This window comes from Streptomyces sp. NPDC057438 (genome assembly GCF_042802995.1).
GTDB lineage: Bacteria > Actinomycetota > Actinomycetes > Streptomycetales > Streptomycetaceae > Streptomyces.
Window position 1 is genome coordinate 1 of record NZ_JBHVDD010000018.1, and the last position, 114,343, is coordinate 114,343.

Annotated in this window: 96 protein-coding genes and 3 pseudogenes; 52 read left to right on the plus strand and 47 right to left on the minus strand. The window is 72.0% G+C overall.

The window, feature by feature from the left end; all coding sequences use genetic code 11:
* Nucleotides 1-75: 75 nt before the first annotated feature.
* The 8 genes from ACFU5F_RS13040 to chpG form a co-directional block, all read right to left on the minus strand.
* Nucleotides 76-942, minus strand: coding sequence for a tyrosinase family protein (locus ACFU5F_RS13040; protein ID WP_383886084.1), 867 nt, complete (start codon nt 940-942; stop codon nt 76-78).
* On the minus strand, nt 926-1,384 hold the full coding sequence (locus tag ACFU5F_RS13045) for a tyrosinase family oxidase copper chaperone (protein ID WP_383886086.1): 459 nt from the start codon (nt 1,382-1,384) through the stop codon (nt 926-928). Before ACFU5F_RS13045 ends, ACFU5F_RS13040 begins: the two co-directional genes overlap by 17 nt.
* 92 nt (nt 1,385-1,476) lie before the next feature.
* The gene (locus ACFU5F_RS13050; protein WP_383886088.1) at nt 1,477-1,986 is read right to left on the minus strand and encodes a hypothetical protein; all 510 of its coding nucleotides are present in this window, start codon (nt 1,984-1,986) and stop codon (nt 1,477-1,479) included.
* 338 nt (nt 1,987-2,324) lie between these two features.
* A complete protein-coding gene (locus ACFU5F_RS13055; protein WP_383886091.1) occupies nt 2,325-2,930 on the minus strand; it encodes a vitamin K epoxide reductase family protein in 606 nt (201 codons plus the stop codon).
* Complete coding sequence (locus tag ACFU5F_RS13060; RefSeq protein WP_383886093.1) at nt 2,930-3,427, minus strand: DUF5949 family protein; 498 nt, start codon at nt 3,425-3,427, stop codon at nt 2,930-2,932. Before ACFU5F_RS13060 ends, ACFU5F_RS13055 begins: the two co-directional genes overlap by 1 nt.
* A 205-nt stretch (nt 3,428-3,632) precedes the next feature.
* Nucleotides 3,633-3,923 carry a hypothetical protein gene (locus tag ACFU5F_RS13065; protein ID WP_383886096.1) on the minus strand — a complete coding sequence of 97 codons (291 nt, stop codon included), beginning with the start codon at nt 3,921-3,923 and terminating at the stop codon, nt 3,633-3,635.
* Between the two features lie 197 nt (nt 3,924-4,120).
* Entirely contained in the window at nt 4,121-4,933 is an 813-nt protein-coding gene (locus ACFU5F_RS13070) for a hypothetical protein (protein WP_383886098.1), read from the minus strand.
* A gap of 188 nt (nt 4,934-5,121) precedes the next feature.
* Complete coding sequence (gene chpG, locus ACFU5F_RS13075; protein ID WP_046708543.1) at nt 5,122-5,361, minus strand: chaplin ChpG; 240 nt, start codon at nt 5,359-5,361, stop codon at nt 5,122-5,124.
* A 307-nt stretch (nt 5,362-5,668) separates the two neighbouring features.
* Between chpG and ACFU5F_RS13080 the strand changes: the two genes are divergently transcribed.
* From ACFU5F_RS13080 to ACFU5F_RS13120, 9 genes are read left to right on the plus strand one after another with little or no spacing between them, the layout of a single operon-like run.
* The gene (locus ACFU5F_RS13080; protein WP_383886102.1) at nt 5,669-6,877 is read left to right on the plus strand and encodes a DUF3344 domain-containing protein; all 1,209 of its coding nucleotides are present in this window, start codon (nt 5,669-5,671) and stop codon (nt 6,875-6,877) included.
* A gap of 39 nt (nt 6,878-6,916) precedes the next feature.
* Nucleotides 6,917-8,089 (plus strand): glycosyltransferase family 4 protein, encoded by a 1,173-nt coding sequence (locus ACFU5F_RS13085; protein WP_383886105.1) that lies wholly within the window; start codon nt 6,917-6,919, stop codon nt 8,087-8,089.
* Nucleotides 8,086-9,537: an exopolysaccharide biosynthesis polyprenyl glycosylphosphotransferase gene (locus ACFU5F_RS13090; RefSeq protein ID WP_383886108.1), complete on the plus strand. Its 1,452-nt coding sequence runs from the start codon at nt 8,086-8,088 to the stop codon at nt 9,535-9,537. Before ACFU5F_RS13085 ends, ACFU5F_RS13090 begins: the two co-directional genes overlap by 4 nt.
* Nucleotides 9,538-9,548: 11 nt before the next feature.
* The gene (locus tag ACFU5F_RS13095; protein WP_383886321.1) at nt 9,549-10,886 is read left to right on the plus strand and encodes an O-antigen ligase family protein; all 1,338 of its coding nucleotides are present in this window, start codon (nt 9,549-9,551) and stop codon (nt 10,884-10,886) included.
* Nucleotides 10,883-12,730, plus strand: a complete 1,848-nt coding sequence (gene murJ, locus ACFU5F_RS13100) for a murein biosynthesis integral membrane protein MurJ (RefSeq protein WP_383886111.1) — start codon at nt 10,883-10,885, stop codon at nt 12,728-12,730. The genes ACFU5F_RS13095 and murJ overlap by 4 nt, the downstream gene beginning before the upstream one ends.
* Complete coding sequence (locus ACFU5F_RS13105; protein WP_383886114.1) at nt 12,714-13,463, plus strand: polysaccharide deacetylase family protein; 750 nt, start codon at nt 12,714-12,716, stop codon at nt 13,461-13,463. The genes murJ and ACFU5F_RS13105 overlap by 17 nt, the downstream gene beginning before the upstream one ends.
* Before the next feature lie 7 nt (nt 13,464-13,470).
* Nucleotides 13,471-14,619 carry a glycosyltransferase gene (locus ACFU5F_RS13110; protein WP_383886117.1) on the plus strand — a complete coding sequence of 383 codons (1,149 nt, stop codon included), beginning with the start codon at nt 13,471-13,473 and terminating at the stop codon, nt 14,617-14,619.
* On the plus strand, nt 14,616-15,284 hold the full coding sequence (locus ACFU5F_RS13115; RefSeq protein ID WP_383886120.1) for a lipopolysaccharide biosynthesis protein: 669 nt from the start codon (nt 14,616-14,618) through the stop codon (nt 15,282-15,284). Before ACFU5F_RS13110 ends, ACFU5F_RS13115 begins: the two co-directional genes overlap by 4 nt.
* Complete coding sequence (locus ACFU5F_RS13120) at nt 15,281-16,462, plus strand: GNAT family N-acetyltransferase (protein ID WP_383886122.1); 1,182 nt, start codon at nt 15,281-15,283, stop codon at nt 16,460-16,462. Before ACFU5F_RS13115 ends, ACFU5F_RS13120 begins: the two co-directional genes overlap by 4 nt.
* Before the next feature lie 22 nt (nt 16,463-16,484).
* Here ACFU5F_RS13120 and ACFU5F_RS13125 read toward each other — a convergent pair whose 3' ends face one another.
* A complete protein-coding gene (locus tag ACFU5F_RS13125) occupies nt 16,485-17,891 on the minus strand; it encodes a glycoside hydrolase family 26 protein (RefSeq protein WP_383886124.1) in 1,407 nt (468 codons plus the stop codon).
* 173 nt (nt 17,892-18,064) lie between these two features.
* Here ACFU5F_RS13125 and ACFU5F_RS13130 point away from each other — a divergent pair, with 173 nt between their 5' ends.
* A complete protein-coding gene (locus ACFU5F_RS13130; RefSeq protein WP_383886127.1) occupies nt 18,065-19,360 on the plus strand; it encodes an ATP-grasp domain-containing protein in 1,296 nt (431 codons plus the stop codon).
* Nucleotides 19,360-20,619, plus strand: coding sequence for an NAD(P)-binding domain-containing protein (locus ACFU5F_RS13135; protein ID WP_383886129.1), 1,260 nt, complete (start codon nt 19,360-19,362; stop codon nt 20,617-20,619). Before ACFU5F_RS13130 ends, ACFU5F_RS13135 begins: the two co-directional genes overlap by 1 nt.
* A 50-nt stretch (nt 20,620-20,669) precedes the next feature.
* Here the strand turns inward: ACFU5F_RS13135 and ACFU5F_RS13140 are convergent, their stop codons facing one another.
* The 3 genes from ACFU5F_RS13140 to ACFU5F_RS13150 all read right to left on the minus strand — a co-directional run bounded on the left by ACFU5F_RS13140 (nt 20,670) and on the right by ACFU5F_RS13150 (nt 22,701).
* A complete protein-coding gene (locus ACFU5F_RS13140; protein ID WP_383886131.1) occupies nt 20,670-21,674 on the minus strand; it encodes a chaplin in 1,005 nt (334 codons plus the stop codon).
* Between the two features lie 108 nt (nt 21,675-21,782).
* Nucleotides 21,783-22,040, minus strand: a complete 258-nt coding sequence (locus ACFU5F_RS13145) for a chaplin (RefSeq protein WP_383886134.1) — start codon at nt 22,038-22,040, stop codon at nt 21,783-21,785.
* Between the two features lie 253 nt (nt 22,041-22,293).
* Nucleotides 22,294-22,701, minus strand: a complete 408-nt coding sequence (locus tag ACFU5F_RS13150) for a rodlin (protein ID WP_383886137.1) — start codon at nt 22,699-22,701, stop codon at nt 22,294-22,296.
* Between the two features lie 252 nt (nt 22,702-22,953).
* Here ACFU5F_RS13150 and ACFU5F_RS13155 point away from each other — a divergent pair, with 252 nt between their 5' ends.
* Nucleotides 22,954-23,382 (plus strand): rodlin, encoded by a 429-nt coding sequence (locus tag ACFU5F_RS13155; RefSeq protein WP_383886140.1) that lies wholly within the window; start codon nt 22,954-22,956, stop codon nt 23,380-23,382.
* A 174-nt stretch (nt 23,383-23,556) separates the two neighbouring features.
* Nucleotides 23,557-23,985 carry a rodlin gene (locus tag ACFU5F_RS13160; RefSeq protein WP_383886141.1) on the plus strand — a complete coding sequence of 143 codons (429 nt, stop codon included), beginning with the start codon at nt 23,557-23,559 and terminating at the stop codon, nt 23,983-23,985.
* An 82-nt stretch (nt 23,986-24,067) separates the two neighbouring features.
* Here ACFU5F_RS13160 and ACFU5F_RS13165 read toward each other — a convergent pair whose 3' ends face one another.
* Nucleotides 24,068-25,993 carry an AMP-dependent synthetase/ligase gene (locus ACFU5F_RS13165; protein ID WP_383886144.1) on the minus strand — a complete coding sequence of 642 codons (1,926 nt, stop codon included), beginning with the start codon at nt 25,991-25,993 and terminating at the stop codon, nt 24,068-24,070.
* A 122-nt stretch (nt 25,994-26,115) separates the two neighbouring features.
* Here ACFU5F_RS13165 and ACFU5F_RS13170 point away from each other — a divergent pair, with 122 nt between their 5' ends.
* Entirely contained in the window at nt 26,116-26,760 is a 645-nt protein-coding gene (locus ACFU5F_RS13170) for a chorismate mutase (RefSeq protein WP_383886147.1), read from the plus strand.
* Here ACFU5F_RS13170 and ACFU5F_RS13175 read toward each other — a convergent pair.
* The 4 genes and pseudogenes from ACFU5F_RS13175 to ACFU5F_RS13190 all read right to left on the minus strand — a co-directional run.
* Nucleotides 26,757-26,860: pseudogene (locus tag ACFU5F_RS13175) on the minus strand (IS481 family transposase); the annotation flags it as partial. The gene ACFU5F_RS13170 and the pseudogene ACFU5F_RS13175 overlap by 4 nt on opposite strands.
* A gap of 220 nt (nt 26,861-27,080) precedes the next feature.
* The gene (locus ACFU5F_RS13180) at nt 27,081-28,685 is read right to left on the minus strand and encodes a von Willebrand factor type A domain-containing protein (RefSeq protein WP_383886152.1); all 1,605 of its coding nucleotides are present in this window, start codon (nt 28,683-28,685) and stop codon (nt 27,081-27,083) included.
* 170 nt (nt 28,686-28,855) lie between these two features.
* On the minus strand, nt 28,856-29,752 hold the full coding sequence (locus tag ACFU5F_RS13185) for an ABC transporter permease (RefSeq protein WP_383886155.1): 897 nt from the start codon (nt 29,750-29,752) through the stop codon (nt 28,856-28,858).
* Nucleotides 29,749-32,406, minus strand: coding sequence for an alpha/beta fold hydrolase (locus ACFU5F_RS13190; RefSeq protein WP_383886157.1), 2,658 nt, complete (start codon nt 32,404-32,406; stop codon nt 29,749-29,751). The genes ACFU5F_RS13185 and ACFU5F_RS13190 overlap by 4 nt, the downstream gene beginning before the upstream one ends.
* 392 nt (nt 32,407-32,798) lie before the next feature.
* Here ACFU5F_RS13190 and ACFU5F_RS13195 point away from each other — a divergent pair, with 392 nt between their 5' ends.
* Complete coding sequence (locus tag ACFU5F_RS13195; RefSeq protein WP_383886160.1) at nt 32,799-33,182, plus strand: VOC family protein; 384 nt, start codon at nt 32,799-32,801, stop codon at nt 33,180-33,182.
* 221 nt (nt 33,183-33,403) lie between these two features.
* Here ACFU5F_RS13195 and mmsA read toward each other — a convergent pair whose 3' ends face one another.
* Genes mmsA through iolC form a run of 5 tightly spaced genes read right to left on the minus strand, consistent with a single transcriptional unit; the run spans nt 33,404 to nt 39,505 of the window.
* Nucleotides 33,404-34,906, minus strand: coding sequence for a CoA-acylating methylmalonate-semialdehyde dehydrogenase (gene mmsA, locus ACFU5F_RS13200; RefSeq protein WP_383886162.1), 1,503 nt, complete (start codon nt 34,904-34,906; stop codon nt 33,404-33,406).
* Between the two features lie 16 nt (nt 34,907-34,922).
* A complete protein-coding gene (iolD, locus tag ACFU5F_RS13205; protein WP_383886164.1) occupies nt 34,923-36,821 on the minus strand; it encodes a 3D-(3,5/4)-trihydroxycyclohexane-1,2-dione acylhydrolase (decyclizing) in 1,899 nt (632 codons plus the stop codon).
* Nucleotides 36,818-37,666, minus strand: a complete 849-nt coding sequence (iolB, locus tag ACFU5F_RS13210) for a 5-deoxy-glucuronate isomerase (protein ID WP_383886167.1) — start codon at nt 37,664-37,666, stop codon at nt 36,818-36,820. The genes iolD and iolB overlap by 4 nt, the downstream gene beginning before the upstream one ends.
* Before the next feature lie 7 nt (nt 37,667-37,673).
* Nucleotides 37,674-38,558, minus strand: coding sequence for a deoxyribose-phosphate aldolase (locus ACFU5F_RS13215; protein WP_383886170.1), 885 nt, complete (start codon nt 38,556-38,558; stop codon nt 37,674-37,676).
* Nucleotides 38,555-39,505, minus strand: a complete 951-nt coding sequence (iolC, locus tag ACFU5F_RS13220; RefSeq protein ID WP_383886172.1) for a 5-dehydro-2-deoxygluconokinase — start codon at nt 39,503-39,505, stop codon at nt 38,555-38,557. Before iolC ends, ACFU5F_RS13215 begins: the two co-directional genes overlap by 4 nt.
* Nucleotides 39,506-39,629: 124 nt before the next feature.
* Here iolC and ACFU5F_RS13225 point away from each other — a divergent pair, with 124 nt between their 5' ends.
* The 3 genes from ACFU5F_RS13225 to ACFU5F_RS13235 all read left to right on the plus strand — a co-directional run bounded on the left by ACFU5F_RS13225 (nt 39,630) and on the right by ACFU5F_RS13235 (nt 41,845).
* A complete protein-coding gene (locus ACFU5F_RS13225) occupies nt 39,630-40,547 on the plus strand; it encodes a sugar phosphate isomerase/epimerase family protein (RefSeq protein WP_383886174.1) in 918 nt (305 codons plus the stop codon).
* A 352-nt stretch (nt 40,548-40,899) separates the two neighbouring features.
* A complete protein-coding gene (locus tag ACFU5F_RS13230) occupies nt 40,900-41,100 on the plus strand; it encodes an AlpA family transcriptional regulator (RefSeq protein WP_037729589.1) in 201 nt (66 codons plus the stop codon).
* A 133-nt stretch (nt 41,101-41,233) separates the two neighbouring features.
* Complete coding sequence (locus tag ACFU5F_RS13235; protein ID WP_383886177.1) at nt 41,234-41,845, plus strand: GNAT family N-acetyltransferase; 612 nt, start codon at nt 41,234-41,236, stop codon at nt 41,843-41,845.
* Here the strand turns inward: ACFU5F_RS13235 and ACFU5F_RS13240 are convergent.
* Together ACFU5F_RS13240 and ACFU5F_RS13245 are read right to left on the minus strand one after the other, a co-directional pair.
* Nucleotides 41,826-42,953 carry a zinc-dependent alcohol dehydrogenase family protein gene (locus ACFU5F_RS13240; RefSeq protein ID WP_383886180.1) on the minus strand — a complete coding sequence of 376 codons (1,128 nt, stop codon included), beginning with the start codon at nt 42,951-42,953 and terminating at the stop codon, nt 41,826-41,828. The genes ACFU5F_RS13235 and ACFU5F_RS13240 overlap by 20 nt on opposite strands.
* A gap of 273 nt (nt 42,954-43,226) precedes the next feature.
* Complete coding sequence (locus tag ACFU5F_RS13245; RefSeq protein WP_383886183.1) at nt 43,227-45,470, minus strand: MMPL family transporter; 2,244 nt, start codon at nt 45,468-45,470, stop codon at nt 43,227-43,229.
* A gap of 187 nt (nt 45,471-45,657) precedes the next feature.
* On the opposite strand from ACFU5F_RS13245, the gene ACFU5F_RS13250 reads away from it, so the two are divergent.
* From ACFU5F_RS13250 to ACFU5F_RS13260, 3 genes are all read left to right on the plus strand, one after another.
* Nucleotides 45,658-46,326, plus strand: a complete 669-nt coding sequence (locus ACFU5F_RS13250; RefSeq protein WP_383886186.1) for a TetR family transcriptional regulator — start codon at nt 45,658-45,660, stop codon at nt 46,324-46,326.
* A gap of 226 nt (nt 46,327-46,552) precedes the next feature.
* Nucleotides 46,553-46,792, plus strand: coding sequence for a heavy-metal-associated domain-containing protein (locus tag ACFU5F_RS13255; RefSeq protein ID WP_383886189.1), 240 nt, complete (start codon nt 46,553-46,555; stop codon nt 46,790-46,792).
* Between the two features lie 41 nt (nt 46,793-46,833).
* The gene (locus tag ACFU5F_RS13260) at nt 46,834-49,122 is read left to right on the plus strand and encodes a heavy metal translocating P-type ATPase (protein WP_383886191.1); all 2,289 of its coding nucleotides are present in this window, start codon (nt 46,834-46,836) and stop codon (nt 49,120-49,122) included.
* Nucleotides 49,123-49,851: 729 nt separating this feature from the next.
* Here ACFU5F_RS13260 and ACFU5F_RS13265 read toward each other — a convergent pair.
* Together ACFU5F_RS13265 and ACFU5F_RS13270 are read right to left on the minus strand one after the other, a co-directional pair.
* Nucleotides 49,852-51,141 carry a citrate synthase gene (locus ACFU5F_RS13265; protein WP_275458313.1) on the minus strand — a complete coding sequence of 430 codons (1,290 nt, stop codon included), beginning with the start codon at nt 51,139-51,141 and terminating at the stop codon, nt 49,852-49,854.
* Between the two features lie 258 nt (nt 51,142-51,399).
* On the minus strand, nt 51,400-53,670 hold the full coding sequence (locus ACFU5F_RS13270) for an ATP-dependent RecD-like DNA helicase (protein WP_383886194.1): 2,271 nt from the start codon (nt 53,668-53,670) through the stop codon (nt 51,400-51,402).
* A gap of 223 nt (nt 53,671-53,893) precedes the next feature.
* On the opposite strand from ACFU5F_RS13270, the gene ACFU5F_RS13275 reads away from it, so the two are divergent.
* Entirely contained in the window at nt 53,894-56,917 is a 3,024-nt protein-coding gene (locus ACFU5F_RS13275) for an RICIN domain-containing protein (protein WP_383886197.1), read from the plus strand.
* Nucleotides 56,918-57,125: 208 nt separating this feature from the next.
* On the opposite strand, the gene ACFU5F_RS13280 is transcribed toward ACFU5F_RS13275, so the two are convergent.
* Both ACFU5F_RS13280 and ACFU5F_RS13285 read right to left on the minus strand, forming a co-directional pair.
* Nucleotides 57,126-57,311: a DUF397 domain-containing protein gene (locus tag ACFU5F_RS13280; RefSeq protein WP_383886200.1), complete on the minus strand. Its 186-nt coding sequence runs from the start codon at nt 57,309-57,311 to the stop codon at nt 57,126-57,128.
* A gap of 7 nt (nt 57,312-57,318) precedes the next feature.
* Nucleotides 57,319-58,155 (minus strand): helix-turn-helix domain-containing protein, encoded by an 837-nt coding sequence (locus tag ACFU5F_RS13285; protein ID WP_383886202.1) that lies wholly within the window; start codon nt 58,153-58,155, stop codon nt 57,319-57,321.
* A 180-nt stretch (nt 58,156-58,335) separates the two neighbouring features.
* Here ACFU5F_RS13285 and ACFU5F_RS13290 point away from each other — a divergent pair.
* Nucleotides 58,336-58,753, plus strand: a pseudogene (locus tag ACFU5F_RS13290) (ATP-binding protein).
* Nucleotides 58,754-58,776: 23 nt separating this feature from the next.
* On the opposite strand, the gene ACFU5F_RS13295 reads toward ACFU5F_RS13290, so the two are convergent.
* The gene (locus tag ACFU5F_RS13295) at nt 58,777-59,340 is read right to left on the minus strand and encodes a dihydrofolate reductase family protein (RefSeq protein WP_383886205.1); all 564 of its coding nucleotides are present in this window, start codon (nt 59,338-59,340) and stop codon (nt 58,777-58,779) included.
* 204 nt (nt 59,341-59,544) lie between these two features.
* Here ACFU5F_RS13295 and ACFU5F_RS13300 point away from each other — a divergent pair, with 204 nt between their 5' ends.
* The 9 genes from ACFU5F_RS13300 (at nt 59,545) to eccD (ending at nt 68,351) form a co-directional block, all read left to right on the plus strand.
* Nucleotides 59,545-60,579 carry a LacI family DNA-binding transcriptional regulator gene (locus tag ACFU5F_RS13300; protein ID WP_383886207.1) on the plus strand — a complete coding sequence of 345 codons (1,035 nt, stop codon included), beginning with the start codon at nt 59,545-59,547 and terminating at the stop codon, nt 60,577-60,579.
* Nucleotides 60,576-62,105 (plus strand): sugar ABC transporter ATP-binding protein, encoded by a 1,530-nt coding sequence (locus ACFU5F_RS13305; protein ID WP_383886209.1) that lies wholly within the window; start codon nt 60,576-60,578, stop codon nt 62,103-62,105. Before ACFU5F_RS13300 ends, ACFU5F_RS13305 begins: the two co-directional genes overlap by 4 nt.
* Nucleotides 62,095-64,056, plus strand: a complete 1,962-nt coding sequence (locus tag ACFU5F_RS13310) for a substrate-binding domain-containing protein (protein ID WP_383886212.1) — start codon at nt 62,095-62,097, stop codon at nt 64,054-64,056. The genes ACFU5F_RS13305 and ACFU5F_RS13310 overlap by 11 nt, the downstream gene beginning before the upstream one ends.
* A 152-nt stretch (nt 64,057-64,208) precedes the next feature.
* On the plus strand, nt 64,209-65,114 hold the full coding sequence (locus tag ACFU5F_RS13315) for a ribokinase (RefSeq protein WP_383886215.1): 906 nt from the start codon (nt 64,209-64,211) through the stop codon (nt 65,112-65,114).
* On the plus strand, nt 65,111-65,500 hold the full coding sequence (gene rbsD, locus ACFU5F_RS13320) for a D-ribose pyranase (protein ID WP_383886218.1): 390 nt from the start codon (nt 65,111-65,113) through the stop codon (nt 65,498-65,500). The genes ACFU5F_RS13315 and rbsD overlap by 4 nt, the downstream gene beginning before the upstream one ends.
* A gap of 385 nt (nt 65,501-65,885) precedes the next feature.
* Nucleotides 65,886-66,218 carry a hypothetical protein gene (locus tag ACFU5F_RS13325; RefSeq protein WP_013003453.1) on the plus strand — a complete coding sequence of 111 codons (333 nt, stop codon included), beginning with the start codon at nt 65,886-65,888 and terminating at the stop codon, nt 66,216-66,218.
* A 33-nt stretch (nt 66,219-66,251) separates the two neighbouring features.
* A complete protein-coding gene (locus ACFU5F_RS13330) occupies nt 66,252-66,563 on the plus strand; it encodes a pore-forming ESAT-6 family protein (RefSeq protein WP_005486398.1) in 312 nt (103 codons plus the stop codon).
* A gap of 77 nt (nt 66,564-66,640) precedes the next feature.
* Nucleotides 66,641-66,946: a hypothetical protein gene (locus ACFU5F_RS13335; protein WP_383886222.1), complete on the plus strand. Its 306-nt coding sequence runs from the start codon at nt 66,641-66,643 to the stop codon at nt 66,944-66,946.
* A 16-nt stretch (nt 66,947-66,962) separates the two neighbouring features.
* Nucleotides 66,963-68,351, plus strand: coding sequence for a type VII secretion integral membrane protein EccD (gene eccD, locus ACFU5F_RS13340; RefSeq protein ID WP_383886224.1), 1,389 nt, complete (start codon nt 66,963-66,965; stop codon nt 68,349-68,351).
* A gap of 553 nt (nt 68,352-68,904) precedes the next feature.
* Here the strand turns inward: eccD and ACFU5F_RS13345 are convergent.
* The gene (locus ACFU5F_RS13345; RefSeq protein WP_383886227.1) at nt 68,905-69,246 is read right to left on the minus strand and encodes a hypothetical protein; all 342 of its coding nucleotides are present in this window, start codon (nt 69,244-69,246) and stop codon (nt 68,905-68,907) included.
* A gap of 177 nt (nt 69,247-69,423) precedes the next feature.
* Between ACFU5F_RS13345 and ACFU5F_RS13350 the strand changes: the two genes are divergently transcribed.
* The 6 genes from ACFU5F_RS13350 to ACFU5F_RS13375 all read left to right on the plus strand — a co-directional run bounded on the left by ACFU5F_RS13350 (nt 69,424) and on the right by ACFU5F_RS13375 (nt 80,149).
* Nucleotides 69,424-70,329 (plus strand): type VII secretion protein, encoded by a 906-nt coding sequence (locus ACFU5F_RS13350; protein ID WP_383886229.1) that lies wholly within the window; start codon nt 69,424-69,426, stop codon nt 70,327-70,329.
* A 34-nt stretch (nt 70,330-70,363) separates the two neighbouring features.
* On the plus strand, nt 70,364-74,380 hold the full coding sequence (gene eccCa / locus ACFU5F_RS13355) for a type VII secretion protein EccCa (RefSeq protein WP_383886232.1): 4,017 nt from the start codon (nt 70,364-70,366) through the stop codon (nt 74,378-74,380).
* Nucleotides 74,377-75,870 (plus strand): DUF6177 family protein, encoded by a 1,494-nt coding sequence (locus tag ACFU5F_RS13360; RefSeq protein WP_383886235.1) that lies wholly within the window; start codon nt 74,377-74,379, stop codon nt 75,868-75,870. Before eccCa ends, ACFU5F_RS13360 begins: the two co-directional genes overlap by 4 nt.
* A 128-nt stretch (nt 75,871-75,998) precedes the next feature.
* The gene (locus ACFU5F_RS13365; protein WP_383886238.1) at nt 75,999-77,207 is read left to right on the plus strand and encodes an ABC transporter substrate-binding protein; all 1,209 of its coding nucleotides are present in this window, start codon (nt 75,999-76,001) and stop codon (nt 77,205-77,207) included.
* A gap of 49 nt (nt 77,208-77,256) precedes the next feature.
* Nucleotides 77,257-79,029 carry an ABC transporter permease gene (locus ACFU5F_RS13370; protein WP_383886240.1) on the plus strand — a complete coding sequence of 591 codons (1,773 nt, stop codon included), beginning with the start codon at nt 77,257-77,259 and terminating at the stop codon, nt 79,027-79,029.
* A complete protein-coding gene (locus ACFU5F_RS13375) occupies nt 79,022-80,149 on the plus strand; it encodes an ABC transporter ATP-binding protein (protein WP_383886243.1) in 1,128 nt (375 codons plus the stop codon). The genes ACFU5F_RS13370 and ACFU5F_RS13375 overlap by 8 nt, the downstream gene beginning before the upstream one ends.
* A gap of 34 nt (nt 80,150-80,183) precedes the next feature.
* Here the strand turns inward: ACFU5F_RS13375 and ACFU5F_RS13380 are convergent, their stop codons facing one another.
* From ACFU5F_RS13380 to ACFU5F_RS13400, 5 genes are all read right to left on the minus strand, one after another.
* Nucleotides 80,184-83,732: a BTAD domain-containing putative transcriptional regulator gene (locus tag ACFU5F_RS13380; protein WP_383886246.1), complete on the minus strand. Its 3,549-nt coding sequence runs from the start codon at nt 83,730-83,732 to the stop codon at nt 80,184-80,186.
* 319 nt (nt 83,733-84,051) lie between these two features.
* Complete coding sequence (locus ACFU5F_RS13385; RefSeq protein WP_383886249.1) at nt 84,052-85,011, minus strand: sporulation-delaying protein SdpB family protein; 960 nt, start codon at nt 85,009-85,011, stop codon at nt 84,052-84,054.
* Nucleotides 85,012-85,019: 8 nt separating this feature from the next.
* Nucleotides 85,020-85,571, minus strand: a complete 552-nt coding sequence (locus ACFU5F_RS13390) for an SdpA family antimicrobial peptide system protein (protein ID WP_383886252.1) — start codon at nt 85,569-85,571, stop codon at nt 85,020-85,022.
* A gap of 59 nt (nt 85,572-85,630) precedes the next feature.
* Nucleotides 85,631-86,284, minus strand: coding sequence for a hypothetical protein (locus tag ACFU5F_RS13395; protein WP_383886255.1), 654 nt, complete (start codon nt 86,282-86,284; stop codon nt 85,631-85,633).
* 398 nt (nt 86,285-86,682) lie between these two features.
* Nucleotides 86,683-87,186 (minus strand): ATP-binding protein, encoded by a 504-nt coding sequence (locus tag ACFU5F_RS13400; protein ID WP_383886258.1) that lies wholly within the window; start codon nt 87,184-87,186, stop codon nt 86,683-86,685.
* 157 nt (nt 87,187-87,343) lie between these two features.
* Between ACFU5F_RS13400 and ACFU5F_RS13405 the strand changes: the two genes are divergently transcribed.
* From ACFU5F_RS13405 to ACFU5F_RS13415, 3 genes are read left to right on the plus strand one after another with little or no spacing between them, the layout of a single operon-like run.
* A complete protein-coding gene (locus ACFU5F_RS13405; protein ID WP_383886262.1) occupies nt 87,344-88,198 on the plus strand; it encodes a Scr1 family TA system antitoxin-like transcriptional regulator in 855 nt (284 codons plus the stop codon).
* Nucleotides 88,195-88,395, plus strand: coding sequence for a DUF397 domain-containing protein (locus ACFU5F_RS13410; RefSeq protein ID WP_383886265.1), 201 nt, complete (start codon nt 88,195-88,197; stop codon nt 88,393-88,395). The genes ACFU5F_RS13405 and ACFU5F_RS13410 overlap by 4 nt, the downstream gene beginning before the upstream one ends.
* A 7-nt stretch (nt 88,396-88,402) precedes the next feature.
* Entirely contained in the window at nt 88,403-89,416 is a 1,014-nt protein-coding gene (locus ACFU5F_RS13415) for an AraC family transcriptional regulator (RefSeq protein ID WP_383886268.1), read from the plus strand.
* Nucleotides 89,417-89,435: 19 nt separating this feature from the next.
* Here ACFU5F_RS13415 and ACFU5F_RS13420 read toward each other — a convergent pair whose 3' ends face one another.
* From ACFU5F_RS13420 to ACFU5F_RS13440, 5 genes are all read right to left on the minus strand, one after another.
* Nucleotides 89,436-89,828, minus strand: coding sequence for a hypothetical protein (locus ACFU5F_RS13420; protein ID WP_383886271.1), 393 nt, complete (start codon nt 89,826-89,828; stop codon nt 89,436-89,438).
* The gene (locus ACFU5F_RS13425) at nt 89,825-90,106 is read right to left on the minus strand and encodes an Arc family DNA-binding protein (RefSeq protein ID WP_319364645.1); all 282 of its coding nucleotides are present in this window, start codon (nt 90,104-90,106) and stop codon (nt 89,825-89,827) included. Before ACFU5F_RS13425 ends, ACFU5F_RS13420 begins: the two co-directional genes overlap by 4 nt.
* 125 nt (nt 90,107-90,231) lie before the next feature.
* Nucleotides 90,232-91,029, minus strand: coding sequence for a sugar phosphate isomerase/epimerase family protein (locus ACFU5F_RS13430; RefSeq protein ID WP_383886324.1), 798 nt, complete (start codon nt 91,027-91,029; stop codon nt 90,232-90,234).
* 38 nt (nt 91,030-91,067) lie between these two features.
* Entirely contained in the window at nt 91,068-92,222 is a 1,155-nt protein-coding gene (locus tag ACFU5F_RS13435; RefSeq protein ID WP_383886274.1) for a dihydrodipicolinate synthase family protein, read from the minus strand.
* Entirely contained in the window at nt 92,219-93,376 is a 1,158-nt protein-coding gene (locus tag ACFU5F_RS13440) for a Gfo/Idh/MocA family protein (protein ID WP_383886277.1), read from the minus strand. Before ACFU5F_RS13440 ends, ACFU5F_RS13435 begins: the two co-directional genes overlap by 4 nt.
* 235 nt (nt 93,377-93,611) lie before the next feature.
* On the opposite strand from ACFU5F_RS13440, the gene ACFU5F_RS13445 reads away from it, so the two are divergent.
* Nucleotides 93,612-94,655 carry a LacI family DNA-binding transcriptional regulator gene (locus ACFU5F_RS13445; RefSeq protein ID WP_383886279.1) on the plus strand — a complete coding sequence of 348 codons (1,044 nt, stop codon included), beginning with the start codon at nt 93,612-93,614 and terminating at the stop codon, nt 94,653-94,655.
* A gap of 95 nt (nt 94,656-94,750) precedes the next feature.
* Here ACFU5F_RS13445 and ACFU5F_RS13450 read toward each other — a convergent pair whose 3' ends face one another.
* The gene (locus ACFU5F_RS13450) at nt 94,751-95,134 is read right to left on the minus strand and encodes a hypothetical protein (protein ID WP_383886327.1); all 384 of its coding nucleotides are present in this window, start codon (nt 95,132-95,134) and stop codon (nt 94,751-94,753) included.
* 276 nt (nt 95,135-95,410) lie between these two features.
* Between ACFU5F_RS13450 and ACFU5F_RS13455 the strand changes: the two genes are divergently transcribed.
* From ACFU5F_RS13455 to ACFU5F_RS13485, 7 genes and pseudogenes are all read left to right on the plus strand, one after another.
* Complete coding sequence (locus ACFU5F_RS13455; protein WP_383886281.1) at nt 95,411-95,608, plus strand: CsbD family protein; 198 nt, start codon at nt 95,411-95,413, stop codon at nt 95,606-95,608.
* Between the two features lie 168 nt (nt 95,609-95,776).
* On the plus strand, nt 95,777-96,772 hold the full coding sequence (locus ACFU5F_RS13460; RefSeq protein ID WP_383886283.1) for an iron-containing redox enzyme family protein: 996 nt from the start codon (nt 95,777-95,779) through the stop codon (nt 96,770-96,772).
* Between the two features lie 255 nt (nt 96,773-97,027).
* Nucleotides 97,028-97,762 carry a methyltransferase gene (locus tag ACFU5F_RS13465; RefSeq protein ID WP_383886285.1) on the plus strand — a complete coding sequence of 245 codons (735 nt, stop codon included), beginning with the start codon at nt 97,028-97,030 and terminating at the stop codon, nt 97,760-97,762.
* Nucleotides 97,743-97,952 (plus strand): annotated as a pseudogene (locus ACFU5F_RS13470) (CDGSH iron-sulfur domain-containing protein); the annotation flags it as partial. The gene ACFU5F_RS13465 and the pseudogene ACFU5F_RS13470, both read left to right, overlap by 20 nt.
* 125 nt (nt 97,953-98,077) lie before the next feature.
* Nucleotides 98,078-99,613, plus strand: a complete 1,536-nt coding sequence (locus tag ACFU5F_RS13475; protein ID WP_383886288.1) for an FAD-dependent oxidoreductase — start codon at nt 98,078-98,080, stop codon at nt 99,611-99,613.
* A gap of 76 nt (nt 99,614-99,689) precedes the next feature.
* Nucleotides 99,690-100,496 carry a sugar phosphate isomerase/epimerase family protein gene (locus ACFU5F_RS13480; RefSeq protein WP_383886291.1) on the plus strand — a complete coding sequence of 269 codons (807 nt, stop codon included), beginning with the start codon at nt 99,690-99,692 and terminating at the stop codon, nt 100,494-100,496.
* Between the two features lie 233 nt (nt 100,497-100,729).
* On the plus strand, nt 100,730-101,659 hold the full coding sequence (locus ACFU5F_RS13485; protein ID WP_383886293.1) for an MHYT domain-containing protein: 930 nt from the start codon (nt 100,730-100,732) through the stop codon (nt 101,657-101,659).
* Between the two features lie 74 nt (nt 101,660-101,733).
* Here the strand turns inward: ACFU5F_RS13485 and ACFU5F_RS13490 are convergent, their stop codons facing one another.
* The gene (locus ACFU5F_RS13490; RefSeq protein WP_383886296.1) at nt 101,734-102,474 is read right to left on the minus strand and encodes a Type 1 glutamine amidotransferase-like domain-containing protein; all 741 of its coding nucleotides are present in this window, start codon (nt 102,472-102,474) and stop codon (nt 101,734-101,736) included.
* Nucleotides 102,475-102,757: 283 nt separating this feature from the next.
* On the opposite strand from ACFU5F_RS13490, the gene ACFU5F_RS13495 reads away from it, so the two are divergent.
* Together ACFU5F_RS13495 and ACFU5F_RS13500 are read left to right on the plus strand one after the other, a co-directional pair.
* Nucleotides 102,758-104,560 carry a glycoside hydrolase family 3 protein gene (locus tag ACFU5F_RS13495; RefSeq protein WP_383886298.1) on the plus strand — a complete coding sequence of 601 codons (1,803 nt, stop codon included), beginning with the start codon at nt 102,758-102,760 and terminating at the stop codon, nt 104,558-104,560.
* Between the two features lie 185 nt (nt 104,561-104,745).
* Complete coding sequence (locus ACFU5F_RS13500; RefSeq protein WP_383886300.1) at nt 104,746-105,402, plus strand: hypothetical protein; 657 nt, start codon at nt 104,746-104,748, stop codon at nt 105,400-105,402.
* 100 nt (nt 105,403-105,502) lie between these two features.
* Here ACFU5F_RS13500 and ACFU5F_RS13505 read toward each other — a convergent pair whose 3' ends face one another.
* The 5 genes from ACFU5F_RS13505 to ACFU5F_RS13525 all read right to left on the minus strand — a co-directional run bounded on the left by ACFU5F_RS13505 (nt 105,503) and on the right by ACFU5F_RS13525 (nt 113,462).
* Nucleotides 105,503-106,933, minus strand: a complete 1,431-nt coding sequence (locus tag ACFU5F_RS13505) for a S28 family serine protease (protein ID WP_383886303.1) — start codon at nt 106,931-106,933, stop codon at nt 105,503-105,505.
* 163 nt (nt 106,934-107,096) lie between these two features.
* Nucleotides 107,097-107,447, minus strand: coding sequence for a hypothetical protein (locus ACFU5F_RS13510; RefSeq protein WP_383886306.1), 351 nt, complete (start codon nt 107,445-107,447; stop codon nt 107,097-107,099).
* 121 nt (nt 107,448-107,568) lie between these two features.
* Entirely contained in the window at nt 107,569-111,309 is a 3,741-nt protein-coding gene (locus ACFU5F_RS13515; RefSeq protein ID WP_383886309.1) for an ABC transporter ATP-binding protein, read from the minus strand.
* A 101-nt stretch (nt 111,310-111,410) separates the two neighbouring features.
* Nucleotides 111,411-112,502, minus strand: a complete 1,092-nt coding sequence (locus ACFU5F_RS13520; protein WP_383886312.1) for an esterase-like activity of phytase family protein — start codon at nt 112,500-112,502, stop codon at nt 111,411-111,413.
* A 72-nt stretch (nt 112,503-112,574) separates the two neighbouring features.
* Entirely contained in the window at nt 112,575-113,462 is an 888-nt protein-coding gene (locus ACFU5F_RS13525; protein ID WP_383886316.1) for a serine hydrolase, read from the minus strand.
* 424 nt (nt 113,463-113,886) lie between these two features.
* Here ACFU5F_RS13525 and ACFU5F_RS13530 point away from each other — a divergent pair, with 424 nt between their 5' ends.
* A complete protein-coding gene (locus tag ACFU5F_RS13530) occupies nt 113,887-114,252 on the plus strand; it encodes a DUF4180 domain-containing protein (protein ID WP_383886318.1) in 366 nt (121 codons plus the stop codon).
* Nucleotides 114,253-114,343: the final 91 nt, after the last annotated feature.

The window sequence follows — 114,343 nt, forward strand, 5'->3', positions numbered from 1 at the left end:
CGGTGGGACACCGTCGGGGGCTTCGCGTCGTTCCCGAACTGACCGGAACTGACCGGACCAGACCGGAACAGGCCGTCACCCGTACCGGTACACGTGTCCGATCGACTCCAGCTGACCCGGCGTCACGTTCCACGGCGACATCCGCTCGTCGCGCGCGACGATCCGCCCCCGCTGGGACTCGCCCCTGCCCGGCGGCTTGGCCGGCAGGTAGCGCGCGCCCCGGTGGCGCTGCTGCCAGCGGGTCCACTGCAGGTCGATGAAGGCGTGGTGCAGCCAGAAGACGGGGTCGTTGACGGAGGCACCGCCCACCATGTGCCCGCCGACCCACCGGTGCACCCGGTTGTGGTTGAGCCAGGAGCCGTTGCCGGTCCCCTGGCCCCACCCTTCGAGCCGGTTGCGGAAGCCCCCGCGGGTGACCGAGTTCCAGGGAGCCTTGTCGTAGACGGGCTCGGCGAGGGCACCGTCCAGGTCACGGGCGGTGGGCAGGGCGACGGGGTTGCGCGGGTAACCGAAGTCCCGGGTGAGGTACTCGATGTCCGTGAGCCCCTCCGTGATGGTCCACCGGCCCGTCCCGTAGGCGAACGGGCCGGTCGTCACCCGCAGGTCGGAGCGCCGCCCGTTGCCGCCGAGCAGATCGGCGGTCCAGGGCACCGACGTCGTCGTACGGTCCCGTGTCCAGTCCCAGTACGGCACGGTCACCGAGTCGTCGATCCGGCGCAGCGCCTTCTCCAGCTCCAGCACGAACCGGCGGTGCCAGGGCAGGAAGGAGGGCGCCATGTGGGCCGTCCGCAGACCGCCGTCGCCGTCGGAGACGTAGTGGTCGATGTGCATCCGCACGAACTCGTCGTACTCGCCGCGCTGTTTGAGCTTCAGCAGCGCGTTGACGAACCGCCGCCGCTCCGTGCGGGTGAGCGTGCTGACGTCCTTACGGGTGTAGGCCATGGCCGACCGCTCCTTCCGCCGTCTCCCCCACGCGCAGGCGCTGGGTGGCCCCCAGTTCCTCGACGGCTGCGCGGGTCGCCGCCAGGGCCGTCGGGTACGAGCGGTAGTGGTCGATCATGCTCAGGTACGTGCCGTCCGCGCGGCGCATCAGGTGCAGCGGGCGCCCGTCGATGGTCACGTCCCACGCGCCGGGGCCGGGTGCCCGGGCCCCCAGGTAGGCCGTCTGGGCCGATTCGGCCTCGACCCCGCGGATACGGCGGCCCCGGTACATCTCGTCGAAGTCGGTCTCGCCGGGCCGCGCCGACCGGCGGGGCCACGCGGCGGCGACGACGGGCGCCACGGCCAGGGCGACGGCCGACGCGCCCAGGGCGCGCAGCGCGTTGCGGCGCGTTCTGCTCCGGCCGGCTTCGGGGCCCACCGTCACTCTGCTGACGAACAACACTCTCTCCTCGTCGTGTTCGATAGCGGTGACCCCCGGACGGCCGGGCCCGGGCCGGTCCGGCCCCGGGCCTCGTCTGTCGTGGCGCCGCGGGCTCAGACGAGCCCGAGGTTCGCGGTCGGCGCCGTCCGCAGCAGCGGGGCGAGCACGGCCACCTGGGGGTCCTTCAGGCTGGGCAGGCCCAGCCCATGGGGGTCGGGCGCGGTCAGCGGAGTGTCCACGTTCAGCCCGGGGGTCAGGGTCCGCAGGTCGGCGGCGGGGGCGTCGAGGCCGACCCGCTCGAAGCCCTCCCCGACGAGCCGGGGCAGCGGGGTCTCGGCCTTCAGGCCCGGCAGCGCGGTGCCGAGCGGCACCTGCGGCAGGCTGCTCGCGGGCAGCAGGCGCCCCTCGACGTACTTCGGGCCGCCCTGGGGAGCGCCCGGCATGAGCAGCGGCAGCTCCCCGCTCAGCTTGGGCGCCTTCACGTTCAGGGAGTGCTCCACCCCTTCGAGCGGCAGGGGGACGGGGACCGTCTCGGCCGCGACGGCGGGGGCGGCGGAGGCACCCATCGCGGCCGCCACACCGGTGACGACGGCGGCAAGGGTTCCTCGTGTGGTCGGCTTCATCTCGGTACGGTCCCTTTCAGGAATGGGCGGATCCAGGACCGGCGATCGCGGGAATCGACCGGATCGACGGATTCGGAATCGGAATCGGCGTGCGCGAGCCGTCCTGCGGGGCTCGGCGCCCGTACCGGGTGAACGATCCGGGGATCTCCCTCAGTTCAAGATTCGCCCGACTGCCGCAATAGTCCGAGAGGCCTACCGGATCATTGTCGCATCAACCCTCTGCCACCCGTTGGCGTCACCCATTCCCGCACGGTTGATCTGCTGACCCGTATTAATCATCGCCACAGGGGCCGACTGCACCATTTCCCTATTGCATCACCGGCCCGCCGATCACATGGTCAGCTCGTCCAGAAATCCCACCAACGGGTCAGGATCAGCATCCCGATCACTCCGAGGTGCAGGACCGGGAGCACCCAGGTGAACTCGACGAGGAAACCGCTCAGCCAGGCCGGCGCGGGCAGGAAGCCGTTGCGGACGTTGAACGAGACCAGGTACCAGAAGAGGACGACCGTGGCGATCCACGCCAGGCAGCACCACAGACAGAGCGAGTTGATCCGGTACAGCGACTCGAACTGCAGCCAGGTCACGAAGCCGACCCCGAACAGGGTGCCCGCCCCGAAGGTCAGCCAGTACCAGCGCGGGAAGACCGCTCCGGCCAGCAGGCTCATGCCGACGCAGACGACGATGCCGTAGGCCACCAGGCCGAGCATCGGGTTGGGAAACCCGAAGGCGGAGGCCTGGTCGCTCGTCATGATGTTGCCGCAGGAGACCACCGGGTTGAGGCTGCAGCCCGGCGTGAAGCTCGGGTCCTCCAGCAGCTTGAACTTGTCGATCGTGATGACCCAGGACGCGAGCAGCCCGGCCGCGCCGGTGATCAGCAGCAGGATCGCGAAGGCCCGCCCGGCGCCGGCCGTACGCGTCGGCCGCCCTGCCGGAGAGGCCATCAGCCGCGCAGGCTGCGGGCCGGCAGGAGGACGTGCGCGGCGCTGGTCAGCGTCTCGGTGTCGCCGGCGAAGGCGGCGAGGGCCTCGGGCTCGACGGGCATGCCGGGCCGCGCCTCGGGCCAGGGGCGGGTGGCGAACAGCAGGTAGGCGAAGCCGCGTGCGGCGACGGCGGTCAGCCACTCCGGCGGGGCCGGGCACTGGGCGTTGAGCTGCGGCAGGGTGATGACGGCCTGGCCGGCCTCGACGAGCAGGGTGACCGGCAGGCTGGAGTTGGCGGTGCCGTCGACGACCTTCTCCCCGATGGAGAGGCCGAGGCTGGTCAGCAGATCGGCCACGGCGGCCGTGGAACCCTCCGGGCCGTTCCGGCCGTCGCCCAGGGTGTAGGCGAGCAGATAGGGCATGTCTCCGTCGGGGGCTTCACCGCTCCACGCCATGACGACGAGCGTGCCGAGGTCGGCGGGACGGAAAGGGCGGGTTTCAGCGGAAGTTGAAGTCACCGCGGAACCCTATCCACGCCCGCCAAACGACTCGGCCGCCTTTTCACCCGACCGGGCGACAGGCGACGACCGACCACACGAAAGAGGGACACGCCTCGAACAGTGGGGAATTCACCCGTCCGGGGATCGCGAAAGAGGACCGGAAAGGCGTCGGGCCGGTTCCGCGGTTTCGCGGAACCGGCCCGGTGGGCCGCACAAGGAAATGTCAGCCCTGGAGGGGCAGGCCGCCGAGGAGCCGGGTGGCGCCGCCGGGGGAGTTGAGGGCCTTGGTCGCGCCGCTCACCGTGTGGAGAACGGAGTCCTTGTTCTCCGTGTCGAGCGCGTTCGACTGCTGCTGCAGCGGAGCGGGCTCGATGGGCCCCTTGAAGAGCGTGTTCACCGCGCCGTTGAGGCTGGTGGGCGTGACGTCCGTGGCGTCGTAGGCAAAGGCCGGCGCGGCGGCACCGGCGATGGCCATGGACCCTGCGACGACAGCGGCGGCCTTCAGCGACTTCATCGTGTTCCTCTCCTCGGCTACTGGAAGCACTGCGCCGTGTCCAACGAGCCCTCGCGCCGACGGAAACCCCGTTCGGGACAGGTCATATCTGACGCCGAACAACAGGTCATACGAAACGGGCCCCGAATCGACCCGGACGGCCCACCTCGGCCGTGCCGCCCTCGCCGTCGCCGCACCTCGGCAGCTCCCTGTCGCCCTCAGCGCGCGGGCGGCACTGCCGGCGCCTGTACCGGCAGCGTGTCCGTGGCGGGCGTCGCCGGCAGTTCCGCGGAGGGCTGCACGGGCGGCAGGGCGATCGGGGCGGGCAGGCCGCTGCCCAGGAGAATGGCCCCGATGAGCTGGACCAGACCGGCGACCACGCCGTTGACGGCGGGCAGCACCTGGGCGAGGTCACCGGAGGTGGCCGCCTCGAGCAGGCTGTCGACCGCCGTCCGCAGGGCGGCGAGCGCGTCGGTCACCGGGTCCGCCGCGACCCTGCCGAGACGCGCGGGGACGCGGTCGAACGCCGGCAACGTGACGGCCGACTGCGGCGCCGACGGGGCGGCGGGCACCACGGGGACGGCCGGGGCGGCGGGCACCACGGGGACGGCCGGGGCCGCCGGGACCGTCGGCGTGGTCGCGGCGGGCGGGGCCGGGTCCACCGGCAGGGCGACCGGGGGAAGGGCCGGCGGGACGACCGGCTGGGTCGCCGGAGCGCTCGCCCGCGCCTTGTCGATGGCGTCCCGCGCGGCCTTCCCCAGCTCGGCCGCCCGGTCGGCGGAGAGCCGGCCGTCGTCCGCCTTCAGTACGGCGTCGAGCAGATCGGTCACCGGCTTCAGCACGCCGCCGAGGTCGCCGAGCCCCTTGAGCTGGGCCTGGAGCGCGTCCGCGCCGGGGACGGGGGCCGCCGACCGGGCACGCTCGGGCGCCGAACCGACGTCGGCGGCCAGGGCGGCCGGGGCGGAGACTCCGAGGAGGAGCGTGGCGCAGAGCGCGGAGACCGCGAGACGCCGTACGGGCAGAACACGCATGGATGTTCCTTTCATCGGTGCGAGGGATCTTCTGTTCACCGTGAAATCAGTGATCGCCGTCTGCAACCGATGGGCCCCATCCGGAGCAACACGAACCGGCCGCCCTCCCGTGGGAGAACGGCCGGTTCGTGTTCAACGCGCGAACGTCAGTGCGGGGACGTCAGTGCGGGGACGCGAGTCCTCGAACGTCAGTCGTTGAAGCACTTGTTGCCGAACGACGGGTTCAGCAGACCGATGACGTTGATGGTGTTACCGCACACGTTGACCGGCACGTGCACCGGAACCTGCACGACGTTGCCCGACAGCACGCCCGGGGAGTGAGCGGCGAAGCCCTTCGCCTCGCTGTCGGCGGTGGCGACGCCGGCGGTGCCCGCCACGGCCGCGGCAGCAACGGAGGTCAGGGCCAGGCCCTTCGCGATACGCGACATGGAGAGGTGCTCCTTGGAGTTGATGCAAAAACACTCGGGCGGGGGTGCCCGGCGGTGAGTCAACGCGTGGCATGCGCCCGGGGTTGTGCCTCCAAAGGAGTGATCTCGCAGAACGCCCGCTTCACCGATCCGACACATCCGACACAGCAGGCACGTTACGTAGACAAGTACGCATAGAGGGATAGAGTTGCGCATATCCCCACAACACCGCGGCCTTTATCAGATCCGCACATTTTCCGCCCTTCGACGGTCCGCGGCATTCCCCCGTCAAGCACCCGAACGAGCTCCCGAAAGGGCACCGCCGGTCATGCGAATTCACCCGGGTCCTCTGCTGCGTCGCGCCATGGTGGGCTGCTGTGCCGCCGCCGCTCTCTGGGGGCCGGGCGCTCCCGCGACGGCGGCGCCGCCCGCGCCCTCGCCCGAGGCCGAACGGCTGGCGTTCGGGCAGCGGTACCGGGCCCTGCAGCACGGCGGGATCGTCCGCGCGGCCAACTCCTCGATCACCTGCCGCGTGACGCCGACGGCCGTCCCCCCGACGGCCTCCGCCTCCCCCCTCACTGTCGCCCCCGCCCCCCTCATGGCCGCGCCCGCCACGGCACCGGCCGCACCCCCGGTGCTCGCGCCCACTCCTCCGGCGACGTCCTCGTGCGCCGACGCGCGCGCGGGGCGTACGGCCGTCAACGGCGACTTCGACATGTTCTACATCGACGTTGACCGGGACCCGAACACCTACAACTCCAGCCGGGGCGAGGTTCGGCTGCCGCCGGGCGCGCGGGTGTCGTACGCGCGGCTGTACTGGGGCGGGAACCTGCGGGTGGGCGAGCAGAAGCCGCCCAAGGACAACGGGCGGGTGCTGATCGCGGAGCCCGGCGGCGCGTACAAGGAGGTGCTCGCGGACTCGGTGGTGGGGCACCGGGTGGCGCGGGGCGCCGACGCGTTCCAGGCCTCGGCGGACGTGACGAAGCTGGTGCGGTCCAGCGGGTCGGGGCTCTACACGGTGGCGCAGGTCAATGTGGCCATGGGCCGCTCGGCGGCCGGCGCCTGGGGCGGCTGGACCCTGATGGTGGCCTACGAGAACGCGGCGGAGCCGCTGCGGCACCTGGCGATGTGGGACGGCTTCGACGCGCTCGCGCGAGGCGGCGAGCAGCGGGTCGGACCGGTCACGATGAAACTGCCCGAACGCGCGCGCGGGACCGTGGGTCTGGTCGCCTACAACGGGGACCGGGGCAGCCGGGGCGATTCGCTCACCGTTTCGACCGGGCGGGGCCCGGCCGTCGCGCTCGGCGACGCGGCCAACCCGCGTGACGACGTCCTGAACTCCACGATCAGCGAGCCGGCGGCCCTCGCCGCCGGGCGGGCGCCGGCGTACGCGAACACCCTCGGATACGACTCGGATGTTCTCGAACTGGGCGACGAAATCCGGCGCGGCGGTGACCAGTTGGCCTTCCGGCTCGTTTCGCAGCGGGATGCGGCTTGGGTCGGGGCGCTCTTCGTCGCCGTCGACGCCAAGCCGTGACGCGCGCCGCCCGGCGCCGCCTCCGAGCAAGGAACCCGCATGCAACTGTCACCAACCGACCCTCCTTCGCGGGTCCTGCACGTCACCCAGCCGGTCGACGGCGGCGTGGCCCGTGTCGTGACGGACCTGGTGCGGGCCCGGCTCGCCGACGGCCTGCCCACCACGGTGGCCTGCCCCGAGGGGCCGCTCGCCCCGGCCCTGCGGGCGCTCGGCGCGGAGGTGCGGCCCTGGGCGGCGACCCGGTCGCCGGGCGCCGCGCTCGTGTCCGAGGTGCGCGGGCTGCGGCGGATCCTCGACGACGTGCGGCCCGACCTGGTGCACCTGCACAGCGCGAAGGCCGGCCTGGCGGGCCGACTCGCCGTCCGGGGCCGCGTTCCGACCGTGTTCCAGCCGCACGCCTGGTCGTTCGAGGCGGTGGACGGCGTCATGGCCGCGCTGGCGCGCGGCTGGGAACGGGCGGGGGCGCGCTGGGCCGCCCGGGTGGTGTGCGTCAGCGAGGCCGAGCGGGTGACCGGGGAACGGGCCGGGGTACGGGCGCGGTGGACGGTGATCCCCAACGGGGTCGACGCCGGGCACTTCTCCCCCGACGCCGCGGACACCGTACGCGCCGGGATCCCGCTGCTCGCCGGGGTGGATCCGGCCGCCCCGCTGGTGGTGTGCGTGGGGCGGTTGTGCCGGCAGAAGGGGCAGGACGTGCTCCTCGCGGCCTGGGACGAGGTGCTGCGGCGGGTGCCGGCGGCGCGGCTGGTGCTGGTCGGCGACGGACCCGAGGCCGAGCGGCTGCGGGCCCTGGCTCCCGAGGGCGTGCTGTTCGCCGGGGCTGTCACGGACGCGGCGCCCTGGTACCGGGCCGCCGATCTGGTCGTCCTGCCGTCGCGGTGGGAGGGCATGGCGCTGGCGCCGCTGGAGGCCATGGCGTGCGGGCGGCCGGTCGTGCTCGCCGATGTGGACGGGGCCCGCGAGAGTCTGCCGCCCGGCCGGGAGCCGGTGCCCGTCGAGGACCCCGCCGCCCTCGCCGGGGCCGTGGCCCGTCTGCTGCTCGACGCGCCGCTGCGCGAGTCGCTCGGCCACCAGGGCCGCCATCACGTACTGACCACGCACGACGTGCGGCACACGAACAAGGCCGTCGCGGACGTGTACCGCGAACTGCTCGGCGGTGCGGACGGCCGACGCGGGAAAGCCACCGAGTGCAGGGAGTCCATCCACACGTGACTGCGGAACGTACGGAAAGCACCGTCCACGCCCCCGGTGGACAACAACGCGAGTTCGGCGGCTCGTCCGTCTCGGTGGTCCCGGCGCGCGAGACCGCCGGCCCGGCCCTCCCGGCCGGCCGGCGGCCCGTCGCCCGACCTCCCTCGGGACTGCCGCTGCTGACGGCGGACGGCGGCGCGGCGCTGCTCGCGGTGCTGGTCCTCACCGACGACATGACTCCCGGGCGGCCCCTGATGATCGCCGTCCTGGCCCTGGCCGTGGCCGTGCTGAACGCCCGCGCGCGCCTGTACCGGCCCCCCGCCGTGCCCGCCGTGCTCGACGAACTGCCCGCCGTGTGCGGACGGATCGTGCTCGGCTGGTGCGTGCTGGGCGCCGGAGTCGCCGCGCACTCCCCCGACCACGCGCTCGCCGCCCATGAGCTGGCCCTCGGCTGCGCCCTGCACTCGGCGGCGGCGTGCATCGGCCGCGGCACGGTGCACTGGCACCGGCGCCGGGCCCTGGTCAGACGGCCCGGCGCGGCCCTGGTGGTGGGCCCGGCGGCGACCGCGCAGCGCGTGGCCGCCGCGTTCCTGCGCCACCCCGGGTGCGGCATCCGGCCCGTCGGTGTGGTCGCCGACCAAGCGGCCGGGACCGAGGGGCTGCCCGTGCTCACCACCCCCGAGGAGGTGCGGCGGGCGGCCGTGCAGAACGGCGTCCAGGCCGTGCTCGTCGTCGGTTCCCGCACCGAACGCGCTCCGCTGCTGCGCACCCTGGAGGACGACGGCTGCGCGCTGTGGGAGGTGGACCCCGAGACCCCGTCGTACGACCGGGACGGTTCGACCGAGCTGCTCGCCGGGTTCGCCTGCCGGCGGCTCGAACTGACGATCACTCATGAGGCCGTCGGCAAGCGGCTGCTGGACGTGGTCGTGTCCGGGGCGCTGCTGCTGCTGGTGAGCCCGCTGCTGCTGGTGTGCGCGGTGGCACTGCGGCTGGGCGACGGACCCGGGGTGGTGTTCCGGCAGGAGCGGATCGGCCGGGACGGGCTGCCGTTCACCCTGCTGAAGTTCCGCACCCACCGCCCGGCCGACGCGCACGAGGCGGCGACCCGGTGGAGCGTGGCGAACGACGGGGAGATGGGCTGGTTCTGCCGCTTCCTGCGGCGCAGCTCGCTGGACGAACTGCTGCAGCTGTGGAACGTGCTGCGCGGCGACATGAGCTTGGTCGGCCCGCGCCCCGAACGGCCCTACTTCGTGGCCAAGTTCGGCCAGACCTACCCCGGATACGCGGCCCGGCACCGGATGCGGGCCGGGATCACCGGTCTGGCCCAGGTCACCGGTCTGCGCGGCGACACCTCCATCGAGGACCGGGCCCGCTTCGACAACGCCTACATCGACAACTGGTCGCTGTGGCAGGACCTCTGCATCCTGGTGCGCACGGCCGCCGCGCTCGTCCGCCCCACGGGGAGCTGACCTTGACGTCTCTGCGCGCTGCGGCGCCCGTCCTGCCCGTGGTCGCCGTGGTCGCCGCGCTCGCGCTGCCCGTCACCCAGGGCGCCGAGGGCGGCGCGACCCCGGCCGACGCCGTCTCGGGGCTGCTGGTGCTGTGGTGTGCCGTACGGCTGGTGCGGGACCGGCGGCGCCCGCTGACCCGTACGGCGGCGGTGGTCCTCGGGCTGCCGGTGGCCGGGCTCGCGCTGGCCGCGGTCGGGGCGGGCGACCCCGGGGCCGGGGTCGAGGGGTTCGGCCGGTATCTCCAGATCTTCGTGCTGGTGCCGGTGTCGGTGCTGGTCTGCGTCCGTGGCCGGGCCGACTTCCGGGTGGTCGCCTGGTCGTTCGTGGGGCTCGCGCTGTGGCAAGGCGCGGTCGGGGTGCACCAGTTCGCCACCGGGACCGGGGCCAGTTACGCCGGTGAGGACATCCGGGCCGTGGGGACCTTCGGGGCCGGGGACGTCATGGGGATGGCGACGGTGGTGTCGTTCGGGCTGGTGTGCGCGGTCGGGCTGGCGCTGGCGCCCGCGACGACGCGGCAGCGGGCCTGGGCGGTGACCTGCTCGGTGCTGCTGGTGCTGCCGCTCGCGGTGTCGTTCAGCCGGGGCGCGTGGATCGCCACGGCGGCGGCGTGCGGACTGCAGGTGCTGCTGGCCGGGCTGCGGCGGGCGGTGGTGGTCTGCGCGGCCGTCGCAGCCGTGGGTGTGGTCCTCGTCGGAGGCCTCGGGATCGGGTCCGCGATGCTCCAGGACCGGATCAGCAGCATCACCCAGGTCGCCGACGCGCCGGACCAGTCGGTCACCGACCGGTACACCATGTGGGCCGCCGCCGAGGACATGTGGCGCGAGCAGCCGCTGGCCGGCGTGGGGCTGAAGGGCTTCCCCGAGCACCGTGACGGACACGCCTCACTGGCGCTGTCCGCCGGCAGCGACATCGCCGGTGCCGGCACCGCCTACCAGAAGCAGCCGCTCCTCTCCCCCCACAACATGTACCTGCTGGTCCTGAGCGAGCAGGGTCTGATCGGCCTGACGGCGCTCGCGGGGTGCTGGCTGGCGCTGGCGCTGTGCGGGGTACGGGGGCTGGTGCGGGCCCGGCGCGAGACCCGGAGCGGCGGGACCGGCGGGTACGACTGCGGGCTCGTCGCCTGTGGGCTGATCGCCTGGGTGCTGGTCGACTTCGTGTACGCGGACATCGGCGGGCCGACGACCGTGCTGACCGCGGTGGGCTTCGGCCTCGTGGCGTGGTGGGCGCTGGCGGACCGTACCGCCGCGGGTGCCGCCCCGGCCGGGGTCGTCACGTCCCGCGTCCCCGAGGGGGCCGGGGCACGATGACCGCGACGCCTCCGCGACAGACACCTCCGCCGCTCCCGGCCGAGGCCGGGCCGGCTCCGGCCGGGCCGGCTCCGGTCTCCGGCGCCGACGGCCAGGTGCCGTCCCCCTCGCCCCCCTCCGCCCCCGTTCCGCCGGCCCCCAGTCCGACGGTGCCCGGCGCCCGGGCCGCCGAGCCCTCGGAGGTCGCGCCGCCCTCGGGGCGTTTCCTCGCGAAGGCGACGCTCGTCACGGCGGCGCTCACGGCGGCCGCCGCGCTGCTGGGACTCGGCCGGGACCAGGCGCTGTCGTATCTGTTCGGGGCCGGCAGCGAGACGGACGCGTTCCTGGTGGCGTGGACCGTGCCGGAGTTCGCGGCGACGCTGCTGATCGAGGACGGTATGGCCTTCGTGCTGGTGCCCGCGTTCAGCGTGGCGGTGGCCCGCCGGGCCAGGGGCGGCGCGGCCCCCGACCCGGTCCGTGCCCTGGTCGCCTCGACGCTGCCCCGGCTGGCGCTGGCCTTCGCCGCGTCGGCCGTCCTGCTCATCCTCGGCGCGCCCTATCTCGTCGAGGCGCTCGCTCCCGGGCTGCCCAACCCCCGGCTGGCCGTCGACTGCACCCGGCTGACCGGCACCTGTGTCCTGACCTTCGGCCTGGCGGGTTACTGCAGCGCGGCCCTGCGGGCCCACCGCCGGTTCGTGGCACCCGCCGCGATCTACGTGGCGTACAACGTCGGGATCATCACGGCGATGTTCGTGCTGGGCGGACGCTGGGGGGTGCGGGCGGCGGCCCTGGGTGTCGCGGTGGGCGGGGTGCTGATGATCGCCACACAGCTGCCGGCCCTGCTGCGGCAGCTGCACCGCTCGAAGCGGGACCGCGACCGCCCCGAGGCACCCGTGCACCCCGAGGCACCCGCCTCCGAAGCCGACGCCCGAGCCATTGACGCCCAGGGCGCCGACGCCCTGGGTGCGGACGCCCGAGACGCGGACGACAACGCCGCCCGGCCCGTCGAGCTGACCCTCATCACCACCGTTCTGCTCTTCGCGCTGTGCCGGCAGTCCCAGGTCCTCATCGAGCGCTTCCTCGGCTCGACGCTGCCCGCCGGCGCCATCTCGCATCTCAACTACGCGCAGAAGGTCGCCCAGATCCCGATGACGTTCTCGCTGATGCTGTGCACCGTCACGCTGCCGGTGGTGGCGCAGGCGATGGCGGAGGGCGACACCGAGCGGGCCCGCAGCCGGGTGGAGAAGGACCTCGCGCTGGTGTCGTGCATCGTGCTGCTCGGCGCGGCGGCGATCTTCGCCTGCGGTCCGCAGATCGTCGAACTGTTGTTCCAGCGAGGCGCGTTCACCGCACGGGACACGGCCGCCACCGCCGCCGTGATGCGGGTCTACGCCCTCGGGCTGCTCGGTCACGCCCTGGTGAGCGCGCTGGTCCGCTCGTACTTCTCGGCGGGCCGGCCCACCTGGTACCCGCTGGCCGCGATGGCCGCCGGGATCGTCGCCACCTCGTGGATCGGCGCGGCGACCGTCGACTCTTGGGGCGTCCTCGGCATCGCCGCCGCCAACGCCTTCGGCATCACCCTCACGGCCCTGCTCCTGCTGCACGGCATGCGCGGCCGCGCGGTGCCGATCCGCACCCGGCGGGTGGTCGGCGAGATGACCCGGCCGGCGCGGGCGGCCGTGGCCGCCGGCGTGGTGGGGATGTACTGCGCCGACCGGTTCGACTCCCCCGTCCTCGGCCTCGCCGTCGGCGGCGCGGTCGTCGCCCTCGTCTTCGTCCTGCTGGCCTCGGCCCTGGGCGCCTCCGGCGTCACCCCCGCACTCCGTTCCGTCACACGAAGGCTGCCGTATGTCCGTAACCGCTGACCCCAGAGCGAAGACCACCACCGCCCCGCTGTGGGTGGCGATGTACCACTCGGTGGGCGACTGCTCCGACGACCCCTACCGCATCACCGTCTCGCCCGACCGCCTCGACGCCCAGCTCGGCTGGCTGCGGCGGCGCGGACTGCGCGGGGTCGGCATGGCCGAACTGCTCGCCGCCCGCGCCCGGGGCGAGGGCCGGAACCTGGTGGGGCTGACCTTCGACGACGGATACGTCGACTTCGTCGGCACCGCGCTGCCGCTGCTGCGCGCCCACGGCTTCGGGGCCACCGTCTTCGTGCTGCCGGGGCGGCTCGGCGGCGAGAACGCCTGGGACCCGCTGGGCCCGCGCAAGCCGCTGCTGGACGAGGAGGGCATCCGCGCGGCCGCCGCGACGGAGGGCATCGAGGTCGGCTCGCACGGGCTGACCCATGTCGACCTCACGAAGGCGGACGAGGAGACCCTGCGCGCCGAGACCGCCGGCAGCAGAGCGGTGCTCGCGGAGCTGACCGGCGCTCCCGTCCAGGGGTTCTGCTACCCGTACGGCACCCTCGACCGGCGCGCCGCCGACGCCGTGCGGGACGCCGGGTACGCGTACGCCTGCGCCATCGACCCGGGCCCGCTGAACGGCCCGTACGCGCTGCCCCGGGTGCACATCGGCGAGGAGGACACCGCCCTGCGGCTGCTGCTGAAACGGAAGCTGCACCGGCTGCGCCGGCGTCCCGTCGAGGGGGTCTGAGGCCGACGTGAAGGCGCTGCACATCATCACCGGCCTCGGTGTCGGGGGCGCGGAGCAGCAACTGCGGCTGCTGCTGCGTCATCTGCCGGTCGACTGCGACGTGGTGACGCTGACCAACCCGGGCCCGGTCGCCGACGGTCTCACCGCCGACGGGGTCCGGGTCACCCACCTGGGCATGGCCGGCAACCGCGACCTCGCCGCGCTCCCCCGTCTGGTGCGACTGATCCGCCGAGGCGGCTACGACCTCGTCCACACCCACCTCTACCGCGCCTGTGTCTACGGCCGGATCGCCGCCCGGCTGGCGGGGGTCCGCGCGGTCGTCGCCACCGAGCACTCCCTCGGCGACTCGCAGATGGAGGGGCGCCGGCTGTCCGCCGGGGTGCGCGCCCTCTATCTCGCCAGTGAGCGCCTCGGCCGGTCCACGGTCGCCGTCTCGCCGACCGTCGCCGACCGGCTGAGGCGCTGGGGGGTGCCGGCCCCCCGGATCGAGGTCGTTCCCAACGGCATCGACCTCGCCGGTTTCCGCTTCGACCCGGACCTGCGCGAGCTGACCCGGCGGCGGCTCGGACTGCCGGAGGGCGCGTACGTCGTCGGCGGTGTCGGGCGGCTCGCGGCCGGCAAACGGTTCGACGTGCTGGTCCGGGCCCTCGGCCGGCTGCCCGACGACCACTGGCTGCTGATCGTCGGCGGCGGGCCGGAGGAGAGCGTGCTGCGGCGGGCCGCCCAGCGGGCCCAGGTCGCCGACCGGGTGCTCCTCACCGGGGAGCGGCCGGCCGCGGGCGCCCCCGGCACGGATCTGCCCTCCCTGATGAACGCCATGGACGTGCTCGCCTCGCCCAGCGCAGAGGAGGCCTTCGGTCTCGCGGTGGTGGAGGCGATGGCGTCCGGGCTGCCCGTGCTCTATGTCTCCTGCCCGGCGATCGAGGACCTGCCGCCGGACGCGACCGCCGGTGCCCGCCGTGTCCAGGGGGGCGCGGAGTCGTTCGTGCGCGCCCTGGTGGAGCTCCGCGCGCAGGGCGCGCGCACCCGAGCCGTCCCCGCCGCCGCCCAGCACTACTGCATCACCCGCAGCGCCGCCCAGCTCATGGACGTGTACGCGGCCGCCGTCTCCCGCACGCCCTCGCCGACCCCGCCCCTGGGAGTGAGTTCCGTATGACCGACCGTACGTCCGAACGTTTGCCCGAGAGTTCTCATCGTGGACCGGCCCACGGCGCCCGTGGCAGGTCCCTGCCCCCCTGGTCCCTGCTCGCGGCCGGCGCCCTGCTCGGCGGGGTGGCCGGGGGCGCGTACGGCGTGGTGAAGGCCCCCGTCTACACCGCCACCAGCTATGTCGTCGTCGTGCCCGGCGAGGGGTCGGACACGCAGTCGGCGCTCGGTTTCGCGCAGGCGTACGGGCGGGTGGCGACCCAGGTCGCGGTGCTCGGGGACGCCCAGGTGTGGGCGGGAGTGCCGATCGAGACGCTGCGGAAGGACGTACGGACGGCGACCTCGCCGGACGCGCCGATGGTGGCCGTCTCCGCCACCTCCTCGCGGCCGGACGTCGCCGCAGACATGGCCAACGCCGTCTCCCGGGCGCTGACCCGGCACGCGAACGACACCCAGCGGTCCACGCGCGTGGAACTGCAGCAGTTCGCCCGTGCGACCAGGCCGACCGAGGCGTCCTCGGCGTCGCCGACGGTGACCGGACTGGTGGGGACCGCGGCGGGCGGGCTGCTCGGCGGGCTCGCCCTGCTGATCCGGCCCCGGCGCACCCCCGACACCCCGCCGACGGCCTCTGTGCCGGGTCCCGCTCACGCGGCCGACGCCCACGGCCAGCTGTGAGCAGCATCCTGCACACGGGGGCGAGCACCACCCTGCGCGCCGAACTCTGCACCGACGAGCGCGAGTTCGGCGAGCTGTCCGGGCCCTGGGACCGCCTGTACCGGCGGTGCGGCACGGCCACTCCGTTCCAGAACCATGCCTGGCTGCACTCCTGGTGGCTGTCGTACGGCACCCCCGGCAGGCTTCGGCTGGTCGTCGTCCGCGACGGCGACGAGCTGCGCGCGGTCGCCCCGCTGATGCTCGTCCGGCGCCCGCTGCCCGCCCTCGTCCCGCTCGGCTGCCCGATCTCGGACTTCGCGGACGTGATCGTCGACGACGAGTACGCCGAGGAGGCGTCGACGGCCCTCGCCGAGGGACTGTCGACCGCCGCCCGGACCGCGCTGATCGACTTCCGCGAGGTACGGCCGGGCGCCGCCGTCGAACAGATCTACGACCGCTGGCCCGGGCCACGCCGCAAGGTGGCCGACTCCGTCTGTCTGGAGCTGCCCGCGCAGCCCATGGACGAGCTGCTGAAGCGGCTGCCCAGCTCCCGGGCCCAGCGGGTGCGCGCCAAGCTCCGCAAGCTCGGTGACCTCGGCATCGAGCCGCGGGCGGTGGGCGCCGACGAGGTGGACGCGGCCCTCCGGACCATGCTCGACCTGCACCGCCTCCAGTGGCAGGACCGCAAGGTGACCACCGAGCACATGCGGCCACGCTTCTCCGAACACCTGACCAGGGCGGTCGGGCCGATGGTGCGCTCGGGGGACGCGGTGGTGACCGAGTTCCGGCTCGGCGGCGACGTCCTGGCCGTCGACGTCACCCTGCTGTCGCGCCGGCTGGCGGGCGGTTACCTCTACGGCGCCCATCCACGCCTGCGCGAACGCAAGGCGGACGTCGCCACCATGCTGCTCAACGCCTGCGCCGGGCATGTCGGTTCCGGTGTCCACCAGGTGCTGAGCCTGCTGCGGGGCGCCGAGCCGTACAAGCTGCGGTGGCGCCCGGACACCGTCGTCAACCAGCGGCTGCTGCTCGCCCGCCGCCGCACCGCGCCCCTGCTGTCGGCGGTCGCCTGCGACGCGGCGGCCCGCCTGCGGGGCAAGGAGCTCGTCCACCGGTGGCGGGCACGGAAGGACGCCGAGCAGAACCGGGAGCGAAGAGACCGGCCGGAGCGGAAGGAACGCGGTGGCGGCGGGCCCTGAGCGGCCCGCCGCCGGATCCGGGTCACCGGTAGCGCGACCACCAGTCCGTACGGACGCACAGCTTCCCGCCGAGCCAGTACTCCACCCAGTCGCCCAGCTCCAGCGGCGAACAGTTCGGCGGGCGAACGGGCGTGGTGGGAGCCGGCTTCGGCGTCGGGACCGGCTTCGGTGTCGGGGTGGGCGTGGGCGTCGGGGTCGGTGTCGCGGCCGTGTCCGTGTCGCGGCCGAAGAGCATCGACCGGTACACCTGCGCCGCCTTCGGGTTGCTCGCGCACTGCCAGACACCGTGCGGGCAGTAGTCCGTGAGCGTGTTGTAGAGCGGCTTGTGCTCGTCCATCCAGGCGAGCATGCGCCGCATGTACTCCGGGTTGTCGCCGTTGCGGAAGAGTCCCCATTCCGCATAGGAGATGGGCTTCTTGTGCTCCTTCGCGAAATCGACGTGCGCCTGCAGACCGTACGGCTCCTTCACCTGTTCGTCGAAGGTGATGCCGCGCGGCTGGTCGTAGGAGTCCATGCCGATGATGTCGACCGTATCGTCCCCGGGATAACACTGGGTCCAGGGAATGGCGTCCCGGCCCCGGTTCGGGGTCCAGTCGAACTTGAATTTCTGGCCCGGCACCGCGCGCATCGTGGTGACGATCCTGTTCCAGTACTTCTTCCAGCTCTCCGGGTCCGGCCCGCAGCGATGGGTGTACGTGATGCCGTTCATCTCCCAGCCGAGCACGATCACCGTGTCCGGGATCTTCAGCTCGACCAGCCGTTCCGCGAGCCGGCGGTAGTGGTGGTCGAACTGCCCGGCGGCGGCACGCCGCAGCAGCCCGCGGACCTCGGCGTCGGAGACGCCTTCCTCGTTGCGCTCCATCATGGGCACGTTGAGGACGAACATCCGGTCGTCCTCGTCACGCCGCCACTCCGCCCAGGAGTCCAGGAAACCGGGCAGGCCCTCGATGTTGGACCAGCGGTCGCCCGGCAGGTAGGTGTGCGCCACCCGCAGGTCGGAGCCGCCCAGCCAGTCGCTCAGCTCGGCGATCCGGGCGACGCCGCGGGGCCCGTAGTGCAGATAGGCGCCGATGGCCGGCAGTTGCTCGGGGACCTTCGGGGTCCCGGAGGGCGTGGCCGGCACGGGCGTACCGGCCGACGACGGGACGGAGGCGCTCGGCGCGGCCGGTGCCGTCGGGACGGCGGGGGCGGACGTCTGGGCGACCGGTGTCTGGGCGGCCGGTGCCGGGGTGACGGCGGCCGGTGCCGCCGGGACCGTGGGCGTGGCCGGGACGGCCGGTGCCGGTGGGTCTGTCACCCGGCCCACCGCGCCGACCGCGTACACCGGCACCGACGCGAGGGCGAACGACGCGACCACGCCGGCCGCGACGAGCGCCAGCCGTCTGTCGCGGGCCCTCCTGTGCCAGGGCCGCCCTTGCTGTGGAGCCATGTCCGCTCCCCTCTCCGCTCTGTTCACTTCACTGCTTTCCGCCGCCGATTTCCACCTACTGACAATCAGTCATACGAATACGAACTCCGCCAACCGGGGCTGCGGCCTTCGGGTGCCCGAATCGCCCGCACGGGTGACCCGACGTCAGAGAAATGTGCGAGGACCCCGACGAGATGAACGTGTCGCCACTCGACACCCGCGTTCCGGCCGTCCTGCTGCGAACGGACCGCAATCCCTTCCACCACGGAACACTGGGCGCCGTACGATCCCTGGGGCGCGCCGGTGTGGAGGTGCACCTGGTCGCCGACTGCGCGGGAAGCCCCGTGCGCAGCTCCCGGTTCCTCCACGCGACGCACGCGCCGCCCCGCCTCGGGGCCTGCCCCGAGGAGTTCGCCGCCGTACTGCGCCGGGTGGCCGTCCGGGTCGGCCGGCCGGCCGTGCTGGTCGCCCTGGACGACGCGAGCGCCGTGGCCACCGGCCGGTTGCGCGAGGAGCTGACGGACCGGTACCTGCTGCCGGCCGTGCCCGCCACGCTCGCCGAACAGGTGGCAGACAAGGCGGAACTGGCCGCACTGTGCGGGCGCCTGGACCTCGCCCACCCGGCGACGGCGCTCCCCGGCAGCCCGGCGGAGGCGGCGGCCGCCGCGCGGGAACTGGGTCTGCCCGTGGTGGCGAAGTGGAGCCGCCCGTGGCTGCTGCCCGCCGACGCGGGGCTGCGCAGCACGACGATGGTGCACTCGGCCCGGGAGGCCGCGGCGCTGTACCGGCACTCGGGGCAGGCCGGCAGTCGGCTGCTCCTCCAGGCGTTCCTGCCACCGGGGCCCGACCGCGACTGGTTCTTCCACGGGTACGCCGACCGCGCCGGGGTCGTGCGCGCCGGCGGCCCCGGCCGCAAGCTGGGCGCCTGGCCGCGCGGCGCGGGCCTGACCACCGTCGGCCACTGGACCCCGAACCCCGAGGTGCGGGCGCTCGCCGAGAGGCTGACCGACGCGCTCGGCTACCGGGGCGTGTTCGACCTCGACTTCCGCCGCGACGACCGCACCGGCGCCTACCACCTGCTCGACTTCAATCCGCGTCCCGGTGCCCAGTTCCGCCTCTTCACGGACACGGCCGGCATGGACGTCGTCCGCGCCCTGCATCTGGACCTGACCGGCCGCCGGGTGCCGGCCGGATCGCCCGTGCCGGGCCGGACGTTCGTCGTGGAGAACTACGCGCCGCTCACCGCGCTGCGCCGACCGCCCCTGCCGTACCCGCCGTCCCGCCCGCACGCGCGCGAGCTGGCCTGGTACGCGCGGGACGACCGCGCCCCCGGCCTCGCGCTGTGGTCGCTGTGGCCGCGCCACGCGCTCGGCCGCCTCCTGGCACCCCGCACGCCCCTCCCCCTCCAGCGCGACCACGCCCCGGGCGAGGGCAGCGCCGGGAGCAGTGCCGACAACCGCGCCGAGAACGAGAAAGCGAGCAGCCCCTGATGTACGACCTGCTGGTGGTGGGCGCCGGCCCGTACGGCCTGTCCATCGCGTCCCACGCCGCGGCCGCCGGGCTCAGCCTGCGCGTCCTCGGCCGTCCCATGGCGTCCTGGCGCGACCACATGCCGCCCGGCATGTTCCTCAAGTCCGAGCCCTGGGCGTCCAACCTGTCCGATCCCGAGGGGCGTTGGCGGCTCGACGTGTACTGCGCCGAGCAGGGCTTCGAGGCCCGCCACGGCCGGCCGATCCCGGTCGGCACGTTCGCCTCGTACGGCCTGTGGTTCGCCCGCAACGCCCTTCCGCCCGTCGACGAACGGATGGTGACGCTGCTGCGGCGTCGCTGCGGCGGTTTCGAGGCGGTGCTGGACGACGGCGAGACGGTCCGCGCCCGTACGGCCGTCCTCGCCGTCGGGGTCGTCCCGTTCGTCGAAGTGCCCGCCGTCCTGAGCGGGTTGTCCCCCGAGCGGGTCTCCCACAGCAGCCACCACAGCGATCTCGCCCGCTTCCGGGGCAGGGACGTCACGGTGGTCGGCGGTGGCCAGGCGGCCCTGGAGACGGCCGCGCTCCTGGCCGAACAAGGCACGCGCGTCCGCGTGCTGGCCCGCGCCGGCACGCTCCGCTGGAACGACGTCCCACCCCCGCTGGAGCGCCGGCCGTGGGCCACCGTCCGTTCCCCGCACAGCGGTCTGGGCTGCGGCTGGCGCAACTGGTTCTACGCGGAGCGTCCGGGCTGGTACCGCCGTCTGCCGGAGGCGAGACGGGTGCGGACCGCGGCCGAGGCGCTCGGCCCCGCCGGCGCCTGGTGGATCCGCGACCGCGTCGAACCGGCCGTGGAGGTCCGGCTCGGCCAGGAGATCGCGGTGGCGTACGAGACCGGCGGTGCCGTACGTCTGGAGACGGTCGGCCGTGGTGGTGAGCTGACCTCGCTGGACACCGAACACGTCATCGCGGCCACCGGGTTCCGGGCCACCTGTGAGCGGCTGGACCTGCTGGCCGGTGACGTACGCGCGGAGCTGGTGCCGCTCGCCGACGGCTCCCCCTCGGTCGGGCGGGACTTCGAGTCATCGGTGCCCGGACTGTTCCTCGCGGGTCTCACCACCGCGGCCGGTTTCGGTCCCGCGATGCGCTTCGTGCACGGCGCGTCGTTCACGGCGCCGACCCTGGTCCGGGGGGTACGGCGGCGGCTGCGCGCGGGCGTGCCGGGCGGGCGGATCCCGGTGCCGGGGGCGCGGGCGGACCTGGCGTCCACCTCCGGGCCCTGACGCAGGCGGGTGCCGGGCGGCGCGCTGCGCGTCCCGGCACCCGCCGTGGCTCAACGACCGGAAGCGGCCCGGCCCCGCCGGTACAGGATGCCCCCGCCCGCGATCAGCGCGAGGCTGGCGGCCCCGGCCGCGAGCAGGACCTCACGGTCACTGCCGGTCTCGGGGAGGGTGGGCGGGTGGTCCGTCGGGGGGTGGCTGGTGGAGGGTCCGCCCGTCGGAGGCTTGGTCGTGGGGGGCGCGGTCACCGGAGGCTTCGTCGGCGGCTTGGTCGTCGGCGGCTTGCCGGTGGGGCTGGGGTGGCCCGTCGGGGGCTTGGTCGTGGGGGGCGCGGTCACCGGAGGCTTCGTCGGCGGCTTGGTCGTGGGCGGCTTCGTCGGCGGCTGGTGCGGGGGCTTGGTCGGCGGGGTGTCGCCGTAACCGACCTCGGTGTCCGGGGCGTCGCCGTAGTCGCCCGGGGTGTCGTCGTGACCGCCCTGCGATCCGCCGTCGTTCCCGTAGCCGTCGTTCCCGTAGCCGTCGTCGCCGTGGCCCTCGTCGCCGTGGCCCTCGTCGCCGTGGCCCTCGTCGCCGTGGCCCTCGTCTTGCACGTTCTGCGGGTGCTGCGCGGGCTGGTCGTACTCCTCGTACGTCTCCGGCCGCGAGGGCTCCTCGTACGCGTCCGGCCGGGTGTACTCCTCGTACGCCTGCTCCCAGGAGTCCTCCGGGTCCGCTGCCTGGGCCGGCACGTATTCGGGCTCCGCCACCGGGGTGGTGTGGCGCTGCGGGGCGTCCTGGGGGCTCTGAGCGCTGCGGGCGTTCTCCGGGGCGTGGTCGCCGGTGGTGCCGCACTCGTTGCCGATGGTCGGGTTGCCGAGGGACGCGGCGTCCACGGTGTTGCCGCAGACGTTCACCGGGACGGTGACGGGCACCTCGACCGCGTTGCCCGACGCGACGCCGGGCGAGTTCGAGGCGGCGCCGTGCGCGCCCGTGTCCGCGAGCACCGGCGTGCCGTAGAGGGACAGCAGTCCCGTCGCCGCTGCGGCCACGACCATTCTCTTGCGCAGGTCCTGTCGCATCTCTTTCTTCCTGCTCGAAGAAGTGGGAAAAGCCGGTCCTGGAGCCGTTGCGAACACTCCAAGACCGGCTGAGGCACAGCCGAACGGCTGCTGCGATGCGCTACGACGTCAGTCGTTGACGCAGATGTTTCCGGCTGCCGGGTTGAGCAGCCCGATGACGCTGATGGTGTTGCCGCACACGTTGATGGGGATGTGGATCGGAACCTGCACCACGTTGCCCGAGAGGACACCAGGGGAGCCGATGGCCGCGCCGTGGGCCTCCGCGTCCGCGACGGCCGGGGTGGCCAGACCCACGGCCATGAACACGCCCGCGACGACAGCAGCGCTCTTCTTGAGCTTCACGTCATTTCCCTTCTCTGCGGTCATGCCTCAATTGACGGCCGAAACCGAGCGAGCACAGCATGAACGGCTCGCATCATGACCCGCAGTCTGCGAACGAGGAATAGACACCGGAGGAAACTGAGGAACGCGGGGGGTAGGGTAATTCACCCGATCGCCCCGCAATATTGTCGAACAGTCTTATCGACGGCACCCGATCGGCCCATGCGGCGAACGACGACAAGCCCGGGTCGCCCGCACGTACCGTGCGGGCGGCCCGGGCCGCGTTTCGGTCCGGCGGTCAGCCGTTGTTGTTGCCGTTGCCGTTGTCCGAGAGGATCGGGATGTCGGACAGGATGTGCGACAGCGGCTCGTCACCCTTGGCCTGGGTGGAGTTCTCGGTGCACTGCTGGTTCTGCGGGGCCGACAGGATCGGGATGTCCTGGGCGGCCACGCCCAGGGCCCCGATGCCGCCGACGTTGGCCTTGAGCGGCAGGCCGATGCAGGGCTTGTTGAGCGAGCCCTGGACCAGCGAGAGCTGCGGGCTCATGTCGCCCTTGGTCACGGAGTTGCCGAACGCCTGGCTGGCACCGTTGCCACTGAAGGACGTGGTCCCGCCGTCGTCGGCGATCGCCTGGGTGGCGGTGGCGGCCGCGAGGCCGGTGAGGGAAGCGGCGACCGCGACTGTGGCCATTGCCTTCTTGAGCATTTCGCATTCCTTTCCTGGCGGACCCGCGGGTCCATGCTCTGGCAGCAACGGCCGGACACCTGCGGCGGTTTCGGCACATCACCCGTTCGGCCCGCTCATGACGGGAATTCCCGGGGATCGAAAACGCTTCGCGCGCCCCCTCATTCACTCCCTCGCGTGGGCCGACGGAGTGAATCAGAGCAACCGGAAAGTCCGGGGGGAGTTGTCCATGGCGCTCCGGTGGAACGGGGTTCTTCCAGAAGGGAATCGCAAGTGATCAAGAAGTTCATGGCCGCAGCGACGATCGCCGCCTCCGTCGTCGGAGCCTCGGCCGCCACGGCGCCCCAGGCCCTCGCCGACGACGGCGGCACCACGACCTTCAGCGGGAACGACGCCCACCAGGTGTACGGAAACTCGGCGACGTACGGCAACATGAGCCCGCAGATGGCACTGATCCAGGGCTCGTTCAACAAGCCCTGTATCGCCCTGCCGGCCAAGCTCAACGTCGGCGGCATCGGCGCCGCCGGAATCGCCCTCCAGGACATCCCGATCCTGTCCGCGCCGCAGAACCAGCAGTGCACCGAGAACTCCACCCAGGCCAAGGGCGACGAGCCGCTGTCCCACCTGCTGTCGGACATCCCGATCCTCTCGGACAACGGCAACGGCAACAACAACAACGGGAACACCGCGAAGAAGCACTGACACCACGACCGTGCGGGTGGGCCGCCGACCGCTCGGCGGCCCACCGCGCCACCAGAGCGTCACGATAAGCCGCTTACTGCGCCAATCGGGGCAATAGGCGCAACCGTTGGCCGGATGTCCTGTTGATCAGGGCGCAACTCCGCAACGGAGTCCGCTTTCCGAAAGGGATCGAACATGAAGAAGCTGTGGGCTACCGCGGCCGTTGCCGCCTCCATCACCGGCCTCGCGGCCGGCGTCGCGCCCCAGGCCCTCGCCGACGACGGCGGGACCACGTCGTTCAGTGGCAACGGTGCCAGCCAGGCGTTCGGCAACTCCGTGACCAAGGGCGACATGAGCCCGCAGCTCTCGCTGGTCCAGGGCTCGCTCAACAAGCCCTGCATCGGCCTGCCGGCCAAGCTCAACGTCGGCGGCATCGGCGCCGTCGGAGTCGCCCTCCAGGACATCCCGATCCTGTCGGCGCCGCAGAACCAGCAGTGCACCGAGAACTCCACCCAGGCCAAGGGCGACGAGCCGCTGTCGCACATCCTGTCCGACATCCCGATCCTGTCCGACAACGGCAACGGGAACGGCAACGGCGGCGGCAACGGCGCGAAGCACCACTGACACCCCACCGGACACACCGAAGCGGGTCGCCGATTCATCGGCGGCCCGCTTCGCCGTGCCCCGGCACGAGCCGGGACACGGGTCACTTCTTCGCGTACAGCGACTCGATCGCCGCCGCGTACGCCGCCGTGACGGCGTGGCGTTTGATCTTCATCGAGGGGGTGAGCAGGCCGTTCTCCTCGGTGAACTCGCCTTCCACCACCTTGAACTCGCGAATGGACTCGGCGCGGGAGACGGCCTGGTTGGCGTGGTCGACGGCCTGCTGGACGTCGGCGCGCATCCGGGGGTCGGCGACGATCTCGGAGAGCGGGGTGTCCGGGGACATGCCGCGCACGTGCAGCCAGTGGGAGACGTCCTCGGGGTCGAGGGTGATGAGGGCGGCGACGAAGGGGCGGTTGTCGCCGACGACGATGCACTGGCCGACCGGGGGGCGGCTGCGCAGCCGGTCCTCCAGGACGGCCGGGGAAACGTTCTTGCCGCCGGAGGTGACGAGGATGTCCTTCTTGCGGCCGGTGATGGTCAGGTAGCCGTCCTCGTCCAGCGCGCCGATGTCGCCGGTGGCGAACCAGTCGTCGGCGAGGGCGGCGTCGGTGGCGACCGGGTTGTTCCAGTAGGTGCGGAAGACGATGCCGCCCTTGATGAGGACCTCCCCGTCGTCGGCGATCCGCACGGCGGTGCCGGGGACGGGCCTGCCGACGGTGCCGGGGCGGGGCTGCAGGGGCGGGACGATGGTGGCGGCCGCGGTGGTCTCGGTGAGGCCGTAGCCCTCGTAGACGATGACCCCGGCGGCGTAGAGGAAGAGGTTGAGGTCGCGGTCGAGCGGGGAGCCGCCGCTGATGGCGTAGCGCATCCGGCCGCCCAGTTCCCTGCGGATGCGGCGGTAGACCAGCAGGTCGTACAGGGCCCAGGCGGCGTACAGGCCGGCTGTCGGACCGGGGCCCCGGTCCAGGAACTTGTCCAGGTGGGCCCGGGCGAAGCGCACGCCGACGCGGTGGGCGCGGTCGAAGGAGGCGCCGCGGCCTATGCGTTCGGCGGTGGCGCGGCCGGTGGCGTGGATGCGCTCGAAGAGGTACGGGACGCCGACGAGGAAGGTGGGGCGGAACCTGCGCAGGGCGGGGCGCAGTTCGTCGGGCTTGATGCTGGGGCAGTGGCCGATCTCGATACGGGCCATCAGACAGGCGATCTGGATCGCGCGGCCGAGGATGTGGGCCAGGGGGAGGAAGAGGAGCGTGGAGGCGGCCTGGCCGGTGATCTCCTTGAAGATCGGGTGGAGGAGTTCGACCGTGTTGGCGGCCTCCGCGTGGAGGTTGGCGTGGGTGAGGACGCAGCCCTTGGGGCGGCCGGTGGTGCCGGAGGTGTAGCAGATGGTCGCGGCCGTGTCCGGGGTGAGGGCGGCGCGGCGCTTGGTGACCTCGTCGTCGGGGACGCCCCGGCCCAGGTCGGCGAGGTGGGCGAGGGCCTCCCGGTCGATCTGCCAGACGTGCGGGGGCTGGGAGTGGCCGGCGGTGGCGGTGGCGACGGCCTCCGCGTTCTCGGCGCTCTCCGCGACCACGAAGCGGGAGCCGGAGTCGCGGACGATCCACTCGATCTGCTCGGGCGAGGACGTGGCGTAGACGGGGACGGACTGGCCGCCCGCCGCCCAGACGGCGAAGTCGAGGACCGTCCACTCGTAGCGGGTGCGGGACATCACCGCGACGCGGCCGCCCGGTTCGAGGCCGGCGGCGATCAGCCCCTTGGCCGTCTCGGTCACCTCGCGGGCGAAGGCGGCGGCGGTCACCGGACGGTAGGTGCCGTGCCGGTCGGCGCGGCGCAGGACCACCACGTCGGGTGCCTCGGTGGCGTTGACGAAGGGCAGGTCGGCGATGCTGCCGCCGGCCGGGCGGGGCGCGAGGGCGGGCGTGCGCGCCTCGCGGACGACACCCCGCGCGTCCCTGACGACCTCGGTCTTCGCGCGGTCGGTCAGGCCGCCGCGCTGTTTCGCCCGGTTCAATTCACCGCGTACGCCCATCACCACTCCCCGAGGCCCCATGAATCACGTTACCGGCGAGTCAACTTACCGGTACGTAAGGAAATATCAATGCTTCGGTATGACTGCGAGGGTCGAGAGGGGGCGCGTGATAGGTGTGGATCATGCGCCCCCACCGCTTCGGCCTCACCCTGATCTCCGCAGTCGCCTCCCTCTCCGTCTGCCTCTCCGCCGGCTCCGCGTCCGCCCTGGCTCCGCACGGTGCTTCGCCGGTCGCCGCCGCGTCGTCCGCCGCTCCTTCTCGTACGGCTCCCGGTGCCCGGTCGCTCACCGCCCTGACCGATCTGTTCGCCGAGCGGCTGCTCGTCGCGGACAAGGTCGCGGCGGCGAAGTACGGGACGACCACGCCGATCGACGATCCCGTGCGGGAGAAGGCGATCCTGGACGACGTGGCGGCGCGGGCGGTCGGGCTCGGCCTCGACCCGGATGCCGTCACCGCCGTGTTCCGGGACCAGATCGAGGCCAACAAGCTGGTGCAGCGCGGTCTTTACGCCCGCTGGGACGCGCACCCCGAGGAGCGGCCCACCGAGCGGCCCGACCTGGTGAAGGAGGTCCGGCCGGTGCTCGACCGGATCACCACCCAGCTGCTGAGCGCCCTCCAGGAGACGGAGTCGCTGCGGGCCGGGGCGTCGTGCGGGCCCCGGCTGCGGGTGGCGGCGCTGTGGTCCGCGATCGGCCACCGGCTGGACAGGCTGCACGGACAGGGGCTGGAGCGGGCGTTGCCCTCGGTCTGTGCGCCGAAGCCCTAGCTGTATTGCCCTGTGAGGTTGGGGCGCGGCTGGCGGGTGGTTGGCCCTTGAGCGCGGTGTGTCCGCGGTGGTGATTGTAGGTGTGCAGCCAGCCGGGGAAGGCGTCGCGTCGTTCGGCCTCGGTCAGGGGTGCATTACGGTGGGGCACGAGGGCCTTTCGGTCAGGTGTAGACGTCGCAATCCACACCGAACCGGAAGGCCCTCACCTGTTCAAGATCCCTCAGCCGAGACCTGGCTCACCCGTCCACAACCTCCCGGGACAGAACACCTAGGACCCTTCTGGCGGATCTCCGCGGCGTCGGAGATCCGCCAGAAGGGCCCTAACCCATCAACACCTCCGCCTCCCCGATCGCCTCGGCGAGGGCGTGGAGGTCCTCGTCCTCGCGGTCCCTGGCCAGGGCGTCGGCACGGGAGGAGAGCTCGCGCAGGGCCGGGCGGCCCGGGATGCCGGGCCGGCCGTCGTCCTGCCGGCGCAGGAAGTCGGCGAAATAGGCGGCCGTGGCGGCCACCCGGAGGCCGTACGGGGAGCTTGACCACAGGTTCCCGTGGAGGGCCGACGCCTCCAGGCCGGCCGACTCCTCGTGCGGGGTGCGGGTGTCGGGGTCCAGCCAGCGGACGGTGGCGGTGGCGAGATGGCCGCCGGTGCCGCTCCTGGTGCGGACGGCGTAGAGGGCGGTGACGGTGTGGCCGGGGCCGATCTCGCCGCCGTCGACACGGTCGTCGCGGAAGTCCTCGTCGGCGACCCGCCGGTTCTCGTAGCCGATCAGACGGAACTCCTGGACCGTCGTCGGGTCGAAGGAGACCTGGGCCTTGGCGTCGCGGGCGGTGAGGTCGACGTGGCGCGGGAGTTCCTCGCAGAAGACCTTCTCCGCCTCCTCCTCGGTGGAGACGTAGGTGGTGTGGCCGTCACCCCGGTCGGCGAGTTGCTCCATGAGCGCGTCGCCGTAGTCGCTGCCGACGCCCACGCCGAAGAGGGTGATGCCGTGCTCGCGGCGTTCGCCCGCGATGCGTTCGAGGATGGTGTCGGCGTCGGTGGAGCCGGTGTTGGCGAGGGCGTCGGAGAGGAGGACGACCCGGTTCGTCGCCCCCTCGCGCAGGCCCTCGACGGCGGTCTCGTAGCCGGTCTCGACGCCCGCCGCGAGGTTGGTGGAGTCGGTGGGCTCCAGGCTGTCGACCGCCTCACGGATCTCGCCCCGGTTTCCGTCGAGGCGGGTCATCGGCAGGACGGTCTCGGCCTCGTCGCTGAAGGTCACGACGGCCACGGAGTCGTCGTCGCGCAGCCGTTTCGTCATCGTGCGCAGCGCGTCCTGGGCGAGGTCGAGGCGGCCCGGTTCCGACATGGAGCCGGAGACGTCGATGACGAAGGTGAGGGCGGCGGGCGGGCGTTCACGGTCGCCCCCGGCGGCCCGGGTGGCGAGGCCGACACGGATCAGGGACCAGTTCCCGGCGCCGGTGCGGGCGCCGTCGACGGTCACCGAGAAGCCGTCGCCGTCGGGGCGTTCGTAGTCCTGGCGGAAGCTGTTGACGAACTCCTCCGGGCGGACCGTCGCCGGGTCGGGCAGGCTGCCCTCGTCCAGGGTGCGGCGGGCGTAGCCGTAGGAGGCGGTGTCGACGTCGAGGGCGAAGGTGGAGAGGTGGTCGGGGGACGGGGCGAAGTCGCCGGAGCCGTCGTCCTGTCGTTCGCCGCGCTGTTCGCCGGAGTCGGGGCCGTCGGGCGCGGGGGCCGGGAAGCCGTCCGCCTTTCCGCCGCTCCCTCCCCGGTCGTACGAGGAGGAGTCGCCCCCGTCACCACTGTCGCCGCAGCCGGTGAGGAGCAGGGCGCAGGCGGTGCCCAGGGCGACGAGCGCGGTGCTCGCCCGCCGCCCCGCCGTCCGCCTCGGCCCCGTCCTCCTGGTCGTCGGCGTGCTCCTGCGATACGTGTGCATCCGGGCCCCCTCGCCACGTCGTCCGTCGCCCTGCCGCGGGTTGCTCGCGGGCGACTGTTGTGACTGTGACGGCGCGGGGGGCCCGGATGTGCGCCACGGGGTGTTGCGGATGCGTCTCGAAGCGGCCACGACGGACGCCCGCCGAGACCGGTGGGTGATCCTCCGGTGACCTAGGAGACGACGTCCTTGCGGCCGAAACCGCGGAAGGCCAGCGCGAACAGCACCAGCGCGTACGTTACCGAGACCGAGACGCCCTGGATCATGTCGGTGTACTCGGGCTGCGGGCGGACGACGTCCAGCCAGGCGTACTGCCAGTGCGCCGGCAGGAAGTCGCGCCAGTCGCCGAGGGCGGTCACCGAGTCGAGCACATTGCCGACGATGGTGAGGCCGACGGCGCCGCCGACCGCGCCGAGCGGGGCGTCCGTGCGAGTGGAGAGCCAGAACGCCAGGGCCGCGGTCACCAGTTGGGACACGAAGATGTACCCGACCGTGATCAGCAGCGCCTGGGCGGCCGTGCCGGTGGCGAGTTCACCGCCGGTGGGCAGTTCCAGCGGGCCCCAGCCGTAGGCCGCCGTGCCGACGGCGAGTGCGACGACCGGCAGCAGCACCATCGCCGCCAGGCTGAGGGTGAGGCCCACGACCAGCTTGGACCACAGCAGCCGGGCGCGCGGCACGGGTGCGGCGAGGAGGTAGCGCAGGGAGGACCAGCTGGCCTCCGAGGCGACCGTGTCGCCGCAGAACAGCGCGACCGGGATGACGAGCAGGAAGCCCGCGGCGGCGAACAGGTTCACCGCGGCGAAGTTCGCGCCGGACGCGGTGGCCGTGTCCATCAGGTTGACCCGGTTGTTGCCCTCGCCGGGGGTGCCGCCGACCTGGAAGGCGATCAGCAGCACGAGCGGCAGGGCGACCAGGATGCCGAACATGACCATGGTGCGGCGGCGCTTCAGCTGCCGGACCAGTTCGACGCCGAGGGGCAGGGTGCGGCCCGCGCGGTAGCCGTCGGCGACCTCCACGGGCCCGGCGGACCCGGGGCTTGCGTGCTCGGCACGCTCGGCCAGCGTGCTCATGCGGACTCTCCGATCAGGGTGAGGAAGGCGTCTTCGAGGCGGCGGTGGGGGCCGACCGACTCCACGGGGACCTCCAGCCGGACGAGTTCGGCGACCAGGCGCCGGGCGCTGCCGTCGGCGGCGAGGCGGACCACCAGGCCGTCGTCGGCGCGGACGGCCGAGCCGACGCCCGGCAGTGCGGCGATCTTCTCGACGAGTGGTTCGTCCACGGGCTCGGAGGTGCCGACCAGCAGCGTGTCGCCGGAGCCGACGATCTCGCTCACGGGGCCCGCCTGGACGAGCTGCCCGTGGTCCATGACGACCAGATGCGTACAGGTCTGCTCGACCTCGGCCAGCAGGTGGCTGGAGACGATGACGGTACGGCCGGCCGCCGCGTACCGGATCATGACCTCGCGCATCTCACGGATCTGCGGCGGGTCGAGTCCGTTCGTCGGTTCGTCGAGGATCAGCAGGTCGGGCAGGCCCAGCATGGCCTGGGCGATGGCCAGGCGCTGGCGCATGCCCTGGGAGTAGGTGCGGACCGCGCGGGCCAGGGCGTCGCCGAGGCCGGCGATCTCCAGGGCCTCGTCGAGGTGCGCGTCCTCGGTGGGACGTCCGGTGGCGGCCCAGTACAGCTCCAGGTTCTCGCGGCCGGACAGGTGCGGGAGGAAGCCCGCGCCCTCGACGAAGGCGCCGACGCGGGAGAGCACCGGGGCGCCCGGCACGATCGCGTGGCCGAAGACGCGGATCTGGCCGCCGTCCGGCTGGATCAGGCCCATCAGCATGCGCAGGGTCGTCGTCTTGCCGGCGCCGTTCGGCCCGAGCAGGCCGAGGACCTGGCCCTTCTCGACGCGGATGGAGAGGTCGCGGACGCTGTACCGGTCGCCGTTCCTGTACTTCTTGCTCAGGTCGGTGATCTGCAACGGGACCTCGGCGAGCGCCGGGTCGGGGGCCGGGGTGACGGTCCGGCGGCGTCCGGTGACGAGGAGGACGGCCGCGATCACGGCGCCGGCGACCGGCAGGTACCAGACCCAGGCGGGCAGGATGTCCGTGCGGTCGGCCCCGCCGAGGGGCGTGGGCACCTCCAGGCCGCCCTTGAGGGAGACGGTGTACGTCGCCGGGGTCGTCGGGGAGGCGTAGCCGAGGTCGGTGGAGGCGAGGACCAGGCGGAGGCGGTGGCCGTCGTCGAGTTCGTGGTCGATGGCGGGAAGGGTGAGCTTCACGTCCTTGCCGGCCTTGGCACCCTCGACGCGCAGCGGCTCGACCAGCTGGGACGGGAGGACCTGGGACCTGCCGTCCGGGCCGACGTCGTACACCTTGGCGAAGAGGACGGCGTCCTCGCTGGTCGACTTCACATGGACCGTGGCCGTGGGCGAGCCGGTGATCTGCAGGTCGTCGGCGACCGGCTTCGACTGGAACGCGGCGAACTGGCCGGGGAAGTCGAGGGAGATGCCGACGCCGAGCGAGGACAGCTGGGCCAGGCCACCGCCGGCGCCGAGGCCGGGCAGGGCGGAGATGGCGGGCGGGTTGGCGCCGGCCGGGTTCTCGAAGGTCTGCTCGCGTCCGGCGAGGGCGATCTTCGTGAGGTCGCCCTCCAGGCCCGGGTAGGTGTCGTCGGTCGTACCGGCGAGACGGGGCTCGCCGTCGCCGGAGCCGGTGCCGAGGGTGCGGGTGACGCGGAACGCGGAGCCGGTGTCGGCGCCCTTGTCGTCCTTCAGGTAGCGGTCGAACCAGGCCCGCGTCCGGGCCTGGACCCGGCTGGTCTCCATGTCGCCGCCGTCATGGCCGCCGGAGATCCAGTCGACGTCCACGGGAGCGCCGTTGGCCTTGATCGCCTTGGCGGCGGCGTCGGCCTGGCCGAGCGGGAAGAGGGAGTCGGTCTGGCCCTGCATCAGCAGGGTGGGCACCTTGATGCGGTCGCCGACGGCCTCGGGGCTGCGCGCGGCGAGCAGCTTCACGGCCTCCGCGTCGGGCCGCCCCGACTCGGCGACCCGCTGGTACATCTCGCAGAGCCGCGTCTCGAACTTCTCGCAGCCGCCGCCGGTGTTGACGAAGAGGCCGGCCCACAGCTTCTTGAAGACGCCGTTCGGGAACAGGGCGTCCGCCAGGTTCCAGTACGTGATCGCGGGCGCGATGGCGTCGACCCGGTCGTCGTACCCGGCGGCCAGCAGCGCGATCGCCCCGCCGTACGAGGCACCGGCGATGCCCAGGCGCGGGTCGCCCTTCGTGTCGAGCTGTACCTCGGGGCGCTGTGCGAGCCAGTCGATCAGCTTGGAGACGTCGGCGACCTCGCCCTTCGGGTCGTTCAGCCCGATCCTGCCGGTCGACTTGCCGAAGCCGCGTGCGGACCAGGTCAGCACCGCGTAGCCGTCGCGGGCGAGGGCCTCGGCCTGCTCGCGGACGTCGTTCTTGCTCCCGCCGAAGCCGTGGCCGAGCAGGACGGCCGGGCGGCGGCCGTCACCGCCGGAGGTGAAGTACGAGGTGTCGATGCGTACGCCCTCGGCCGTGTCCACGGCCCGGTCGGTGCGCTTCACCGGCGCCGCCTCGTCCGAGGCGGCGGCCGTCCAGGTGCCGGCGCCCGCGAGCACGACGACGGCGGCCGCGGCGGCGAGAGCGCGACGCGGCCTCCGCCGGAGCGCTCCGCGCAGGCGCGGGCCGGTCAGTCGAAGATCCATGCGTCAACGGTACGGGGGTGTGGTGGGGTGTCTCGGCCCCCTCAGGGGGGAGGGGTGGGACATCCCACGGTCGTACGGGGGGAATTCGGTATACAGCGGGTGCGGTATACCGGGGTGGGGAGGGGGCCTGACAGCAACCTGATAAGTCGGGCCTCGCCGCCGGAAACGGGGTGGCGGGAGTGTCGGTGGGCCGGACAGAGTCGCTGCGCCTCGAATTGCAGCGTCCCGTCATTGCCCCACACCGTCGAGCAACCACCGCCGCCCCCTACGCCGCTCGGTAGGGACGCACACGGCACATAGTGACGGAGCGTGTATCGAAGTGGCTGCTGTGTGCGCGAAGGCTGTGCGCAACTCGGTGGCGTCCGGAGGGGGAGTGAGGAAGGCTCGCGCGCATGGTTTCGGTGTTGCAGAACGTCGCGATCGACTGTGCGGATCCCTACGAGCTGGCCCGGTTCTGGAGCAGAGTGACTGGCCGTCCGCTGCACCCGGAGGACAGACCGGGTGACCGGGAGACTCAGGTGCTGCTGGCGGAGGGCCCGGTACTGCACTTCAATCAGGTGCCCGAGTCCAAGGGGATCAAGAACCGGGTCCATCTGTGTCTGCGCCCTGAGACATCGCGTGAACAGGAGCTGGAACGGCTGCTCGGCCTCGGTGCCACCTTTGTCACCGATCACCGGAAGCCCGATGGCTCTGGCTGGGCAGTCCTGGCCGACCCCGAAGGCAACGAATTCTGCGTTCTTGGCAGCGAGTCCGACCGAGTCGCGATGGGTTCCTGACGGCCGCAGCGCGCCACTCCGTGCGGCCCGGTCCGCCCTGGCCTCGGACGCACACCGCTCCTGCTCGACGGCCGCGTACCGCTGCGCCGCCGATCACAGCTCGTCGTCCTCCTCGATGCCCTCGGGTGGCTCGGCCCTGTACCACTGGTGCGGAGCCTGAGCGGACCGGCGATGCCCGCTGACCAAGAGGGTGCAGGTCAGCGGGCATGCGCAGCGTGGTCTCAGTGGTTGCGCGGGAAGCCCAGGTCCACGCCCGTGGGGGCGTCGGCCGGGTCGGGCCAGCGGGTGGTGACGACCTTGCCCCGGGTGTAGAAGTGGGTGCCGTCGTTGCCGTAGATGTGGTGGTCTCCGAAGAGGGAGTCCTTCCAGCCGCCGAAGCTGTGGTAGCCGACGGGGACCGGGATCGGGACGTTGACGCCGACCATGCCGGCCTCGACCTCCAGCTGGAAGCGCCGGGCGGCGCCGCCGTCGCGGGTGAAGATCGCGGTGCCGTTGCCGAACGGGGAGGCGTTGATGAGGGCGATGCCCTCGTCGTAGGTGTCGACGCGCAGCACGGTCAGCACCGGGCCGAAGATCTCGTCCTGGTACGCCTTCGCGGAGGTGGGGACCTTGTCGAGGAGCGAGATGCCGATCCAGTGGCCGTCCTCGTGGCCGTCGACCGTGAAGCCCGTGCCGTCGAGGACGACCTCGCAGCCCTCGGCCGCCGCGCCCGTGACGTAGGAAGCGACCTTGTCGCGGTGGACCGCCGTGATCAGCGGGCCCATCTCGGACGTCGGGTCGTTGCCGGGGCCGATCTTGATCTTCTCGGCGCGCTCGCGGATCTTCTCCACGAGTTCGTCGCCGATCGCGCCGACCGCCACGACCGCGGAGATCGCCATGCAGCGTTCGCCCGCCGAGCCGTAGGCCGCCGAGACCGCGGCGTCGGCCGCCGCGTCCAGGTCCGCGTCCGGGAGGACCAGCATGTGGTTCTTGGCGCCGCCGAGGGCCTGGACGCGTTTGCCGTTCGCCGAGGCCGTGGTGTGGATGTAGCGGGCGATCGGGGTCGAGCCGACGAAGGAGACGGCCTTGACGTCCGGGTGCTCGAGGAGGCGGTCGACGGCCACCTTGTCGCCGTGGACGACGTTGAAGACGCCGTCGGGCAGACCGGCCTCGGAGAGGAGTTCGGCGATCTTGACGGAGGCCGAGGGGTCCTTCTCGGACGGCTTCAGCACGAAGGTGTTGCCGGTCGCGATGGCCATCGGGAACATCCACATCGGGACCATCGCCGGGAAGTTGAACGGCGTGATGCCCGCGACGACGCCCAGCGGCTGGCGGATGGAGGAGACGTCCACGCGGCTGGCGACCTGCGTGGACAGCTCGCCCTTCAGCTGCACGTTGATGCCGCAGGCCAGCTCGACGATCTCCAGGCCGCGCGCGACCTCGCCGAGCGCGTCCGAGTGCACCTTGCCGTGCTCGGCGGTGATCAGCTCCGCGATCGCGTCGCGGTTGGCGTCGAGCAGCGCGCGGAACTTGAACAGGATCGAGGTGCGCTGGGCCAGAGAGGACTGGCCCCAGGTCACGAAGGCCTCCTTGGCGGTGCGGACCGCCGCGTCGACCTCGTCGACGGTCGCGAAGGCGACCTTGGTGGTGACCGCGCCGGTCGCCGGGTCCGTGACCGGCCCGAACGTACCCGACGCGCCTTCGACGGTCTTGCCGCCGATCCAGTGGTTGACGATCTTCGTCATGCCGAGAAACTCCTTCTCACAGATGGCGGCGTCGGGTTGAGACGTGCCGGTCGTACTGCTCGCGTGCCTTGACCGCCGACGCGCGGGTCGCGGTCTCGGCCACAGGTACATCCCACCAGGCCTGCGCGGGGGGCGGGCCCGACACTGTGTCTGCCGTTTGGGTCTCCACGTAGACACAAGTGGGAGTGTCGGCCGCCCGCGCCTCGGCGAGGGCGGCGCGCAGGTCGCGGACCGTCTTGGCGCGCAGGACGCGCATGCCGAGACTGGCCGCGTTGGCGGCGAGATCCACCGGCAGCGGGGCGCCCGTGAACGTGCCGTCGTCGGGGTCGCGGTGGCGGTACGCGGTACCGAACCGCTCCCCGCCCACCGACTCGGAGAGGCCGCCGATGGAGGCGTATCCGTGGTTCTGCACGAGCAGCACCTTGATCGGGACGTTCTCCTGGACGGCGGTGACGATCTCGGTCGGCATCATCAGATACGTGCCGTCGCCGACCAGCGCCCACACCGGGCGCCCGGGAGCGGCCAGCCGGACGCCGATGGCGGCCGGTATCTCGTAGCCCATGCAGGAGTAGCCGTACTCCAGGTGGTACTGGTCCCGGGACCGGGTCCGCCACAGTTTGTGCAGGTCACCGGGGAGGGAACCGGCCGCGTTGATGAGGATGTCGCTCTCGTCGGCGATCTCGTCGAGGAGGCCGAGCACCTGTGCCTGGGTGGGCCGGGTGTCCGGCTCGTCGGCCTCGTAGCAGGCGTCGACGCGGTGCTCCCAGCGCTGCTTGTCCTGCGCGTACTCGGCGACGTAGTCGTCCGCGACCCGGTGCCCGTGCAGTTCCAGGGCCTCGCTGAGCGCCTCCAGGCCCGCCCGCGCGTCCGCGATCAGCGGCAGTGCGGAGAGCTTGTGGCCGTCGTAGGGCGCGATGTTGAGGTTGAGGAAGCGGACACCGTCGGCGGCGAAGAGGGTGTTCGAGGCCGTGGTGAAGTCGGTGTAGCGGGTGCCGACTCCGATGACCAGGTCGGCGGTGCGGGCGAGTTCGTTCGCGGTCGCGGTGCCGGTGTGGCCGATGCCGCCCACGTCCTGCGGGTGGTCGAAGCGCAGGGAGCCCTTGCCGGCCTGGGTGGACGCCACGGGGATGCCGGTGGCGGCGGCCAGTTCGGCGAGCGTCTCCTCGGCGCGGGCGTGGTGGACACCGCCGCCGGCGACGATCAGGGGGCGACGCGCCTCACGGATCGCGGTGATCGCGGCGGCCAGTTCGGCGACGTCGGCCGCCGGGCGGCGCACGTTCCAGGTCCGCTCGGCGAAGAACTCCACCGGCCAGTCGTACGCCTCCGCCTGCACGTCCTGCGGCAGGGCGAGGGTCACGGCCCCCGTCTCCACGGGGTCGGTCAGGACGCGCATCGCCTGGAGCGCGGCCGGGATCAGCGCCTCGGGGCGGGTGACCCGGTCGAAGTACCGCGACACCGGGCGCAGCGTGTCGTTGACGCTGATGTCGCCCGCGTACGGCACTTCGAGCTGCTGGAGGACCGGGTCCGCCGGCCGCGTGGCGAAGATGTCACCGGGCAGCAGCAGCACCGGGAGGTGGTTGATGGTGGCGAGGGCGGCGCCGGTGACCAGGTTGGTGGCGCCGGGGCCGATGGACGTCGTCACGGCGTGCGTGGACAGCCGGTTCGACTGCCGGGCGTAGCCGACGGCGGCGTGGACCATCGCCTGCTCGTTGCGGCCCTGGAGGTAGGGCATGTCGTCCGCGTACTCGACCAGCGCCTGGCCGAGGCCGGCGACGTTGCCGTGGCCGAAGATGCCCCAGGTGGCGCCGATCAGCCGCCGCCGCTCGCCGTCGCGCTCGGTGTACTGGGCGGACAGGAAGCGGACGAGGGCCTGGGCGACGGTGAGCCGCGTCGTCGACGGGATCGTCGTGCTCATCGGTACCCCTCCGTGTGATCGGGGTGGAAGCAGATCCGCCACTGCCGCTCGGGGCCCGGACCGGCCATGACGTTCAGGTAGTACATGCTGTGGCCGGGCTGCGCGATGGACGGGCCGTGCCAGCCGTCGGGCACGAGGACCGCGTCCCCGGAACGGACCTCGGCGAGCACTTCGGAGCCGCCCTCGCGGGAGGGGGACACGCGCTGGTAGCCGAAGCCGTTCGGGCCGTCGATCTCGAAGTAGTAGATCTCCTCGAGTTCGGTCTCCTCGCCGGGGCGGTTCTCGTCGTGCTTGTGCGGCGGGTACGAGGACCAGTTGCCGCCGGGGGTGATGACCTCGACGGTGATCAGCTTGTCGCACTCGAAGGCGTCCGCGGAGGCGAAGTTGCGTACCTGGCGGGCGCAGGTGCCGCTGCCCCGGTCCTCCACGGGGACCTCCGGCGCGGGGCCGTAACGAGCGGGGAGTCGTCGCTCGCACTTCGCTCCTGCCAAAGCGAAGCGGCCTCCCGCGCCGGAGGCGATCTGTACCCGGGCGTCGCGGGGCGCGTACACGAAGTCGGAGACTCCGGCGAACACGCTCTCCCTGCCCAGGATTTCGAACTCGGTGACACCGCCACCGTCTGAATTGCCCGGTTCCTCCGACACGCGCACCGTACAACCGCCGCCCAGGGACAGCACGATCCACTCGCTGTCCCCGGTCGTGAACGAGTGCGTCCCGTCCGGCCCCAACTCCACGACGCGCAGGCTGCTGTGGGTCCAGCCGGCCCGCTTCGGGTCGATGTCGACGGTGTACCGGGCGTTCGCGGTCGCGCCCTTGGGTACGTACAGCTCGGTCTTCTGTGTCATGCGGCCCTCACAACAGTCCTACGGCGGTGTCCACGGCGGCGGTCACGTCGTCGTCCGCCGGGTAGAGCAACGAGCGGCCGACCACCAGGCCCTGCACGGTGGGCAGTTGCAGCGCGCCCCGCCACTTCTCGTACGCGCCGTCCTGGTCCTCGCCGACGTCGCCGCCGAGCAGGACGGCGGGCAGTGTGGAGGTCTCCATCACGCGGGCCATGTCGTCGGGGTTGTCGGTGACGGGCACCTTCAGCCAGGTGTACGCCGAGGTGCCGCCGAGCCCGGCGGCTATGGCGATCGACCTGGTGACGGCGTCGGCGCTCAGGTCGTTCCTGACCTTGCCGGTGTCGGGGTCGCGGCGGCTGATGAACGGCTCGACGAAGACGGGGAGCCTTCGCTCGGCCATGGCGTCCACGGCACGGGCGGTGGACTCCAGGGTGGTGAGGGAGCCCGGGTCGTCGTAGTCGACGCGCAGCAGGAGCTTGCCGGCGTCGAAGCCGAGGCGCCGCATGTCCTCGGGGCGGTGGCCGGTGAAGCGGTCGTCCAGTTCGAAGCTGGCGCCCGCGAGGCCGCCCCGGTTCATGGAGCCCATGACGACCTTGCCGTCGAGGGCGCCGAGCAGGAGCAGGTCGTCGAGGATGTCGGCGGTCGCGAGGACACCGTCCACACCGGGCCGGGACAGCGCCAGGCACAGCCGTTCGAGGAGGTCGGCGCGGTTGGCCATGGCGAGCTTGCGGTCGCCGACGGAGAGGGCGCCGCGGGCCGGGTGGTCGGCGGCGACGATCATCAGGCGGCCGCTGTCACCGATCAGGGGGCGCCTCACACGCCGGGCGGCGGCCTCGGCGATGGCCTCCGGGTGGTGGACCCGGGTGCGGACGAGGGCGGAGACGTCGATGTTCACAGGACCGCTCCCGCCGCGACCGCCGCCTCGATCTCGTCCGCCGTGGGCATGGCGGACGAGCACTCCAGGCGGGAGGCGACGATGGCCCCGGCGGCGTTGGCGTGCCGCATGATCTTCTCCAGGCCCCAGCCCTCGAGCAGGCCGTGGCAGAGGGAGCCGCCGAAGGCGTCACCGGCGCCGAGGCCGTTCAGGACCTCGACGGGCAGCGGCGGGACCTCGGCGGAGTCGCCCTTGCTGTTGACCGCGAGGACGCCCTTGGGGCCCTGCTTGACGACCGCGAGTTCGACCCCTGCGTCGAGGAGCGCGCGAGCGGCGGCGTGCGGTTCGCGGACTCCGGTGGCGACCTCGACCTCGTCGAGGTTGCCGACCGCGACGGTGGTGTGCCGCAGAGCCTCCTCGTAGAACGGGCGGGCCTCGGCCGGGTCGCTCCAGAACATGGGCCGCCAGTCGAGGTCGAAGACCGTCGTCCCGGCCTTGGCCCGGTGGGCGAGGGCGGCGAGCGTCGCCGTACGGCTGGGCTCCTCGCTCAGGCCCGTGCCGGTCACCCAGAAGATGCGGGTCCCGGCGATGGCGTCGAGGTCCAGCTCGTGCGCGTCGATCTCCAGGTCCGGGGCCTTCGGGCGGCGGTAGAAGTACAGCGGGAAGTCGTCCGGCGGGAAGACCTCGCAGAAGGTGATGGGGGTCGCGAGGCCCGGGACCGGGGTGACCCAGCGGTCGTCCACGCCGAAGTCGCGCAGCGCCTGGTGGAGGTACTCGCCGAAGGGGTCCTCGCCGGTGCGGGTGATGACGGCGGTGGAGCGGCCGAGCCGGGACGCGGCCACCGCGACGTTGGTCGCCGATCCGCCGAGGAACTTCCCGAAGGACGTCACCTGCGGCAGCGGGACCCCCGTCTGCAACGGGTAGAGGTCCACACCGATCCGCCCCATGGTGATCAGGTCGTACGCCATCGAGTTCCCTTCATGCGCCGGTTCGGTCAAGGTCTAGTCCCGTCGGAGCGGCCCTGTCAATACTTTGTCCAGACATTCGGACTACCTATTGACACCCTCTGCTCCGAGGCTGAAGCTGACTCCCATGACGTCGTTGTCACCTCAGTCCTCACTCTCGCGCATCCGAGTCGGCTCGGCGCCCGACTCCTGGGGCGTCTGGTTCCCCGACGACCCCCAGCAGGTCCCCTGGCAGCGCTTCCTCGACGAGGTCGCCGCTTCCGGCTACGAGTGGATCGAGCTGGGCCCGTACGGCTATCTGCCGACCGACCCGGTGGTCCTCGCCGAGGAGACCGCCAAACGCGGCCTGAAAGTGTCGGCCGGCACGGTCTTCACCGGGCTGCACCACGGCCCCGACGTCTGGGAGAAGACCTGGGCGCACGTGGCCGACAACGCGGTCCTCGCCCAGGCCATGGGCGCCCAGCACCTCGTCGTCATCCCGTCGTTCTGGCGGGACGACAAGACGGGCCAGGTGCTGGAGCCCAGCGAGCTGAACGTCGAACAGTGGCGGCACCTCACCCAGCTCACCGAGCGCCTCGGGCGGGAGGTGCGGGAGAAGTACGGCCTCCAGATCGTCGTCCACCCGCACGCCGACACCCACATCGACAGCGAGGAGAACGTCGTCCGCTTCCTGGACGGCACCGACTCCTCGGTCGTCTCGCTCTGCCTCGACACCGGGCACTACGCCTACTGCGGCGGCGACAGCGTCAAGCTGATCGAGACCTACGGTGAGCGCATCGGGTATCTGCACCTCAAGCAGGTCGACCCCGAGATCCTGGCGGACGTGCGGGCGAACGCGGTGCCCTTCGGGCCGGCCGTCGCCCGGGGCGTGATGTGCGAGCCGCCGAAGGGCGTGCCCGAACTGGGGCCGGTGCTCGCCGCCGCCGCGAAGCTGGACGTGGACCTGTTCGCGATCGTCGAGCAGGACATGTACCCGTGCGAGCCGGACGCTCCACTGCCGATCGCCCAGCGGACGCGGGCGTTCCTGAGGTCCTGCGGGGCGTAGGCGCTCCGCTCGACGCGGGCGGTGCCGAGACGCCGGGGACTGCGGGTGACGGCGGGTGACGGCGGGCTGCGGGTGGTTCGCGGCTGGTTGCGCAGTTCCCCGCGCCCCTGTAGGGCGCGGGGGCCGACCCTTCGTCACGAGGCGCTCCCAATCGGCGCTTCTGTCACAGAAGTCACCTTCCCGTCACATACGTCACGCGTACGCGGGTCTTTCGTCATGCGTGAGCCACGGGCGCTCCCGCCGGTCACCGAGGGTCGTTGGCCGGTCACAGTCTTGTGATCGCCAGCGCAGCGCCCGGCTCCCCCGACGGCTTCCCAGCCGCCTCCGTGGCGCGCGCGGGGAGGTGCCTCTGATGACCGACCGCCGTCTCTGGTCGTACCAGGACATCGCGGCGCACATCCGTGTGCGGCCCGACACCGTCCGCTCGTACCGCAAGCACGGGCTGCTGCCGCCGCCCGACCACACGGAGAACGGCAAGCCCTACTGGTACGCCGACACCGTGCGCGCCTGGGTCGCTTCCAGACCGGGCAACCGGGGGCGCGGGGCCGACTGAGTCTCCACGCAGCCACTTCCGGCTTCCGGCTTCCGGCTTCCGGCTTCCGGCTTCCGGCTTCCGGCTTCCGGCTTCCGGCTTCCGGCAGTCAATTCGTTTGTCCCCGGGTCCGTTCGCCGTCCAGGATCCGGGGATGAGCTTTTCCCGGAAACCCGTACTCACCGGTGAGCGGGCCGTCCTGCGGCCGTTCACCGAGGACGACACGCCCGTGATGGCGCGGATCCTGGCCGACCCGGAGGTCGTGCGGCTCACGGGCAGCCCGGCCGAGGAGTTCGGCGCGGACCGGTTGCGTTCCTGGTACGGCAGCCGCAACGACCACACCGACCGGCTCGACCTCGCGATCGTGGACCGGGCGAGCGGCGAGCTGGTGGGTGAGGCCGTGCTGAACGAGTGGGACGAGGCCAATCGCAACTGCTGCTTCCGCATCCTGATCGGTCCCGGCGGGCGGGGCCGGGGGCTGGGCACGGAGGCCGTGCGGCTGATCGTCGGCCATGCCTTCGAGGAGGTCGGGCTGCACCGCGTCTCGCTGTACGTCTTCACCCACAATCCCCGGGCCCGGCGCGCCTACGAGAAGGCCGGCTTCGTGGCCGAGGGGGTCGAGCGGCAGACGCTGTGGCAGGGCGGGGAGTGGATCGACGCCGTGCGTATGTCGATCCTCGCGCCGGAGTGGGCCGCCCATCGGGGGCGGCCCGGCGGCCACGGCGAGCGTCCCGACGGCGATCGGGTCAGTGCCACGGGTCGATGACCGTCACTCCGCCGCCCGGGGCCGTGCCCATCGCCGCGAGGGCGGCGGGGGCCGCGTCCAGCGGGATCGTGGACGTCACCAGGAGGTCGGGGCGCAGGACGCCCGCCCGGACCAGCTCCAGCATCCCGGGGTAGGCGTGGGCCGCCATCCCGTGACTGCCCAGCAACTCCAGTTCCAGGGCCACCGCCCGGGCCATGGGCACGGGGGTGGTGCCCGTCGCGGACGGGAGCAGGCCCACCTGGATGTGGCGGCCCCGGCGGCGGAGGCTGTTGACGGAGGCCGCGCAGGTGGCCGGGGAGCCGAGGGCGTCGAGGGAGAGGTGGGCTCCGCCGCCGGTCAGGTCGCGGACGGCCGCGGCCGTGTCGGGTAGGCCCGTGTCGGGTTCGTGGGTGTCGGGTTCGTGGGTGTCGGGTTCGGCCGAGTCGCGTTCGTCCGTGGCCGGTGTGCCCGTTCCGGCTGACGCGTCCACGCAGGCGGTCGCGCCGAACGTGCGGGCCAGGTCCAGTGCCCGGGGGGAGACGTCCACGGCGACCACCCTGGCTCCGGCAGCCGCCGCGATCATCACGGCCGAGAGGCCGACGCCGCCGCAGCCGTGGACCGCGACCCACTCCCCCGGCGCGACGCGACCCTGCGCCACGACCGCGCGGAACGCCGTGGCGAAGCGGCAGCCGAGTGCGGCCGCCGTGGCGTACGAGAGTTCGTCCGGCAGCGCCACGAGGTTCACGTCGGCGTGGTCCAGGGCGACGTACTGGGCGAAGGAGCCCCAGTGGGTGAACCCCGGCTGGGTCTGCCGCTCGCACACCTGCTGGTCTCCGGCCGCGCAGGCGGGGCAGGTGCCGCAGGCGCACACGAACGGGACGGTGACGCGGTCGCCGGGGTGCCAGGCGGTCACCGCGCTGCCGGTCGCCTCCACGACGCCGGCCAGTTCGTGGCCGGGGACGTGCGGGAGGGTGATGTCGGGGTCGTGGCCCTGCCAGCCGTGCCAGTCGCTGCGGCAGAGGCCGGTGGCCTCGACGCGGACGACGACTCCGTGGGGGGTGGGGGTGGGGGTCGCGAGGTCCTTCACCGTGGCCGGCTCTCCGAAACGCTCGAACACGACTGCGCGCATGTGCGTCCGCCTCTCGAATCGTGGCTGGTGATCGCTGTCCGGCCGGCCCGGTCAGCATCGCATGGTGGATGGGTGGGGTTTTCTCGCCCCCGCCGCCCCTACCCGTCCCATCCACCAAGGGCTGCGCCCCTTCGACCCCCCACGTACGGGTCCGGTGGGGGTTCTCGCGCAGTTCCCCGCGCCCCGCAAGGGCAGGGGGTGTGCCCCCATCGCGGCCCTGGTGCGGGTCCGATGGGGGGTTCTCGCGCAGCTCCCCGCGCCCCTTGAAAGCAGTCAGGAGCTGGAGTGGATGGGGACTGGTTCTGGTTCTGGTTTTGCTTCGGGGGTGGGGGTGGACGTGGAGGGCTCGTCGGTCTCGCTCAGGCCGAACCTGTCGTGGAACCTTCTCAGGGGGGCCGGGGCCCACCAGGTCGCGCGGCCGGTCAGGCGCATGACCGCCGGTACCAGGAGGCTGCGGATGACCATGGCGTCCATGAGAACGGCGAGGGCGATGCCCAGGCCGAGCATCTTGGTGTTGGTGACCCGGGAGGTGCCTATGGCGATCATGACGACGGCGAGGATCACCGCGGCGGCGGTGATGAGGCCGCCGGTGCGCTGGAGTCCGAAGCGGACGGAGGCGATGTGGTCCCCGGTGTGGTCGTACTCCTCCTTGATGCGGGAGAGCAGGAAGACTCCGTAGTCCATGGAGAGGCCGAAGGCCACGCAGAACATCAGGACCGGGAGCGTGGTCTCTATGGAGCCGGGGCTGGTGAAGGCGAGCAGGCCGGAGAGGTGGCCGTCCTGGAAGACCCAGACCAGCGCGCCGAACATCGCGGTGAGGCTGAGGGCGTTCAGCAGGACCGCCTGGAGGGGGATCAGCACGCTGCCGGTGAGCAGGAAGACCAGGATCAGGGTGACCGTCGCGATGAAGGCCAGCGCCCAGGGGGTGCCTTCGCCTATCGCCGCCTTCGTGTCGACCAGGACCGCCGCCGTGCCCGTCACCGAGGTGTCGAAGGGGGCGTCCATGGCCCGGATGTCGTGCACCAGGCGCTGGGCGCCCTCGTCGACCGCCTCGCCCTCGGGCTGCACCGTGAAGTAGGCCCAGTCGCCGTGGACCAGGGGCCCCTCCACGCGGAGCACGTCGGGCAGGTCCGCCAGCCGCTGCCTGTAGCCGGCGTACTCCGTCTTGGTCGCCTCTCCTTCCGCCAGCACCGCCAGGCCGCCGCCGGGAGTGCCGGGGAACCCTTCGCGCAGGTGCTGCTGGACGACGTGCGACTCGGCGGTCGAAGGGAGCTGACGGTCGTCGGCCGTGCCGAACTTCACGCCCAGGAAGGGCAGGCCGAGCAACAGCAGGCCCGCTGTCGTGGCGATGGCGAAGTAGGGGGCCCGGCGCATGACGAGGGCGGCCGTACGGCCCCAGGCCGCGCCCTCCTCCTTGGCCGGGGAGGCGTCCGCCCCGGTGTCCGCTGCCTTGCGGCGCCGGAACAGTTTGCGCAGGTCGAAGGCGTTGACGCGGTCGCCGAGCAGGATCAGGGCCGCCGGCAGCAGGATCAGGGCGGCCCCGGCGGCCAGGAGGACCACCGCGATGCCCGCGTAGGCGAAGGACTTCAGGAAGTACTGCGGGAAGACCATCATGGCGGCCAGCGAGACGGCGACCGTGAGCGCGGAGAAGAGAACCGTGCGGCCGGCGGTGCGCAGGGTGGTGGCGATGGCCGTCAGGGAGTCGGCGCCGCCCGCCAGTTCCTCCCGGAAGCGGCGCACGATGAACAGGGCGTAGTCGATCGCGAGGCCCAGGCCCATGGCGGTGGTGAGGTTCAGGGCGAAGACCGAGACGTCGGTGACCTCGGTGAGGCCGCGCAGGATCGCGTTGGTGCCGAGGATCGCGACGATGCCCACGCCGAGCGGCAGCAGGGCGGCGACCGCACTGCCGAAGACCATGACGAGCAGGACGAGGGTCACCGGAAGGGCGATCATCTCGGCCCGCAGCAGGTCTTCCTGGATGGTCGTCTGCATCTCGTGGCGCACGGCGAGGATGCCGCCGATCCTGACCTCGACCGGGCCGTGGGTGCCGCGCAGCTCGGGGACGATGCGATCGAGGGTCTTGTTCGCCGCCGTCTCGTCACCCGTGAGACGGGCCGCTATCAGTGCCTCCCCGCCGTCCTTCGCGCGCAGGGTGGGGGCGCCGGTCTGCCAGTAGGAACCGACACCGCGGACGCCCTTCTCGGCGGCGAGCCGCTCGGTCAGCCGCCTGCCCTCGGCCGCGACGGCCGGATCGTCGACCGACGCCCCGCCCGCGTCGACGAGCAGCAGGAAGTTCGGCTGGGAGTCGGGGAACTCACGCTCCAGCGCCTTCGTCGCGTAGGTGGACTGGGCGGCCGGGTCCTCCCAGCCGCCGCTGCCGAGACGGTCGGCGACATCACTGCCCGCCACCACCGCGAGAGCGGTGAGCACCAGGGCGACCAGCAGGGAGAGCCGGGGGCGGGCGGTCACGAACCGCGTCCAGCCTCCCACCCGGGGTGGCCGGTTGACTTCGGTCATGGTGCGGTGTCCCCTTCAGTCTGATCCGTTTCAGCCTGATCCGTCGCTCGATCCGTGCCGCGCGCAGCCGTGCGGCACGGGAGCACCAGCCATACACTGGCAAACACGAGAGATCGCTCGTGTTTCACCAGAATGCGAGCGACCACTCGTTTTTGTCAATCACGATCCGGAAAGCCGGTGACGACGCGTGCCCGTGAACCAGGAGAAGGAGCAGCCGCGCCGCCGCCAGGCCCGCGGCGAGCGCCGTATCGCGCAGCTCCTCGAAGCCGCGGCCGCCGTGTTCTGCTCGACGGGGTACGCGGCCGCCAGCACCAACGCCATCGCCCGCGAGGCGGGCGTCTCACCGGGGACGCTGTACCAGTTCTTCCCGAACAAGGAAGCGATCGCGATCGAGCTGAGCGAGCGGCTCATGCACGAGATGCGCGAGACGTACGGCGAGGCGCTGGCCCCGGTGGATCCGGCGACTCCGCTGGAGGAGGCCGTCGCGGCCGCCGTCGACCGCTTCATCGACTTCAACTGCCGGCACCCGGTGGTCTTCACGCTGATGCACGGGCCGGACGTCCCCGGCCGGATCGCCGAGCAGCACGACGCCGTGCACGCGGCCCTGCTCGCGCGGATCGAGACGCTGCTCACCCCGTTCCTCCCGGACGCCCCGGCCGCCGACATCTCGCGCACCGCGCACGTCTGCGTGGCCATGTACAAGGCCGGCCTGGAGCTGGTGCTCGCGCGCGAGGGCGCCGAGCGTGCCGCCTACGTGCAGGAGCTGAAGAACGTACTGTTCCGCTATCTGGAGCCCCTGGCGCGCGACTGCCCGCCCACCGCCGCCGCGAGCACCGCCGGGACACGGACCCCCTGACCCGAGCGAGCACCGCCGGGACACCCCCCCGCCCCACGCCGGCACCGCCGGGACACCACCCCCTGCCCCACGCCGGCACCACCGGCACGCCGGCTCCCCGACCCACGCGACCCGCCGGTCCCACCGCTCCGGTCGGACCTCTCTTGGATTCATACCCCTAGGGGGTATAAGCTGAAGGTCTGGAAGGGTTACTCGACCCCCATCCGCCCCGACAAGGAGTAACGACATGACCGCCGAGACCGACACCCAGGGCTCCGTCACCGCCGTCTACAAGGTGAGCGGCATGAGCTGCGGGCACTGCGAAGGCGCCGTTTCGGGCGAGATCACCGAGCTTCCCGGCGTCTCCTCCGTGAAGGCCGTCGCCTCCACCGGCGAGGTCACCGTGGTCTCGGCCGCGCCGCTCGACGAGGAGGCCGTACGCGCCGCCGTGGACGAGGCCGGCTTCGAACTCGTCGGCACGGTCTGAGACCGGACACCGGCACAGGCACGAGCGTCACGGGCACGGACATGACGAGCACGGACACGACGAGCACCCTCGCGGCAGCACCGGCGGGCGACCCCGTCCGCGAGGTCGAGCTGACCATCGGCGGGATGACCTGCGCCTCCTGCGCGGCCCGCGTCGAGAAGAAGCTCAACCGCCTGGACGGGGTCACCGCCTCGGTGAACTACGCGACCGAGAAGGCGAAGGTCACCTACCCCGCGGGGATCGAGGTCGCCGAGCTGATCGCCACGGTCGTGAAGACCGGCTACACGGCGGAGGAACCACCGCCCCCGGCTCCCCCCGCGACCGCGGCGGCTCCGGGAACGGCCACCGGGAGCGGCGAGGACGGCGCCGACCCCGAACTCGCCGCCCTGCGGCAGCGGCTCACCGTCTCGGTGCTGCTCGCGGCACCCGTGATCCTCATGTCCATGGTCCCCGCCCTGCAGTTCGACAACTGGCAGTGGCTCTCGCTGACGCTCGCCGCGCCGGTCGTCGTGTGGGGCGGGCTGCCCTTCCACCGGGCCACGCTCACCAACCTCCGGCACGGCGCGGCCACCATGGACACCCTCGTCTCGGTCGGCACGCTCGCCGCCTTCGGCTGGTCCCTGTGGGCCCTCTTCCTGGGCCACGCGGGCATGCCGGGCATGCGGCACGGGTTCACCCTCACCGTCACGCGCGCGTCGGCCTCGTCGGCGATCTACCTCGAAGTGGCCGCCGGGGTCGTGGCGTTCATCCTGCTCGGCCGCTATCTGGAGGCCCGCGCCAAGCGGCGCGCGGGCGGCGCGCTCAGGGCGCTGCTGACGCTGGGCGCCAAGGACGTCTCGGTGCTCCGCCAGGGGCGCGAGGTGCGGATCCCGGTGGCGGACCTGGCCGTCGGCGACCGTTTCGTCGTCCGCCCCGGGGAGAAGCTCGCCACCGACGGGATGGTCGTGGAGGGCGCCTCCGCCGTCGACGCGTCCATGCTGACCGGCGAGTCGGTGCCGGTGGACGTGACGGTCGGGGACCCCGTCACGGGCGCGACCGTGAACGCCGGGGGCCGACTGGTCGTGGAGGCGACACGGGTCGGCGCGGACACCCAGCTGGCACGGATGGCACGCCTCGTGGAGGACGCGCAGAACGGCAAGGCCCGGGCGCAGCGGCTCGCCGACCGGATCTCCGCGGTCTTCGTCCCGGCCGTCGTGCTGATCGCGGTCGCCACCTTCGGCGTCTGGCTCGGCGCCACGGACGACGCCACCGCCGCCTTCTCGGCCGCCGTCGCGGTGCTGATCATCGCCTGCCCGTGCGCGCTCGGCCTGGCCACCCCGACCGCCCTGCTGGTCGGCACCGGCCGGGGCGCCCAGCTCGGCATCCTCATCAAGGGCCCCGAGGTACTGGAGTCCACCCGCCGCGTGGACACCGTCGTCCTGGACAAGACCGGTACCGTCACCACCGGCCGGATGACGCTCGGGAGCGTGCACACCGCCGAGGACGTCACGGAGGAGGACGTCCTTGGCCTCGCGGGCGCCGTCGAGCACGCCTCCGAACATCCGGTGGCCCGGGCGATCGCCGCGGGCGCCGAGGAACGCCTGGGCCCGCTCCCGCCCGTCGAGCATTTCGAGAACCTGCCCGGAAAGGGCGTACGCGGCCGCGTGGAGGGCCACACGGTCCTGGTGGGCCGGATCCTCGACGGCCCCCTCCCCGAGCCCCTGAGGGCCGCCAAGGAGGCCGCCGAGGCGGAGGGGCGCACGGCGGTCGCGGTGACCCGCGACGGAGTGACACTCGGTGTCGTCACCGTGGCCGACGCCGTCAAGGAGACCAGCGCCGAGGCCGTACGGCGGCTGCGGGCGCTCGGGCTCACGCCGGTCCTGCTGACCGGGGACAACGCGCGGGTGGCCCGGTCCGTGGCCGCCACGGTCGGCATCTCCCCCGAGCACGTGATCGCCGAGGTGCTGCCCGAGGACAAGGTCGACGTCGTGCGGCGGCTCCAGGGCGAGGGCCGTACGGTCGCGATGGTCGGGGACGGGGTCAACGACGCGGCCGCGCTGGCCGCCGCCGACCTCGGGCTCGCCCTCGGCACCGGGACGGACGCGGCGATCGAGGCGGGGGACCTGACGCTCGTCCGCGGGGACCTGCGGGCGGCCGCCGACGCGATCCGGCTGTCGCGGCGCACCCTGTCCACCATCAAGGGCAATCTGGCCTGGGCCTTCGGCTACAACGTGGCGGCGCTGCCGCTGGCCGCCGCCGGATTGCTCAATCCGATGATCGCAGGGGCGACTATGGCCTTTTCGTCCGTTTTTGTGGTAACGAACAGCTTGCGACTCAGGACATTCTCGTGACCGCCGGGCAAAAGTCCCTCTAGAGTCCGGAAGCAGCCTCACATAAGCTCTTCACAAGGCTCGCGCATCATCCTTACGCTGGGGTCTCGATCACCGATTCGCGTCGCTTGCGTATCTTCAGGGGATATGGCGAGAGACGCAGATCACAGTGGTGTGAACGTAACCACCGAAGGGGTTCGTGAGTCTAAGTTGGCGATGTCAGAAGCGTCTTGGGGGGCGTGACTGACATCTGGGGATGTCTTGGGGGACGTTCCCGGAACTGCGTTGCCGGGGCACGTGCACCGGGGAGCTTTGAGCGGCCCTCCCGTACGTACGCGTCCCGGCAGACCGCACACCGCCGCGCGCACAACAGTTTCATACAAGCAGGTCGGCCTCGGCTCGGCCCGCTCAGCGAATTCAGGCGCTGGTCCACCAGACGCCCGGCCGGATCCCGTGGGGGGAATCCGCACCGGGACATGGGAAGGCGCCCTGCTCGCCGGCCCGTGGGGGGACCAGCGTTGCAGGGCGCCTTCTCGCATTTTTTGGGCTTTGTTCGCCTCCGGGGCGCCTTTTGCCTGTGCCGAGACGGTGATCGTGCTCGGCCCTCCTTCGTCGCGCGCTGCGCGCGTCGACCGTAGGCGCGCCCCTTCGGCCCACTCGCCGTAGGCCACCCTTTTCTGCGGCCGGGCAAGCAAGGGGCCCGTACGGAAAACTCTCCGTACGGGCCCCTCGCCACGCGTGCTCGGTGGCTCAGCGGGCCTCGACCGGGACGAAGTCGCGCTCGACCACGCCCGTGTAGATCTGGCGCGGGCGGCCGATGCGGGAGCCGGGCTCCTTGATCATCTCGTGCCACTGGGCGATCCAGCCGGGGAGGCGGCCGAGGGCGAAGAGGACCGTGAACATCTCGGTCGGGAAGCCCATGGCGCGGTAGATCAGACCCGTGTAGAAGTCCACGTTCGGGTAGAGGTTGCGCGAGACGAAGTAGTCGTCGGAGAGCGCGTGCTCCTCCAGCTTCAGCGCGATGTCCAGCAGCTCGTCGGACTTGCCGAGCGCGGAGAGGACGTCGTGCGCGGCAGCCTTGATGATCTTGGCGCGCGGGTCGAAGGACTTGTACACCCGGTGGCCGAAGCCCATCAGGCGGACGCCGTCCTCCTTGTTCTTCACCTTGCGGATGAAGGAGTCGACGTCGCCGCCGTTCGCCTGGATGCCCTCCAGCATCTCCAGGACGGACTGGTTGGCGCCACCGTGCAGCGGGCCCCAGAGCGCGGAGATGCCGGCGGAGATCGAGGCGAACATGTTCGCCTGCGAGGAGCCGACCAGGCGGACCGTGGAGGTCGAGCAGTTCTGCTCGTGGTCCGCGTGCAGGATGAGCAGCTTGTCCAGCGCCGAGACGACGACCGGGTCGAGGTCGTACTCCTGGGCCGGGACCGAGAAGGTCATGCGCAGGAAGTTCTCGACGTAACCGAGGTCGTTGCGCGGGTAGACGAACGGGTGACCGATCGACTTCTTGTACGCGTACGCCGCGATGGTCGGCAGCTTGGCGAGCAGGCGGATCGTGGAGAGGTTGCGCTGCCGCTCGTCGAACGGGTTGTGGCTGTCCTGGTAGAACGTCGACAGGGCGCTGACCACGGAGGACAGCATCGCCATCGGGTGGGCGTCGCGCGGGAAGCCGCGGTAGAAGTTCTTGACGTCCTCGTGCAGCAGGGTGTGCTGCGTGATCTCGTTCTGGAACGTGGAGAGCTCGTCGACGGTGGGCAGCTCGCCGTTGATCAGCAGGTACGCCACCTCCAGGAAGGTGGAGCGCTCGGCCAGCTGCTCGATCGGGTAGCCGCGGTAGCGGAGGATGCCCTGCTCACCGTCGAGATAGGTGATGGCGGATTTATAGGCAGCGGTGTTGCCGTAGCCGCTGTCCAGGGTGACCAGACCGGTCTGGGCCCGGAGCTTCCCGATGTCGAAGCCCGTGTCGCCGACGGTGCTGCCGATCACCGGGTAGGTGTACTCGCCGTCGCCGTACCGCAGTACTACAGAGTTGTCGCTCACGTCATCCCTCACCGACGTAGTGCCTCTTCTTCGAGGTGCCCTGACTGTCTCTACCATCCCCCAATTGGCTCTGGAGAGTGCACTCGGGGTCGACCATCGGGCCCATCGGCGGCACTGAGTGCCGCCAACTTGCTCATCCTGCCCCCTCCGTCCACCATCTGGAAGGGCTGTGTGACCTTTACGACTCGTTTGATCGATCAAATTTCACTCACGGGTCGCCGGATCGGCACGAGAGGTTCTCACGAAGCGGGCCCAGGGCTACAAAACCCGTGGTGCGAGCCGGAAGTCGAGAGCCGTGCACCGACGGCCGGCGGAGACCGTGCGGACCGCCTGGCCGATCGCCTTGCGGGAGCCGACCAGGACCACCAGTTTCTTCGCCCTGGTCACCGCCGTGTAGAGCAGATTGCGCTGGAGCATCATCCAGGCTCCGGTGGTGACCGGGATCACCACGGCCGGGTACTCGCTGCCCTGGGATCGGTGGATGGTCACCGCGTAGGCGTGCGCCAGCTCGTCCAGTTCGTCGAACTCGTACTCCACCTCCTCGTCCTCGTCGGTGCGGACGGTGAGCCGCTGGTCGACCGGGTCGAGGGCGGTGACGACCCCGACGGTGCCGTTGAAGACGCCGTTCGCGCCCTTGTCGTAGTTGTTGCGGATCTGGGTGACCTTGTCGCCGACGCGGAAGACCCGGCCGCCGAACCGCTTCTCGGGCAGGTCGGGGCGGGCGGGGGTGATGGCCTGCTGCAGCAGCCCGTTGAGGGTGCCCGCGCCCGCCGGGCCCCGGTGCATGGGTGCCAGGACCTGGACGTCCCGTCGCGGGTCCAGCCCGAACTTGGCCGGAATACGACGGGCCGCGACGTCGACCGTGAGCCGGCCGGCCTCCTCCGTCTCGTCCTCGACGAAGAGGAAGAAGTCCTTCATGCCGTCGGTGACCGGGTGCCGGCCGGAGTTGATCCGGTGCGCGTTGGTCACCACCCCGGACTGCTGGGCCTGGCGGAAGACCTTGGTGAGCCGGACCGCCGGGATCGGGCTGCCGTCGGCCAGCAGATCCCTGAGGACCTCGCCGGCGCCGACGCTCGGGAGCTGGTCCACGTCCCCGACGAAGAGGAGGTGCGCTCCCGGCGCCACCGCCTTCACCAGTTTGTTGGCCAGCAGGAGGTCCAGCATGGACGCCTCGTCGACGACGACCAGGTCGGCGTCCAGGGGGCGGTCCCGGTCGTAGGCCGCGTCGCCGCCGGGCTTCAGTTCCAGCAGGCGGTGGACGGTGGAGGCGTCGGCGCCGGTCAGCTCGGCGAGGCGCTTGGCGGCGCGGCCGGTGGGGGCGGCCAGCACGACCTTCGCCTTCTTGGCGCGGGCCAGCTCCACGATCGAGCGGACGGTGAACGACTTGCCGCAGCCGGGGCCGCCGGTGAGCACGGCCACCTTCTCGGTCAGCGCGAGCCGTACGGCCGCCTCCTGCTCGGGGGCCAGCTCCGCTCCCGTACGCCCGCGCAGCCAGGCCAGCGCCTTGTCCCAGGCCACGTCGTGGAAGCCGGGCATCCGGTCCTCGTCCGTGCGCAGGAGACGCAACAGCTGGGCGGAGAGGGAGAGTTCGGCGCGGTGGAAGGGGACCAGGTAGATCGCGGTGACCGGGTCACCGCCGTCCTGGCCCGGGACCCTCTCGCGTACGACGCCGGGTTCGCCGGAGTCCTCGTCGGGCAGGGCGAGTTCGGCCAGGCACTCGATGACCAGGCCCGTGTCGACCTGGAGGAGCTTGACCGCGTCGGCGATCAGGCGCTCCTCCGGGAGGTAGCAGTTGCCCTGGTCGGTGGCCTGCGAAAGGGCGTACTGCAGGCCCGCCTTGACGCGCTCCGGGCTGTCGTGGGGGATGCCGACGGACTGGGCGATCCGGTCGGCGGTGAGGAAGCCGATGCCCCAGACGTCGGACGCCAGGCGGTACGGCTGGTTCTTCACGACCCCGATCGAGGCGTCGCCGTACTTCTTGTAGATGCGGACCGCGATCGACGTGGACACCTCGACGGTCTGGAGGAAGAGCATGACCTCCTTGATCGCCTTCTGTTCCTCCCAGGCGTCGGCGATCTTCTTGGTGCGCTTGGGGCCGAGGCCGGGCACCTCGATGAGGCGCTTGGGCTCCTCCTCGATGATCTGGAGGGTGTCCAGGCCGAAGTGCTGGGTGATGCGGTCGGCGAAGACGGGCCCGATGCCCTTGACCAGGCCGGACCCTAGGTAGCGGCGGATGCCCTGGACGGTGGCGGGGAGGACGGTGGTGTAGTTCTCCACCGTGAACTGCTTGCCGTACTGCGGGTGCGAGCCCCAGCGGCCCTCCATCCGCAGGGACTCCCCGACCTGGGCCCCGAGCAGCGCGCCGACGACGGTGAGGAGGTCACCGCCGCCGCGACCGGTGTCCACGCGCGCGACGGTGTAGCCGTTGTCCTCGTTGGCGTAGGTGATGCGTTCCAGGACGCCTTCGAGTACGGCGAGCTGTCGTTCGCCGGTCCCCGGCTGCCGCGGGGTCCCCGTCTGATTGGGCATGGTCCGACGCTACCGCCGGGGTCCGACACCGCGGATCACGCATGGACAGGTCCGTACCGTCGAACCTCGCGGACGCCACCCGTTTACGGCGCCTTACGTCACCCTTGCCCCCTCTATTGACTTCCTGTGAGCCCTGTCATTACGGTCCCTCAAGATTTCGAACAATGTCCGTAATTTCGAACACATCGAACCATCGCATGAGTGCCCAATGGAGGACACCTCTATGCGTCACCGCCCCAGACGTAACAGCCGCGCGCTGGCCGCGCTGTGCGGCTCCGTGTTGTCCATCAGCCTGTTGTCGGTAGGACCGGGAGCGCCCACGGCCCAGGCCGCCGACGACCCCGACGCCGTCGCGCTGGACAAGGACGCGATCCTCGCCGCCAACCAGCTCGACGAGCGGCAGTGGTACAAGGACAACATTCCGTTTCTGGACACCCCCGACAACGACATCGACGACGTCTACTACTACCGGTGGAGCACCTACAAACGTGCGCTCCGCTACACCGTGCCTGGCACGGGGTACGTATCGACCGAGTACAACGTGCCGATCGGCTACGCCGGCAACCCGTACACCGCGCTGCCGGACGCGACCGGTTACCACCTGCTGGACGGGCGCTGGCTGCACAACCGCGACTACGCGGGTGACTACCTGGACTTCTGGCTGCGCGGGGCGGGCAACTCGGGCGCGCGGAACTTCAGTGAGTGGATCACGAGCGCCGCGTACCAGCGCTATCTCGTCACCGGTGACGCCGCGCAGATCAAGTCGGCGCTCCCCCACCTGATCGCCCTCTACAAGCGGTGGGACTCGAACTTCGACACCGACGTCACGGTGAACGGCACGCAGTCCTCCAGCGATCTGTTCCACCAGACCCCGCTGTCCGACGCCACGGAGTACACCGAGACGTCGATGAAGAGCAGCAACTGGTTCAGCGGCGGCCGGGGTTACCGGCCGACCATCAACGCGTACATGTTCAGCGCGGCCCAGGCGATCAGCAAGATCTCCACACTGAACGGCGACACGGCGACCGCGAGCGAGTACGACGCGAAGGCCGCGCAGCTGAAGGCCGCCGTGCAGAACTCGCTGTGGGACCCGCAGCGCCAGTTCTTCATGCAGGTCTACAACACGGACAACACCAACGGCACGCTGAAGCAGACCCGCACGACCTGGCGCGAGGCGATGGGCTACGCCCCCTGGGCGTTCAACCTCCCCGACGCGCAGTACTCGTCGGCGTGGAAGTACCTGACCGACTCCAAGCGGTTCAAGGCGCCGTTCGGACCTACGACGCTGGAGCGGGTGCACGACTTCGAGGCCGAGCAGGCCACCGTCGTCCACGCGAACACCCGGAACTCCTCGACGGCCTCCAACGGCAAGTACGTCGGGCAGATCGACTTCGACGACAGCGCGGTCACCTTCTCCGTGGACGCGCCCGGCAACGGCACGTACCCGGTGACGGTCCACTATGCCAACGCCACCTCCGCCACCTCGACGCACAAGGTCGTCGTCAACGGCGACACCGCCAAGCCGCTCACCGTCAGCTACGCCCCGGGCGGCAGCTGGGGAAGCTTCTCGGAGTCGAAGTCCGTCACCGTGCAGGTCCCCATGAAGGCCGGGACCAACACGCTGAAGTTCACCAAGGGCACCGGCTTCGCCGAGCTCGACCGGATCACCGCGAACCCGTACTTCAACTACGAGGCCATACCGGCCCAGCAGAAGCGCGACGACGCCAACTGCTGTCACTGGAACGGCCCGAGCTGGCCGTACCAGACGAGCCAGATCCTGACCGGCCTGGCGAACCTGCTCCAGGACTACCCCGCGCAGAGCTTCGTCACCAAGGCCGACTACCAGACGATGCTGGCCCAGTTCGCCGCCCTCCAGCACAAGGACGGCAAGCCGTACATCGCCGAGGCGGCCGACGGGGACACCGGTGACTGGATCTACGACGGGTTCAACTTCAGCGAGCACTACAACCACTCCAGCTTCAACGACCTGGTGCTCACCGGCCTGCTGGGCATCAAGCCGCAGGCGAACAACACGCTGGTGCTGAAGCCGCTGATCCCGTCCGGGTGGGACTGGTTCGCGGTGGAGAGCCTGCCGTACCACGGGCACACGTACTCGGTCCGCTGGGACCGGGACGGCTCGCACTACGGCAAGGGCAGCGGGCTGCAGATCTTCCAGGACGGCGTACGTATCCACCAGTCCTCGACGGTCGGCAACACCACCGTGAACGTGGCCGCCCCCGTCACCCCGGCGCAGCCGGCGCGGATGATGAACGTGGCCGCCAACCCGCTGACCGCCGAGCAGGACTGGCTGGGCCGCACCGTCACCCAGCCGTACCCGAAGGCCTTCGCCTCCTACACCAACACGGTCTCCAACGGCCCGCACTGCCACAGCGGCCAGACCTGCAAGCCCAACACGTTCGACGCCCCGCTGCGGGCGACGAACGGGTGGATCCGCTACGACAAGATCCCCGACGACCGTTGGACCAACTCCGGCTCACCGAACGCCACAGACCATCTGGGCGTCGACTTCGGGGCACCACGCAAGATCAACGAGGTGAAGTTCTACACGTACGACGACGGCGCGAACATCCGCGTCCCGGCGAGCTACACCGTCCAGTACCTCAAGGACGGAGCGTGGGTGAACGTCCCGAGCCAGACGAAGAGACCGGCCGCACCGGTGGCGAACAACGCCAACGAGGTGACCTTCCCGACGATCACCACCTCCCAGTTCCGGGTCGTCCTCACCCCGCAGGCGGGCAAGTTCGTCGGTGTCACCGAGTTGGAGTCCTGGTACCCGGAGACTCCGCGCGTGAAGATCACCAACAAGAACAGCAACCTGGAACTCGGCATCTCCGGCTCCTCGATCGCCGCCGGGGGCGCCGTACAGCAGCAGAGCGCGAGCAGCGGCGCCAACCACTGGTGGGAGATCGTCCCGGCCGAGAACGGCTACTACAAGATCTTCAACACCAACAGCGGCCAGGTCCTCGGCATCAAGGACGCCTCCAAGACGGCCGGTGCGACGGCGTTGCAATGGGGCGACACCCTCACGTCCGACCATCTGTGGTCGGTGGTGGACGCCGGGGGCGGCTACGCCAAGTTCGTCAACAAGAACAGCGGCATGGTGCTGGGCATCGACGGGATGTCCACGTCGTCCGGGGCGCAGGCCCTTCAGTGGAACGACAGCGGCACCGCCGACCATCTGTGGAGCATCGTCGCGGAGGACGGCTCCCGCCCGTTCACTTCGTGACCGAGGCGTTCGCTTCCTGACCGACACATTCAGTTCCCGGCCTTCGTGACCGGACATCCGCCGCGGCCAACTCCTGGGGCCGCGGCGGAGTGTGGGCGCACGCGGGAGCGCCACGGGTCGACGGTGAACGTCGGAGCACTCGCTCGTACGAGTCTGCGTCAGCAGCGACACGACCCCCGGCCGACTGCACTCCCCCGGGGGGCGGCATTCACCTCTCGGTGGGCCTCTTGAGGGCTTCGAGGAAGGAGGTGAAGGCGGGGGTGGAGAAGGTGAGGGTGGCTCGGGACGGGGTTGTGGAGTCGCGGACGGCTATGCGGGCGGGGGTGGGGGCTATCTCGACGCAGGCGTTGCCGTCGTCCGGGCCGGAGTAGGACGACTTCCGCCAGTTGCACATGGGCGCCTCACAGCTCTTTCGCCAGCCGGTCGATGAAGTCGCGCGACTGTTCGGGGTTGAGCGACACGGCTTCCACCTTACGGAAGCGCGTTCGGAAGGCGTTGAGCTGGGCTTCGGAGTCGATGAACGCCGAGCCGGTGGGCACGTCTCGCACCACCGTGTCCAGCCTGGGCACCGAGCCACCTGCGTACGTCATGGTGCTGGCAGCTCGGGCGAAGCCGTCCAGGTCGAAGGGGACGACGCGCACCGTGATGTGGTGCGCTTCGGAGTGGTCGAGAAGCTTGGCGAGTTGAGCTCGGGAAGCGGCGCGATCACCGACCCTGATGCGCAAGGCCGCCTCATGGATCACCAACTCGTACGGGACCACGCGCCGCTGGCGCGCCATCCGGTGGCGGACACGCAATTCAAGCTCGGCGCCCGTGAGTTCAGGAACCCTGGACGAGAAGACCGCTCGGGCATAGTCCTCCGTCTGGAGCAGGCCCGGGACATACAGGATCGCCACTTCCCGCAAGGACTCGGCGTGGTGTTCCAACTCGGCGAGATCCAGGAACGGCGTGGGCAACAGCCCCCGGTACTCCTCCCACCAGCCACGCGACCTGTCCGCGGCCATGGCCACCAGGGCGTCGATGAACCACGTGTCGGTGCAGGCGTAATGCGACGCAAGTCGGCGCAGCCGCTCTTCGCTCACCCCGATGAGCCCCAGCTCGATGTGGCTGATCTGCACCCTGTTCACCCCAAGAAGCGCCGCCGACTGCACGGTTGTCAGGCCGGCGGCCTCACGGAGCCTGCGCAGTTCGGTGCCCAGGCGCACCTGCCGAGCCGTCGGTTCGCTCCGCTGGACCATGCACAGCTCTCCTCTTTCGGGGCCGGATCCCGGGACCGGCTTGCTTCGGGTTACACGTTACCCATACCGTCAGTGACGCGACGAACACGCTACGGAAGCGCACCGCCCCGTCACCCGATGACGGCGTCGGCAATGCCACCGTGCCCGAAATCCCCCCTCATCCTCCGGAGTTGATGCCCCATGCCCGAAACCTGGGACTACACCCTCCAGATCCCCAACGACCCCAGAGCCGTCCCCGTGTGCCGCCGCACCCTGCGGCTGATCCTCACCGTGCACGGGCTCATCGGGCTCGTGGACGTCGCCGAGCTGCTCGCGACCGAGCTGATCTCCAACGCCGTCCGGCACACCAACGGGCCCGCCGCGTTGCGGGTGCGGCGGTCGGCGGTCGGCGGCGGGGATGGTGTGGATCGGGGCGTGGGACGCCGATCCCGAACCGCCCCCGCCGCCCGGGCCGTTGGACGGGGCGGGCGAGCGGGAGGACGGGCGTGGGCTCGGGCTCGGGCTCGTCGTGGCCTGCACGCCGTACTGGGGGTGGATGCCGTCGGCCAGGTTCGGCGAGCGGGGGAAGTACGTGTGGTGCGAGCTGGCGGCGGCGTAAGACCGGGGGCCGCCCGGGGCCGACTACCGCGTCACCCGGTACCGCAGGTGGACGAAGCGTGAGCCGAAGGTGCGGGTGTCCACGAGTTCGAGGTCGACCCGGCGCTCGTCCCGGGAGAAGAACGGGATGCCGCCGCCGACCAGCACCGGGTAGACCATGACCTGGTACTCGTCGATCAGGTCCGCCTCGGCCGCCTGCGCGGCGAGCGTCGCGCCGCCGATCGCGATCTCGCCCTCTCCCGGCTCGGCCCGCAGGCGTTCGATCTCCTCCGCCAGGCCACCGGAGGCCAGCCGGGCGTTGCCCCGCACCTCCGAGAGCGTGGTGGAGAACACCACCTTGGGGAGCGGGTTCCAGAGCGCCGTCCACTCGCGCTCCGCGTCGTCGAGCGTCGCGTCCTGCTCGGCCGTCTCCCAGTACAGCATCGTCTCGTACAGCCGTCGGCCCAGCAGGTGGACGTCGACCCCGCGGATCTGGTCGATCCAGAAGCGGAAGACCTCCGGGTCGGGGGCCGACCAGTCGAAGCCGCCGTCCGGCCCGACGATGTAGCCGTCGAGCGAGATGCTCATCGAATAGGTCACGCTGCGCATCAGGAGTCCTCCTCGGTGACGGGTTCGTCACTATGACCGCCGGACGCGGCCGGACTCATCGCGGCTCGCGGGATTCTCCCGGCCGGTCACCTCGCAAGCCTCGGTCACGATTGGATTTCAGCCATCGCCGACCCCTTGTTCCACGCCGTGTAATCGATTCCAATCCTCCTCGTGTAATCGATTCCACGAGGAGGTGGAGCGGCGATGGCGAGTATCAAGGACGTCGCGGCCGAGGCGGGGGTGTCCGTCGCCACGGTCTCGCGGGTTCTGAACGACCATCCGTCGGTCAGTGAGGACGCGCGGGCGCGGGTGATGGCCGCCGTGGCCGCGCTGGGCTACCGCCCCAACGCCGTCGCCCGCTCCCTGCGCACCGATCAGACCCACACCCTCGGGCTGGTCATCAGCGATGTCATGAACCCGTACTTCACCGAACTGGCGCGGTCCGTCGAGGAGGAAGCGCGGGCGCTCGGGTACAGCGTGATCATCGGGAACGCCGACGAACGGCCCGAGCTGCAGGACCACCACGTAAGGACCCTGCTGGACCGGCGGATCGACGGGCTGCTCGTGTCGCCGACCGACGGCGGCTCGCCGCTGATGCTGGATGCCGTGCGGGCGGGGACGCCGATGGTGTTCGTGGACCGGTGGATCCCGGGTGTGGACGTGCCGGTGGTGCGCTCCGACGGGCGGGCTGCCGTGCGGGGCCTCGTCGCGCATCTGTACGGGCTCGGGCGACGGCGGCTCGCGATCATCGCCGGTCCGGCGGCCACCACCACCGGCCGGGAGCGTGTCGAGGCGTTCCGGGAGGCCCTCGCCGAGCACGGGCTGCCGTTGCCGGACGCCTACATAGGGCAGGGCGACTTCCAGGCCGAGAGCGGGCGGCGGGTGACCGAGGGGTTCCTCGACCTGCTCGAGCCGCCCGAGGTCGTCTTCGCCACCGACAACCTGATGGCGCTGGGCGCGCTCGACGCCGTACGCGCGCGTGGACTGCGGGTTCCGCAGGACATCGGGCTGGCCGCCTTCGACGACATCCCGTGGTTCGTGCACACCGATCCGCCGATCACGGCGGTCGCCCAGCCCACGGGCGAGCTGGGCCGGGCCGCCGTACGCGCCCTGGTCGACCGCATCGAGGGGCGGCCCCCGCAGTCCGTCACCCTGCCCGCCCGACTCGTCGTACGCCTCTCGTGCGGCGAATCCCCCCGGCCGGAGCAGTCCCCCGCAACGAACAGGAGCACGTCGTGAGCGACCCGGACGAGTTGCTGCGCATCGAAGGCATACGGAAGTCCTTTCCCGGAGTGGTCGCGCTGGACGGCGTCGACTTCGATCTGCGCCGGGGCGAGGTGCACGTCCTGCTCGGGGAGAACGGCGCGGGCAAGAGCACGCTCATCAAGATGCTCTCCGGCGCCTACACACCCGACGCGGGACGGATCCTGGCCGGCGGTGAGGAGGTGCGCATCCATGGCGCCCAGGACGCCGAGCGCCTCGGGATCGCCACCATCTACCAGGAGTTCAACCTCGTACCGGACCTGACGGTCGCCGAGAACATCTTCCTCGGGCGGCAGCCGCGCCGCTTCGGGATGATCGACCGCAAGCGGATGGAGGCCGACGCCGCCGCGCTGCTGGAGCGGGTCGGCGTACGGGTGTCGCCCCGCGCGCGAGTGCGTGAACTCGGTATCGCGCGGCTGCAGATGGTCGAGATCGCCAAGGCGCTGAGCCTCGACGCGCAGGTACTGATCATGGACGAGCCGACCGCCGTGCTGACGACGGAGGAGGTCGAGAAGCTGTTCTCGATCGTGCGCCGGCTGCGCGAGGACGGCGTCGGCATCGTCTTCATCACCCATCACCTGGAGGAGATCGCCGCTCTGGGCGACCGGGTGACCGTCATCCGGGACGGGAGGAGTGTCGGGCAGGTGCCCGCCACCACCCCGCAGGACGAGCTCGTACGGCTCATGGTCGGGCGGTCCATCGAGCAGCAGTACCCGCGGGAGCGGGGCGACTCGGGCGAGGCGCTGCTCGTCGTCGAGGGGCTGACCCGGGACGGTGTCTTCCACGACGTGAGCTTCGAGGTGCGGGCCGGTGAGGTCGTCGGCATCGCGGGGCTCGTGGGCGCCGGCCGTACGGAGGTCGTGCGGGCCGTGTTCGGCGCCGACGCGTACGACAAGGGGGCCGTGAAGGTCGGCGGTTCCGCCGTGCCCAAGGACGACGTGGGCGCCGCCCTGGCCGCCGGGATCGGGCTCGTGCCCGAGGACCGCAAGGGCCAGGGACTGCTGCTCGACGCGTCCGTGGAGGAGAACCTGGGGCTGGTGACCCTGCGGGGCGCGACCCGGGGCGGGTTCGTCGACCTCAAGGGGCAGCGGGCGGACGCGGCCCGGGTCGCCGAGCGGCTCGGGGTGCGGATGGCCGGGCTGCACCAGCACGTGCGCACGCTCTCCGGCGGCAACCAGCAGAAGGTCGTCATCGGCAAGTGGCTGCTCGCGGACACCAGGGTGCTGATCCTCGACGAGCCGACGCGCGGCATCGACGTCGGCGCGAAGGTCGAGATCTACGAACTGGTCAACGAGCTGACGGCCGCCGGTGCCGCCGTACTGATGATCTCCAGTGACCTGCCCGAGGTGCTCGGTATGAGCGACCGGGTGCTGGTCATGGCCCAGGGGCGGATCGCGGGCGAACTCGCCGCCGCCGAGGCCACCCAGGACGCGGTGATGGCGCTCGCCGTGTCCCACCCCACCATTCCTGCGACGGAAACGGAGGCCCCCGATGGCCGCTGACACGCTCAAGAGCACGACGGGCGCGCGTGGCGCCTCGGGAGCATCGGGGCTTCGCCGGCTCCTGCTCGACAACGGCGCGCTGACCGCGCTCATCGTCCTCGTCGTCGCCATGTCGGTGCTCTCCGGCGACTTCCTGACGGCCGACAACCTGCTCAACATCGGCGTCCAGGCCGCCGTCACCGCGATCCTCGCCTTCGGTGTGACCTTCGTGATCGTCTCGGCGGGCATCGACCTGTCGGTCGGTTCGGTGGCCGCCCTGTCGGCCACCGTCCTGGCGTGGAGCGCCACGTCGGAGGGCGTACCGGTCCCGATAGCCGTGCTCCTCGCCGTCGTCACCGGCATCGCGTGCGGTCTCGTCAACGGCTTCCTGATCTCGTACGGGAAGCTGCCGCCCTTCATCGCGACGCTCGCCATGCTGTCGGTGGGGCGCGGTCTGTCGCTGGTGATCTCGCAGGGCAGCCCGATCGCGTTCCCGGAGTCGGTGTCGCACCTCGGGGACAATCTGGGCGGCTGGCTGCCGGTGCCGGTCCTCGTGATGCTGGTCCTCGGGGTCGTCACGGCCGTGATCCTCGGGCGTACGTACATCGGGCGGGCCATGTACGCGATCGGCGGCAACGAGGAGGCGGCCCGCCTCTCCGGCCTGCGGGTGAAGCGGCAGAAGCTCGTCATCTACGCCCTGTCCGGGCTGTTCGCCGGCGCCGCGGGCATCGTGCTCGCCTCCCGCCTGTCCTCCGCGCAGCCGCAGGCCGCGCAGGGCTACGAGCTGGACGCGATCGCGGCGGTCGTCATCGGCGGCGCCTCGCTGGCCGGCGGCACGGGCAAGGCGTCGGGGACGCTGATCGGCGCGCTGATCCTGGCGGTGCTCAGGAACGGCCTCAACCTCCTGTCCGTGTCCGCGTTCTGGCAGCAGGTCGTCATCGGTGTCGTCATCGCGCTGGCGGTGCTGCTCGACACCGTGCGGCGGAAGGCGGGGGCGACCCCGGTGGCGGCCGGTGCCGGTGGCTCCGGGGACCGCAGGAAGCAGGCGGTGACCTATGTGCTGGCCGCGGTGGTCGCGGCGGCGATCGTGGGCGCGACCTCCTTCCTGCACGGCGGGTCGTCGGCGGCGAAGAGCGAGAAGATCGGGCTGTCGCTGTCCACGCTCAACAACCCCTTCTTCGTGCAGATCCGGGCGGGTGCCCAGGACGAGGCGAAGAAGCTGGGCGTGGACCTGTCCGTCACCGACGCGCAGAACGACGCCTCGCAACAGGCCAACCAGCTGCAGAACTTCACCAGTGAGGGCCTCGGCACGATCATCGTCAACCCGGTGGACTCCGACGCGGTGACTCCGGCGGCGAAGGCCGTCAACAAGGCGGACATCCCGCTGGTGGCCGTCGACCGCGCGGTGAACGGCGCGAGCACCGCCGCACTCGTCGCCTCCGACAACGTCAGCGGCGGGAAGCTGGCCGCGAAGGCGCTCGCGGAGAAGCTGGGCGGCAAGGGCGAGATCGTCATCCTCCAGGGCCAGGCGGGCACCTCCGCCAGCCGGGAGCGCGGCGCCGGCTTCGCCGAGGGCCTGAAGGACTACCCGGGCATCAAGGTCCTCGCCCGGCAGCCCGCCGACTGGGACCGCACCAAGGGCCTCGACGTGATGACGAACATGCTCCAGGCCAACCCCGGCGTCGACGGCGTCTTCGCGGAGAACGACGAGATGGCGCTCGGCGCGATCAAGGCGCTCGGCTCCAAGGCCGGGAAGTCCGTGCAGGTCATCGGCTTCGACGGTACGGCCGACGGGCTGAAGGCCGTCAAGGCGGGCACGCTGTACGCGTCGGTCGCGCAGCAGCCGGCCGAACTCGGCAGGATCGCCGTGCGCAACGCGGTGAAGGCCGCCGAGGGCGAGAAGGTCGCGAAGTCGGTGATGGTGCCGGTGAAGGTGGTCACGTCGGAGAACGTGGCCGGGTTCGGCGGCTGACACGATGCGGTGGCCGGACGGGAAGCACACGCGACCCGTCCGGCCGCCTCGGCGTTTCCGGGTCCTTCGGTTCTGCCGGGGCCCCGATCGTTCCGCCCGTCGGCGCGACCGGCCGCCGGCGGCTCCAGTCCACCTGCACAGGGAGATGGATCATGTACGACTACGACCTCCTGGTCGTGGGATCGGCCAACGCCGACCTGGTGATCGGCGTCGAGCGGCGGCCGGGGGCCGGGGAGACCGTGCTCGGCTCCGACCTGGCCGTGCATCCCGGCGGCAAGGGCGCCAACCAGGCCGTCGCGGCGGCCCGGCTCGGGGCCCGTACGGCGCTGCTGGCGCGGGTCGGCGACGACGGCCACGGGCGGCTGCTGCTGGACTCGCAGCGCGCGGCCGGGGTCGACACGGCGGGGGTGCTGGTCGGCGGGGCGCCGACCGGGGTCGCGCTGATCACGGTGGACCCGTCGGGCGACAACAGCATCGTGGTGTCGCCGGGCGCCAACGGGAGGCTGACCCCCGGGGACGTGCGGGCGGCGGACGCGCTGCTGCGGGCCTCGCGGGTGGTCTCGGCGCAGCTGGAGATCCCGTTGGAGACGGTGGTGGAGGTCGTACGGCGGCTGCCGGAGGGGACGCGTTTCGTGCTGAACCCGTCGCCGCCGCGGGAGTTGCCCGCCGAGGTGCTGGCCGCCTGTGATCCGCTGATCGTCAACGAGCACGAGGCGCGGGTCATCGTCGGCGGTGAGCCGGCGGGTTCGCCCGCGCCGGAGGACTGGGCGCGGGCGCTGCTGGCGCTCGGGCCGCGGTCGGTGGTCGTCACGCTGGGCGCGGAGGGGGCGTTGGTCGCGACGGCCGAGGGCAGTGTGCGGGTGGCGGCCGTGCGGGTGGACGCCGTGGACACCACGGGGGCCGGGGACGCGTTCACGGCGGCGCTGGCGTGGCGGCTGGGGGCGGGCGCGGAACCGGCCGAGGCCGCCGCGTACGCGGCCCGGGTGGGGGCTGTGGCCGTCACCCGGGCGGGGGCGCAGGTGTCGTTCCCGACCGCGGAGGAGGTCGCGGCGCTGTGAAGCGGGCCGGGATACTCAACCGTCAGCTGGCAGGCGCGGTAGCCGAGTTGGGGCACGGGCACGGGGTGCTGGTCTGCGACGCGGGGATGCCGGTGCCGGACGGGCCGAGGCTGGTCGACCTGGCGTTCCGGGCCGGGGTGCCGTCCTTCGCGGAGGTGCTGGACGGGCTGCTCGACGAACTCGTGGTCGAGGGCGCGACCGCCGCCCGCGAGGTGCGGGACGCCAACCCGGCGGCGACGGCCCTGCTGGAGGACCGCTTCCCCGACCTGGAACTGGTCTCCCACGAGAAGCTGAAGGAGTTGTCGGCGGGTGCGCGGCTGATCGTGCGGACCGGCGAGGCACGGCCGTACGCGAACGTGCTGCTGCGGTGCGGGGTGTTCTTCTGAGGGCGTCGCTTCCGGGAGCGTCGTTTCTGATCGGGGCGCTTCCGCGAGCGTTCTGCGCGAACGTTTCGAGGGGCCCGGTCCAGTGGACCGGGCCCCTCGGCTTTCCCCTCCCCCGTCAGGACTTCCGCGATCCCCCCGGATCCCCCACCGGAACGTCCTGATGCCACTTACGACACACGGAGTGCCGGAAGGGTTGCACCGGGTTCGGAAATTCTTTGGTATGCCAACGCGGGGCGGTGGTACGGCTGCTGAGGCGGCGGCACAAGACTGTTCGAATTATGTCCCGATGATGTCACTTCACCGGCAAGCGCGTTGCGGGTGCAACGGGTTGTGGGAGAGCATGTTCGGGACGCAGGTGAACCGGACACACGGGGGTGGACACGACGTGAAGTTCGACATGGGGTCGACGACCCTGGCGGACCTCGGCAAGAGCACGCTCGGATCGAGCGACGACCTCGGCACACTGATCCAGCTGCTGATCAGCGCGGCGGAACCGCTGGAGGGCAAGTTCAACGGCGCGGGCAAGCTGGCGTTCGACTCGTTCAAGAACCGCGCGGACGAGATCACCGCCGATCTGAACGGCTCGCTCGCCGCGATCCTGGGCGGTCAGTCGGGCATGGACAACGCCTTCGGCACCGGTGACGTGGAGTCCCAGGACAACGCCAACCAGAACATGGGCCTGGCCAACTTCGACGCGGCCCGTTTCGGCGCCCGATAAGCAGCAGCGAGCAGGAACGAGGGGGAAGTACTCATGGCTCAGAACCAGGACCGCCGTTCGTACGACACCGGCGCCTCCGGCGAGGTGCAGACCGCGCTCGGCACGATCGTGGGGCAGCTGGAGCGGGTCCTCGGCGACCGTGACGCCGCCGTCAAGGCCGCGATGACCGAGTTCCAGGCCGACGGGGTCTCGGACGACTACCACGGCAAGGAAGAGCGCTGGAAGAAGGCCGCGGGCGAGGTCCGCGAGATCATCCGCCTGGTGCGCACCACGCTCGAACAGAACGACGGCACCGCTCAGTCCACGCTGGCGAAGGCCCGCGCGGCGGTCGACCAGATCGGCTGACCGGGCGGATCGGCCGGCCGAGCGGATCGGCCGACGGGCGGATCGACTGACAGAGAAGTGAACGGGGTTCCGTAGCCGTGGCAGCGCAGGATTACGACAGCCAGTTGCTGGAGTCGGTGTCGGTGCGGCGCCGGCGGCTGCGGGACGCCCTGCTGTTCGGGGCGCAACGGCAGCGGCGCTCGGTGGACGAACGGATCGGGAAGATCTTCGCCGGGATCGTCATCGCGGCGGTGCTGTGCGCGGGGTGTGTGGGGTGGTCCTTCGTGTCGAACCGCATCATCGGCAAGAGCCCGTACGGGGGTTCGGTGCAGCCGTCAGGCACCCCCTCCCCCACTGTTTCCACAGCGGTCTCCACCGCCCCGACCAGCACTTCTACCCGGTGATAGGTTCGATCGCGTGATGTCTACGGGGACGTTGGGGCAGGCCACGGACGGGGCGCGGACGGCGCTCAGCCGGGTCACACTGGTCGGTGAGCGGCGGCGGGTGGATCTCGTGCTGCCCTCCCGCGAACAGGTCGGGCTGCTGCTGCCGGAGATCATGCGGCTGCTGGACGACCGGGTCGGCGCACAGCCCGAGTTGCGGCATCTGGTCACCGCGGACGGTTCCGCGCTGGCCCACGACAGCACGCTGGAGTCGGCCGGGATCGCGGACGGGTCCGTCCTGCGGCTCGTCCGGGCCGAGGACGCGCCGTCGGCGCCCGTCGTGCACGACGTGACGGACGAGGCGGCCGACGATCTCGACGCCCGCGGCGGGCGCTGGCGGCCGGCCACGCGCCGGATGACCGCCGGGTTCGCCACGGTCGGCTGGGCCGTGGCCGCCGGGGAGTTCGCACGGACCGCGTACGAGCCCGGAGTGGTCGCCGCCGCGCTGCTGGGCGTCGCTCTGGTGGCCGCGCTCGCGGGCGCGCTGCTGGGGCGGGCCGGGAAGCGGGGCCTGGCGACGACCCTGATCGCGACGGCGGGCGCGCTGGGGCTGCTCGGCGCGTGGACGTCGGCGGAGGCCCAGGACTGGTCCGGAACGGCGCGGCTCGCGGCCCTGGCGACGGCCGGGGTCGGCACACTGGCCCTGCTCGGGCTGTTCACCCCCCTCGGGCGGGGCGGGCTGGTCGGGGCGGGGGCGCTCGGCGGGGTCTCGGTCTGCTGGCTGGGGGTCGCCGCGGCCGTGTCGGGAGCGGTGTCGCCGTCGGCGGCGGAGCAGGCCGAGGTGGGCGCCGTTCTCGCGGTGGTCTCCGTGGTCGTGCTCGGGCTGCTGCCCCGGCTGGCGCTGATGGCCTCGGGCCTCTCCGGCCTGGACGACCGGCGCTCCGGCGGCACCTCCGTGAGCCGCTTCCAGGTGTCGGCGGCGCTCACGGCCACCCACCGGGGGCTGGCGCTGGCGACGGTCACGATGGCCGTCTCCGCGACCGTGGCCGGGGTGTTCGCGCTGCGGGCGCCCACCAAGTGGACGGTGCTGCTCGCCGTGGTGACCATGGTCGTCCTCGCGCTGCGCGCGCGGGCGTTCCCGCTGGTCGCCGAGGTCGTGGTGCTGCTCGGCGCGGCGGCCGTGCTCGCCGTGCGGCTGGTCTCGGCGTGGCTCGACCACTCCGGCGGGGCGGCCGGTCCGCTCGCCGTCCTCGTCGTGCTGGCCGCCCTTCCGCTGCTGGTGCTCGCCGTGCAGCCCGCCGAGCATGTACGCGTACGGCTCCGGCGCTTCGGCGACACCCTCGAATCCATCGGCGTCATCACTCTGTTCCCGCTGCTCATCGGAGTGTTCGGCGTGTACGGACGACTGCTCGACACGTTCGCTTAGGAGCTGGGGGCCGCACATGACGCAGGCAGGGGACTGGCAGCGGGATGTGCTGCGCGAGCTGGGCGGGCAGGAACCGGCCCCCGGGGGCGACGACACCGCCCCCGGCCCGCCGACGGCTCCCGCCCGGCGGGCCGAGCCGACGCTGAGGCTGGTGCGATCGGTACCGCCCGAGCCGGCGGAGGGGCCTGGGGCGAAGGAGGGGCTTGGGCCGGCTGGTGTGCCTGGGGCGACGGACCTGTCCGGGGCGACGGACCTGTCCGGGTCAGCGGGCGTGCCCGGGTCAGCGGGCGTGCCCGGGTCAGCGGACCTGTCCGGATCAGCGGGCGTGCCCGGGTCAGCGGGCGTGCCCGGGTCAGCGGACCTGTCCGGATCAGCGGGCGTGCCCGGGTCAGCGGGCGTGTCCGGAGGCGTGGTGGCGCCCGGCGCGGCTGCGGAGCCGGGCTTCGCGGCGGGCCAGAGGTCCACGCGGCCGATACCGGGACACGGCCCGGCGGCCGGAGAGGCGCCGGGGCCTGGCCCGGCGGATGGGCCTGGGTCGGCTGGTGCGCCCGGGTCAGCGGGCGTGCCCGGAGGCGTGGTGGCGCCCGGCGGGCAACCGCTGGGGCAGGCGTTGCCCGCCGCGCAGCCGCCGGTACAGCCGGAGCTCGGCGCACGGTCGCCGGGGGAGGGCATGCCCTTCGTGCAGCAGCCGGTACAGCCCGAGCCCATCGCGCAGCCGCCGGTTCGACACTCCCCCGCCGCACAACCGCCGGTCCAGCAAGCACCCGCCGCCCAGCCGCAGCACGACGCCTGGCCACCCGTACAGGCAACCCCCTTCGCGCAGCCGCCCGTACAAGCCCCGCCCACCGCACAGCAGCCGGAGCAGCAGTCCCCCGCCGCACAACCACCGGTTCACCAGGCATCCGCCGCGCAGCCGTCGGGCCGGGTGCCCGGGGCCGTGGCGCGGGGCTCTGCCGGCCAGCCGCCGGAGGTGCCCGGTGGGGGCGCGGTCCCGGGGGCCGGGGGGTCGTCCGGTGTGCCGGCGGGGCGTGGGGGCCGGGCGCCGCAGACGCCCCTGCGTGCCCCGGACTCCGTGCCCACGATCGATCCCCGGCTCGCGCACGCGCTCGGGCGACCGCAGCACGGGGACTCCGTGGTGCGGCGTACGGGGCGGTCGATCCGCAAGCTCGCCTCCTCCGCCGCGCAGGACGTGGCCGAGGAGACGCGGATCGCGCGGGAGCTGCAGCAGCCGGTGACGACGGGGCGGGTGATCGCCGTGACGTCGATCCGCGGCGGGGTCGGGAAGTCGACGACGGCCGCGCTGCTGGGGCGGACGTTCAACCACTACCGGCACGACCCCGTGCTCACGATGGAGGCGGACGCCGCCCTCGGCACGCTGCCGGTGCGGATGGGCGCCGACTCGGTGCGCTGGGCCGCGGCCGATCTGGCGCGGATCCTCAACCCGGCGATGCAGCTCACCGATGTCACCGGGTACCTGGTGCCGGTGTCCGACGGCGGCTGGCTGCTGCCGGGCAGCCAGGGCCGGGTCGGGGCCCCGCTGGACATCCGGACGTACCGCACCGTGACCCTCGCCCTGCGCCGCTACTTCGCGGTGACGGTGGTGGACTGCGAGACCCTGCCGGGCGAGGTGGCCCGGACGGCGATGGACACGGCCCACGCGCGCGTGGTCGTCGCGCCGATGACCGCCGAAGGCGTCAACGGCACCCGTCAGGTCCTGGACTGGCTCGGCCGACTGCCGCACTCGGCGCTCGGCTCCACCGTCGTCGCGCTGACCGCCACCTCCCCGGACGTCACCCTCGACCGCGACACGGCCGTCGCCCACCTCAAGGAGTCCGGCGTCCATGTCGTCCCCGTCCCCTACGACCGCCATCTCGCCCAGGGCGGCCCCATCCGGACCACGCTGCTCGGCCGGGAGACCCGCGCGGCGGCGATCACGCTGGCGGCGGAGGCGATGACGCGGGCGGTGCGGATGCGATGAGCGACCACCGGCATGAGGAAGAAGGGGTCCGTCCGTGACCCAGCAGTTGATCCACCGGCCCGCGCGCAGCACCCGGCCGCTCGGGGCCGCCGGAGCCCGGACGATAGAGCCGCCGCCGAACCTCCCGGAGGGCAAGGCGGGAACGGCGGCGACCGCGCTGCTGCCGATGGCGGGCGTCATGGGCTCGGTCGTGATGATGACCGTGATCCGCAACAGCCAGTTCGCGGCACTCGGCGCGATCGTGTTGGTGTTCGCGCTGCTCGGCGCGGTCGCCCTCTTCCTCTCCCAGCGCGGCAAGGCCCAGCGCACCCGGCGCACGCAGCGGGAGCGGTATCTGGAGTATCTGGAGGAGCTGCGGGAGGAGTTCGGGGCCGAGGAGCGGGAGCGGCGGGCGCTCGCGCGGGTGCTGAATCCGCCGCCGGAGGCGCTGTACGACCTGGTGCGCGACCCCGCCCGGCTGTGGGAGCGGCGGCGGCAGGACCCGGACTTCCTGCGGGTGCGGGTCGGCACCGGTGACGTACCCGTGGCGGGCCTGGTCATCGGGCAGAACCAGGGCGGGGTGCTGACCCCGCCGGACCCCTTCATGCTGAACGAGGCCCGCGCGCTGCTGGCCCGCTACTCGGTCGCCAACGACTGCCCGGTCACCGTGCCGTTGGACCGCGCGGGCAACGTCAGCGTGGTCGGCGACCGGGAGGGTGTGCTGCGGGTGGCCCGCGCGCTCCTCGTCCAGGTGGCCGTCTCGCACGCGCCGGACGACGTGGCCGTGGCGCTCGGTGTGCCGGGCGAGCGGCTGGCGGACTGGGAGTGGGCCAAGTGGCTGCCGCACGTGCTGGACGCGCAGGAGCACGACGGTCCGGTGGCGGCCCGCCGGATCGCGCCGAGCCTGCCGCAGCTGGCCCGGCACTTCCGTCATGAACTGGGCCGGCGCGCGTCGTACGCGGCCGAGGTGCGCCGAGGGCTCGCCGACCGCAAGGCGCTGGCGCTGGCGTCCCGCATGCTCGTGGTGAGCGACGAGTACGGGGAGACCGCGGCCGAACTGCCCCGCCCCGACACGGCGGTGGGGCTGCCCGACATGGGGGTCACCGTGCTGCACCTGCTCGCGGAGCAGGTGCACGAGCCCGACCAGGTGTCGGTGCGGATCACCGTGCGGGGCGATCAGGTGGTGGTGGAGGACCTGCGTGCTCCGGACCCCCTGGCCATCGCGGCCCCCACCGCCGCCCCGCCCGCGCACGGCACCTCCGACGAGGTCACCGCCGCCGGTGCCGAGGGCCTCGCCCGGCTGCTCGCGCCGCTGCGGCTGTCCGCCGAGTCGGCCGCCGAGGGCACCCCGGTCACCGGCCCCGTCGACTTCCCCGGCCTCCTCGGCATCGACGACCCTGCCGTGCTGAACCTCCACGACCTCTGGGCGCCCCGGGGCGAGCGTGAGTTCCTGCGCGTACCCATCGGCCTGACGGACCGTCACGAGCCGGTGCTGCTCGACCTCAAGGAGTCCTCGGAGCTGGGCATGGGCCCGCACGGGCTGTGTGTCGGCGCGACCGGGTCCGGCAAGAGCGAGCTGCTGCGCACGCTCGTACTGGCACTGGCCGCCACCCACTCCCCCGAGGATCTGGCGCTCGTCCTGGTCGACTACAAGGGCGGCGCGACCTTCGCCCCGTTCACCGGACTCCCGCACGTGGCGGGCGTGATCACCAACCTGGAGAACCAGGCCGGGCTCGTCGAGCGCGTCCACTCCAGCCTCGCGGGCGAGGTCAAGCGGCGGCAGCAGGTGCTCAAGGACGCGGGGAACGTGGCCGACATCGGGCACTACGCCGCCCTGCGCGCGACCCGCCGGCCCGACCTCGAACCGCTCCCCCACCTCTTCGTGGTGATCGACGAGTTCGGTGAACTCCTCACCGCCAAGCCGGACTTCATCGACCTGTTCCTCTCCATCGGCCGGATCGGGCGGTCCATCGGCGTCCATCTCCTGCTCTCCAGCCAGCGCATCGAGGGCGGCAAGCTCAAGGGCCTGGACACCTACCTCTCGTACCGGCTGGGGCTGCGCACCTTCTCCGCCGACGAGTCGCGGACCGTGCTCGACACGACCGACGCGTTCCATCTGCCGCCGCTGCCGGGCTTCGGCTATCTGAAGGTGGACACCTCCACGTACGAGCGGTTCAAGGCGGGGTACGTGTCGGGCGCGTACCGGGGCCCCGCGCTGGTCGCGCAGGTGGAGGACACGCCGCTGGCCTGGCCGTACCCGACGTACAACACGCTCGACGGCGGGCCCGTCAAGGAGGTCGCCGACGAGCCCAGGGCGACCAAGCGGGAGACCGGGCCGACGGTGATGTCGGTGATGGTGGACCAGCTCGCCTCCGCCGCCCGGCCGGTACGGCGGATCTGGCTGCCGCCGCTGCCGGACGCGATCTCGCTGGACGCGGCGGCCGGGCCCGTGCGGGTGGACGAGCGGGGGCTGCGGCTGGCGTCGGCCGAGGGGCCGTTGCGGGTGCCGCTCGGGGTGCTGGACGATCCGGCGCGGCAGTGGCAGGGGCACTGGGTGCTCGATCTGACGGTCGCGGGCGGGCACGCGGCGGTGATCGGCGGTCCGCAGTCCGGGAAGACGACCCTGCTGCGGACCCTCGCCCTCTCCCTCGCCGCCACCCACACGCCCGCCGAGGTGGCCGTGTACGGGCTCGACCTGGTCGGCGGCGGGCTGTCCGCGCTCTCCGGGCTGCCGCACGTCGGCGGGATCGCCGGGCGCGCCGACCGGGAGCGGGCCGCGCGCACGGTCGCCGAGGTGCGGACGATGCTGAACGAGCGGGAGGAGCTGTTCCGGGAGCACGGGATCGACTCCGTCGACCAGCTGCGGCACCTGCGGAAGCAGGGGAAGGTGCGCGAGCTGGGGTCCACGGACGTCGTGCTGCTCATCGACGGGTTCGGGGCGCTGCGCGACGAGTTCGCGGAGCTGGACGACACGGTCGTGGACCTGCTCAAGCGCGGCGGCGGGTACGGCATCCACGTCGTCGGCGGCATGCTCCGCTGGAACGACGTACGGATCGCGACGCAGTCGATGTTCGGGACGCGGGTGGAGCTGCGGCTGAACGACCCCGGCGATTCGAGCGTCGACCGGAAGCTGTCCGAGACGCTGTCGCCGGACACCCCGGGGCGGGTCCTGACCGACGGCAAGCTGTTCGCGCAGGCCGCTCTCCCCCGCCTCGACGGACGGCCGTCGACCGACGATCTCGCTCCGGCGCTGGAGGACGCGGCCCGCACGATCCGCTCCACCTGGCACGGTGAACTGGCGCCCCCGGTACGGGTGTTGCCGACCCGGCTGCCGTCCGGCCGGCTGCCGTCGGTGGTCGCCGAGCCGCGCCGGGTGCCGATCGGGGTGGACCAGGACGCGCTGGCGCCCGCGCTGCTGGACCTGTTCGGCGCCGACCAGCACCTGCTGATCCTGGGCGACAACGAGTGCGGCAAGACGAACCTGCTGAGGCTGGTCGCCGCGCGGCTCGTGGAGCGGTACTCGGACGAGGAGCTCGTCTTCGGCGTCTTCGACCCCCGGCGCGGGCTGCGGGGCGTGATCCCGGAGCCGTACCGGGGCGGGTACGCGCACAACGCGAAGCTGGCGGCGGGTCTGTCGAGCGGGATCGCGGGCGAGCTGGAGAAGCGGATGCCGCAGAGCGCCGACCCGGACGCGCCGGGCGACGAGCCCTCGTTCACGGGTCCGCGGATCGTGATCCTGGTCGACGACTACGACATCCTCACCACCGCCGGGCAGCAGCCGCTGGCCCCGTTCCTGCCGTACGTGTCGTCGGCGCAGGACATCGGGCTGCACTTCGTGATCACACGCCGGGTCGCGGGCTCCTCCCGGGCGATGTACGAGCCGCTGCTGCAGACCCTCCGCGAGACCGGTACGGCCGCGCTGCTGATGACCGGCGAGCGCAGCGAGGGGCAGCTTTTCCCGGGCCTGTACGCCTCGGCGCAGCCGCCGGGGCGGGGCACGCTGGTCCGCCGGGGGCGGGCCCACCAGTTGATCCAGACGGCACTCGACAGCGAGGAGGGCGACCGCCCGTGACCAGGGACGTCATCGCGCTCACCCCGAAGATGCCCGATGTGTGGGCCCTCATGACGAGTCTGTACGCGGGCGGCTCCGACCTGGACCTGTCGGCGGCGGCCGAGGGCGCGGTCGTCCAGCTGCACGGGCCGGGCGGGCGGCCGCTGGTCTCCGTGGAGTCGCCGGTGCTGGTGCAGGTGCCCGGTGAGGCGGAGCGGTTGCTCGGGCAGGCCGTGCGGGCCCCGTTCTGGTGGACGGAGGCGCGGGCGTCCACGGCGGTGCCGGAGGCGGAGCGGCTGGCGGGTGTGGTGTGCGGGCGGCTCAACGCCCTGCTGGGCGGCTCCACCTGGCCACCCGGGGCGGCGAGCACCCAGGTGGTGGACGTGTCCGCCGTACCGTCGGCGGGGTCGGGGCAGCCCGCCGTGGACGTGGTGACCGAGCACGCGGCCGTCGTCCTCGTCGACCGGCCGGTGGTGGCGCTGACCAGCTGGCTCGCGGAGATCATGCGGACGGCGGTGGCGTCCCGGCGGTCCCTGCAGATCGTCACGCCGCGCGGTGTACGCCTGACGCCCGCCGCCCGTACGACACTGGCGCGCGTCCCGAACCGCTGGGTCGTCCAGGACCCCGAGTGCGGCTACTACGACGGGCTGTCGGGGGCGGTGCTGCGCTGGCGGGACGGGGCGTTCTCGCCCGCGTTCGCCGAGGACGGGACGGCGGCGGTGGCCGCCGCGTTCACACGCCCGGCGAGCGTGCCGGCGGAGGGCGCGGCCAACGGTACGCCGGGCGGCCGGGCGGACGCCCCGGCGAACTCCCCGGCGGACGAGGCACCCGGACGGCAGCTGATCGTCGCCCTCCGTACCGTGCACCGGGCCGACGAGCGGCTGCTGCTGGGCGGCGCGCTGGAAGCGGCCTGGCGGGAGCTGACGGGGGCGCCGCCGGCGGGCTGGGGCACGGCCGAGCCGGTCAACCTCCCCTGGTCGCGGCGGCAGTTGACCGACCTGACCCGGGAGCGGGCGCCCGAGCCGTCGCAGCTGGTCGTCGTCGGCGCCCCGGAGCGGCCGGCCATGGCGACGGTCCGGGTGACGCGGACGACGAAGGGCGTGGAGGAGGACGCGGTCCTGACCGTCGGGTACGCGGCCGGTGAGGAACCGCCGCTGGACCGCATCGAGGCGCTGGCCGACACGCTGGTCCGGGAGCACGGGCTGAAGACCCTGCTGACCTCGGTGCGTGCGGCGCGCGCCGACCTGACGACCGCGCCCCGCCTGGAGGGTCCGCCGCTGCCGGTGACCTTCACGCTCGGCCCGGACGACGTGCACGGAATCGGCCTGGACCGCGCGCGGCGGCCCCCGGTCGAGGTCCGTGCGGTCCCCCTCGGCCCGGCGGCCCGTCCGGCACTGCACTACCCCCTCGGGGACGGCGCGGACACCGAGGCGTGGGGGCGGCTCCAGCAGCTGACAGCACACCTGAAGGGCGATGGTTCCCGGCCATCCGCCCCTGCTCAGCGTGGGTGACTCGCGTCACTGACACAACGACCACTACGAGCAGTACGAGCTCTGACGGATACGGCATTTACCGGCCTGACCTAGGTCCATAACCTCCCGGCAACAGCTGCCAGCAGGCACGCGCCAGGAGGAGAACCATGGCCAGATCCAGCCACGTCGGCACCGAGTACCCCGCCGTCCCCGGCACCGCGACGGCACCCGCGTACCGGCGTCCCGTCCGCCGCCCCCTCACGGCGGCGTTCGCCGCGACGCTCGCGCTCGGCACCCTGGCCGCCTGCGGCGGCGGTGACACCGGCGCGCCGAAGGTGGCGGAGAACAAGATCTCGGCGGGCAAGGTGCCGGACTACTACCCGGCGGACTACGCCGACCTGATCGCGGCGGCGGAGAAGGAGGGCGGCAAACTCACCGTCTACTCCAACCTCGGCGACGAGAACATGGCTCCGATCGTCCGGGACTTCAAGAAGAAGTACGGCTTCGTCAAGACCGTCTCCGTCAACGAGCTGGACAGCGACGAGCTGTTCCAGAAGACCCTCTCGGAGAACGCGGCCGGCTCCTCCCCGGCGGACGTGCTGATCTCCAGCGCGGCGACCGCGTGGTCGGACTTCTCGGCCCGCAAGGACACGGTCCTCACGTACAAGTCGCCGGAGCTGAAGGAACTGGGCGAGAGCGCCGAGCTGCTGCCGAGCGTGTACTCGCTGTCGCAGGACCCGATGACGATCGCGTACAACACCTCGCTGATGGAGACCCCGCCGACCACGCTGACGGACTTCGCCAAGATCGTGACGGAGGACGAGGCCACGTACAAGAACAAGGTCACGGTCCGCGACCCGGAGGGCTCGTTCGGTTTCACCGTCACGCGGGCGCTCACCGAGGGCAACCCGGAGGCGTGGGACGACCTGAAGAAGATCCTGCCGCTGACCCGCCCGGAGACCTCCTCCGGCACCCAGCTGGAGAAGATCGTCGCCGGTGAGTACACGGCCGGCTTCCTGATCAGCGCCTCCCCCGCCTACCCCGTCGTCGAGGACAGCGCGGGCCTGGTGAAGATCGTCTTCCCGAAGGACGGCACGGTCGTCCTGCCGCGCGGCATGGGCATCGCCGCCGAGGCGCCGCACCCGGCGACCTCGAAGCTGTTCATGGACTTCGCCCTCTCCGAGGAGGGTCAGCGCGCGGTCGCCGAGGGCGGTCTGGCCTCGTACCGCGACGGTGTGAAGGGCGAGGGCCTGCACACCTACCAGGAGGTCGTGGACGCGGTCGGCGAGGAGAACATCATCCACGTCAAGTACGAGGCGGTCTCCAAGGAGGACTCCGCGGCCTGGCTGGAGCGCTTCGACGGACTCCGCAAGTAGACGGACTCCGTAGGCAGGCAGGTCCCAAGGACGATCGGAGTCAGCACAGATGTCAACCCTCACCCAGCCACCCCGCACACCGGCGGACGAGACACCCGCGGAGACGTTCCGGCCGCCGCGCTACCGCCGCCCCTTCGGCATCGGACGGGACACGGCCGTCCAGTACGCGGTCCTGGCGTTCCTCGCCGTGCTGGTGCTGGCCCCGATCGTCCCGACCCTCTACCAGAGCATCCGCAACCGCCCGCTCTACGAGGCGGGCGGGGCGTTCACCCTCAGCGGCTACACCGACCTCTTCACCGAAGCCGGCTTCGGTGAAGTCGCCCTGAACACCCTGTTGTTCGCGTCCCTGACCACGGTCCTCAGCCTGGCGATCGCCATTCCGATGGCCATCGTGGTCGTCCGGACCAAGCTGCCGGGCGGGCGGCTGATCGCCCTCGCGATGCAGTGGCCGTTCTTCATCTCGTCGCTGATCCTGGGCTTCGGCTGGATCATCATGTACGGCCCGGCCGGGTTCGTCAGCGTCAAGGTGCAGCAGCTGCTGGGCTCGGTGCCGTGGAACCTGTACTCGATCCCCGGCATGGCGCTCACGGAGGCCGTGGCGCTCGCCCCGATCGCGTACGTCTTCTGCGCCAACGCGCTCAGGCAGTCGGACGCCTCGCTCGAATCGGCCGCCCAGGTCTGCGGGGCCGGTCCCTTCCGGATCCTCGCCCAGGTGGTCGTGCCGCTGCTGCGGCCCCCGATCGTCTACAGCGCGATCCTCGTCTTCTCGGTCTCCATCGAGACGCTGAGCGTGCCGCTGCTCTACGGCCAGCCCGTCAGCATCGACGTCTTCTCAACCTTCCTGTACCACAACGGACTTCAGTCGGTGGACCCCGACTACACGATGCTCGGCGCGGCCTCGACCGTGATCCTCGTGGTCACCCTGAGCCTGGTCGCCGTCCAGGCGAAGCTGCTGAAGGACGCGGCGCGGTTCGTGTCCGTGCGCGGCAAGGTGACCCGTCCGCGCAAGCTGGACCTGGGCTGGCTGAAGTGGGTGAGCATCGCCTGCATCTGGTTCTACGTGATCGTGGGCGCGCTCGTCCCGATCGCGGGCCTGGTGATGCGGTCCTTCACGCTCGTGTTCACGCCGCTGCAGTCGCCGTTCAGGACGGTCACGACGAAGAACTACGAGCTCGTCCTCGACTCCGACAACTACGTGCAGTCGCTCTACAACAGTTTGATCGTGGCCGGGATCGGCTCGGTGGTGGTGTCCGCGCTCGCCGTGTTCGCGGTGATGGTGGCCCGGCGCTCGACGTTCCGCTTCGGCCGGGTGGTGGAGTACCTGGCCCTGATCCCGCAGTCCCTGCCCGGCATCATCATCGGTATCGGCTTCTTCTGGGCCTTCGCGCTCGCGCCCTTCGGGATGGGCTCCGTCCTCCAGGGCACGATCTACGCCGTGATCATCGCCTTCGGCATGCGGGCCCTGCCGAGCGCGTTCGGCTCGGTCGCCCCGGCGATCATGCAGATCGGCGGTGAGCTGGACAACGCGGCCCGGGTCTCCGGCGCCGACTGGCTGATGACCTTCTTCCGCGTCCTGCGGGCCCTGATCACGCCGGCGTTCGCGGGAGCGCTGATCCTCACCTTCGTGATCATGCTCAAGGAGTACTCCCCGGCCGTCTTCCTCTCCTCGGCCGACAACAACATCCTCGGCACCACCATGCTCAGTCTCTGGACGCAGGGCAGGGCCGGATCCGTCGCCGCGCTGGCCACCCTCCAGATCGGCATCACCGCGGTCTTCGTCGCACTCGCGGGACTGCTCATGAAGGGAAAGCACCATGCCTGAGGTGACCGTCAAGAACCTCGCCAAGACCTTCGGCGACAACTCCGTCCTGCGGGACGTCACCTTCACCATCAGGGATGGTGAATTCTTCACGCTCCTCGGCGCGAGCGGCTGCGGCAAGTCGACGACGCTGAACTGCATCGCCGGTCTGGAGCAGCCGACGGAGGGCTCGATCGCGGTGGGCGGCAGACCCTTCGTGGACGCGGGCGCGGGGATCTTTCTTCCGCCCGAGGAGCGCAACCTCGGCATGGTCTTCCAGTCGTACGCGCTCTGGCCGCACATGACCATCGCGAAGAACCTGGCGCTCCCCCTCAACATCCGCAAGGTGCCGAAGGAGAAGCAGAAGACGCTGATCCACGACGCCCTGGACAAGGTGGGCCTGGCCGCGCTCGGCGGCCGTTACCCGCACCAGCTCTCCGGCGGCCAGCAGCAACGCGTCGCCCTGGCAAGGGCGTTGGTGTACTCGCCGACGGTCCTGCTGCTCGACGAACCGCTCTCCAACCTGGACGCCAAGCTCCGCGAACAGGCCCGCGCCTGGCTCAAGCGGCTCCAGGAGGAGCTGGGCATCACCACGGTCTACGTCACCCACGACCAGGACGAGGCGCTGGCGCTCAGCGACCGGATCGCGGTCATGGAGGGCGGCAACATGATCCAGATCGGCACCCCGCACGAGATCTACGAGAAGCCCGCCGCGCCGGCGGTGGCGGCCTTCGTCGGCCGCTGCAACTTCCTGACCGGCAAGGTCGTGAGCGTGGACGGCACCCGGCACACCGTGCTCCTGGACGCCGGCGGGGAGGTCGTACGGGTCGACAGCGACCGGCGCGTCCCGACGGGCGACTCGGTCACGGTCGCGGTCCGCCCCGAGCGCCTGGAGGTCGTGGCCTCGGCCGAGACCCCGGCGGGCATGAACCGCCTCGACACCCAGGTCATCACCAGCTCCTACGTCGGCTCACGCTACGAGTACGACGTCCGCCTCGGCGACCAGGTGGTGCAGGTGCTGAGCGGCAACGGGGGGCTGGCGGGCGAGGTGGCGCTGGTCTTCGACCCGGGGCACGCGCTGTTGTACGCGGACAAGGTCGAACTGCCGGAGGACCAGCGGGAGTTGCTGACGGTCGCCACCTGACGGCGCCGGTGGTCGGAGACCCCCGCCGCACCGGTCACCGGCGGTCTCGGGGCGGCCCGGGCGGGATGCCGAGGGCCCGGAAGATCTCCGCGGCCTCCTGACGGTACGGGGCCGGGTCCTCCTCCCGGGTCGCGTCGACCGCCCGGCCGAGGATGTCGAGGGTGTCGGCCTGGGCCTTGCGGTGGCCGGTGCCGCGGTGCACCGCCAGGGCCTCGCGGGCGTGGCCGACGGCGACCGCGGCTTCGCCGTGCCGCAGCTCGGCACCGGCCAGGGCGGTCAGGGCCTCCGCCTGCACCAGCAGGTGTTCCGTGCCGCGGGCGATGTCCAGGGCGTGGGCGATCTGCTCGCGGTCGGGCGGGTCGGTGACGGCGGCCAGGCCGAGCAGGGCGCGGGCCCGCAGTTCGTCCGCGCCACGTTCCTCGGCCAGCTTGAGCGCTTCCCGGTAGGCGACATCCGCCTCGCCGGGGCGGCCGAGGGCGAGCAGGACGCTCCCGAGGGCGATGCGGGCGTCCGCGCGGTAGTACTCCTCGCCGTCCTGGTCGAAGAGACGTGTGGCGGTCGTCGCCATGTCCAGGGCGGTGGCGAGGTCACCTGTGTCGCGGCGGACGGAGGACTGGAACCGCAGCACGTACGCCTCGCTGCCCTGTTCGCCGCTCTCCCGGACCATCGTCAGGGCGGTCGCCAGGTGGTGCGTCGCCCGCGCGGGATCCCCGAGGAGGTACAGGGTGCGTCCCAGGTTGGCGTGGGTCAGGATCCCGTTGTGCTGGGAGCCGAGGTCGCGCGGAGCGCGCTCGGCCCCCCGCAGACGGTCCAGCGACTCGGTCAGCCGGCCCAGGTCGCGCAGCGTGATCCCGAGCGTGAGCAGGACGACCGGGTGGCCGTCCGGCATGCCGTTGCGCCGGTCGATCTCCGTGGCCCGTTCCAGGTACTCCGCAGCGCGTGTCAGCCGGCCGACGAGCCAGTTCACACTGGCGAGGTTGGTGAGCGCCACAGCCGTACCCTCCGGCCAGCCGCCTGTCTCGGAGAGGGCGAGCGTCTGCTCGAAGTGGGGGATGGCCGCATAGGGGAGGCTCTGGTGGAGTTCCGCGGCGCCGAGCAGGTTGTGCATGGCGGCCTGGGCCACGGGCTCGTCGGCGGCACGGGCGGCGTCCAGGGCGGCCCGGCCGAGGGCCGCCCAGTCCACGGCGGTCTTGCGGGTCCAGGAGTGGCCGCGCAGAGCGTCGGCGAGCCGCCAGGAGGCGGGGTGGCGCTCGGCGGCGGCCTGCTGGACGGCGGCGGCGAGGTTGGGCAGTTCGTCGTCCAGCCAGCGGATCGCCGCGGCGGCGTCGGGGATGCGGAGCGGGGGCACGGCGTCACCGTGGCCGACGCCACCGTCGCCCTTGTCATCGCCGTCGGCGACGGTGGGAGGCAGGGGTGGCTGGCCGGGGTACAGCAGCCGGGCGCAGTGGCCCGTGGCGGTCAGGAGCCAGTGGTACAGGGCCTCGGAGGCGGCGCGGCGGTCGGCGGCGGTCTCCTCCAGGCGCAACCGCTCGGCCGCGTACAGCGCGACCAGATCGTGGCGGCGGTACCGGCCCGCCCGGTGCTCCCGCAGCATATGGGCGGCGGTGAGCCGTTCCAGCAGCGCGGCGGCCTCCGCGGGGGCGAGGCCCGCGACGACCGCGGCGGCGTCGAGACCCGTCTCCGCGCCGGGCACCAGGGCCAGCAGCCGGAACATCCGCCGGGCCGGGGCGTCGAGGGCGTGGTACGAGAGGTCGAAGGCGCCGCGTACGGCGGTGGTCGCGTCACCGGTCACGGACAGCGCGGACAGCCGGTCGCCGTCACGCAGTTCGGCGGCCTGTTCCTCCAGTGTGCGCCAGGGCGTGTGGTCGAGATTGGCGGCGGCGATCCGCAGCGCCAGGGGGAGGTGCCCGCAGGCGTGGGCGAGTTCGGCAGCCGCCCGGGGGTCGGCGTCCACACGCTCCGCGCCGAGGGTGCGATGCAGCAGGAGCCGTGATTCGGCGGGGCTGAGCACATCCACCCCGATCCGCCGGGCTCCGTCGCGTGCCGCCAGCCCGGCCAGCCGGTCGCGGCTGGTGACCAGCACCAGACAGCCGGGCCCGCCGGGCAGCAGCGGCCGGACCTGCTCCGCGTCCACGGCGTTGTCCAGCACGACCAGCAGCCGCCGCTTGGCGGCCAGGGTCCGGTACAGGTCCGCCGCGGTCTCCGGCGTCCCCGGAACGGCTTCCGCGGCCACCCCCAACGCCAGCAGGAACCGGGTCAGCGCCTCCACCGGGCGCACCGGGCCCTCCGGCGAGTGGCCGCGCAGGTCCACGAAGAGCTGGCCGTCGGGGAAGCGGTCGCGCACCCGGTGCGCCCAGTGCACGGCGAGGGCGGTCTTGCCCGCGCCCCCGGCACCGGTCAGGGCGCAGACCCCGCTCCCCCCGGCGGGAGCCTCCCCGGAAGCGGGCAGCAGGGCGTCCAGCCGGGCCAGGTGATCGGCACGCCCGGTGAAGAACGCGGCGTCGTAGGGCAGGAGCGCGGGGACGACCGGTGGGGTGGAGGGTGCGGGTGCCGGTGACACGGTCGCCCGGGCGACGGGGGCCTGCGGTGTCTCCATGCGCAGGACGCGCAGATGGGCGTCGGCGACCTCCGCTCCGGGGCGGACGCCGAGCTGGTCGTCGAGGCGGTCGCGCAGGGCCGTGTAGAGACCGAGGGCCGCGGCCTGCTCACCGGAGGCGGCGAGCGCGAGCATCAGCCGGGCGTGCACCCCTTCGTGCAAGGGCTCCAGATCGGCCGTCCTGCGCAGTTCATGGAGGGCGTTGTCCGTCGTGCCCCGGGCCAGGGCGCTGTCGGCGTACGCCTGGAGCACCGTCAGCCGCAGCCGGGTGAGGGTGACGGCCGAGGGGTGCTCGCGCAGCCGGGACGGCATGTCCTGGAGGACGGCGCCGCGCCACAGCCGCAGCGCCGACTCGGCCTGGGCGTACGACGCGTCCGGGTCTTCGCGCGTTCTCTCGGCGAGGGCGGGCAGGAGCCGGGAAGCCAGGGCGGTGAACCGCGCCACGTCCGACCGGTGTTCGTCCAGGTCCAACAGGTAGCCGGTCCGTGTACGGCGCAGTACGCCACCGGACGCGTGCCCAGACACGTCTCCGGGTACGCCCTCGGATCGCACTGCCGGGGTGAGCAGTCGGCGTATCCGGGCCACGTAGGTGTGGACCATGTTCGAATAGCTGGCGGGCGGGGTGCCGTCCCACAAGGTGTCGACGATCTCGCCCAGGGACACGGATGCGCCGGGATGCAGGCCGAACAGGGCCAGCAGGCTGCTCTGTTTCGCGGCGCCGGGTTCGGTGGGCCGGCCCGCCACGTGGAGCGTGAGAGGGCCGAGGACGTCGAGCCGGAGCGGGGGAGAGCCGTCGGACTCCGGTTCGTTCGGTCCCAGTGCCGTGATCAGTCTGACAGCCGAGGGGCTGTGCGGTGAGCGAGCCCGGCCGCGCTCGATCTCCCGGATGCTGCGGGTGCTGACGCCGGCGAGTTCGGCGAGCTGACGCTGGCTCAGGCCCAACTGCGTTCTGCGGCCGTGAAGCCAGGCCCCCAACTCCTCAGGCATGCGCCCCCTGCTTCTCCCGGTTCTCCGCCACCGGGATTCGGCGGCGGCCTCACCGGACGGCCCCTCCCGCCCTGGCTGCATGACAGTACGTGTGCGAACCGTCGCCTGGAGAGATCATTCTTCGCCAACAACCGGCCGGAAGTATTCCGGGAGACACAACATGACGACACGTCAATTTCCTTTTGCTGTAAGCGACTTGTGGAATGGGCTGGGTTCGGCCGGGCTTGACCGGGGTTGCGCCACGGGCGCGGTGGCACAACCCCGGTCGGACCACTTCTCCTGCTCACCGAATCGGTGACCTCAGCCCGAATCGGTGACCTCAGCCCGGAACGAGGGACTCGTCCCGCACCGGGCCGTCGGACACCTCGTGCTCGTGATCCCCTCGCCGCACCTCTCCCGCCGGGAACCGGGGAAGGCCGAGGTTGGTGTTCGGTACCTGGTAGGCGATGACCAGGGCACCGAACATCATGAACGCGAAGCTGAAAAGTCCCATGAAGAGCGCGATTCCCGCGTGCAGCGCGATCCCCAGCCAGAACGTCTTCCGCCGCACCTCTGCCTTCCAGAAGAGCGAGAACGCCAGGGCGAGTTCCATGACAAGGACTCCCCAGGTGAGAGCGGCGACCGCGTAACCGTTCTCCAGCAGCGGCTGCATCGCGGGTTTCCAGAGCGGCAGGAGACCGAAGGTCGGATCGTTGAGCCAGTAGGCGAGCGCGGTGCCGTCGGCCCACTCCGCCACGCCGAACTTCGCCACCGACGACTGGAAGTAGATCCCGGCCACCTGGATGCGAATCGCCCAGTGGGTGACGTAGCAGAAAGCGGCGGCGGAACCACTCAGGCTCTTCGAACCGCCCTTGGTGCTCCAGTGCCACGTCCTGTCGTCCACCAGCCCGAAGGGCACGAGGGCCAGCGTGAGGATCACGGCGACCGTGTCTCCGCCGTCGGGCAGGCTGAGCGAGGAGACGATACTGAAGGCGACCCACCAGTGCGGTATCACCCAGAATCGCGGCCGCCAGCCGATCATCACGGGGATCAGAACGGCCGCCAGCAGCCAGCGGCGCACATCCGGGCCCAGCGCGTCCCCGCCGACGCAGAACCCCGAGATCGCGGACAGCCCCTCGCAGTACGGGGCGTCCTTCGTGCCGGCGACGGGATGGAACAGGGCCGCGGCCGGGGTGAGACACAGCGTGGCGAACATGCCCACGGCGATCAAAGTGCGCGCCAGGCCGTACACATTCGTGCGCGGGTCGAACCGTTCGGCGGCTTCGGGTACCGCGGGCATTCTGATTCTCAGCACTGGATGTCCACCTCCGCCGCCCGTACGACCCGGAACTGGCTGCCTGTCAGTTCTCGCCAAGCCCATGGAACCGGTTCCTCCGTGGTGAGGACGGTCTTCCCGCACAGCGTCGGGATCGGAGACTCGTTACGGATCTTCGGTGACGAACCGCCATCGCCGATCTCACAGTCGGAGACCGTGTATCCGTCGCATTTCTTCCAGGCCCGCTTCGGCGTGGCGAACGTCAGGCTTGCCAGCTCGGGGCCCTGGGCACGTGCCCTCCTGCTGGCCCCGAACACGTTGGACGGACTGGAATTGGGTCCGATGAGCGCGCTCCGCGGCGCCTCGTCGGGAGAATCGGAGGACACCGTATAGGCCCCGTTCACCGGCGAACGAGGGCTTTTGGTGAAGAACGACCAGCCCTGGGGCCACACCTGTCCGATGACCCGTCGTGATGCGTCGAGCCCCGGTGGAGCGACCGCCGAACTCGGCAGCGCCGCCAGCAGCGATGTCACACCGACCGTTGCCCACAGGGCGGCTCCGCCGAAGAAGCCTGTGCGAGACATGATTTTCCACCCCCCGAGGGACACTCCGCCGCGCACGACGGAGCCGCCCTTTCTCATGACTACTTACCGGCCAGGACCTTGGTCACCGTCGCGACGGCCACTTCCGTCGTCAGGCCGCTGCTGCCGGCCTTGAAGTCCGCCACGACCACCGCGGCCGCGATGGCCTCGACCGCCACGGCGATATGCGCCGCCACCGCGACGACGTCCATCGCCGAGATCTTCGACAGGTTCCTGTCGTTGACCAAGCTGCTGTTGTTGATGAACACGCTGTCGTTCACGATGAACGAGCCGGCACCGGCGCCCAGGTCCTTCTGCTCAGTGGCGATGATCCGGGACATCTTGTCCAACCTCTCCAGCCCCGTGCGGACCCGGTACGGGTCCCCCGAGGTGATGTCCGCGCGGAACTCCTCGGCGAACTTGGGCTCCTTGAGCGAGGCCAGCTTGACGAAGGCCGACACAGCCTTCTCGTTCGCCCCGACCGCCCGCCCCTTGGGCACCACCACCGCCTGCGGGTGCTCCTTGGCCACCATCCCCCCGCCCATGAACCCCAGGATGATGTCCTCAGCCGAGTACGCCGACGACGGCTCCCCCTCCCGCGCCGACGCCCACGCCGTAGCCGCGGTCCCCGCCATGCCCGTCGACGCGGCCACCCCCACGGTCACCGCGAGCGCCACCGCCCGCGCACCCACGACCAGACCTCTGTTCTTGCGCATGAATCCTCATCTCGGTTCGGCCCCCACACGCCACGGAGCGCGCGGACGCGATACGTGTTCGAAGGTCAGCACCACAGCCCTCGGCTGCGGAGTTCGCTCCCCGACCTTAGGAAAGCGAGGACCACGCGGACTGAACGGATTCTGGACTCCCCCACCACACCGAAACCTGCCCCCACATCCCACCTGACCTGCGGCAATACGTCACCGGCCCCACTCGCGTCCCAACACAGCGGCAGTTCCTTGCCGGTCACCTGAGCACCCTTGCCGGGCCGAGGTCGTTCCGTGGGGCCGCCGGGGCACAGAAACGGCCCCCGAAGGGGATCAGCGAACGGACGCCGTCGCACTCGGGGGCCCGGCCGGCAGGTCTTCGCGTATCCGCAGGTTCGGCCCGCCGAAGGCTAGCCGCGTCGCCTCTTGGGCGGCCTGCGTTCGGGGAGCCGCCTCATCAGGGACCGCCAGCCCGGCAGGTCGATCTCCACGAGGACCGTCTTGCCCGGCGGGTCGCGGTCGACGACCTCCCAGCGGTCGCAGAGCGCGTCGACGAGGACCAGGCCGCGTCCGTTCTCCGCCAGCGGGCACGCCAGCCGTACGGCACCGGGGCCGGGCGGCAGGCGTTCGGCGCGGGTGTCGGTGACCTCGATGCGGAGCGAACCCGTGGGGAGGGAGAGGCGCAGCTCGAAGTCGCGGCCCGGGACGCGGCCGTGGGTCACCGCGTTCGCGGCCAGCTCGGCCACGACCGCCGCCGCCCGGTCGGAGGGGTCCGAGCCGTACCGGATACCCCAGGCGTGCAGCTGGTTCAGGGCCAGGTGCCGGGCCAGGCGGGCGCCCAGCGGGGTCGAGCTGAAGCGCTGCGTGAACGTCGGTGCCGTCAGCGTGTGGCGCGCGGCGGGCGGTGCGGTCATGACGCCCAATGTGGCCTGCGGGAAGCCCGGTTCACCAGCTTCGCGCCGCGTACTCCGAGACAGCGTACGCGGTTACTCACTGGACGGTACTGGTGACTTACTGTGACCATGGCGAGGAGCGGTGTGGTTCGGCGGGCGGGTGCGCGGGAGGTGGCCCATGGTGGCCGACAGCGGCGGCATGACGGCGACGGGGCTGGGCGGCGGGGAGCCGGAGGCGTCCGACAGCCTGCGGACGTTCGGGGCGATGGCCCAGGCACTGCGGGAGCACGCGGGGCTGGGCCGGGAGGAGCTGGCCGACGCGGTCGGGTACTCCAAGCACATGGTGGCGTCGGTGGAGTTGGGGAGGAGGTTGCCGGACACGGCGTTCGTGGAGGGGGTGGACCGGGAGCTGGGGGATACGGGGGCGCTGATCCGGGCGGCTCAGCATCTGGGGCGACAGCCGGGGTTGGCGGCTTGGTTCAGGAAATGGGCCAAGTGGGAGGCGGGGGCGATCACTCTCTATACGTACGAGTGCCGCATGATCCCGGGCCTGTTGCAGACCGAGGCGTATCTGCGGGCCATGTCCGCCGACCAGCTGCCGCCCATGGACGACCAGCAGATCGAGGAGCGTTGGGCCGCTCGTGCCGAGCGACAGCAGCGCTTCGCGGAACGCGCGAACACTGCTTTCAGCTTCATCCTCGAAGAGCACCTGTTCCTTCGACGCACAGGAGGGTCCACCGTCACGCGAGGGCTCCTTGACCGGGTGCTGCAAGTCGCCGAACTGCGCAATGTCGACATCCAGATCATGCCTCTGGTGCAGGAGTCGCCCTCCGGGTTGCACGGGCCGATCCGGCTCTCGGAGAGCCCCGAGAACCGGTGGTTCGCCTACAACGAGGGACAGGAAAGCGGTCAGCTGATCTCCGACGCGAAAGTGGTCAGCGTCCTTAAGCAGCGGTATGTCAGGATGCGTTCGCAGGCTCTCACCATCCAAGACTCCGTGAGCCTGTTGCGGCGGATGCGAGGGGACCTATGAGTGCGACCCAACTGGTCTGGTTCAAGAGCAGCTACAGCAGCGCTTCCGGCGACGACTGCGTCGAAGTGGCCGTAGCCCTCCCTCACGCCATCCACGTCCGCGACTCCAAGGCGAACACCGCACCCGGCCCCCAGCTCACCCTCTCCCCCGCCGCCTGGGCCGACTTCGTCCCGTACGCGGCCGGCACCCGGGGCTGAACGGGCCATGATCGGGACCGTGTTCCGGAGTGACGACGTGCCCGCGGAGCACCGGTTCGACTACTGGCGGGAGTTGGTGCACCGGGCGATCGCGCCCAGCGACATACACAGCAAGTTCGCGGGCGACTTCTGGGCGCAGCAGCGACTGCTGGAACTGGGGCCGGTGCTCGTGTGGCCGACCGCGCACCTGCCGACGGGGTTCCGGCGTACCGAGAAGATGGTGCGGCAGTCCGACCCGGAGATGTACCACCTGTCGCTGGTGCTCGGCGGCGACTTCGGGCTGGAGCACGTGGGGCGGACCGAGATGTACGGCCCGAGCGATCTGTGGGTGACGGACACGTCGCGGGCGTACGACGTGCGCCCGTCGGACAGTCTGGGCCGCCAGGTGATCAGGGGAATATGTGCGGACCTCCCCAAGACGCTGCTGCCCCTGCCGCCCGCCCGGATCGCGGAGCTGCTGGGGCGGCGGCTGCCGGGGCGGGAGGGGGTGGGGGCCCTGCTGACGGGGTTCCTCACGGGCCTGGAGCAGCAGGTCGACACCCTTCAGCCGGCCGACGCACCCCGCCTCGGCACCGTACTGATCGACCTGCTGGCCGCCTGGTTCGCGCAGGTGCTGGAGGCGGAGGACGCGCTGCCGCCGGAGACGCGCCAGCGGGCCCTGACGACACGGATACGGGCGTTCGTCCGGCAGAACCTGCACGACCCGGAGCTGAACCCGCGGGCGATCGCGGCGGCCCATCACATCTCGCTGAGCTATCTGCACCGGCTGTTCCAGGAGGACACCCCGGACGAGACGGTCGCGGCCTGGATCCGCGTCCAGCGCCTGGAAGGCGCCCGCCACGACCTGGCGGACCCCGGCCTGGACTCCACGCCCGTCCACACCATCGCCACCCGCTGGGGGATGCCCCGCGCCTCCGACTTCACTCGGGCGTTCCGGGGGGCGTACGGGGTGTCGCCGACGGAGTTCCGCGCGCGGGAGCGGGCGGCGCGGGGGCCGGGCCGGGACCACCCGCCCGCGTGATGCGGCACCGCTCCGCCGGTCAGCGTCTCAGGTCCATGACCCCGACCCCGAGTCCGTCGTAGGCTCGCGGTTCCACTGCGGCGATCAACGCCCCCGTCGGAATCAGCTGGTTCGGCCTCGCGGCGTGAACGGCGGCCGAGGCGTCCTGGGCGACCCCCACTCGTCCCAGTTCCGCAACCGTCACGGCCATGGCGTAGTCGTCGTCGACGACGGACAGCACGTCGACCAGGACACCCACGTGGTCGACCGTGCCCGGACGACGGCGTTCGGCCTCCAGAAGACACAGGACGGGCACCCACAGACGTACGTCATCGCTCGCCGCCGCCGCGTGGATGAGGCCGGAGACCTGCTTGTCACCACCCAGCGCCACGAGCGTGGGCGCGTCGAGAACATAGTGCTCGATCTGACTCAACGCGACGACTCCCCCTGCGCGAGGGCGGCCCGGTGGGCATCCGTCGCCTCCCGCATCTTGCGCCGCATCTCGGCCGACTCCTCCTCGGACACGTCGTGCCCGAAGCGTTCGGCGAGCAGGGCCCGGGTGCGGTCGGCGCGTTCCCTGATCTGCTCGGGTGTCAGCGTCTGAGCGGCTATGTCCTGCATGAGGGCACGAAGACTCGTCCCCCGCGCCTCGGCCACGGCGGCGAGCTGGTCACGGACTTCGGCGGGCACACGGATCATGACGTCGGACATACGGCGAGTATACGTGACGTATACGCCTCTCGCCGGGTCATCAGCGTCATCGGGCTCATCCGTCCCGGTCCGGCACCGCCCGGGGCGGCGAGCCGGGCATCATGCCCCGGCCCGCCGCCCGGACGTCACGCCGCGTGTTCCACGAACCGCCGGGCTGTCTGCGCGAGCAGTGCGCGCCCGTCGCCCGCCCACAGCTCGTCGTTGAACAGCTCGACCTCGATGGGGCCGGTGTAGCCCGCGGCCTCGACATACGCCTTCCACTCGCGCATGTCGATCGCGCCGTCGCCGATCTGGCCCCGGCCGGTCAGGACGCCCTGGGGCAACGGGGTGATCCAGTCGGCGAGTTGGAAGGTGTGGATGCGGCCGGCCGCGCCCGCGCGGGCGATCGCCGCCGGGGCCGTGTCGTCCCACCAGATGTGGTAGGTGTCCACGGTCACGCCGACCTGCTCCGCCGGGAAGCGCTCCGCGATGTCCAGAGCCTGGGAGAGCGTCGACACCACACAGCGGTCCGAGGCGAACATCGGGTGGAGCGGCTCGATGGCGAGGCGGACGCCGTTCGCCGCCGCGTACGGGCCCAGTTCGGCCAGTGCGTCCGCGATGCGCTCCCGCGCGCCGTGCAGGTCCTTCGAGCCCGCCGGGAGGCCGCCCGAGACCAGGACGAGGGTGTCCGTGCCCAGGGTCGCCGCCTCGTCGATGGCCTTGCGGTTGTCGGCCAGCGCCTCCGCCCGCTCTGCCGGGTCGATCGCCGTGAAGAAGCCGCCCCGGCAGAGGGTCGTGACCGCGAGGCCCGCGTCGCGGACCAGCTTGGCCGTCGCCTCCAGGCCGTGCGCCGCCACCGGCTCGCGCCACAGGCCCACACCCGCAATACCCAACTCCAGGCAGCCCTCGACGAGTTCGGGCAGCGACAGCTGCTTGACCGTCATCTGGTTGATGGAGAAGCGGGACAGATCCCCGATGGCGCTCACTGGGCCACTCCGTACAGGGAGAGCAGGTTCTTCATGCGGGCCTCCGCCAGCGCCGGGTCCGGGAACAGGCCCAGGCCGTCGGCCAGTTCGTACGCCCGCGCGAAGTGCGGGAGGGAGCGGGCCGACTGAAGGCCGCCGACCATCGTGAAGTGTTCCTGGTGGCCGGCCAGCCAGGCCAGGAAGACGACACCCGTCTTGTAGAAGCGGGTGGGCGTCTGGAAGAGGTGGCGGGACAGCTCGACGGTCGGGTCCAAGAGGTCCCGGAAGCCCTGCACGTCGCCCGTGTCCAGCACCCGTACCGCCTGCGCCGCCAGCGGGCCCAGCGGGTCGAAGATGCCGAGCAGCGCGTGGCTGAAGCCCTTCTCGTCGCCCGCGATCAGCTCGGGGTAGTTGAAGTCGTCGCCGGTGTAACAGCGGACGCCCTGCGGGAGCCTGCGGCGGATGTCGATCTCACGCTGGGCGTCCAGCAGGGAGACCTTGATGCCGTCGACCTTGTCGGGGTGGGCGGCGATCACGGCGAGGAAGGTCTCCGTGGCCTCGTCGAGGTCCGAGGAGCCCCAGTAGCCGTCCAGCGCCGGGTCGAACATGGGGCCGAGCCAGTGCAGGACGACCGGCTCGGCGGCCTGGCGGAGCAGGTGGCCGTAGATCTCCAGGTAGTCCTCGGGGCTCGCCGCGGCGGCGGCCAGCGCGCGCGAGGCCATCAGGATCGCCTGGGCGCCCGACTCCTCGACGAGCGCCAGCTGCTCCTCGTACGCCTTGCGGATCTCCGGCAGGGAGGCGAGGCCCGTGAGCTGGTCGGTGCCGACGCCGCAGGCGATCCGGCCGCCGACCGCCTTCGCCTCGGCGGCGCTGCGGCGGATCAGCTCCGCCGCGCCCGCCCAGTCCAGGCCCATGCCGCGCTGCGCGGTGTCCATCGCTTCGGCGACGCCCAGGCCGTGCGACCACAGGTGGCGGCGGAAGGCGAGGGTGGCGTCCCAGTCGACGGCGGCGGGCGAGTCCGGGGAGACGTCCGCGTACGGGTCGGCGACGACGTGCGCCGCCGAGAAGACCGTGCGGGAGGTGAGCGGGGTTCCGGGGGACACCGCCAGGGGTTCGGTGCGCGGGGTGTAGGCCCGCAACTGCCCTCCGGTACCGGGGAGTCGGATCGTCACAGCTGGATCTCCGGCACGTCGAGACGGACGCCCTCGGCCGAGGACTTCAGGCCCAGTTCGGCGAGCTGGACGCCGCGGGCGCCGGCCAGCAGGTCCCAGTGGTAGGGCGCGTCGGCGTAGACGTGCTTGAAGAACAGCTCCCACTGCGCCTTGAAGCCGTTGTCGAACTCGGCGTTGTCCGGCACCTCCTGCCACTGGTCGCGGAAGGAGTAGGTGGCGGGGATGTCGGGGTTCCACACCGGCTTGGGGGTGGCGGAGCGGTGCTGGACGCGGCAGTTGCGCAGGCCTGCCACCGCCGAGCCCTCGGTGCCGTCGACCTGGAACTCGACCAGCTCGTCGCGGTTGACGCGGACGGCCCAGGAGGAGTTGATCTGGGCGATCGCGCCGCCGTCCAGCTCGAAGATGCCGTACGCGGCGTCGTCGGCCGTGGCGTCGTAGGGCTTGTCCTGCTCGTCCCAGCGCTGCGGGATGTGGGTGGCGGTGAGGGCCTGGACGGACTTCACGCGGCCGAACAGCTCGTGGAGCACGTATTCCCAGTGCGGGAACATGTCGACGACGATGCCGCCGCCGTCCTCCGCGCGGTAGTTCCAGGAGGGGCGCTGTGCCTCCTGCCAGTCGCCCTCGAAGACCCAGTAGCCGAACTCGCCCCGGACGGAGAGGATGCGGCCGAAGAAGCCGCCGTCGATGAGACGCTTGAGCTTCAGCAGGCCCGGCAGGAACAGCTTGTCCTGGACGACGCCGTGCTTGATGCCGGCGGCGTTGGCGAGGCGGGCCAGCTCCAGGGCGCCGTCGAGGCCGGTGGCGGTCGGCTTCTCGGTGTAGATGTGCTTGCCGGCGGCGATGGCCTTCTTGATCGCCTCCTCGCGGGCCGAGGTGACCTGGGCGTCGAAGTAGATCTCGACGGTCGGGTCGGCGAGGACGGCGTCGACGTCGGTGGAGACGTTCGCCGGGTCCAGGCCGTGCTGCTCGGCGAGCGCCTTCAGGGCGTGCTCGCGGCGGCCGACGAGGACCGGCTCCGGCCACAGGACCGTGCCGTCGCCGAGGTCCAGTCCGCCCTGCTCGCGGATGGCGAGGATGGAGCGGACGAGGTGCTGGCGGTAGCCCATGCGTCCGGTCACGCCGTTCATGGCGATCCGTACGGTTCTGCGTGTCACGGCCGGTCCTTTCGTTGGTGTGCGTTCGTGTCTGCGTACGCGTCGGGCGCCGCGTACGCCCGACGAAAGGGTGAGCGTCACAGCAAGCGCTTTCTATCCAACAAGAAGCTAGCCTCTGAGCAGCGGTCTGTACAAGACCGCGAGGGGGTCGAGTTGTTCGAGGGGGCGAACGGTGATCGCAGCCGTAAGGTTCCCCGACAGCCCGAACATCACGCGCACCGGAGGACGAGCAACGATGACTGTGACCCTGGCGGACGTGGCGGCCCGTGCGCAGGTGTCGCCCGCGACCGTCTCCCGGGTGCTCAACGGCAACTACCCGGTGGCCGCGACCACGCGCGAGCGGGTGCTGAAGGCCGTCGACGAGCTGGACTACGTCCTCAACGGCCCCGCCAGCGCGCTCGCCGCCGCCACCTCCGACCTGGTCGGCATCCTCGTGAACGACATCGCCGACCCCTTCTTCGGGATCATGGCCGCGGCCATCCAGTCCGAGATCGGCGGGCCCGGCGGGCGCGCGGGCGGGGAGCGGCTGGGTGTGGTGTGCAACACGGGCGGCTCCCCGGAGCGCGAGCTGACGTACCTCACCCTGCTGCAGCGCCAGCGGGCCGCCGCCGTCGTGCTGACCGGTGGGGCCATCGAGGATCCCGCGCATCTGAGCGCCGTCGGCAACAAGCTGCGCAAGCTGATGGAGGCCGGGACGCGGGTGGTGCTGTGCGGGCGGCCGCCCACGCCGGAGGCCATCGCGATCACCTTCGACAACCGGGGCGGCGGTCAGCGGCTCACCGAGCATCTGATCGGACTGGGCCACCGGCGCCTCGGCTACATCGCCGGGCCGCAGGAGCGGACGACCACCCGGCACCGCCTGGAGGGCCACCGGGCGGCGCTGGCGGCGGCCGGCATCGAGGACGACCCCCGGTGGACGGTGTACGGGCGCTACGACCGGCTCTCCGGCTACGAGGCGACGCTGGAGCTGCTGCGCCGCGACCCCTCCCTGACCGCCGTGCTCGCCGCCAACGACACGGTGGCACTCGGCGCGTGCGCCGCCCTGCGCGACTCGGGCCTGCGCATCCCGGACGACGTCTCCGTGGCCGGCTTCGACGACCTCCCCTTCAGCATCGACGCGGTACCCGCGCTCACGACGGTACGGCTGCCGCTGTCGGAGGCGGGCGCCCGGGCCGGCCGCATCGCGATGGGCCGCGAGGAGCCGCCGCCCGGGGGGATCGCCACGGTGCGGGGGGAGTTGATGGTGCGGGGGTCCACCGGGGGGCCTCGGGGGGACTGAGGACCGGCCTCTCCGGACTGGGGCCGGGGAGCGGGCGCACCCGAGTCCGGCGCCCCCGGCCGAGGTTCGGGTCCGCACGGGAGGGGCGGGGCGGATCAGTTTCCGGTTCCGCGTAGCCGTTGAGTGACGGCCGCGACCGACGCGAGCGCGCCGAGCGCGATGCCGCCGAAGACGGCCGGATTCACCCAGACCGGCACCAGTTCGGTGCCCGCCCCCTCGTCCGTGACGCACTGCACGCTGACCGGCAGCGTCATGTGCGTCACCACGTACTCCCCGGGGGCGCCTTCGGCCGCGCACATCTGGTCGGGATCGAGGACGAAGAAGCCCGACGTCACACCGACCGCGTACGCGCCGAAGGCCACCGCTGCGGCCATGACCGCGAGCAGCGCACACGAGCCGGCATTCGGCAGGCGCCGCCCGCTGCCCGTCTCCCGGCGATGCGCGCGGGCCGCGAGAGCCAGGGTCGTGGCCGCGACCACCAACGGGGTCAGGAACGGCGCGAGGACAAGGGCCAGAAAGAAAAAGGACTCCACGCCGGAGCGGACCGCACCGGACGGTCCGTGGTTCCGCGGCGGCCGGTCCGTGGTTCCGCGCCGGGAGATCCGGGAGGCGTGTCCCGTCCGACGGGTACGGATCGGCGTACCACCGAGCGGGCTACCGCTACGGAACGTGACGCTTCAGCGCGCGTCCGTCACCGTCCCGTCCTACGTTGGGCGAGAGAGGCATCGCCTCACCCCTCACGAAGGAGAAAAATCATGGCCGCCAAGGACAAGGGCAGCATGGACAAGATCAAGGGCAAGGCCAAGGAGATGTCCGGGAAGGTCACCGGGAACCGTGAGCAGCAGGCCGAGGGCAAGATGCAGCAGGCGCGCGGTGAGGCCAAGAAGATGAAGGGCAAGGTCCAGGAGCGCGCGCAGGCGACCCGGCGTACGGCGCAGCGCGACGGAGTGTGAGGTCGCGCGGCGCGCAGGCGGGCGGCCGCCGGCCGATGGTCCGCGGTCGGCTGCCCTGACGAGGGGGCTCCCGTGACGGGAGCCCCCTCGCCATGTCCGGCGCCCGGGGGGCCACCGGGGGCGGGGACGCACAGGTGCATACGCACGCAACACGGGTACCCGGCGGCCATGGAGACACGGGTGGCAGGACCGGCCCTGCCGGAGAACAGAGGGCCGATCTCGGCCGGGGTCACGGCGTTCCTGCGGGGTGAAGGACCCCTGCCGGGCAGCCGTGAGATCGCCGGGACCGACCCCTTCGGCGACGATCTCCAGCTCGCCCTCTACCTCTGCTATGAGCTGCACTACCGGGGCTTCGCCGGCGTCGACGCCGGCCTCGAATGGGACCCGGAGCTGCTGCGCTGCCGGGCCGCGCTGGAGTGGCCGTTCCTGGAGTCGCTGCGCGACCGGGCGACCCGCCATGTGAGCGCCGAGGAGGCGCTGGACGACCTGCTCGTGGAACCGGCCGCCGGCGACGACAGCGGCGTCAGCGGCTTCCTCCAGGACCGGGGCGAACTGTGGCAGGTGCGCGAGTACGCGGCGCAGCGCTCGCTCTACCACCTGAAGGAGGCCGACCCGCACGCCTGGGTGCTGCCCCGGCTGTGGGGGCGGGCGAAGGCGGGGATGGCCGCGGTGGAGTTCGACGAGTTCGGCGGGGGCCGGGCCGAGCGGGTGCACGCCCGCCTCTTCGCCGAGCTGATGACCGACCTCGGCCTCGACCCGGAGTACGGCCGCTACGTGGACGCGGCCGGCGCCGAGGCACTCGCCCTCGTCAACCTGATGTCCCTCTTCGGGCTGCACCGCGCCCTGCGCGGCGCCCTGGTCGGACACTTCGCGACCGTCGAGATCACCTCCTCCCCCGGTTCCCGACGGCTCGCCCATGCCATGCGGCGGACCGGGGCGGGCCCCGCCGCCGAACACTTCTACGACGAACACGTGGAGGCCGACGCCGTGCACGAGCAGGTCGTCCGGCGGGAGGTCGTCGCCGGGCTGCTGGAGGAGGAGCCGCAGCTGGACGCCGACGTGGCCTTCGGTGTCGACGCCACCAACCATCTGGAGGACGCCCTGGCCGACCGTCTGCTCGGAGCGTGGCGGGCGGGCCGCTCGTCCCTGCGCGCTCCGGTCTGACACTCCGCTTCCCTGTCCGATGTCCCTCCGAAGCCGGTCCGATCCCCGTCCGATGTCCCTCCGAAGCCGGGTCCGATCCCCGTCCGATACCCCTCCGAAGCCGGGTCCGATCCCCGTCCGATGCCCCTTCGTAGCCCGTCCGCTCACCGACCGATATCCCTCCAACGCCCGTCCGACATCCCTCCAACGCCCGTCCGCTCCCCGTCCGCTCCCCGTCCGGCTTCCCGCCGACCCACCCGCCTGGAGGCCGTCCCCGTGAACCCCCTCTCCCTCCCCGTGTCCCTGCCGGGCGTCTACGCCCCGCAGGACGACACCGAACTCCTGGTCCGCGCCCTGGAGCGCGAACCCCTCGCCCCGCGGGCCCGTGTGCTGGACGTCGGTACGGGGACCGGAGCCGTCGCGCTGGCCGCGGCGGCGCGCGGCGCGGACGTCACGGCGGTGGACATCTCCTGGCGGGCCGTGCTCAACGCCAGGGTCAACGCCCTGCTGGCGCGGCTGCCGATGACGGTCGTCCGAGGGGACCTGCTGGGGCCCGTGGCCGAGCGGTCCTTCGACCTCATCCTGTCCAATCCCCCGTACGTGCCGGGCCCGGCCGGGTCTCGGCGTCCCGGGCCCGGCCCGGGACCGGGCGCGGCGCCGAGACCCGACAGGCTCGGCCACGCGCGGGGCGCCGCACGCGCCTGGCACGGCGGATGGGACGGCCGGCTGCTGCTGGACCGGATCTGCCAGGACTCTCCGGAGCTGCTGCGGCCCGGTGGCGTGCTGCTGCTGGTCCACTCGGCGCTGAGCGACGCGGAGCGGACGCTGACGCAGCTACGGACGGCGGGGCTGCGGGCCGGGGTCGTGGAGCACCGCCGGGTCGCGTTCGGGCCCGTCCTGCGGGAACGGAGCGACTGGCTGCGCCGCCGAGGGCTGCTGGGGACCGAGGGTCACACCGACGGCGACGAGAAGGAAGAGCTGGTGGTCATCCGTGCCGAACGTCCCCGCTGAACGACGCCGCGTCACCCTGCAACGCCCCGGTCCCCTCCTGGTCGAGGGGCCGGTCGAGGTCACCCTGGACGACGGTACGACCGTGTCGTCGGACCGTTTCTGCGTGGCCCTGTGCACCTGTCGCCGCAGCAGGATCTACCCGTGGTGCGACACCAGCCACCGCCGCCGCGCCCAGGCCCGACCCCAGCCGTCCCAGTCCACACAGACGTCACCACAGCCACAGCCGTCACAGCCGCCGCGGGGGCGTCCGCAGCCGGCCGACAGCGACGACTCCCGCCCGGCCCCGCCGCCGGCCGACTGAAAGGACCCGAAGCCATGCAGCCCGAGGAGCACACACGACCGGAGCAGCGGTCGTACTGGATCGAGAGCGCGCCGCACGAAGGCGAGCACCCCCCGCTGGACGGGGATCTGACCGTCGACGTGGCGGTGGTGGGCGCGGGCATCGCGGGGATCAGTACCGCGTGGGAGCTGGCGCGGCGCGGGCGACGGGTGGCGCTGCTGGAGGCGGACCGGGTGGCGGCCGGGGTCACGGGGCACACGACGGCCAAGGTGACGGCGTTGCACACGCTGATCTACGACCGGCTGCGGCGGACCCGGGGCGCCGAGGCGGCCGCGCTGTACGCACGGTCGCAGAGCGAGGCGATCCGGCATGCCGCCGCCCTGGTGGAGGAGCTGGACATCGCGTGCGACTGGGAGGTTGCGGCGGCCTACACGTACGCCGAGGACGAGGGGCGCGTCGCGGAGCTGCGGGCCGAGGCGGAGGCGGCCCGGGAGGCGGGACTGCCCGCCGAGTTCGTGACGGAGACGGGGCTGCCGTTCCCGGTCGCGGGAGCGGTGCGCGTGGCGGACCAGGCGCAGTTCCATCCCCGCAAGTACCTGCTGGCGCTGGTGGGGGATCTGGTGCGGCAGGGCGCCTCGGTCCATGAGCGGACGCGGGTGACGCGGCTCAAGGAGGGCTCGCCGTGCCGGCTGACCACCGACGCCGGGTTCACCGTGACCGCCTCGGACGTCGTGGTGGCCACGCACTACCCCGTCTTCGACCGGGCGTTGCTGTTCACCCGGCTCTCCCCGCGCCGCGAACTCGTGCTCGCCGCGCCGGTGCCCGCCGCGGCGGACCCGCACGGCATGTACCTCACCCAGGAGCACCGCACCCGCTCCGCGCGGACCGCCCCGTACGGGGACGGGCGGCGGCTGCTGATCGTCACCGGGGAGCACTTCACGCCGGGGGCGGCGGGTGTCGAGGAGCGGTTCGACCTCCTCGCGGAGTGGGCGGCCGAGCGTTTCGGCCCGCTCGACTTCACCCACCGCTGGGCGACGCAGGACAACGACTCCACCGACTCCGTACCGCTCGTCGGGCCCTTCCACGCGGGCAGCCGGCACACCTGGGTGGCGACCGGGTTCGGCGGATGGGGCATGAGCGGCGGCATCATGGCCGGGCAACTGCTGGCCGAGTCGATCACCGGGCACAAGGCCGCGTGGAGCGACCTGTACGACCCGCGCCGGGTGCTCAGCGCGGTGCGGGAGGCGCCGAGCTTCCTCAAGCACCAGGCCCAGGTCGCCCGTCACTTCGTCGGCGACCGGATCAGCCCGGCCGGGAACGCCTCCGTGGACGCGATCGCCCCGGGGGACGGCGCGGTCGTCCGCGTCGGCGCCCACCACCACGCGGTCCACCGGGACGAGGACGGCTCGCTGCACGCCCTCTCCGCCCGCTGCACCCACATGGGCTGTCTGGTCGGCTTCAACCGCGCCGAACGGACCTGGGAGTGCCCCTGCCACGGCTCGCGCTTCGACGTCGAGGGCCGGATCGTCCAGGGGCCCGCGACGAAGCCGCTGGAACGGCGGGACATCTGATGCACCGGTACGAAGGCCGTCGGCCACGCCGGGTGGGGTGCCGCACCGCGCCGGCCGACGTGTACGGTCCGAAGACATGAAACTCGCGTTCTCCACCCTCGGTGTCCCCGGTCTCCCCGTCGCCGACGTCGTACGGCTCGCCGTCGCGCACGGCTATCACGGCGTCGAGTTGCGCGCCCATCCCGAGGAGCCGGTGCATCCGGGGATCGGGGCCGGCGAACGCGCCGAGGTGGCCGCCGAGTTCAAGGCGGCGGGGGTGGAGATCCTGGGACTGGCCGGGTACGCGCGGGTCGCCGCGCCGGGCGAGGACGGTCCCGTGCTGGACGAGATCCGCGGCCTTCTGGACCTGGCCCGGGACCTGGGCGCGCCCTTCGTGCGCGTCTTCCCCGGTGCCGACCCGGCCGGCGGCCAGAGCAGGGACGAGGCCGACGCGATCGCGGCGCGGCGGCTCGGCACGGCGGCGGAGGACGCGGCCGACCGGGGTGTACGGATCCTGCTGGAGACCCATGACTCGCACCGCACCGGAGCCGACGCGATCCGGGTGCTCGGCCCGGTCGGCCACGGCAGTGTCGGCTCGCTCTGGGACGTGATGCACACCTGGCTCGGCGGCGAACAGCCCGCCGAGTCCTACGCCGCCCTCTCCCCCTTCCTCGGCTACGTCCAGGTGAAGGACATCGCCTCGCCCGAGGACACCACGCCGCTCCCGCTCGGTGCGGGTGTCCTGCCGCTCGGCGAGTGCGTCGAGCTGCTGTCCCGCAAGGACTGGGACGGGTGGCTGTGCTGGGAGTACGAGAAGCGGTGGTACGAGGAGGCCGCGCCGCTGCCGGAACTGCTGGCGGCGGGCCGGGAACACCTCGGCCGGCTCCTCAACGACGCCGCGTAAACCACTGGCCTGAGCTTGAAACGTCAAGCTCAGGCCCCCTCATGTCCTCCGACAGCCTCCCGTGGCACGAATTTTGACCGCGAATCAGTATCGACTCACCCAAAGTCGATCACGCGCCGAACAAGTACCGACAGTAACTCCGGGAAAACGCAGCGCTGCAGCCTGCCCTTACAGCAGACTTACCTCCCTCGACAGCCAGGCACAACTGGCCATGCATCGGGGGTACTTGGCATATGCAAGGCACGGTCGACGGTTTCAGCTACGGCGCGGTCACCCCGGTGGCCGCCTATGTCATGGCCTGCCTGGGCGCGGCGCTCGGCCTGCGCTGCGTCGTGCGGTCGGTCTACAACGAGCAGTCCTGGAAGCCCGGTTGGCTGGCCCTCGGGGCCGCCTCGATCGGCTGCGGCATCTGGACGATGCACTTCATCGCGATGATCGGCTTCCGGGTCAAGGAGAGCGAGATCCACTACGACGTCGGGCTGACCGTCCTCAGCCTCGTCGTGGCCGTCACCGTCGTCGGCGTCGGGGTCTTCGCCGTGGGCTACCGGGGCGTCAGCACGGCCTCACTGTGCGCGGCGGGATGCGTCACGGGACTCGGGGTCGCCGCCATGCACTACCTCGGCATGGCCGCCATCCAGCTGAACGGCTACATCCGCTACGACCTCGCCGTCGTCGCCCTCTCCGTCGGCATCGCCATCGGCGCCGCGACCGCCGCGCTCTGGGCGGCCGTGTCGATCCGGGGCTTCCTGACCAGCCTGGGCGCCAGCCTGGTGATGGGGGTCGCCGTGTCCGGGATGCACTACACGGGCATGGCCGCGGTGGGGGTGCATCTGCACACCTCGGCCCCCGGCACGTTCACCGGCGAGTCGCCCACGTCGATCCTGCTGCCCATGCTCATCGGCCCGGTCATCTTCCTGCTGCTCGCGGGGGTGGTCGTGATGTTCGACCCGATGCTCGTGCTCGGCGAGGGCGACTGGGACCGGTCCGCCACGCGGGGACGCAGGCGTGAGCCCGACGCCCCGCGGCAGCCCTGGAGCGCCGACCGCCCCGACGTACCGCTCCAGCACCCCGAAGACGACTCCCCCGAGTCCCTCTTCACCCCTCGGCCCCGCCACCCCGAGCCCCGGCCACACCGGACAGGAGACCGCGCCCAGCGGTGGTGACCCCCAGGGCCCTTCTGACGGATCTCCGTGGGAGAAGGAGCGGCGTTCGGTGCGCGCTCCCGGCGTGCCGGGCCCTAGCGGCGGGGCTCCGGCAGCAGCCGGGGCTCCAGGCGTTCCTCGGTCGCGGCACCGCCCTCCCGGCGGACGATGTACGCCCCCTTGCCCGGAACTTCGGTGACGGCCTCCGCGAGTCGGGTGCCCCGGTAGACGAGGCCGACGCCGTCGTCCGTGCAGTGGGTCTCCGGGAGGGTGCCGTCGGCGACGAGGGTGTGGACCAGGGGGCGCCGGCCCTCGTCGCTGTCGTAGTGCACGCCGTTGCCGTACGGGAGGTATCCGAGCGCGTCGGTGACGGGGCGGAGACGGGGGCCGAAGGAGTCGGTCGTGCCGCCCCGGAACCAGCAGATGGAGCCGGCGCTGACGCCGCTGAGGACGACGCCGGACTCCCAGGCGCGGCGCAGGACGCGGTCGAGACCGTGGACGCGCCAGACGGCCAGCAGGTTGGCGACCGAGCCGCCCATGACCCAGACGACGTCCTGTTCGAGGACGGCCGACTCGATGTCCTCGATGTTGGGCATGGGGAAGAGCGCGAGCGGTGTCAGGTCGAACCCGGCCACGCGGGCGGCCTCGCTCATGCGGGTGGTCATGTGCTCGGCGTCGCCGATCGCCGTACCGACGTACATCACCCTCGGGCGACGGCCGTTCACGCCCGACAGGTCCACCGCGTGGTGCACGAGTGAGTGGAAGGTCAGCCGGGTGCGGTCGCCGAGGCGGTGGCCGCCCGAGGTCGCGACGATGGTGGGTTCGGAGGCGGTCATGGGCCGGAGGGTAGCGGAGCCGTACCTCGTGCCGGGCGGGGGGTGCGTGGTCGGGTGAGGGCCCGGTGGGGGCTGGTCGCGCAGTTCCCCGCACCCCTGAAAAGCAGGGGCTGTGCTACCCCACCCCCCACCCGCCCCGCCCCGCCGAGCGCCCCCGGTCCCTTGACCGGTAGAAACTTTCCGGATAATCGTGACACCCTGGAAGTTTTCTTCAGGCGTCAGTCCTCAGCAGTCGACCGATCGTCAGCTCCCTCTCTCCCCTCCTCCGGAAGGAGCGCCGCACGTGCCCTCCAGACGTACCCTTCTCGCCGCCACGGCGGGCGTCACCACGGCCCTGGCCCTCGGCGCCGACGCACAGGCCGTCAGCGGCCCCGACGACAAGCGCCTCCGCCGCCTCATCTCGCGCATGACCCTGGAGGAGAAGGTCGGCCAGCTGTTCGTGATGCGGGTCTACGGGCACTCGGCGACCGCGCCCGACCAGACCGACATCGACGCCAACCTCCAGGAGCTGGGCGTCCGGACGGCCGCCGAGCTGCTGGCGAAGTACCGGGTCGGCGGGATCATCTACTTCTCCTGGGCGCACAACACCCGCGACCCCCACCAGATCGCCGCCCTGGGCAACGGCATCCAGCGCGCCTCCCTCGCCCTCCCCCGCGGCCTTCCCGTGCTCGTCTCCACCGACCAGGAGCACGGCATCGTGGCCCGGGTCGGCAGGCCCGCCACCCTGCTGCCGGGCGCGATGGCCCTCGGCGCCGGCGGCTCCGCGACCGACGCCCGCACGGCCGGCCGCGTCAGCGGCGCCGAACTGCGCGCGCTCAACGTCCGGCAGGACTACGCGCCGGTCGCCGACGTGAACGTCAACCCGGCCAACCCGGTCATCGGCGTACGCTCCTTCGGCGCCGACCCCAAGGCCGTCGCGAAGCTGGTCGCCGCCCAGGTGAAGGGGTATCAAGAGGCCGGGGTGGCGGCCACCGCCAAGCACTTCCCGGGGCACGGGGACACGGCCGTCGACAGCCACTACGGCTTCCCGGTCATCGAGCACACCCGGAAGCAGTGGACGGCCCTCGACGCCCCGCCCTTCAAGGCGGCGGTCCGCGCCGGGATCGACTCGATCATGACCGCGCACATCATGGTCCCCGCCCTGGACCCCTCCGGCGACCCTGCCACCCTGTCCCGCCCGATCATCACCGGCATCCTGCGCGGCGAACTGGGCTACGACGGGGTCGTGGTCACCGACTCGCTCGGCATGCAGGGCGTCCGGGAGAAGTACGGCGACGACCGGGTGCCGGTGCTGGCACTGAAGGCCGGTGTCGACCAGCTCCTCAACCCGCCCTCGATCGACGTGGCGTGGAACGCGGTCCTCGCGGCCGTGCACGCCGGTGAACTGACCGAGGCCCGCCTCGACGCGTCGCTCCTGCGCATCCTGCGGCTCAAGGCGAAACTGGGGCTGTTCGAGCGGCCGTACGTGAGCGACGCCGGTGTCGACCGGGTGGTGGGCATCGCGCGGCATCTCGACGCCGCCGACCGGATCGCCGAACGGACCACGACCCTCCTGGTCAACAAGGGCGCGCTGCTGCCGCTGAACCGCCGCAGGCACCGCAAGGTGCTGGTGGTCGGCGCCGACCCGGCGTCCCCGACGGGCACCACGGGACCGCCGACCGCCGTTCTCGCCGCCGAACTCACCGCCCTCGGCTTCACGACGACCCGGCTGTCGACCGGCACGGCCCCCACCCAGGCGGTCATCGACCAGGCCGTCGCGGCGGCGGCCGGCCAGGACGCGGTGGTCGTGGCGACGTACAACGTGACGGCGGCCGGTACGCAGAGGACGCTCGTCACGCGACTCCTCGCCACCGGGGTCCCGGTGGTGGGGGTCGCGGTCCGCAACCCGTACGACGTGGCCCAGCTTCCCGGGGTGAAGGGGTACTTGGCGTCGTACTCCTGGACGGACGTCGAGGTGCGGGCGGCGGCGCGGGTGCTGGCCGGGCGGGTGGCGCCGCGCGGGAAGCTGCCGGTCCCGGTGCAGCGGGCCGACGACCCGGCGCGGGTGCTCTATCCGATCGGGCACGGCCTGACGTACGGCGCCTGAGCCGCGCAGGCCCGCCCACGGACCCTGCCGTACGCCTCCTGGCGCAGAGGGTCTACGCCACACGATTCACACACGGCCCCCAAGTGACGCAAAGGACACGATATGTCCAGCGTGACCCTTCCCCCACGGTCACGCTGGGCGGGGGTTCATCGGGGGTGGCCATGCGAGGGGTGCATCGCGTTCGAATGGTGCGCGCAAGAGTGCTGATGTCCGCGGTCGTCCTGGCGGTCGCCGCGCTGTCGGGGTGTCAGAGCTGGTCCGGCGCGACGGACGGGGAGACCGGGGAGCGCTCGACCACGGCCGCGTCGGCCCTACCGTCCGGGTACGGGACGGTGTTCCTCGGGGTCGACGAGTGCAGTTCGTTCGGGACGACCAGCTTCATCGAGGTGCCCTGCGCGGGCGAACGGGCCGCCGCCCGGGTGGTGGCGCGGCACGACGACCGGGTCGGCCAGGGCCCGCTCTGCCCGCCGACCACCGACTTCGTCCTCCACATCAGCGAGTCCCGGCCCTCCCCGGACGCGTCCGGCGGGCCGGGCGCGTCCGGCGCGGACGAGGACGGCGACGGATCCGTGCCGCAGGGCTACGCCTGCATGCGCAAGCTGCGGCCGCCGCACCCGGGCGACCCCGGCGGCGGGGGCGGCCCCCGCACCATCGTGGGCGACTGCGTGTACGGCGCCGGGCGGGGCGAGGTCCGCGAGACTGCCTGCGACGGCCGGGGCAGGCACGATCCGGAGTACGAGGTGACGACGGCCGTCGACACGAGGGCGCGGTGCCCGGCCGCCACGGGCCTGTACGTACGGCTGGGCGGGAAGCGTCCCGTGGGCTGCGCGGTGCCGGTGTGAGGGCCCGGCCGAGCGGCCGGCCGAGGGAACGGGAAACGACAGGGCCCGGTCCCCGCCGGACGGCGGCGACCGGGCCCCACTCGACCACTGCTCCGGCGGGCTACGGCCGGAGCGTCATCTCCCGCTCGATGTCACGCTTGTCGAGCTTGGAGTCGAACTTCGCCAGCGGCTTCGCCTTGGCCGGGTCGGCCTGGACGGCGGCCGGGGCGACGCCCGCCCACTTCAGGATCCGGGCCGTGGCCAGGTCCTTCTGCGCCTTGACGAGACCGGCGACGTTGGCACCGTGGTTGGCGCCGGGCGCCGTGAAGATGTACGAGTCACGGGCCTTCTTGCCCAGGTGGAACGGCTCGGCGCCCCACGGGTCGTTCTGTCCGTAGACGAAGAGCATCTGCTTGGCGTTGTCGCGGACCCAGGTGTCGACGTCCCGCATCGCGTTCGGGTCGAACGTCATCTCGATGTCCCGCGGGACGAAGTTCCGGGGCGGCTGGTAGCCGTAGCGGATGTACTTCTTCTCGATGTGCGGGAACTGGATGTCGGGCGCGCCCAGCTGCGTGCCGGCCTGGTAGTAGTACGGCGTGTACGTGGTCAGGCCCTGGTCGGCGTAGGCGGAGAAGCCGGAGATCGTGTCGATGGACGTCCAGATCTCGTCGTCCGTCGCGGCCTTGGCGTCCTTGGGGATGACGTCGCTGTCGCAGTCGGCGAGCAGGCTGTACTGCCAGAAGCCCCAGACGTAGTCGAGGACGACCGCCTCGTACGCCCGGTCGAGGCTGCCGATCGTCTCGAAGGTGAGGCCGTCGGCGGCGGCGACCTCCGCGTACTTCTTCTCCAACGGCTCACGGCGCACCAGCGCCTCGCGCTGCACGGCGTTCAGCCGGTCGCGGCACTCCTTGGTGCCGACGTTCGCGAAGAACCGGTCGTACGCCGAGTCCTCCTTGTTGACGACGTCGTTGGGCGCGACGTACGCGACGACGCCGTCCATGTCGTGCGGGTAGAAGCGCTCGTAGTAGGTGGCGGTCATGCCGCCCTTCGAACCGCCGGTCGAGATCCAGTTCTGCCGGTAGATCTTCCTCAGCGCCCTGAAGATGCGGTGCTGGTCGCTGGCGGCCTGCCAGATGTCCAGCTTCGACCAGTCGGCCGGGTCGGGGCGGGAGGGGTTGAAGAAGCGGTACTCCATGGAGACCTGGTTGCCGTCCACGATCTGCGTGGGCTCGCGGCGGCCGGGGTTCGTGGAGACGTTGTAGCCGCCGGTGTAGAAGACCGTCGGGCGGGCCGTGTCCTTGTGCAGCACGGTGATCCGCTGCTGGAACGTCCCCTTCTTCGGGTTCCTGTGGTCCACCGGCTGGGTGAAGTTGAGGACGAAGAAGCGGTAACCCGGGTACGGCTTCTCCTGGATCAGGCTCACGCCCGGTATGGCGAGCAGTCGGTCCTTGATGTCGGCGGTGTCCGACTCGGCGGCGCCGGCCGCCCCCGCCGTGCTCAAGGTCCCGATGAGCACCACGAGCGACAGCACCCACCTGAGTGCTTTGCGCATGCGTTTTCTCCCCTATGCAGCTATGCAGTTGTGCAGCGGCTGTGCGCCGGAAGCTATCGGAGCCACGGCCGGGGCACCAGGGAGGAAAGGGGCCAACTGGACTGCTGTCGCCCGCGGATGGGAGCGGTAGGGAAAACCCTGTGCCGCCCCGCCGCGTGGGCGCTCAGCGCAGGATCCAGCCCGAGTCGTACGTCCGGCCGCCGGCCCGCGCCTTGATCCACACGGCGCGCCGGCCCGCGTGCACGGTCACGGGGCCGGCCGGGTGCTTCTCGTTGCGCACCCACCGGCCGCCCCGGGCCCGGATGCGCACAGTCCCCTTGTGGGCCTGCTTCCGCGGCACGAGCACGGCGCACACGTACCGGCCGCCCTTGCGGTAGACCCGTACGGTCCCGGTGTCGAACGTCAGGGTCCGCACCTTGCGCCCGGCACACGACGCGGCGGCCTCCGCACTCGCCGGCGGTCCCGCCAGGGACAGCAGCCCGGCGGTCGTCAGCACGGCCAGCACGAGCGCCATGCGCCGACGTATCCCACGCCCGCTCACTGCAGCCCCTCCCGCCACACACCCGTACTGATGTACGGACGCACAACCCCCTCGAACGGTTGCGCGCTCAAGGGGGACACGCTACGAAGGCCCGCTAGGACTTCAGAACCGGCTCGCCCACGAACGTGCGCCACAGTGCCGCGTACCGGCCCTCACGGGCCAGGAGTTCGTCGTGGGTGCCGTCCTCCATGACCCGGCCGTGGTCCATGACGACCACGCGGTCAGCGCGGGCGGCCGTGGTGAGCCGGTGCGCGACGACGAGGGTCGTACGGCGGCCGGCGAGACGGTCGGTGGCCTGGTTGACCTGCGCCTCGGTGGCCAGGTCGAGTGCGGCCGTCGCCTCGTCGAGGAGCAGGACGTCCGGGTTCACCAGCTCCGCCCGGGCCAGGGCGATCAGCTGCCGCTGCCCGGCGGAGAGGTTGCGGCCGCGCTCGGCGACCTCGTGGAGGTAGCCGCCGTCGAGCGTGGCGATCATGTCGTGCGCGCCGACGGCCCGGGAGGCGGCCTCGACCTCGGCGTCGGTCGCGTCGGGCCGGCCGTAGGCGATGGCGTCCCGGACCGTGCCCGGGAAGAGGTACGCCTCCTGGGGGACGACCCCCAGCCGGTGCCGGTACGAGGTGAGGTCGAGGTCCCGCAGGTCGGTGCCGTCGACGGTGACCCGGCCGCCGGTCGGATCGTAGAAGCGGGCGACGAGCTTGACCAGCGTCGACTTGCCGGCGCCGGTCTCGCCGACGAAGGCGACGGTCTGACCGGCGGGGACGGTGAGATCCACCCCGCTCAGGGCCGCCTCCCCCTCGGTGGCGGCGCCGTACGCGAAGTCCACGCCCTCGAACCTGATCTCGCCGCGCAGCGAGCCGACCCGGCGCGGCTCGGCGGCGGACTTCGTGGACGTCGGCTCCTGGAGGAGTTCCTGGATGCGGCCCAGGGAGACGGTGGCCTGCTGGTAGCCGTCGAAGACCTGGGAGAGCTGCTGGACCGGGGCGAAGAACAGGTCGATGTAGAGGAGGTAGGCGACCAGGGCGCCGGTAGTCAGGGTGCCCGCGTCGACGCGGTGGCCGCCGACGATCAGGACGGCCGCGGCCGCCGCCGAGGACAGGAACTGCACGAACGGGAAGTAGAGGGAGATCAGCCACTGGCCGTGGACCCGGGCTCGGCGGTAGCTGTCGCTGCCGGCCGTGAACCGCTCGGCGCCCGCGCGCTCGCCCCGGAACGCCTGCACGATCCGCAGCCCGGCCACCGACTCCTGGAGGTCCGCGTTGACCACGGACACCCGCTCGCGGGCCAGCTCGTACGCCTTCACGCTCGCCCGCCGGAAGAAGACCGTGCAGACGATCAGCGGCGGGAGCGTGGCGAAGACGACGAGGGCGAGCTCCACGTCCAGCACCAGCAGGGCGCCCATGATGCCGAAGAAGGTGACGACGGAGACGAAGGCCGTGACGAGGCCGGTCTGCAGGAACGTCGACAGGGCGTCCACGTCGGTCGTCATCCGGGTCATGATCCGGCCGGTCAACTCCCGCTCGTAGTAGTCGAGTCCGAGGCGCTGGAGCTGGGCGAAGATCTTCAGGCGCAGCGAGTACAGGACGCGTTCGCCGGTCCGGCCGGTCATCCGCATCTCGCCGATCTGGGCCGCCCACTGGGCGAGCACCGCGGCCAGGCCCAGCAGGGACGCGGCCCAGACCGCGCCGAGGGCCGCCTGGGAGACTCCGTCGTCGATGCCGTGCCGGATCAGCACGGGCAGCAGCAGCCCCGTGCCCGCGTCGACGGCGACGAGCCCCAGGCTGACCAACAGGGGCAGTCCGAAGCCGCGCAGCAGCCGCCGCAGGCCGTACGACTCCTCCGGCGCGACCGCGCGGGCCTCGTCGATGCCCGGGGTGCCGGTCGCCGGGGGCAGCGCCTCGACCTGGGCGAGGAGTTCGGGGGTGGCGGGGGTGCCCTCGAAGGCGGTGTCGCGGGGCTCGCGGTCGCCGGTCCACAGCCGGGGCGTGATGCCGCGTTCGGCGTCGAACTCGGCGTCCAGCTCCTCCCTTATCGCGTCGCGTCCGGGGGTGTCGTCGGCCTTGGTGAGGGAGGCCGGGGGGATGTGGCCGGGTGAGACGCCGCCGAGTTCGTCGGGGTCGGTGAGCAGACGGCGGTAGAGGGCGGAGCGGCGCTCCAGCTCCTCGTGGGTGCCGATGTCGGCGAGACGGCCGCCGTCGAGGACGGCGATGCGGTCGGCGAGGTTCAGGGTGGAGCGGCGGTGGGCGATGAGGAGGGTGGTGCGGCCCTCCATGACGTGGGTCAGGGCCTCGTGGATCTCGTGCTCCACCCGGGCGTCCACGGCGGAGGTCGCGTCGTCGAGGACGAGGAGGCGGGGGTCGGTGAGGAGCGCGCGGGCGAGGGCGACGCGCTGGCGCTGGCCGCCGGAGAGGGTGAGGCCGTGCTCGCCGACCTTGGTGGCGTAGCCGTCGGGCAGCTCGGCGATGAAACGGTCCGCCTGGGCGGCGCGGGCGGCGGTCTCGATCTGTTCGTCGGTCGCGTCGGGGCGGCCGTAGGCGATGTTGGCGCGGACCGTGTCGGAGAAGAGGAAGGAGTCCTCGGGGACCAGGCCGATCGCGGCGCGCAGCGAGTCCAGGGTCAGTTCGCGGACGTCGTGGCCGCCGATGAGGACGGCGCCGCGGGACACGTCGTAGAAGCGCGGGAGGAGGAGGGAGACGGTGGACTTGCCGGAGCCGGAGGAGCCGACGACGGCGAGGGTCTCGCCGGGGCGGATCTCGAAGCTGAGACCGTCGAGGACGGGGCGCCCTGAGTCGTAGCCGAAGGACACGTCGTCGAACTCGACGGTCGCGGGGGCGTCGGCGGGAAGGTCCTTGGTGCCGTCGGCGAGCGTGGGCTCGGTGTCGATCAGCTCCAGGACGCGCTCGGTGCCGGCGCGGGCCTGCTGACCGACGGTGAGGACCATGGCGAGCATGCGGACGGGGCCGACGAGCTGGGCGAGGTACGTGGAGAACGCGACGAACGTACCGAGGGTGATGTGCCCGCGCACGGCCAGCCAGCCGCCGAGCGCCAGCATCGCGACCTGGCCGAGGGCGGGGACGGCCTGGAGGGCGGGGGTGTACCGGGAGTTGAACCGGATGGTCCGCAACCGCCCCGCGTAGAGCCGCCGGCCGACCTCCCGCAGCTTCCCGGTCTCCTGGTCCTCCTGCCCGAACCCCTTGACCACGCGGACACCGCTGACCGCGCCGTCGACCACACCCGCGACGGCGGCGGCCTGGGCCTGGGCGTACCAGGTGGCGGGATGCAGCTTGGCGCGGCTGCGCAGGGCGATCCACCACAGCGCGGGGGCGACGGCGACCGCGACCAGGGTCAGCGGCAGGGACAGCCACGCCATGATCACCAGGGAGATCAGGAACAGCAGGATGTTGCCGATGGTCATCGGCAGCATGAACAGCAGGCCCTGGATCAGCTGGAGGTCGCTGGTGGCGCGGCCGACGACCTGCCCGGTGGACAGCTCGTCCTGCCGCCGCCCGTCGAGGCCGGTGATCGTCCCGTACATCTCGGTGCGCAGGTCGTGCTGGACGTCCAGGGCGAGGCGGCCGCCGTAGTAGCGGCGGACATAGGTGAAGGCGTAGACCAGGAGGGCGGCACCGATCAGGGCCCCCGCCCAGGGGGCCATGTCCCGGGTCCGGTCCCCGATCACGTCGTCGATGATCACCTTGGTGATCAGAGGGACCAGGGCCATCACGGCCATACCGCCGAGGGACGAGCCGAGGGCGAGGATCACGTCCCCGGGGTGCCGCCAGGCATATCCGGCGAGTCTGCGCGCCCACCCTCGGTCGCCCCCCTGCTGCGCTGTCACGCCGGTGCCCTCCGTTCGTCCTGGTCTCCGCTGGAGACCAACACGCGGGGCCGCGGATTTCATCCCGCCGCACCAATTCGGGAGGGCGCTTTCGACGCGGTTCAGCCCAGCCGCACCCGCAGGGAGTAGAAGCGGGTCGTCTGGACGGCGTTCTGGTTGTCGTCACTGACCAGCAGCACGTCCATCCCTCCCGGTCCGCGCCCCTCGTGTCCCTCGTGTTCCTCGCGACCCTCGTGCTCCCCGTGCCGCCGCGGTCCGGTGACGGTCATCCCCTCGATGTTGTCGAGCAGCGGGTTCGGCTGGGGCTGTCTGGCGGTGGCGCCCAGGGTGGGGCAGTCCACGAGGTCGGCGAGGAGGGTCTTGCGGACGAGGCGTACGCCGTCGTCGTCCCGCCCGGTGAGGACCTCCGTGCCGGAGGTGTCGGTGGCGCGGCGCGTGTCGGCGGCGTAGAGGCGGACCGTGTTGCCGACCCCGGCGGTGAAGCCCCGCTCCAGCATCAGCAGCCGCCCACCGGGGAGACCCGCCACCTCGACGACGCCGAGTCCGGTGTCGGCGCGATAGCCGTACTGGGCGGAGAGCCGGAAGTCCCGTGCGGCGCCGTGCCGCCGCCAGGTCTGCAGGCGGACGATCCCGGCGGCGTCCCCGTCGAGCGCGCCTTCCATCGAGGCGAGCAGCGTGCGTCCGCCGGGCAGGAGGGTGAGCCCCTCGAAGGTCTGGTTGGGGACGGCCCGCCCGGCCGGGGCGACGCGCAGCTCGGAGGGCACGGGCAGGCTGCCCAGGAGCCGGCCCGCGCGGTCGTAGCGCCGGACCGACGGTTCGGACTCGGAGGTGACGAGCCGGGTGCCGTCACGGTCGACGGCCAGCGCCTCGGAGTCGAGCGCGGCGCCGGTCTCCGTGGCGAGCGGGAGGACTCCCCGCGGCCGCAGTGTGCGGCGGTCGAGAGTGAAGAGGGAGGACCGGTCGGAGACGGCGAGGAGCGAGCCGTCGCGGTCGACGGCGAGACCGGAGAGGTTGCCGACGTAGGTGCCCTCGTACGTCGTCCTGTCGAGGGCGTCGGAGTACGCCTCGATCGACACGGACGGCGAACAGGCGTGAGCGCGCGGCGAGTCGGCGTGGACGGGTCCGGCGGCGGCCAGGGTGGTGGCCGCCGCCAGGCTCGCGGTCAGCGTCGCGACGAAGCTTCTGGGAGGCATGGCGTCACCGTAGGACGACGCCGGTGATCCGCGGATGGCCTCATCGTGAACGTCCGGATGACGACTGCCGCGTCATCCGTTCTCGGGCACCGGGACGGTCGCCTCCTGGGGTCGGTCGGTGGGCACGTAGCGCTGCACGCTCGGCTCACCCGAGGCAGTCTTGGCGACGGGCACGAGATCCTTGTGGATCACCTTGGCGACCCCCTGGATGGTGTTGACGCCGTACTGCATGTCGGGGTTGCCGTGGGTGAGGACGGTGATCGTGTAGTCCCGCCCGCCGCCGGTGAACGTGCCGACGCTGTGCACCCGCCAGCCGTGCGTGGCGCGGGACAGCCACCCGTTCTTGACGTGCACCTTCACGGTGGAGGGGGCCCCTGCGGGGGTGCCCCAGCGCTGCGAGGCGACGACCTTGTTCATGAGCTTGAGGACGTACGCGCGGGCGTTGTCGCTCAGCACGGTGTTCTTCGCGGTGAGCAGCGCGAGGAGGCGCTGCTCGTCCCGGACGGTGATCTGGGTGAGGCCCCAGTAGTTGTCCGCGCCCGGCTTGGTCTGGGTCATCTTGGCGGCGGTGAGGAACGCCTTGATCTTCTTCACGCCGAGCTGCTTCCACAGGGTGCTGGTGGAGGCGTTGTCCGACTTGGTGATCATGGCGGTGGCGAGCGTGGTCTCACGGTCGGTGAGATAGCGGTTCGTCTTCTTCGCGTCGAACAGCAGCGCGGCGAGCACCGTCACCTTCACGACGCTGGCCGAGTCGAAGGCCGTGTCGCCGCGCAGCGTGCAGGTGGTGCCGGTGGTCCGCTCGGACAGTCCGACGGCCACCGTCCCCTTCCGCTTGGCCAGCGCGGCGGTGATGTCCTTCTGCAGCTTCTCGGCCAGTCCGGCCTGCTTGGACGTACAACTGACCTGCGGCGCCGCCGCGGCGGCCGGCGCGAACGCCACCGCCGCCGTCGACACGATCATCCCCGCGCCGATCCCCGCAGCCACCACACGCGCACGTGTGGATGTACGCGACACCCGGGATACCCCCGATATCCGGTGAGTCATCTACTTTTTCCCATCCCCTTGAGCGACTGGAACCCGCTACAGGCAGGTTCACCACAGTCGACTCGTAAGAATGCACGATGGTTGCACACATGTTCGCGAAATCGGGGATCGGTACGGGCATCCAGACCGATCGCCGGAACGCGGCGGTGGCGGTGTACCGGGAGAAATCCGCGCGTACGAGAAGAAGTTCGTCGAGCTCCTCCCCCGCGGAGAGAGCGTCCGGCGAACCGGCCCTGACCCGCCGACGGCGGGCGAGCGGGCGAGCGGGCGAGCGGGCGGGCGGGCGGGCGGGCGGCGGAAAACCCATCCCCCTCCGCCGCCGGACCCTAGGCTCGGCGTCATGACGACCACCTTGGAGACGATCCACGACGTGCCCGTGCTGGTGTGCGGCGCCGAGGGCGGGACCATCGCCCGCGAGAGCGACGCCCTGGACCTCATCGGCGACGCCGGGTACCAGGGCGCCACCTGGGTCGTCGTCCCCGTCGAGCGGTTCGACGAGGACTTCTTCCGGCTGCGTACGCGCGTCGCGGGCGACATCGTCCAGAAGTTCGTCCAGTACGGCGTCCGGCTCGCCGTGATCGGGGACATCTCCCGCCACACGGAGGCCAGTTCGTCCCTGCGGGACTTCGTCGTCGAGTGCAACCGCGGTCGTCAGACGTGGTTCCTGACCGACTTCGACGAACTGCGCGAGCGCCTGCGGGCCTGAGGACCTGGGCGCCGCTCCGCGGTGATCGACAATCGGCCAGGATCCGTGCGCGTCGCGCCCCGCGGGCCGAGGTCCCGGACGGCGCGCCGGC

Coding starts and splice junctions, on each gene's coding strand:
- ACFU5F_RS13040 (WP_383886084.1), bottom strand. CDS start 942: ATGGCCTACACCCGTAAGGACGTCAGCACGCTCACCCGCACGGAGCGG.
- ACFU5F_RS13050 (WP_383886088.1), bottom strand. CDS start 1,986: ATGAAGCCGACCACACGAGGAACCCTTGCCGCCGTCGTCACCGGTGTG.
- ACFU5F_RS13055 (WP_383886091.1), bottom strand. CDS start 2,930: ATGGCCTCTCCGGCAGGGCGGCCGACGCGTACGGCCGGCGCCGGGCGG.
- ACFU5F_RS13065 (WP_383886096.1), bottom strand. CDS start 3,923: ATGAAGTCGCTGAAGGCCGCCGCTGTCGTCGCAGGGTCCATGGCCATC.
- ACFU5F_RS13070 (WP_383886098.1), bottom strand. CDS start 4,933: ATGCGTGTTCTGCCCGTACGGCGTCTCGCGGTCTCCGCGCTCTGCGCC.
- chpG (WP_046708543.1), bottom strand. CDS start 5,361: ATGTCGCGTATCGCGAAGGGCCTGGCCCTGACCTCCGTTGCTGCCGCG.
- ACFU5F_RS13080 (WP_383886102.1), top strand. CDS start 5,669: ATGCGAATTCACCCGGGTCCTCTGCTGCGTCGCGCCATGGTGGGCTGC.
- ACFU5F_RS13085 (WP_383886105.1), top strand. CDS start 6,917: ATGCAACTGTCACCAACCGACCCTCCTTCGCGGGTCCTGCACGTCACC.
- murJ (WP_383886111.1), top strand. CDS start 10,883: ATGACCGCGACGCCTCCGCGACAGACACCTCCGCCGCTCCCGGCCGAG.
- ACFU5F_RS13105 (WP_383886114.1), top strand. CDS start 12,714: ATGTCCGTAACCGCTGACCCCAGAGCGAAGACCACCACCGCCCCGCTG.
- ACFU5F_RS13115 (WP_383886120.1), top strand. CDS start 14,616: ATGACCGACCGTACGTCCGAACGTTTGCCCGAGAGTTCTCATCGTGGA.
- ACFU5F_RS13125 (WP_383886124.1), bottom strand. CDS start 17,891: ATGGCTCCACAGCAAGGGCGGCCCTGGCACAGGAGGGCCCGCGACAGA.
- ACFU5F_RS13130 (WP_383886127.1), top strand. CDS start 18,065: ATGAACGTGTCGCCACTCGACACCCGCGTTCCGGCCGTCCTGCTGCGA.
- ACFU5F_RS13135 (WP_383886129.1), top strand. CDS start 19,360: ATGTACGACCTGCTGGTGGTGGGCGCCGGCCCGTACGGCCTGTCCATC.
- ACFU5F_RS13140 (WP_383886131.1), bottom strand. CDS start 21,674: ATGCGACAGGACCTGCGCAAGAGAATGGTCGTGGCCGCAGCGGCGACG.
- ACFU5F_RS13145 (WP_383886134.1), bottom strand. CDS start 22,040: ATGACCGCAGAGAAGGGAAATGACGTGAAGCTCAAGAAGAGCGCTGCT.
- ACFU5F_RS13150 (WP_383886137.1), bottom strand. CDS start 22,701: ATGCTCAAGAAGGCAATGGCCACAGTCGCGGTCGCCGCTTCCCTCACC.
- ACFU5F_RS13160 (WP_383886141.1), top strand. CDS start 23,557: ATGAAGAAGCTGTGGGCTACCGCGGCCGTTGCCGCCTCCATCACCGGC.
- ACFU5F_RS13165 (WP_383886144.1), bottom strand. CDS start 25,993: ATGGGCGTACGCGGTGAATTGAACCGGGCGAAACAGCGCGGCGGCCTG.
- ACFU5F_RS13170 (WP_383886147.1), top strand. CDS start 26,116: ATGCGCCCCCACCGCTTCGGCCTCACCCTGATCTCCGCAGTCGCCTCC.
- ACFU5F_RS13180 (WP_383886152.1), bottom strand. CDS start 28,685: ATGCACACGTATCGCAGGAGCACGCCGACGACCAGGAGGACGGGGCCG.
- ACFU5F_RS13185 (WP_383886155.1), bottom strand. CDS start 29,752: ATGAGCACGCTGGCCGAGCGTGCCGAGCACGCAAGCCCCGGGTCCGCC.
- ACFU5F_RS13190 (WP_383886157.1), bottom strand. CDS start 32,406: ATGGATCTTCGACTGACCGGCCCGCGCCTGCGCGGAGCGCTCCGGCGG.
- ACFU5F_RS13195 (WP_383886160.1), top strand. CDS start 32,799: ATGGTTTCGGTGTTGCAGAACGTCGCGATCGACTGTGCGGATCCCTAC.
- mmsA (WP_383886162.1), bottom strand. CDS start 34,906: ATGACGAAGATCGTCAACCACTGGATCGGCGGCAAGACCGTCGAAGGC.
- iolD (WP_383886164.1), bottom strand. CDS start 36,821: ATGAGCACGACGATCCCGTCGACGACGCGGCTCACCGTCGCCCAGGCC.
- iolB (WP_383886167.1), bottom strand. CDS start 37,666: ATGACACAGAAGACCGAGCTGTACGTACCCAAGGGCGCGACCGCGAAC.
- iolC (WP_383886172.1), bottom strand. CDS start 39,505: ATGGCGTACGACCTGATCACCATGGGGCGGATCGGTGTGGACCTCTAC.
- ACFU5F_RS13225 (WP_383886174.1), top strand. CDS start 39,630: ATGACGTCGTTGTCACCTCAGTCCTCACTCTCGCGCATCCGAGTCGGC.
- ACFU5F_RS13230 (WP_037729589.1), top strand. CDS start 40,900: ATGACCGACCGCCGTCTCTGGTCGTACCAGGACATCGCGGCGCACATC.
- ACFU5F_RS13235 (WP_383886177.1), top strand. CDS start 41,234: ATGAGCTTTTCCCGGAAACCCGTACTCACCGGTGAGCGGGCCGTCCTG.
- ACFU5F_RS13240 (WP_383886180.1), bottom strand. CDS start 42,953: ATGCGCGCAGTCGTGTTCGAGCGTTTCGGAGAGCCGGCCACGGTGAAG.
- ACFU5F_RS13245 (WP_383886183.1), bottom strand. CDS start 45,470: ATGACCGAAGTCAACCGGCCACCCCGGGTGGGAGGCTGGACGCGGTTC.
- ACFU5F_RS13255 (WP_383886189.1), top strand. CDS start 46,553: ATGACCGCCGAGACCGACACCCAGGGCTCCGTCACCGCCGTCTACAAG.
- ACFU5F_RS13260 (WP_383886191.1), top strand. CDS start 46,834: ATGACGAGCACGGACACGACGAGCACCCTCGCGGCAGCACCGGCGGGC.
- ACFU5F_RS13270 (WP_383886194.1), bottom strand. CDS start 53,670: ATGCCCAATCAGACGGGGACCCCGCGGCAGCCGGGGACCGGCGAACGA.
- ACFU5F_RS13275 (WP_383886197.1), top strand. CDS start 53,894: ATGCGTCACCGCCCCAGACGTAACAGCCGCGCGCTGGCCGCGCTGTGC.
- ACFU5F_RS13280 (WP_383886200.1), bottom strand. CDS start 57,311: ATGTGCAACTGGCGGAAGTCGTCCTACTCCGGCCCGGACGACGGCAAC.
- ACFU5F_RS13285 (WP_383886202.1), bottom strand. CDS start 58,155: ATGGTCCAGCGGAGCGAACCGACGGCTCGGCAGGTGCGCCTGGGCACC.
- ACFU5F_RS13295 (WP_383886205.1), bottom strand. CDS start 59,340: ATGCGCAGCGTGACCTATTCGATGAGCATCTCGCTCGACGGCTACATC.
- ACFU5F_RS13300 (WP_383886207.1), top strand. CDS start 59,545: ATGGCGAGTATCAAGGACGTCGCGGCCGAGGCGGGGGTGTCCGTCGCC.
- ACFU5F_RS13310 (WP_383886212.1), top strand. CDS start 62,095: ATGGCCGCTGACACGCTCAAGAGCACGACGGGCGCGCGTGGCGCCTCG.
- ACFU5F_RS13315 (WP_383886215.1), top strand. CDS start 64,209: ATGTACGACTACGACCTCCTGGTCGTGGGATCGGCCAACGCCGACCTG.
- ACFU5F_RS13330 (WP_005486398.1), top strand. CDS start 66,252: ATGGCTCAGAACCAGGACCGCCGTTCGTACGACACCGGCGCCTCCGGC.
- eccD (WP_383886224.1), top strand. CDS start 66,963: ATGTCTACGGGGACGTTGGGGCAGGCCACGGACGGGGCGCGGACGGCG.
- ACFU5F_RS13365 (WP_383886238.1), top strand. CDS start 75,999: ATGGCCAGATCCAGCCACGTCGGCACCGAGTACCCCGCCGTCCCCGGC.
- ACFU5F_RS13370 (WP_383886240.1), top strand. CDS start 77,257: ATGTCAACCCTCACCCAGCCACCCCGCACACCGGCGGACGAGACACCC.
- ACFU5F_RS13375 (WP_383886243.1), top strand. CDS start 79,022: ATGCCTGAGGTGACCGTCAAGAACCTCGCCAAGACCTTCGGCGACAAC.
- ACFU5F_RS13380 (WP_383886246.1), bottom strand. CDS start 83,732: ATGCCTGAGGAGTTGGGGGCCTGGCTTCACGGCCGCAGAACGCAGTTG.
- ACFU5F_RS13385 (WP_383886249.1), bottom strand. CDS start 85,011: ATGCCCGCGGTACCCGAAGCCGCCGAACGGTTCGACCCGCGCACGAAT.
- ACFU5F_RS13390 (WP_383886252.1), bottom strand. CDS start 85,571: ATGTCTCGCACAGGCTTCTTCGGCGGAGCCGCCCTGTGGGCAACGGTC.
- ACFU5F_RS13395 (WP_383886255.1), bottom strand. CDS start 86,284: ATGCGCAAGAACAGAGGTCTGGTCGTGGGTGCGCGGGCGGTGGCGCTC.
- ACFU5F_RS13400 (WP_383886258.1), bottom strand. CDS start 87,186: ATGACCGCACCGCCCGCCGCGCGCCACACGCTGACGGCACCGACGTTC.
- ACFU5F_RS13405 (WP_383886262.1), top strand. CDS start 87,344: ATGGTGGCCGACAGCGGCGGCATGACGGCGACGGGGCTGGGCGGCGGG.
- ACFU5F_RS13410 (WP_383886265.1), top strand. CDS start 88,195: ATGAGTGCGACCCAACTGGTCTGGTTCAAGAGCAGCTACAGCAGCGCT.
- ACFU5F_RS13415 (WP_383886268.1), top strand. CDS start 88,403: ATGATCGGGACCGTGTTCCGGAGTGACGACGTGCCCGCGGAGCACCGG.
- ACFU5F_RS13425 (WP_319364645.1), bottom strand. CDS start 90,106: ATGTCCGACGTCATGATCCGTGTGCCCGCCGAAGTCCGTGACCAGCTC.
- ACFU5F_RS13430 (WP_383886324.1), bottom strand. CDS start 91,029: ATGACGGTCAAGCAGCTGTCGCTGCCCGAACTCGTCGAGGGCTGCCTG.
- ACFU5F_RS13445 (WP_383886279.1), top strand. CDS start 93,612: ATGACTGTGACCCTGGCGGACGTGGCGGCCCGTGCGCAGGTGTCGCCC.
- ACFU5F_RS13455 (WP_383886281.1), top strand. CDS start 95,411: ATGGCCGCCAAGGACAAGGGCAGCATGGACAAGATCAAGGGCAAGGCC.
- ACFU5F_RS13460 (WP_383886283.1), top strand. CDS start 95,777: ATGGAGACACGGGTGGCAGGACCGGCCCTGCCGGAGAACAGAGGGCCG.
- ACFU5F_RS13475 (WP_383886288.1), top strand. CDS start 98,078: ATGCAGCCCGAGGAGCACACACGACCGGAGCAGCGGTCGTACTGGATC.
- ACFU5F_RS13480 (WP_383886291.1), top strand. CDS start 99,690: ATGAAACTCGCGTTCTCCACCCTCGGTGTCCCCGGTCTCCCCGTCGCC.
- ACFU5F_RS13485 (WP_383886293.1), top strand. CDS start 100,730: ATGCAAGGCACGGTCGACGGTTTCAGCTACGGCGCGGTCACCCCGGTG.
- ACFU5F_RS13490 (WP_383886296.1), bottom strand. CDS start 102,474: ATGACCGCCTCCGAACCCACCATCGTCGCGACCTCGGGCGGCCACCGC.
- ACFU5F_RS13500 (WP_383886300.1), top strand. CDS start 104,746: ATGGTGCGCGCAAGAGTGCTGATGTCCGCGGTCGTCCTGGCGGTCGCC.
- ACFU5F_RS13505 (WP_383886303.1), bottom strand. CDS start 106,933: ATGCGCAAAGCACTCAGGTGGGTGCTGTCGCTCGTGGTGCTCATCGGG.
- ACFU5F_RS13510 (WP_383886306.1), bottom strand. CDS start 107,447: ATGGCGCTCGTGCTGGCCGTGCTGACGACCGCCGGGCTGCTGTCCCTG.
- ACFU5F_RS13520 (WP_383886312.1), bottom strand. CDS start 112,502: ATGCCTCCCAGAAGCTTCGTCGCGACGCTGACCGCGAGCCTGGCGGCG.
- ACFU5F_RS13525 (WP_383886316.1), bottom strand. CDS start 113,462: ATGATCGTGTCGACGGCGGCGGTGGCGTTCGCGCCGGCCGCCGCGGCG.
- ACFU5F_RS13530 (WP_383886318.1), top strand. CDS start 113,887: ATGACGACCACCTTGGAGACGATCCACGACGTGCCCGTGCTGGTGTGC.